The organism is Streptomyces indicus, assembly GCF_900100315.1.
Classification (GTDB): Bacteria; Actinomycetota; Actinomycetes; order Streptomycetales; family Streptomycetaceae; genus Streptomyces; species Streptomyces indicus.
The window spans coordinates 221,813-336,012 of record NZ_FNFF01000003.1 but is presented as its reverse complement, the minus strand read 5'-3'; the positions used below and the strand labels follow the sequence as shown (position 1 = coordinate 336,012).

Here is a 114,200-nt window from a genome sequence, read left to right as displayed (position 1 = left end):
CCTGCCCGGTCTTCGCGAGGGCGACCGGCAGGCGCTGCTCCGTGCCACGTCCAAGCTGGAGGCCGCGGCCGGCGAGACCGCCGCGGCCGGCGACCGGCTGTCGGTCACCTTCGAGTCCGAGGGCGGCGTGTTCGCCGAGGTGGACCGCGCCATCTCCGAGCGCCGCCGGCTGTGGCTGCGTTACTACTCGCCGGCCCGCGACGAGCTCACCGAGCGCGAGGTCGACCCGATCCGCCTGTTCGCGCTCGGCCACACCTACATGGAGGCCTGGTGCTACCGCTCGGAGGCGCGGCGCACCTTCCGCCTCGACCGGGTCGCCGAGATCCGCATCCTCGACGAGGTCGCCTCGCCGCCCGAGCTGGAGCTGCGTGACCTGTCGGAGGGGCTCGTCCAGCCCTCGGCCGACGACCCCGAGGTGGTCGTCGAGGTCGGGCCCGGCGGCCGCTGGGTCGCCGAGTACTACCCGCACGACAGCGCCGAGGAACTGCCCGAGGGCGGCCTGCGCATCACGCTGCGCACCCCGGATCCGGCCTCCCTGAAGCGGCTCGCGCTGCGGCTCGGCCGCGACGGGCACATCGTCTCGCCCGCGGACCTCGCCGACAGCGCGCGCAAGGCGGCGCAGGCGGCGCTCGAGGCGTACGAGCAGGACTGAGAGCGCGGGACAGGAACCGAGGCGTACGGGCAGGACCGGGAGGAGCTGTGACGGTGCGGACACGGGATGCGTCGGGTGAGGCGGGTGGCCCAGGCGAGGCCGGCGGTCTCGCGGGGCCGTGGAGTGCGGGGACGGTGGGGCGCTGGTACGCGCCCGACTCCTCGTCCGACTCCTCGCCCAACTCAGAGATTCTGTCCGGTAATTCCGGAATGTCGGAATTTGGTCGTACGGTGGCGGGGGACCCGGCCGTCTTCCGCGCCGGATGCCCGGACTGCCGCTCCCGTTTCGTCCTGGCCGCGGCCGCCCTGCGGTTGGTGATGGGCGCCAGCCACCGCACCACCTTCTACTCCTTCACCTGCCCCGACTGCGGATCGGCCGTGCGCAAGCCGGCGGGGGAGCGGATCGTCGAACTCCTCACCGGCGGCGGGGTGCGCACACTGCGCCTGCACTCCACGGCCCGCAGCGTCTAGGCTTGCGCGCATGCTCTGGCCCATGATCGCGATCGCCCTCGGTTTCCTCGGGCTCGTGGTGCTCGCCTTCTTCGCCGTACGGGTCTTCGTCGAGGTCCGCCGCCTCGGTGCCCAAGTCGCCGAGACCTCAAGGAAGATCACCGACGCCTCGAACGACCTGGAGCGCGCGGCCGTGGACATGGCCCGCACTGGGCGCGACGTCCTGTGACGTGACCGCTCGACGCCCTGTGATGTGACCGCTCCACGTCCGCCGACCTGAGCTCGCGATGTCCTCCGGCGCGACCTGCGGGCCTTGCCCGTTAATTGCCCGGCGCGGTCTCCAACTTGCCTGACCGGACGGGTACGCTGCTTGAGCAGTGGCCCGGCAAGGAGGCGTCGGGTCAGCAACCGGGAGTACGCACAGGCATTGCCTCAGGTTCACTCCCGGGGGTTACGATCGCTGTCAGCGCGGTGATCGGATGTCTTGTCCGGTGCGCCGGGCAACACGTTCCCTGTCGCCTCGGTGAAGAAGGTAAACAGCTATGAACCTCGGGGCCACCGAGATCATCCTCATCCTCGTCGTCGTGCTTCTGCTGTTCGGTGCCAAGCGTCTTCCCGACATGGCGCGTTCGCTCGGCAAGTCCGCCCGCATCCTCAAGAGCGAGGCGAAGGCCATGAAGACGGACGACGCGAAGGACGGCACGACGTCCCCGGCGCAGCCCGCTCCCGAGCAGCAGGCGCCGCGTACGATCCAGGCCGCCCCCGGCGACGTGACCAGCTCGCGCCCGGTGACCGAGCCGACGGACACGACGCAGCGCTGACCGCAGAGCAGGTCACGTCCGACCTGCCGTACGAGATAGGGACGTGGGTTGCTCAAGTCTGCCCCCAAGCAGGAGCGGGATCCCGAGGGGCGCATGCCCCTCGTGGAGCACCTGCGTGAGCTGCGCAACCGCCTGACCAAGGGTGTCATCGCCATTGTCGTGGTCACGATCGTGGCGGCGTTCTTCAGCAAGGAGCTGATGGACTTCCTGGTCGAGCCGGTGCCCACCTGCAAGACCGGACTCGGCGAGAGCACCGGCGGCGACTGCGCGGTGGTCTCCTTCAACACCTTGATGTCGCCCTTCTCCGTGACGATCAAGGTCAGCCTCATGGCCGGCGTCATCGGCGCGAGCCCGGTGTGGCTCTACCAGCTGTGGGCGTTCGTCGCGCCGGGCCTGCACCAGCACGAGAAGAAGTACACCTACGCGTTCGTGTCCGCCGCGGTGCCGCTCTTCATCGGCGGCGCCTACCTCGCGTACGTGATCCTGCCGGTCAGCATGAAGGTTCTGCTCGGCTTCACGCCGGACGGCGCGTCCAACCTGCTCACGCTGGACGACGTGCTCGACTTCACGACGCGCATGCTGCTGATCTTCGGCCTCGCGTTCGAGCTGCCCCTGCTGCTGATCATGCTCAACATGACCGGTGTGGTGACCGGCAAGCGGATGGTCACCTGGTGGCGCGGCGTCATCATGGGCGTCTTCGTGTTCGGTGCGATCGCCACACCGACCACCGACCCCGTGGGCATGCTGGCCCTCTCCGGGCCGATCGTGGTCCTCTACTTCATGGCCGTCGGGTTCTCGCTGCTCAACGACAAGAGGCGGGCTCGTAAGGACCCGGATGCGGCGCTCGGTGACGACGAGGCCTCCGACCTCGATCTCACCCCGGAGGACATCGGGGAGATCGAGACCGTGTCCGCCAGCAAGGCCCTGCCCGAGCAGGCGACCGGAGACGGCGACCGGCGTCTGAACGGTTACGACGACGTCACCTGACCTGGTTACGACGTCACCCGACCTGGTTACGAGGACGTCACCCGACCTTGTAAGGTCCGGGCCGTGACCAGCGAGATCACCCTCTTCGTCAATCCCACCGCAGGCCGCGGCCGGGGCGCCCACGCGGCGCAGCCGGCCGCGCGCGCGTTCCGGGACGCCGGTTTCTCCGTCCGTACGGTCGTGGGCGAGGACGCCGACGACGCCCTGCGGCGGGCCCGCGAAGCTGTGGACGGCGGGACAGGTGCGCTGGTCGCCGTCGGCGGCGACGGCATGATCAACCTTGCGCTGCAGGCCGTGGCCGGGACGCGTACCCCGCTCGGGATCGTCGCCGTGGGCACCGGGAACGACTTCGCGCGCGCCCTCGGCCTGCCGATACGCGAGCCCGAGGCCGCCGGACGGCTGGCCGCCGAGGCGCTGAAGGCCGCGACGACGCGGGCCGTGGACCTCGGCCGGATCGGCGACCGCCTCTTCGGCACCGTCCTGGCCTGCGGCTTCGACTCGCGGGTCAACGACCGCGGAAACCGCATGCGTTGGCCCGCAGGCCGCTTCAAGTACGACCTCGCGATGGTGGCCGAGCTGGCCGCCTTCAAGCCCTTCCCGTTCCGGATTCGTCTGGACGACGGGCCGGTCCAGGAGGTCGGCGCCACCCTGATCGCCGTCGGCAACGGAACCTCGTACGGCGGCGGCATGCGCATCACCCCCGGCGCCCTGGTCGACGACGGGCTCTTCGACATCACCGTCGTCGGCGACTGCTCGCGGGCCACGCTCCTGAAGGTGTTCCCGCGGGTCTACAAGGGGACGCATGTCGACCACCCCAAGGTGACCGTGTACCGCGCCGCGAAGATCACCGTCGAGGCGGCCGGGATCACCGGGTACGCGGACGGTGAGCCGCTGGGGCCCCTGCCGCTGACGGCCGAGTGCGTGCCGCAGGCCGTGCGGATTCTTGCCCGGTAGCGGTGGCGCCTTCGTCAAGCATCGTTGCCGGGTCAACAAAGATCGCGACCGCTGTCAGTGCCTGCGGGTAGGCTCGAAGCAAGATGACAGAGGACCTCTCCCCGGCCGAGCGATACGCGGCAGCGCGGGCGCGCGCTGCCGAGCAGGCCACCGCTCTCGCGTCCTTCCGCGAGATGTACGAATTCGGTCTCGACCCCTTCCAGATCGAGGCCTGCCAAGCGCTGGAAGCGGGCAAGGGCGTCCTTGTCGCCGCGCCGACCGGCTCCGGCAAGACGATTGTCGGCGAGTTCGCCGTGCACCTCGCGCTCGGGCAGGGCAAGAAGTGCTTCTACACCACGCCCATCAAGGCGCTGTCCAACCAGAAGTACGCGGACCTCGTGAAGCGCTATGGCGCGGACAAGGTCGGTCTGCTCACCGGTGACAACAGTGTCAACTCCGAGGCGCCCGTGGTCGTGATGACCACCGAGGTGCTGAGGAACATGCTGTACGCGGGCTCGCAGTCGCTGCTCGGCCTCGGCTACGTGGTGATGGACGAGGTGCACTACCTCTCCGACCGCTTCCGTGGCGCCGTATGGGAAGAAGTGATCATTCACCTTCCCGAGTCGGTCACGCTGGTCTCGCTTTCGGCCACGGTGTCGAATGCGGAGGAGTTCGGCGACTGGCTGGACACCGTCCGCGGCGACACCCAGGTGATCGTCTCCGAGCACCGGCCCGTGCCCCTGTTCCAGCACGTGCTCGCCGGGCGCCGGATGTACGACCTCTTCGAGGAGGAGTCCTCCGCGAAGAAGCGCGAGGTCAACCCCGATCTTGTACGGATGGCGCGACTGGAGGCCAGCCGGCCCACCTACCGCGACCGGCGGCGCGGCCGGGAGGCCGACCGGGAGCGCGAGCGGCGCCAGCGCTCGCGGATCTGGACGCCCTCGCGGCCCGAGGTGATCGACCGCCTCGACTCCGAGGGCCTGCTGCCCGCGATCACGTTCATCTTCAGCCGCGCCGCCTGCGAAGCGGCCGTACAGCAGTGCCTGTACGCGGGGCTGCGGCTCAACGACGAGGACGCGCGCCTGAAGGTGCGCGAGATCGTCGAGGAGCGCACGGCCGCGATTCCGAACGAAGACCTGCATGTGCTCGGGTACTTCGAGTGGCTGGAAGCGCTCGAGCGGGGCATCGCGGCGCACCACGCGGGCATGCTGCCGACCTTCAAGGAGGTCGTCGAGGAGCTGTTCGTACGCGGCCTGGTGAAGGCCGTGTTCGCCACCGAGACGCTTGCGCTCGGCATCAACATGCCTGCGCGCTCGGTGGTGTTGGAGAAGCTCGTCAAGTGGAACGGTGAGCAGCACGCCGACATCACGCCGGGCGAGTACACGCAGCTCACGGGACGCGCGGGCCGGCGCGGCATCGACGTCGAGGGCCATGCCGTGGTCCTGTGGCAGCGCGGTATGAACCCGGAGGCGCTTGCGGGCCTGGCCGGCACGCGCACGTATCCGCTGCGCTCCAGCTTCAAGCCCTCGTACAACATGGCGGTCAACCTGACCCAGCAGTTCGGGCGGCATCGCTCGCGCGAGCTTCTGGAGACCTCCTTCGCGCAGTTCCAGGCCGACAAGTCGGTGGTCGGGATCTCGCGCCAGGTGCAGCGCAACGAGGAAGGGCTCGAGGGCTACAAGGAGTCCATGACCTGCCACCTCGGCGACTTCGACGAGTACGCGCGGCTGCGGCGCGAACTGAAGGACCGGGAGAACGAGCTGGCGAAGCAGGGCGCGGTCCAGCGCCGTGCCGAGGCGGCCGTCGCCCTGGAGAAGCTCAAGCCGGGCGATGTGATCCATGTGCCCACCGGCAAGTACGCGGGGCTCGCGCTCGTGCTCGACCCGGGGATCCCGGCCGGGCGTTCCAACGGGCACCGGGGGTTCGAGGCGCACGACGGCCCGCGTCCGCTGGTGCTGACGGCCGAGCGGCAGGTCAAGCGACTCGCGGCCATCGACTTCCCGGTGCCGGTCGAGGCGCTCGACCGGATGCGCATCCCCAAGTCGTTCAACCCGCGCTCGCCGCAGTCCCGCCGCGACCTCGCCTCCGCGCTGCGCACGAAGGCCGGGCACATCCGGCCCGAGCGGCACAAGCGCGGACGTGCGGCGGCCGCAGACGACCGCGAGATCACGCGCCTGCGGGCTGCGCTGCGCGCCCACCCTTGCCACGGCTGCGACGAGCGCGAGGACCACGCCCGCTGGGCCGAGCGCTACCACCGGCTGATGCGCGACACCAAGCAGCTGGAGCGGCGCATCGAGGGGCGGACGAACACCATCGCCCGCACCTTCGACCGCATCGTCGCGCTCCTCACCGAGCTCGACTACCTGCGCGGCGACGAGGTCACCGAGCACGGGATGCGGCTCGCGCGCCTCTACGGCGAGCTGGATCTGCTCGCCTCCGAGTGCCTGCGCGAGCGGGTCTGGGAGGGCCTCAGCCCGGCGGAACTGGCCGCGTGCGTCTCGGCGTTGGTCTACGAGGCCCGGCAGAGCGACGACGCGATGGCGCCCAAGCTGCCTTCGGGCAAGGCCAAGGCGGCGCTCGGCGACATGGTGCGGATCTGGGGGCGGCTCGACGCCCTCGAGGAGGACTTCCGCATCAGCCAGACCGAGGGCGTCGGCCAGCGTGAGCCCGACCTGGGCTTCGCCTGGGCCGCGTACATGTGGGCCTCGGACAAGAGCCTGGACGAGGTCCTGCGCGAGGCGGAGATGCCGGCCGGCGACTTCGTGCGCTGGTGCAAGCAGGTCATCGACGTGCTCGGACAGATCGCGGCGGCCGCGCCCAAGGAGAACAGCACCGTGGCGAAGAACGCGCGCAAGGCCGTGGATGCGCTGCTGCGCGGGGTGGTGGCTTACTCGTCCGTCGGGTGAGCGCCCCTCGCTGGGCGGTCCTGCGGTGAACCGAAGTCTGAGGGCTGAGGTTTGCGACCTGGTGAGGCCGGTGGCCCGCTCCCGATAGGGAGCGGGCCACCGGCCCTTTCCACAGGTGGTCGCAGCCTTCGGCCTGGCGTGCGGCATTTGTCATACGAGTCGAGGCGGGTGATCCCGCAGGGTTATCCACAGGGGTGGCGGGGTGATCGAGGCATCCGATTTCATGGCGTGACACGCGGCGCCGTCACGGCGCCACACGCGGCGCGGGGGTCAACTGCGCCATCCGGGAGGGGAGTTCGACCATGACCACGGAGTCCGCTGCGGCCGTCGGCGCGCAGCCGCAGGGCCCCGAGCTGGTGCCCGGACCGCGCGGAGTGCCGCTGCTCGGCAATCTTCCGCAGTTCGGCAAGGATCCCCTCGCGTTCTTCGAGCTCCTGCGGGACCGGGGCACGATGGTGCGCTGGCGCTTCGGCCGCACCTCATGCGTGTTCCTCACCGAGCCCGACCACATAGGCGAGTTGATGCGGGAGATCGAGGGCACCTTCGACCAGCCCGACCTCGGAATCGCCTTCCGCACGGTCCTGGGCAACGGGGTGACCGTCGCGAAGGGCAAGGACTGGCGGCGCAAGCGCTCCCTGGTGCAGCCGTCCGTGCGGCCCAAGCAGGTCAAGTCGTATGCGCGCACGATGGCTTCGTGCGCGATCGACGCGGCACAGGGGTGGTCGGACGGCCAACGGATCGACATCAAGCGGGAGATGGCGGCGCTCACGCGCAGGATCGCGGTGTCCACGATCTTCGGTGTCGACACCGAGTCGGACTCGGAGGCGATCGGCGAGGCGATGGATGTCGCGCTCAAGGAGATCGGCGCGGAGTTCAGCGGGCTCGGCGCGGTGCTGCCGGACTGGGTGCCGACCCCCGGGCGCGCGCGGATCAAGAAGGCCGCGGACGTGATCGACGCCGAGGTCGCCCGGATCGTCGCGGCCCACCGCGATGCGCCCGACGAGCGGCCGGACCTGCTGAGCCGGCTGCTCACGGCGCAGGACGAGACCGGTGCGCGCCTCTCGGAGGTCGAGATCCGGGATGAGGCGGTGACGCTGTACATCGGCGGCCATGAGACCACCAGCTCGACGCTCGTGTGGGCCTGGTACCTCCTGGCCCGCAACCCCGAGGCGCGGGCCGCACTGGGCGAGGAGCTCGACCGCGTCCTCGGCGACCGTGACCCGGGCTTCGACGACTACGCGAACCTGACCTACACACAGAACGTGGTGAAGGAGACGCTGCGGCTCTACCCGACGATCTGGCTGCTCACCGGCCTGGCGAAGGAAGGGGCGTCGATCGGCGGACGGCCCATGCCCAAGGGCACACGGGTGTGGACCAGCCAGTGGGCCACCCAGCGCGACCCGCGCTGGTACAAGGACGCCGACCGGTTCCGCCCCGAGCGCTGGAGCGGTGCGGAGAGCGAGGAGATACCCGAGTACGCCTGGTATCCGTTCGGCGGCGGACCCCGGGTATGTCTGGGCGCGCGTTTCGCGTCCGTGGAGGCGGTGCTGATCCTGGCGGTGATCGCGAGGCGGTTCGACCTCCTGGTGGAGCAGGAGGAGCTGCTGCCGGTGCCCTCCCTGACGCTCCAGCCGGACCGGGATGTCACCGCGGTGGTGCAGGTGCGCACGAGGTGAACTCGCCTCAGCTCTGCGCGCCGTTGCTGCCGCGCAGGTAGTGCAGCACCGCGAGGATCCGCCGGTGCTCGTCCTCGCCCCGCTCCAGCCGGAGCTTGGTGAAGATGGCGGCGACGTGCTTCTCGACGGCCCGCTGGGTGATGTCCATGCGCCGGGCGATGGCGGTGTTGGTCAGCCCCTCGGCCATCAGCTCCAGGGTCTGCAGCTCCCGGGCGGTCAGGGCGCCCAGACCGCTGCGGGAGCCGAGGAGTTGGGACACGACCTGGGGGTCGAGCGCGGTGCCGCCCTCGGCGATGCGATGCAGCGCGGCGACGAACTCGTCCACGTCCAGGACTCGGTCCTTGAGGAGGTAGCCGATGCCGGCGGGGCCGTCGGCGAGCAGGCGGTCCGTGTAGCGGGTCTCGATGTACTGGGAGAACAACAGGACGCCGAGACCGGGATGGCGGCGGCGCAGCTCCACCGCGGCGACCAGGCCCTCGTCGCGATGGGTGGGAGGCATGCGGATGTCGGCGATGACGACATCGGGCCGGTGCTCGTCCACGGCGGCGAGCAGTGCCTCGGCGTCCGCCACGGCCGCGACCACCTCCAGGCCGCGGTCGGCGAGGAGCTGGACGAGTCCTTCACGGATGACGGCGGCGTCCTCGGCGATCACGATGCGCATGGGGCGCCTTCCAGGTCGGCGGTGGTGAGGGGGATGCGGACGGTGGCCAGGGTGGGGCCGCCGGGCGGGCTGTCGATGATCAGTGTGCCGTCGACGGTACGGACGCGTTCCGCCAGGCCGGCCAGGCCCGAGCCCGTGCGGGCGTCGGGGGCGGGACGGGCGCCGCCGCGTCCGTCGTCGCGCACGGTGAGGAGGAGATCAGGGCCGTCCAGCCGGGCCCGCACGTCGATCGTGGTGGCGGCCGCGTGGCGGGTGGCGTTGGTGAGGAGTTCGGCTGCGCAGAAGTAGGCGATGGTCTCGGTCACTTCATCGGGACGGCGGGGGAGGTCGATGTCCAGACGGATGGTGCTGCCGGTGGTGGTGAGATCGGCGGTCAGGGAGGCGAGGGCCGCGTCGAGCCCCTCGTCTAGGGCGGGCGGGTGGATGCCGCGGACCAGGTCGCGCAGTTCCTCGATCGCGGTGCGGGTGCCGGCCAGGGCCTGGCCGACCAGGTCGCGGGCCGTGTCGGGTGCGGTGTCGGTGCGGCGGGCCGGATCGAGGGCGCTGTGCGCGCGGGTCAGGGTCATGGCCACCGCCACGAGCCGGGCCTGTGCGCCGTCGTGCAGGTCTCGTTCGATCCGGCGCAGCGCGGTGGTGGAGTCGCGGACGGCCAGGGCCCGCGTCGCCTCCAAGTCCCGTACACGCCCGGCCAGTCGGCTCGGTCCGAGCAGGCTGCGGGCCAGCCAGCGGGACAGGGCGCACACCTGGCTGCCCGACCAGCCGGCGAGGGCGAGGAGGAGCAGGCCGGCGGCGGTGACGGCGAGGATGCGGGGTGCGGTGTTCAACGGGGCCTCGGAGCCGGGCAGGACGAGGCCGGTGCTGCCGTCGGGCTGGCGGACCTGCCGGTACCAGAAGAAGTAGCCGACCCCTGCGAGCGCGTACAGGCGCAGGAACAGCTGCACTGCGGCGTTGAGGAGGGAGACGGGGACGTCCGCCAGAGCGTGGGCGAGGGCGCGCCAGCTGTCCGGGTCGGCGACCGCGGCTTGGGCGGGGCGGTGTACGGGCCGGTGTTCGGGGGTCCGCGGTGCGCGCTTGGGTGGCGCGGGGACGTTCTCGCCCAACAGGGTGCGGACCAGGTAGCGGTGGACGGCGGCGAGTCTGCCGCCGGCGGCGAGCGCGGCCGCAATGGGGCGCAGGCCTGCGAGCGTCGGCATGAGGAGGGCGGCGACGGCGAGGAGGGGGAGAGTGAGGAGGCCGAGCAGTCCGGGGAGCAAGTTGGCCGCCGCGTACAGGAGTTCGCGCCGGGCGCGCGCCGAGGCCGGCAGGCCGATGAGGTCCAGGGCGCGCACCGCGGGATGCGTCCGGGATGCCGGCGTGGGGCTGGTCGGCGGGGGCGCGGCGGTCATGCGTGGAGGGTCCTTTGTGTGCGGGGTGCGATGTCGGGGAGGCGGTGAAATCTGGTGGTGGTGAGTTGTTGTGGGGGTGAGTCCTTTGGTGGGGTCGGGGTGAGGGGCCGGCGGTGGACGAGTGTGGGGCACAGGCAGTGTGTCGTCCCGGACGTTCGGGGCGGCACATCGGGGGGCTTCGGCGTGCCTCGGGGAGTGGTGTCTTTGCTCGAGAGGGGGTTCAGGTATCTGCGGAGGTGTGTCCGATCCGCCTTCGGCTCAGGGCAGTTGGGCTCGGGCTTCGGATCAGGGCAGTTGGGGCCGGCCTCCGGATCACGGCAGTTGGGGCCGGCCCTCGATGGGGCGCAGGGACAGGGCGAGGGGTGCGGTCGAGGCCAGGGTGACCAAGGTCAGCACCGCTGCCGCCGTGCCGGCCCACGCTGCGGGCGGCAGGGCGCCCAGCGAGCCCGCCGCCGAGCCGAGCGGCAGGCTCACCGCCAGGGCCATCGCGAGCCCGGCCCCGAAGCCGGCCGTCGCCACGATGCAACACTCCGCGAGGACGAGGCGCAGGATCTGGCCGGCCTGGGCGCCGACCGCGCGCAGGAGTGCGATCTCGCGGCGGCGTTCGGCGGTCAGCATGACGAGTGTGTTGGCGGCGACCAGTGCGGCGAACACGCCGTACAGGGCGGTGCCGAACACGTCGATCCACGCGATGCGCGGCTGCGTGGCGAGGTGGGCGAACTTCACCAGGGAGAAGGCGACCATCAGAGCCACGGGAGTGATCGCGGGCGACAGCCGGTGCGAGCGGCCGCGGCTGTTCGTCGCGGCCAGTTCGCCCATGCCTCCGCCCACCAGGCGCAGCGGTCCGGCCAGAAGTGTGGCAGTGCACCGGCCGAGGGCGGGACCGGCCAGGCCCACCGCGACCAGATAGGCGATCAGGATCAGCGGCACCTTCTCGCCGGGGTTGTCGGAGGTCTTGGCGGCGAAGGTCAGGGCGCAGCCGCCCGCGGCAGCGGTGCCCGCGAGGAGCAGGCGTACGACCGGGGCCCGGTCACGCGGCGTGCGTGCCTCGCCGAGCAGCAGCGCCGGGCGAGAACGGGCCGCGCGCCGGGCGGCGAGCAGTCCGCCGAGCTGGGAGGTGACGACCAGGACGCCAGCGGCGACCAGGGGCGGCAGGACTCCGGTGGTCACCTCGGCGCCCGCGGGCGTCATGCCGTGGTCGGCCATGCCCTGCCACCAGATCCCGGCGAGCACGCGCCCGAGCAGCCAGCCCGCGGGCAGCGCCGGCAGGGCGGTGAGCAGCGTCTCGGCCGCCACCATCCGCCGTACTTGCGCGGGCGTGGCGCCCACGGCGCGCAACAGGGCGGTCTCCGGGGTGCGTTGGGCCACCGCGAGGGCCATCACCTGGGCGATGACGAAGACCGAGAGATAGACCGTGACCAGGGTGAAGAGGATGCCCATCTCGGTGAGCAGCGACCGCGCGGGGGAGGGCGGGGCGGCGGAAGCCGACTGGAAGACGGTGACGCTTGCCGTCACCACGGTGGCCGAGAGGGTGAGGGCGGCGAACACTCCGCCGAACACCGCGGGCCGCGCCCGTACGGCGGACCGTGCGAGCCCGGTGGTCATGCCGCCACCTCCGCCGCTGCCGTGGCCGCGCGCGTCGTCCGCATCGAGCGCATCCGGGCCGCGATCTCCGGGGCGTCCCAGCCGTTCGCCTCATCGACGACCAGACCGTCCTGGAGGAACAGCGCCCGGTCCGCCCACGCCGCGGCCGCCGGATCGTGCGTCACCATCAGGACGGTCGCACCCCACTCGCGCACGGCCTGCCGCAGCAGCCCCATGACGTCCTCGGCGGTCGCCGGGTCCAGCGCTCCGCTCGGCTCGTCCGCGCAGACCAGGTCGGGGCGGGTGATCAATGCGCGGGCGATGGCGACGCGTTGCTGCTGCCCTCCCGAGAGTTCACCGGGACGGCTTCGCGCGCGGTCCGCGAGCCCTACCCGCGCGAGCATACGGGCCGCTGCCGTGCGGTCGGGCCGGACGCCGGCCAGGCGCAGCGGCAGCAGGACGTTCTGTTCCGCGGTCAGCGTGGGAAGGAGGTTGAACGACTGGAAGACGAAGCCGACCCGCGACCGGCGCAGCCGGGTGAGCCGCCGCTCGCCCAGGCCCGAGAGGTCCTGGCCGCCGAGCGTGACCCGTCCCGAGGTGGCCCGGTCGAGCCCGGCAGCGCACTGCAGCAGCGTGCTCTTGCCCGAGCCGGAGGGGCCCATGACCGCGGTGAAGCTGCCGTGCGGGAGGCGCACGTCCACACCACGCAGGGCGTGCACCGCGCGACCGCCCCGCCCGTAGCGCCGTGTGACCCCGTCCATGGCGAGAGCCCATGCGCTCGCGCGGTCGAGGGCTGTACCGCTGTCTGCGAGGTGCGTGTCCTCTCGTGGGCCGCCCGGGCCGTTCTGCGACTGCGTCTGCGTCTTCGACTGCGACTGCGTCTCATTGGTCTGCATGCCACCGACGGTACGAATGCGCAGGTCAGCGTCACTATGGAGCAGCCACCCCGATCCTGGTTCGGATTTTCCGAACCAGTCGGCTCCTGGTGGGGAAACACCGGGCCCTCGGCCGCCGCCAGTCCCTCGGCGCCGACGCGGGCTGCGGACTACACCTCGTCCGCGTCCCAGGCGTCATACGCATCCCACGCCTGAAGCGTGCGGCGCGTGTGGAACCGGTGCTCCGTGCCCGTCACCGGATCGGTGAACTCCAGTGTGGTGGCGAGCAGTTGCAGCGGGCGTGCGAAGTCGTCGGCCGCCGCCTGGTCGAGGACCGCGGGGTAGACGGGGTCGCCGAGCAGGGGGAGTCCGAGCGCGTTCATGTGGACCCGCAGCTGATGCGTGCGGCCCGTGCGCGGCAGCAGGCGGTAACGCCCGAGCGCACCCCCGTACGACGGCACCGGCCGGTGGTCGATGAGCTCCACCCTGCTCTCACTGTTGGCCTCGCCGGGCACTTCGTGCGCCGCGATGACCCCGCGTACCTTCTCGATCCGGCTCCGCACGGTGCGCGGCAGCTCCAGTACGGGGTCGTAGGGCGCGATCGCCTCGTACTCCTTGTGCACCCGCTTGTCGGCGAACAGGGACTGGTACCGCCCGCGTTCCTCCGGCCGCACGACGAACAGGACGACCCCGGCGGTCAGGCGGTCGAGCCGGTGGGCCGCGCTGAGCCCGGGCAGCTCCAGCTCGCGCCGCAGACGGGCGAGCGCGGTCTCGGTGATGTGGGAGCCGCGCGGAGTGGTGGCGAGGAAGTGCGGCTTGTCCGCGACGACCAGATGCTCGTCCCGGTACAGCACCTCGATCGGGAACGGCACCGGTGTCTCGGGCGCGAGCTCCCGGTGGAACCAGATGACCTGTCCGCCCACGTACGGGTCGTCATGCTTGACGGGCCCCTCCAGGGTCACGAACTCCCCAGCGGCCAGCATCCCGTCGACCACCTCGGCCCCGGGAGCCAGCCGCTCCACGAGATGGTCCCGCACCGTCCCCCACCGCCCGCCGACGGGCAACGTGAGCCGCACGGCATCCACTCCGGCCCGCTGGGGAAGGGGCGAGCGCGTGGCACGGGAACGACGGGTCATGGTGCGTCCAGGGTACGAGGCGGGGGTGCGGCGCTGGCCAGCCGCGTGGCGTGCTGCGCGCTGCATGCCGCAAGAGTAGGCAGTGACCGACAGGCCGGCTGAGGTCGGGATCCCGCCCGGGATGTGAGCGGCCGGCCGGGACATGAGCGAAGGCGCCCGATGGGGTTCGAACCCGTCGGGCGCCTTCGCGGCCTGTGGTGAGCGGTCCGACGGTCCGCCGCGGTGCCGGCCCACCGCGGTGCCGGTCTGGCGGTGTGCCCGTCTACCGCGGTGCCGGTCCGCCGCGGTGCCCGGTCCGCTGGTTCGGCGGTTTGTCGGTGCGTTTCAGGGACCGGTCGTCAGACGGCCATCGGCCACGCGCGGAACTGCTTGGGGCGCGGTGGTGCGAACGTGCGGACCTTTGAGGTCTTGAGGCCGAGGCGGACCAGAGACTCGGCGATCGTGACGGCCGCGGCCACGCCGTCCACGACCGGGACGCCGGTGCGTTCCACGACCCGTTCGGTCAGGCCGGCCATTCCGCCGCAGCCCAGGCAGATGACCTCGGCGCGGTCCTGCTGCACCGCGCGGACCGCCTCGTCCACGATGGCCTCCACGGCCGCGTCGGGGTCGCGCTCCAGGTCGAGGACGGCCATGCCGCTGGCCCGTACGGAGGCGCAGCGGGCCGAGAGCCCGGCCAGGAGCAGCCGGTCCTCGATGAGCGGTACGGCGCGGTCCAGGGTGGTCACGACCGAGTAGCTGCGGCCGAGGAACTGCGCGGTGGCGGCGGCCGCCTCGGTGATGTCGACGACCGGGACGTCGAGGATCTCCTGCAGACCCTCGCGGCCGTGCTCGCCGTAGCCGGCCTGGATCACCGCGTCGTACGGCTCTGGGTAGGCCCGTACGGTCTCCATCACGGCGATCGCCGCGAGGTGGCTCTCGTAATTGCCCTCGACCGAGTCCGCACCGAACGCCGGGGTCAGCGCCACGATCTCGGTGCCGGGTGCGGCGGCGGCCATCGCCTGTTCACCGATGGTTTTCGTCATCGAATCCGTGGTGTTGACGTTGACGACGAGGATGCGCATAGGGGTGTTCCTGTTTCGCTCGGTGTTCGAGAGGGGCGTGGGGCGGCCGGGTGTGCGGGTGCGGTGCCCGGCCGCCCCAGTGAGGGGGGTCCGGCGCCGGGTACGGCGACGAGAGTCCGTCAGGCGCTGGGTACGGCGATGGACTCGCCGTCGATGTCCTCGAGCGGGGCCGTACCGCGTCCGGGCAGGAGGAGGTAGAGGGCGGCGGCGAGGAGGGCGCCGATGAACCAGGAGAAGCCGGCGATGCCGGAGAAGGCCGGGACGAGGGCGATGACCACGGCCACGGCCGCGGCGGGCACCAGGGCGGCCACGGCACGCGGGTTGACGCCGCGGCGGTAGGCGTACGTGGCCTCGGGGTCCTCGCTGTACAGGTGCGGGACGTTGACGCGGGTGCGGCGCAGGATCCAGTAGTCGGCCATCACGATGCCGAAGGCCGGGCCGAGGAGCGCGCCGAGTCCGCCGAGGAAGTAGTCCACGACGACCGGGCTGTTGTAGAGGTTCCAGGGCAGGATGACCAGGCCGAGCAGGGCGCTCACGACGGCCGCCTTGCGGAAGTCGAGCTTGCGCGGGAAGAGGTTGACCAGCGTGTAGACCGGGGCCACGAAGTTGGCCATCAGGTTGACCGCGATGGTCAGGACGATCAGGGACAGCGAGGCGAGCGCGAGCAGCGGGGTGTTGGGGATTGCCTGCACGATGTCGGCCGGGTTGGAGATGACCTGGCCGTCCAGCTTGAACTGGGCGCCGCTGAGCACGACGACGATGCCGGCGAAGAAGAGCATGTTGACCGGGATGCCGACGAGGTTGCCGACGATGATCGACCGGTTGCTCTTCGCGGACCGCGTGAAGTCGCAGAAGTTGAGCACGAAGGTGCCGTAGATGACGACCCACAGCGCCGCCGCCTCGAGGATGTGCAGCCACCGGTCCACGCCGGTGAACGGGCTGCCGGCGTCCATCGCGATCGACCAGTCGGCGCGGGTGAGCATCCAGATGGCGAGCGCCACGAAGGTGATGAGCACGGCGGGGGCCGCGACCTCCACGTACTTGCGGATCACGTCCATGCCGTAGCTGACGATCAGCACCTGGACCACCCACAGAACCAGGAACGAGGCCCAGCCGAGCAGATCGAGGCCGAGCACCGTGGTGTCCTGCCAGGACGCGAGGCCCGGGGCCAGCGACACCGCGAGGGCCGAGAGCACGGCCGAGGCGAGGTAGGTCTGGATGCCGAACCAGGCGATGGCGACACCGCCGCGGATCACCGCGGGGATCTGGGCGCCCCGGATGCCGAAGGCGATACGGCTCATCACCGGGAAGGGGACACCGGTCTTCGAGCCCATGTAGCCGGAGAGGCTGAGCAGCGCGAACAGGAAGACGGAGGCGAGCACGAAGGCGCCCAGGATGTCCCACACGCCCATGCCGAGCGCGAACAGGCCGATCGCGAAGGCGTAGTTGCCCAGGCTGTGCACGTCGTTGGCCCACAGCGTGAACACGCTGTAGCCGCCCCAGCTGCGTCCCGCCTTCTGCGTCGGCGCGAGGTCGGGGCTGTAGAGCCGGGGACTCGGGTCAGCCGACACGGCACTGGCTCCGGGACGGGCTTCCTTGCCCGTGCGCACCGGGGTTTGCGCTGTGGTCACACCGGCCACCTTTCGTGATTTCGGTATACGAAATCTGTTTTCCAGGGAGGGGTGAACGGGACGCTACGGCCGCGTACGACGCTGGTCAAGGGGTCTTGTCGAAGTTTGGTATTCCAAATAATCTGGGCGTCGAGCGCTGGCCGGGCGCCGCTTTTGCGCGCCTTCGGGGCATACGTTCGCGCGCCCTCAGCGCATACGGACGCGCGCCTTCAGGGCGTACGAAGGCGCGCCCTCAGGGCAGACGAAAGCACCCCACCGGCCGGAGCCGATGGGGTGCTGAAGTCGTGCCCGCGAAGAGGGTCAGGCGGCCGGTGCGGCTGCCTCCTGCTCCGCCTCCACCTGGGCGTTCCACTCGCGCTTGGAGGCCTGCCAGCCGTCCTCGTTGTGCCCCAGGCGCCAGTAGCCGGAGATCGACAGCTGCTCGCGCGCCACGCCGCGCTCCATGCGCAGATGGCGGCGGAGCTCCTTGACGAAGCCGGCCTCGCCGTGGACGAACGCGTGCAGCTCGCCCGCCGGGAAGTCGAGAGCACGCACGGCCTCGATCAGGGCCTCGCCCACCGGGCGCCCGGCGCGGTGGAGATACGTGATGCCGGCGCCGTCGGGGGAGGAGACCTTCTGCTCCTCGGTGGCGTCCTCGACCTCGACGTACGCGAACACCCGGGCGCCTTCCGGCAGTTGCTCCAGGGAGGCGGCGATCGCGGGCAGCGCGCTCTCGTCGCCCACGAGCAGGTGCCAGTCGGCGGCCGGCGAAGGGGCGTACGCGCCGCCCGGGCCCAGGAGGCGGATCGTGTCGCCCGGGCCAGCGTCGCGGGCCCACGGTCCGGCGAGCCCTTCATCGCCGTGGATCACGAAGTCGACGGTGAGCTCGCGCAGTTCGGGATTCCAGGCGCGCACGGTGTACGTGCGCGTCACCGGCCACTGCTCGCGCGGCAGTTCGGCGCGGATCGCCTGGACGTCGAAGGGCTCGGGGTACTCCACGCCTTCGGGAGCGAAGAGCAGCTTGACGTAGTGGTCGGTGAACTCGCCGGCCGTGAACGCGGCGAGCCCCGCGCCGCCCAGCACCACGCGCTGCATGTGCGGGGTGAGCTGCTCGCTGCGGATGACCTCCGCGAGATGGGCCTGCGGTGCCTTGCGCGCCGGACGTTCCGCCACGGCAGCCTCCCCTGATCGGCGTACTTAGGTCTGCCTAAGTTAACACCCGTGGCCGGAGAAACGCAGAGGGATGCCGGGAGGCTTCACGGAACGCGTGCCGAGAGAGCCGAACGTATGCGAAGAGGGCTGCACCATTGTGAAGGGAGCCGCGCCCATGCGAAGAGGGCCGCACCCATGCGGGAAGACCGCGGCACCCATGCGAAGAGGGCCCCACGCGAGGCGAGGCCCTCCCCAGGAGTGCATAGTTGCGGGCCGTCAGCCCGCGAGCGTCGTCACCAGACGCTTCAGCGGAGTGCCGATGCCCCACCGCTCCGCCAGCTCGTCCAGGGATGCCGGGTCGCGCGGCTCGCTCGGCAGGGTCAGGTCGACCTCGGGGACCGGCACGTCCGCAGCCACCCGGACCACCTTCGGCGCCACCGCCACGTACGGCCGCGACTCGTCCAGCTTCTTGCGCTGGGACGGGGTGAGCTTGGACTTCGGGTCGTCCACGGCGGCCATGATGCCCGCCAAGTCCCCGTACTGCGCGAGCAGTTTGGCCGCGGTCTTCTCGCCCACGCCGGGGACGCCCGGCAGGCCGTCGCTCGGGTCGCCGCGCAGTACGGCCAGGTCGACATACGCGGGACCGCCGCCCTCGATCGCGTACTTCTCGCGCAGCCAGGCCTCGTCCGTGACCTGGAGCTGGCCCACGCCCTTGATCGGGTACAGGACGCGGATGCCGCGCTTGTCGTCCACCAGCTGGTAGAGGTCGCGGTCGCCCGTGACGATGTCGACCGGCCCGGCGGCCCGCGCGGTGAGCGTGCCGATGACGTCGTCCGCCTCGTAACCCGGCGCCCCGATCCGCGCGATGCCCAGCGCCTCCAGGACGTCGACGATCACCGAGACCTGCGGCGAGAGGGTGTCGGGGATCTCCTCCTCGTCCGGCCCGGTCTCCGTCTCCTCGGCCACGCGGTGCGCCTTGTACGAGGGAATCAGGTCCACCCGCCACTGCGGGCGCCAGTCGTCGTCCCAGCACGCGACCAGTTCGTCCGGGCGGTGGTCCTTGACCAGGCGGTCGATGAAGTCGATCAGCCCGCGCACGGCGTTGACCGGCGTGCCGTCCGGGGCCTTCATCGACTCCGGCACGCCGAAGTAGGCGCGGAAGTAGAGGGAGGCGGTGTCGAGAAGCATGAGCCGTCGGGTTTGCGTCACATCCCGCATCATGCCGCACCGCGCCGACATCGGGCCGCGCGTGGGTGACCGGGTGCCGCGCGGGGCCACGCGCCGCGGTTCCGTTCCGCAGATGAACAAAATGTGAACCGGATCACTTTCCGTTTGTTCGTGCATACGCAGGGCAGGCGCGCAGCCGGAGCAGACCCGTGCCGGATACAACCATTTCCCGGCCGGGCAGCGGGCGGACCCCGCGCAGCTCCACGGCCCGCCGGCGGGGGAGGCGGGCCGTCTTACGTACGACCCGAGAGGTTTTATGTCCAGGCTCCAGGCGGAGCACCTGTACAAGGTGTTCGGCAGAAGGCCCGATGACGCGGTGCGCAAGCTCGAAGCCGGCGCCGACCGCGACGAACTGCGTGCCGAAGGCACCACGGCAGCGGTGATCGACGCCTCGTTCACCGTGGAGCCGGGGCAGATCTTCGTCGTGATGGGCCTGTCCGGCTCCGGAAAGTCCACGCTCCTGCGCATGCTCAACGGACTCCTGGAGCCCACGGCGGGGCGCGTCCTGTTCGACGGGGACGACATCACGCACCTCAGCCCGAAGAAGCTGCGCGAGGTCCGCTCCAAGAAGATCAGCATGGTGTTCCAGCACTTCGCCCTCTTCCCGCACCGCAGCGTCGTCGAGAACGCCGCGTACGGACTCGAGGTGCAGGGCGTCGCCAAGGAGGAGCGTCTCAAGCGCGCCACCGAGGCGCTCGAACTGTGCGGCCTCAAGGGCTGGGAGAAGTCCTGGCCGGACGAGCTCTCCGGCGGCATGCAGCAGCGCGTGGGCCTGGCCCGCGCGCTCGCCACCGACGCCGACCTGCTGCTCATGGACGAGTCGTTCAGCGCCCTCGACCCGCTGATCCGCCGCGACATGCAGGACCAGCTGCTCGAACTGCAGAAGACCCTGAAGAAGACCATCGTCTTCATCACCCACGACCTCAACGAGGCCATGCGCCTGGGCGACCAGATCGCCGTCATGCGCGACGGCCGCATCGTCCAGACCGGCACCGGCGAGGACATCCTGATCCGTCCGGCCAACGACTACGTGCGCCGGTTCGTCGAGGACGTGGACCGCAGCCGGGTGCTCACCGCCGGTTCGATCATGGAGAAGGTGGCCGCGGACGCCGCGTTCGACGAGGAGGACGCCTCCTCCGTCAGCACCGAGACCCCGGTCGCCGAACTCTTCGCCGCGCTCGCCGAGGGCACCACCGAGATCCCCGTCACCGACGACGACGGTGACCTCGTCGGGGTCGTGGCCCGCGAGAAGGTGCTCTCCGCGCTCGCCGACGAGGCGCAGATCGAGGCCCAGCTGGAGGCCGGGATCGAGGCCGCCGCCGTCCTCGGAGGGATGAAGGACACCGTGCCTGCCCCGCGTACGACCGAGAAGGCGGTGAAGTCCGATGCCTAGGTTCGAATTCGGCTCGTGGGTCGAGGACACGGTCAACTGGCTCCAGTCCCACCTCGCCGGGCTCTTCGGCTTCGTCAACAGCGTGCTGGACGGCATGTACCAGGGCGTGGACTCCGTGCTCAGCGGCGGCGAACCGCTGCTCGTGGCCGGCATCTTCGCCGTCATCGCCTGCTGGCTGCGCGGTCTGCTGCCCGGCGTCCTCGCCTTCGTCGGCTTCGCCCTGATCGACTCGCTCGGTCTGTGGGACGACGCCATGGCGACGCTGTCCCTGGTGATCGTCGCCGCGGTGATCACGGTCGTCCTGGCCGTGCCGCTCGGCATCTGGGCCGCCAAGAACAAGCGGGTCAGCGGCGCGGTGCGCCCGGTGCTCGACGTCATGCAGACCATGCCGGCGTTCGTGTACCTGATCCCCGGCGTGATGTTCTTCGGCGTCGGCGTCACACCCGGCGTCATCGCCACCATCGTCTTCGCGATGCCGCCCGGCGTCCGTATGACCGAACTGGGCATCCGCCAGGTCGACGGCGAACTGGTCGAGGCCGCCGAGGCCTTCGGCACCAGCCCCAAGCACACCCTGACCCGGGTGCAGCTGCCGCTCGCGCTGCCCACGATCATGGCCGGTATCAACCAGGTCATCATGCTGGCCCTGTCGATGGTCGTCATCGGCGGCATGGCGGGCGCCGGCGGCCTCGGCGAGAAGGTGTACGCCGCGATCACCCAGCTCCAGGTCGGCCTCGCCGCCGAGTCCGGTGTCGCCGTGGTCATCCTGGCCATGTACCTGGACCGCATGACCGGCGCCCTCAACCAGCGCGTCTCGCCGCTCGGCCGCCGCGCCGCCGCGAAGGCCGCCGCTGCCGCGGGCCGCCTCAAGTTCGTGCACTACAAGCCCGGCACCGCCGTCGCCACCGTCGGTGTGGTCGTGCTCGCCCTGGTCGCGGGCGGCATGAACTTCGCCGGCTCGAAGGACGACTCCGGCCCGCAGACCGCCGCCGCCGACATCGGCAAGGGCAAGAAGATCAACATGGGCTACATCCCGTGGGACGAGGGCATCGCGTCCACGTACCTCTGGAAGGAGCTCCTGGAGCAGCGCGGTTACGAGACCGACGTCAAGCAGCTCGACCCCGGCCCGCTCTACTCCGGCGTCGCCCGCGGCGACATCGACTTCCAGACCGACGCGTGGCTCCCCACCACGCACAAGGACTACTGGGACAAGAACGCGGACAACCTCGAGGACCTCGGCTCCTGGTACGGCCCGACCTCGCTGGAGCTGACCGTCCCGTCGTACATGAAGGACTTCAAGTCCCTGGACGACCTCAAGGGCCAGGGCAAGAAGTTCAAGGGCAAGATCATCGGCATCGAGGCCAGCGCCGGGATGATGAAGACCCTCAAGGAGAAGGTGCTCAAGGAGTACGGCCTGGAGGGCGAGTTCGAGGTGGTCTCCTCCTCGACCTCCTCGATGCTGGCCCAGCTGGAGCGCTCCATCCAGAAGAAGGAGCCGGTCGTGGTGACCCTGTGGTCGCCGCACTGGGCGTACGGGAAGTTCGACCTGACCAAGCTCGAGGACCCGAAGGGCGCCTGGGGCAAGGGCGAGCAGATCCACACCGTCGCGCACAAGGGCTTCTCGCAGAAGGACCCGACGGTCGCCAAGTGGCTGAAGGACTTCAAGCTCACCGAGGACCAGCTCACCAGCCTGGAGAACGACATCAAGGCGGCCGGTGAGAAGAACGAGCAGCAGGGTGTGCAGACCTGGCTCAAGAAGAACCCGGGCCTGGTCGACAAGCTCGCCCCGGTCCCCGGCGGCGGCGCGAAGAAGCAGGGCCGCGACGCCGGCAAGACCGTGAACATGGGCTACTTCCCGTGGGACGAGGCCATCGCCTCCACGTACCTCTGGCAGAACATCCTGGAGGACCGCGGCTACAAGGTCTCCAACAAGCAGCTCGACCCCGGTCCGCTCTACACCGCGCTCGCGCAGGGGCAGATGGACGTCCAGTTCGACTCGTGGCTGCCCACGACGCACAAGGACTACGTCGACCGCTACAAGGACAGGCTGACCGACGTCGGCTCCTGGTACGGCCCGACCTCCCTGGAGCTGACCGTGCCCTCGTATGTGAAGGGCATCGACTCCCTGGAGGACCTCAAGGGCCAGGGCAAGAAGTTCAAGGGCAAGATCATCGGCATCGAGGCCAGCGCCGGGATGATGAAGACCCTGAACGAGAAGGTGCTCAAGGAGTACGGCCTGGAGGGCGAGTACAAGGTCGTCTCCTCCTCGACCTCCTCGATGCTCGCCGAGCTCGACCGCTCCATCAAGAAGAAGGAGCCGGTCGTGGTGACGCTCTGGTCCCCGCACTGGGCGTACGGCAAGTACGACCTGAAGAAGCTCGAGGACCCGAAGAAGGCCTGGGGCGAGGGCGAGCAGATCCACATCATGGGCAAGAAGGACTTCGCCGCGGACTTCCCGGAGCTCAACGGGTGGCTGAAGGACTTCAAGATGACCGAGGAGCAGCTCGCCTCCCTGGAGGTCGAGATCCAGAAGGGCGACCCGAAGAACCAGAAGGCGTCCGCCCGCCGCTGGCTCGACGCGCATCCGGAGCTGCTGGACCAGTTCGCGCCGGTGAAGTGAGCGGTGCGGTGCTCCGTGCCGGTGCGATGAGGTGATCCGGCACCGGGCGCGCTGATCGTCCGCCGCCCGAAGGGTGGGGTTCTCCACGGTCTGTGGTGAACCCCACCCTTCTGTGCGTTCCGCTCGGCCTTACCCGTTCCTTACGCTCGGTCAGCGTGTCCCCGTCCCGCCGTGCCCTCCCGCTGAGCGCCGCCGCCGTCCTGGCCCTCGCCCTGATCGTGGCCCTGCTCCAGGTCGGCCGCGCCGACGCCGCCCCCGTCTCGGCCGCCGCGGGACGCCTCGCGGAGCTGGCCGGGGACGCGCGTGAGGCCGACGGGTACGCGTACGCCCTGAGGGACGACACCGGCCGCACCATGGACGCCGCCGAGATACGGCAGGCCGAGGACGGCACATATCTCGCCGTGTACCACTCGGTCCTGGGCGACGACCGCTTCCACGCGGCCGTCGCCACCTCCACCGACCTGAGGACCTGGACCCGCCGGCACGACTTCGGCCCCGGCACCCATCAGGCCACGCTCGCCAAGGACCCGTCCGGCGGCTGGGTCCTCGCCTTCGAGCGCGATCCCCGCAACCACATAGCGGTCCGCGGATACGCGAGCCTCGACGCCCTCCTGACCGGGAACGCCGACCGCTCCTTCGACGCACCGCGCACGCTCTCGCGCTGCGCCGAAGGCACCCCGGCCATCACCGCGATCCGCGGCACCACGATCGAGCTGACCGGCCACTACCGGTCCGGCTGTGACGTGGACCGCCAACTGCGCGCCACCCTCAAGGACTTCACCACCTGGCACGCCGAGCCCGACCTCGCCCTCGACACCGCGCTGCGCTCCTGGGGCAGCGGCGGCAACATCGGCGACCGCTCGCCGGTCATGCTCGACGGCCGCGATCTGGTCGTCATCGAAGGGCAGCGGCTGCGGGACGACTTCGCCAGCTGGCGCACGTATGTCTACGATCCGGCGCGCCGCCGGGCCGACCTCCTGACCGTGCGCACCCACGGCGGCAGCACCGCCGTGGCCAACCCGTCGGTCTCCCTGCTCACCGCACCCGACGGCGCACCGTCGCTCCTGGTGAGCGCGTTCATCCCGCAGGAAGGCGCGGCGGACGGCGAGGCGGGGCAGCTGCTGTTCTGGCGCTCGCTGTCGGACTGAGCCCTGTGCGGGGCCGGGCGCGCTCGCTGTAGGGCTGAGCCCTCCGTGCGGATCCGGCGCGCCCGCTCTCGGAAGGAGCCCTCCGTGCGGACCCGGCGGGTGGCCGGTTCCCGTACGGGCGCGGGCAGCTCCTCGTACGAGCAGACCAGTTGACAGGGCACCGGCGGCTGCCCTTGCGTAGGGTGCTGGGAACAGCGATCTGACCGCAGCGCAGTGAGGGGGGCCGGCATGGACGACAAGTACTCCGGGCGGGTCGGCTCGGCCATCCGGCGACGCCGCAGGACACTCGGCCTCACCCTTGCCGCGGTCTCCGCGCGCAGCGGCCTGTCCGTCCCCTTCCTCAGCCAGATCGAGAACGAGCGGGCCCGCCCCAGCAGCCACTCACTCGAACGGGTCGCCGACGCCCTCGGCACCACGGCCGTCGAACTCCTGTCGGCCGCCGACGCCGAGCGGATCGTCGAGGTGGTGCGCGGCGCGCCCGCCGAGGAGGACACCACGGTGCGCGCCCTGGTGCACGGCAAGCACCAGCTGCACGCACTCGAGTTCGTGGGCGACCACGACTCGGGGCGCGAATTCCGCCATCGCAACGACGAGTTGATGTACGTGGCCGAAGGCGCCGTCGAGGTCGAGGCCGACGGCCGCGCCTACCGGCTCGCGCGCGGCGACACGATGTTCCTGTCCGGGGGAGTCCCGCACCGCTGGCGCGCGGCCGTGCCCGACACCCGCGTCCTGATCGTGGCGGTGGCCGAGCACATCAAGGCCGAGCACGAGTGAGCCGCGGGGCACGCGCTCCGCGGCGCCGGAGCGCGGCGTGAAGCGCAGGGTCGTCTCGCTCGTCCCCTCCCTCACCGAAGCGGTCGCCTCCGTGGCGCCCGAGCTCCTGGTCGGGGCGACGGACTGGTGCACGCACCCGGCCGGCCTCGACGTCGTACGGATCAAGGGCACCAAGAACCCGGACGTGCCCCGGATCGTCGCGCTCGCCCCCGACCTCGTGATCGCCAACGAGGAGGAGAACCGGCCCGCGGACCTCGACGCGCTCCGCGCCGCCGGCCTCGACGTGCTCGTCACCCACATCCGCACGCTCCCGCAGGCGCTCGCCGAGCTCGACCGGCTGCTCACCGGCGTGCTCGGACTGCCGCGCCCGTCCTGGCTCGACGAGGCCGCCGAGGCCTGGGCCGCGCCACCGGCCCTCGCGCCGTGCCGGGCGATCGTTCCGATTTGGCGCCGCCCCTGGATGGTGCTCGGCGCGGACACCTTCGCCGGCGATCTGCTCGCGCGGCTCGGCGTACGGAACGTGTACGCCGACCATGCCGAGCGCTATCCGCGGATCGTCCTCGACGCGCGGCGGGCGGCCGACCTCGTCGTCCTGCCCGACGAGCCGTACCGCTTCACCGCCGAGGACGGGCCCGAGGCCTTCCCCGGCCTGCCCGCCGCGCTCGTCGACGGGCGCGCGCTCACCTGGTACGGCCCGTCGCTCGTGGCCGCCCCCGCCCGGCTCGGCTCGGCGCTGCGGGCAGCTGTCCGCTGACGGTGGCCCCACCCGCACGTGTCCGGGTTTGTAGGCATAAGCTGCCGTTATGGGTACACGGGTCAACGCAGGTCAGGAGCCGGTCGAGGCCGACCGGCTCGCCCATCGGGTGCCCGAGCTCGGGGCCCTGCAACTGCTGCTCGCGGTGGCCCGGCTCGGCAGCCTCGGGCGCGCGGCCAAGGAGCTCGGTATCACCCAGCCGGCCGCGAGCAGCCGGGTGCGGGCGATGGAACGGCAGCTGGGCGTCGCCCTCGTGGACCGTTCGCCGCGCGGCTCCAAGCTCACCGCCGCGGGCGCGCTGGTCACGGACTGGGCGCGCCGGATCGTCGAGGCGGCGGAGGCCTTCGACGCCGGGGCGCAGGCCCTGCGCGACCGGCGCGACCAGCGGCTGCGGGTGGCCGCCAGCATGACCATCGCGGAGTACCTGCTGCCCGGCTGGCTGATCGCGCTGCGCCACCAGCGTCCCGAGACGGCGGTCCAACTCCTCGCGGGGAACTCGCAGTTCGTGGTGGAACGCCTGCTCGCCGACGAGGTCGACCTCGGCTTCGTCGAAGGGCTCACCGTGCCCTCGGGGCTCACCGGCGCGGTGGTCGCGCGCGACCATCTCGTGGTGGTGGCCGCGCCCGGCCACCCCTGGGCCCGCCGCCGTTCCCCCCTCGCTCCCGAGGAGCTGGCGCGGACACCGCTCATCCTGCGCGAACACGGCTCGGGCACCCGCCAGGTGCTCGACGCGGCGCTCGGTGGCCTCGCGGATCCGCTGATCGAGCTGGCCTCCACCACGGCAGTGAAAGCCGCCGTCCTCAGTGGCGCGGGTCCTTCGGTGCTCAGCGAGCTGGCGGTGGGGGAGGAGCTGGCGGCCCGCAGGCTGGTGCGGGTCCCGGTCGAGGGGATCGCTCTCGACCGGGCGCTGCGCGCCGTGTGGCGTACGGGGCACCGGCCGGTCGGACCGGCGCGGGATCTGCTGTCGCTGACGCGCACCGGCTGAGTCGGTCCGTGCCGCTGGGTTCGGTCCGTGCCGCCGGGCACGGACGGAGCCGTACCTGCGTCAGCCGCCCCGTACCGACGAGGCCGCTGCCGCCGCCACCAGCCCCCGCATCACCCGCAGATCCGTCCCCATCTCCGGATGCCACTGCACGCCCAACACCCAGCCCGGCCCGGGCAGTTCGACCGCCTCCACCGTGCCGTCCGCCGCGTGCGCACAGGCCACGAGGTCGCGGCCGAGGCGGTCGACGGCCTGGTGGTGGTACGTCGGGACCTCGTCAGGACCCGGCACCAGCGAGGCGAGCCGGGTGTCCGGCACGGGCTGCACCTTGTGCGAACCGAACTCGCCGACCGGTCCGGTGTGCCCGTCCAGATGCTGTACCAGTGTCCCGCCCAGCGCGACGTTGAGCAGCTGCATCCCGCGGCAGATCCCGAGCAGCGGCACACCGGCGGCCAACGCCGCGTCGATCAGGGCGAGTTCCCAGGCGTCGCGGTCCCGCGCGGGCGGCCCGGTCCGCGGGTGCGGCTCGGCCCCGTACCGTACGGGCTCGACATCGGGACCACCGGCGATCACCAGGCCGTCCAGGCGCGCCACCGTCGCCGCCGCGTGCGCCGGATCGTCCGGCGGCAGCATCGCCGCGAGCCCGCCCGCTGCCTGCACCAGGCGTGGGTAGCCGACGGGCAGCAGGGCCGCGTCGAGCTCCCACACACCCCAGCGGGCACCCGACTCCATGTACGTGCTGACCCCGATCAGCGGCCTGCTGCTCACCCGTCACCCTCCAAGGAACGTCGAGAACCGATCCCTCCACTCTGCCCGCTGCCGCGCTAGTCGCGCTTCAACTCGGCCTCCGCCTCGGCCAGTGCGGCGAACTCCTCCTCGGGCGCCTTGGCCACCAGGTGGTGCCGGCTGTAGATCCCGAAGTACGCGATGGCCACCACGTACACCGCCAGCGCGATGAAGGCCGCCGTGACATCCACCAGGAAGGTCGCGACCAGCGCGGAGAGCGCGAGGACCAGCGCGATGCCCGAGGTCGCGATGCCGCCGGGGGTGCGGTACGGGCGGTGGAGTCCCGGCTCGCGGCGGCGCAGGACGATGTGCGAGAGGGACATCAGGGCGTACGAGATGGTGGCGCCGAACACCGCGATGTTGAGCATCCGGGCACCGTCGCCGCTGCCCGCGGCGAGCGCGAAGCCGATCGCGCCGGGCACCAGGAGACCGAGGTAGGGCGCCTTGCGGCTGCTGGTGAGAGAGAGGAAGCGCGGCAGATAGCCCGCCCGCGAGAGGGCGAACAGCTGGCGCGAGCCCGCGTAGATCAGCGAGAAGAAGGAGGCCACCAGGCCCGCGAGCCCCGCGTAGTTGATGATGCGGCTGAGCGAGGTCGCCTCGCCGTCCGGCTGGAGCGCCTCGACCAGCGGGTTGCCCGCCTCCTGGATCGCGGCCGAGCCGCGCGCGCCCGCCGAGGCGAAGAAGGTGAGCAGGGCCAGGACGACGAGGATCGCCATCGACCAGCGGATGGCCTTGGGCAGCGTACGGGCCGGCTCGCGGGTCTCCTCGGCGGCCAGCGGCACCCCTTCGACGCCGAGGAAGAACCACATGCCGAACGGGAAGGCCGCCCAGATGCCCAACAGGCCGAACGGCAGCCAGGAGTTGGCGCCGAAGGCGCTCTCGTCCACCTTGATGTCGTTCAGGCCGCTCGCGTCGAACTCCATGAACGCGCCCACCGCGAAGATCAGCAGCGCGGCCACGGCGATGCCGGTGACGACGAAGCTGAAGCGCAGCGCCTCGCCCACGCCCCACAGGTGGATGCCGATGAAGAGGATGAAGCAGGCGAGGTAGACCGGCCAGCCCGACTCCAGGCCGAACAGGCCGAGCGACTCGACGTAGTCCCCGATGAAGATGGAGATCGCGGCCGGCGCCAGCACGTACTCGATGAGGATCGCCGTACCGGTCAGGAAGCCGCCCCAGGGGCCGAGCGCGCGCCGCGCGAAGCCGTAACCGCCGCCCGCGGTGGGCAGGATGGCGGAGAGCTCGGCGAGCGAGAAGACCATGCACACGTACATCAGGCCCATGAGGACCGTGGCGATCGCGAGACCGCCGAAGCCGCCTTCGGCGAGGCCGAAGTTCCAGCCCGAGAAGTCGCCGGAGACGACATAGGCCACGCCGAGGCCGGTGAGCAGCAGCCAGCCGGCGCTGCCGCGCTGGAGGGCGCGCCGCTTCAGATACTCGTCGTCGCTGTCGCCGCCGACGGTGGGTGGGGTGTTGCCGCTCTCTGGACGCGCTTGGGTCATCACTGGGCTCCCGCTCAGGGCCGGTGGGCATCGGGTGGCTTCAGGTGCCTTCAATGGAGCGAGTGCATACCATTGCGGTGCGGCCGCGCGGAGCGCAAGTCCCTTGCGTTACTTTCCGGTTACCGCGGTGCCCAACCTGCGCCCGGCGTCTTGTGCCTGGTTACGTGAGGAAGCCCGTGCAGGGTTACGTGCGGAAGCCCATGCAGGGTCACGTGAGGAAGCCCCGCAGCAGCGCCGCCGTCCCCGCGCAGTGCTCGCGCATCGCCGCCCGGGCCCGCCCCGGATCCCCGTCGAGCACGGCCTGTACGAGGGCCGTGTGCTGCGCCTGCGAGTGCTCCAGGTTCCGTACGAGCAGGGGTATGCAGTCCAGGAGGTCGTTGACCTGCGCGCGTACGGCCGCGTAGTGGGCGGTCAGCGAGGGGGAGCCGGAGAGCTCGGCGAGCGTCAGGTGCAGCAGGGTGTCGCGGCGGCGGTAGTCCGCGAGCGGTGCGTCGTGCGTGGCCGTGAGCGCCGAACTCAGGTGCTGCGCCTGCTTCTTGGTGAGCGGTCGGGAGGCGCACAGCTCGGCGGCGCCGGTCTCCAGGACCTCGCGGAAGCGCAGCACGTCCTCCACGTCCACGTCCTTGATGCGGCGGCGCAGCTCCGCCTCGCCGGTCGCGTCGGGGCGCGCCCGCACGAACGTGCCGCCGTAGCGCCCGCGCCGGCTCTCCACCAGGCCCTCGTCCTGGAGGACGCGGAGCACCTCGCGCAGCATCACCCGGCTGATGCCCAGCTGTTCGGCCAACTCCCGCTCGGCGGGAAGCCGTTCACCGGCCGCGACCAGTCCCAGGCGGATGACCTGGAGGATCTGCTCCAGGGCCTCCTCGAAACCGTTGCCCGCGCGCACCGGACGCAGGACCCGCGCGAGCCGGTCCATCCGTTCGGCTGTGGTCATCGGCCGTTTCCCCTTCCCAAGGAATGGTCTGAAGCAATACCTTAAGCCACCCCGGCAGAAGCCACTCCGGTACGCCCAAGAAGGAGTCCCCGTGGCCCACCGCACCGCCCCGCTGGGCGTCGAGGAGCTGCGTGCCCTCGTCGCGAGCGGCGAGATCGACACCGTCGTCCTGGCCTTCCCGGACATGCAGGGCCGCCTGCAGGGCAAGCGGTTCGCCGCCGGCTTCTTCCTCGACGAAGTGCTCGAGCACGGCACCGAGGGCTGCAACTACCTCCTCGCCGTGGACACCGAGATGAACACGGTCGACGGGTACGCGATGTCCAGCTGGGACCGCGGCTACGGCGACTTCGCCATGCATCCCGACACCGACACCCTGCGCCGCGTCCCCTGGAACGAAGGCACCGCGATGCTCATCGCGGACCTCGCCTGGAACGACGGCGGCCCCGTAGTCGCCGCGCCCCGGCAGATCCTGCGCCGCCAGCTGGAGCGCCTGGCCGAGCTCGGCTACACCGCGCAGGTCGGCACCGAGCTGGAGTTCATCGTCTTCCGGGACAGTTACGAGGAGGCCTGGGACCGCGACTACCGCGGCCTGATCCCGGCCAACCAGTACAACATCGACTACTCCGTCCTCGGCACCGGCCGCATCGAGCCGCTGCTGCGCCGCATCCGCAACGAGATGGGCGCGGCCGGTCTGACCGTCGAGTCCGCCAAGGGCGAGTGCAACCCCGGCCAGCACGAGATCGCCTTCCGCTACGACGAAGCCCTGGTCACCTGCGATCAGCACGCCGTCTACAAGACGGGCGCCAAGGAGATCGCCGCGCAGGAGGGCATGGCCCTCACCTTCATGGCCAAGTACAACGAGCGCGAGGGCAATTCCTGCCACATCCACCTCTCGCTGACCGACGCCGAGGGCGCCAACGTCATGCCGGGGGCCGACGGGCACGGCATGTCCGATGTGATGCGCCACTTCCTCGCGGGCCAACTGGCCGCGCTGCGCGAGTTCTCACTGCTCTACGCGCCCAACATCAACTCGTACAAGCGCTTCCAGCCCGGCTCCTTCGCGCCGACCGCCGTCGCCTGGGGTCACGACAACCGCACCTGCGCGCTGCGCGTGGTCGGCCACGGCCGCTCCACCCGCTTCGAGAACCGGCTGCCGGGCGGCGACGTGAACCCGCACCTCGCCGTCGCGGGCATGGTGGCCGCCGGTCTGTACGGCATCGAGCAGCGGCTCGAACTCCCGGACGCCTGCCCGGGCAATGCCTACACCGCCGACTACGAGCACGTCCCGACGACCCTGCGCGAGGCGGCCGAGCTGTGGGAGAACAGCCCGATCGCCAAGGCCGCCTTCGGCCCCGAAGTGGTCGCGCACTACCGGAACATGGCGCAGGTCGAGCTCGACGCCTTCGACGCCGCCGTCACGGACTGGGAGCTGCGGCGGTCGTTCGAGCGCCACTGACGGCGCCTCGCTGCACGGTCCCTTGGTCCCCGTACACCCGAAAGTCCCTTGCTTCCCGCACACCCGCACCTGTGAGGACTGACTTGCCCCACGAGCACCATTCCCATGAGGCCCCGCTCCGCGAGCACCAGGTACTCAACCCCGCGACCGAAGAGCTGGTCGCGACCGTCCCCGCCACCACCCCCGCCGAGGTCGACGCCGCCGTGACCCGTGCGGCCCGCGCGCAGGAGGCCTGGGCCGCACTCGCCCCGGCCGACCGCGCGCGGATCCTGCGCAGAGTCGCCGACACGATCGACCAACACAGCGAAGACCTGGCTCAGTTGGAGGTGCGCGAGGCGGGGCACACCATCGGCAACGCCCGCTGGGAGGCCGGCAACGCCCGTGACCTCTTCGCGTACGCCGCCGGGGGAGTGGAGCGCCTGACCGGGCGGCAGATCCCGGTCCCGGGCGGCATCGACGTCACCTTCCAGGAGCCGCTCGGCGTCATCGGCGTGATCGCACCCTGGAACTTCCCGATGCCGATCGCCGCCTGGGGCACCGCCCCCGCGCTCGCCGCGGGCAACGCCGTCCTGCTCAAGCCCGCCGAGACCACCCCGCTCACCGCCCTGCGGCTGGCCGAACTCGCCCTGGAGGCAGGCCTTCCCGAGCACCTCTTCCAGGTCCTGCCCGGCGCGGGCGACGTGGCGGGCGACGCGCTGGTGGTGCACCCGGGCGTAGCCAAGATCGTGTTCACCGGCTCCACCCGCGTGGGCAAGCAGATCATGGCCAAGTGCGCGGACCAGGTGAAGCGCGTCACGCTCGAACTCGGGGGCAAGAGCCCCAACATCGTCTTCGCCGACGCGGACATCGAGGCCGCCGCCGCGGCCGCCCCCATGTCCTTCCTCGACAACTCCGGCCAGGACTGCTGCGCCCGCACCCGCATCCTCGTGCAGCGCTCGGTGTACGACCGCTTCCTCGGCCTGCTCGCCCCCGCCGTCGAGTCGGTGGTCGTGGGCGACCCGGCGGACGAGAAGACCCAGATGGGCCCGCTGATCTCCAAGTCCCAGCTGGAGCGGGTGCGTTCGTACGTGCCCGACGTGGCAGCGATCCGCGGGACGGCACCGGACGGGCCGGGCTTCTGGTTCCCGCCGACCGTCCTGACGGACGTGGACCCCTCGGCCCCGGTGTGCGTCGAGGAGGTCTTCGGGCCGGTCGCCGTGGTGCTGCCCTTCGAGGACGAGGCCGAGGCCGTACGCCTGGCCAACGCCACCTCGTACGGCCTCTCGGGCTCCCTGTGGACCCGCGACGTGGGCCGCGCCCTGCGCGTCTCCGGCGCGGTCAAGGCGGGCAACCTGTCCGTCAACTCGCACTCCAGCGTGCGCTATTGGACCCCCTTCGGGGGGTACGGCCAGTCGGGCCTCGGCCGTGAGCTCGGCCCCGACGCCCTCACCGCCTTCACCGAGACCAAGAACGTCTTCATCAGCACGGAAGGTCCCGCACTGTGACGCAGCAGCCCGCATCCACCGAAGCCCCCGTCTGCCGCCGCCTCGTCGGCCGCACCGCCGTCATCACCGGAGCCGGCAGCGGCATCGGCCTCGCCACCGCACGCCGGCTCGCCGCCGAGGGGGCGCACGTGGTCTGCGGCGACATCGACGAGACCGCGGGCAAGGCCGCCGCCGAGGAGGTGGGAGGCACGTTCGTACGGGTGGACGTCACCGACGCCGAACAGGTCGAGGCGCTCTTCAAGACGGCCTACGACACCTACGGCTCGGTGGACATCGCCTTCAACAACGCCGGGATCTCGCCGCCCGACGACGACTCGATCCTCGACACCGGTCTGGAGGCCTGGAAGCGGGTCCAGGAGGTCAACCTGACCTCCGTGTACCTGTGCTGCAAGGCGGCCATCCCCTACATGCGCCGCCAGGGCAAGGGTTCCATCATCAACACGGCCTCCTTCGTGGCCCGCATGGGCGCGGCCACCTCGCAGATCTCGTACACGGCCTCCAAGGGCGGTGTCCTCGCCATGTCCCGTGAACTGGGCGTGCAGTTCGCCCGCGAGGGCATCCGGGTCAACGCACTGTGCCCGGGGCCCGTCAACACCCCGCTCCTTCAGGAGCTGTTCGCCAAGGACCCCGAGCGCGCGGCCCGGCGCCTCGTGCACATCCCGGTCGGCCGCTTCGCCGAGGCCGAGGAGATCGCCGCCGCGGTGGCCTTCCTCGCGAGCGACGACTCCTCGTTCGTGAACGCCACGGACTTCCTGGTGGACGGCGGCATCTCCGGTGCGTACGTGACCCCGGTGTAAGGAGTTCACGTTGATACGGGCGGTGGGTGGCCGTGGTCGCGGGGAGGCCCGGGAAGCCCCGGAACCCGGTGTACCCCGCCGGACACCACCGCCTAGGGTGGCCGGATGAGCATGCCCCCGACGCCGGCCGGCTGGTACCAGGACCCCGAGGCGCCGTCCCACGAACGCTGGTGGGACGGCACCGCGTGGACCCCGCACCTGCGCATCGCGCAGGGGCAGGGGCTGGATCCGGGGCAGGGCCAACAGGCCGGTCAATCGGGACAGTTCGGCCATCCTGGACAGTTCGGCCAGCCGGGTCAGTCTGGGCAGTTCGGTCAACCTGGGGAGTTCGGGCAGTCCGGCGCGACCGGAGGGTTCGGTCCGCCCGGGTCGGCCGGCTCCGGAGGCCCGGGCGGGACGGGCGGGCGCGCGAAAGTGGTGGCCCTGGCGGCGGCCGGGGTGGTCCTCGTGGCGTCGATCGTCACCGGCGTGGTGGTGCTCGGCAAGGACGACAAGCCCGACCCCGGCGCCGCTACCCGTACGAGCCCGACGGCCGAGGCCACGTCCCCGCAGGAGACGCCGGAGCAGAGCGAGTCCTCGGCGCCCGCGGGCGACCCGAAGGTCCTCGAGGACCAGCTCAACGGGATCACGCTGCCGATACCCGACGGCTGGGAGAAGCCGCAGCACACGGTCGAGAAGGCCGTCACGATGACAACCGAGGGCACCTACGACTGCCCCGGCGACGCGGGGTTCTGCCACCACGGCAGGGTCACCTCGCGCACCGCGGCGGCCGGCGCCGGCACGGATCCGGAGACGGTCGCCAAGAGCGACATCCCGGAGGCCGCCAAGCGCTTCTACGACCGCGACGTGGTCGACCGCCGCCCGTACAACGGCATCGCCTCGCACAGCGAGCTCAAGGCCGAGCGGGTCGTGGTCGCCGGCTCCACCGGCTACCTGGTGCGCTGGCGGGTCAGGACCGAGGCGGGCGCCGGCGGTTACGTGCAGTCCGTGGTGTTCCCCAAGCCCGGCAGCGAATCCCTGGTCGTCGTGCGCTTCGCCTTCGACGCCGTGGAGGGGCCGCCCCTGGCACTCATGGACGAGATCACCGACGGCATCCGCCGCATCGGCGACCAGGGCGGCACCGACGGAGGGGTCGGCTCGACCATCGCACCGTGAGCGCGCCGGCCCGCCGCGGGTGCGGCCCCTCGCAGGAGCGAGGGCGGGCCGTCAGAGGAAGGTGTGCCCTTCCCCCCGGTACGTGGGCACCGTCGCCGTGATCCGGTCGCCTTCGACCAGGTGTAGCGCATCGAAGCGCTCGCACAGCTCACCGGCCTTCGCATGCCGGAACCACACCTTGTCACCGATCCGCAGGTCGTCCGCGGGCGACCCGAGCAGCGGGGTCTGCACCTCGCCCGCGCCTTCCTGCGGGTCGTAACGCAGACCCTCCGGCAGATACGGCACGGGCGAGCGGTCCTGGCCCGCCGCACCGGAGGCGGGATAGCCGCCGCCGAGGACGGTGACGACCCCGACCCCGGGCCTGCGCACCACGGGCTGCGCGAAGAGCGCGGCCGGACGGGCCGTGAACGAGGTGTAGTTGTCGAAGAGCCGCGGCACATACAGCCCCGACCCGGCCGCGATCTCCGTGACGGCCTCCTCCGCGGCGGTGTGCTGCACGCTCCCCGTGCCGCCCCCGTTCACGAATTCGAGACCGGGCGCCACCGCCCGCACCGCGCGCACGGCCTCCGCCCGCCGCGCGGCCAGCTCGCGCCGCGCGGCACTCTGCATCGCCCGGATCGCCCGGGACCGCAGCGGCCGTCCCGCCAGCGCGTCACCGACCCCGGCGACATGCCCCTCGTACGCCATGATCCCGACCAGCCGGAACCCCGGCGTGCGGTCCACCGCCCGGGCCAGATCGGCGAGTTGGGCGGGGGAGTGCAGCGGGGAGCGGCGCGCCCCGATACGGATCCGGCCGCCCAGGAGCTTCAGGGCGGTATCGAGTTCGAGGCAGACCCGTACCTCCTCCCGCCCGCCGTCCCGCGCCGCGTCGATCAGCCGCAGCTGCGCGGGATCGTCGATCATCACGGTCACCGCGGCGGCCAGCTTGGGGTCGGCGGTCAGCTCGGCGAAGCCGGCGCGGTCCGCGGACGGGTACGCCAGCAGGACGTCCTCGAAGCCGGAGCGCGCGAGCCACAGCGACTCGGTGAGCGTGAACGACATGATCCCGGCGAAGCCGTCCCTGGCCAGGACCCGTTCGAGCAGCGCACGGCAGCGCACCGACTTGCTGGCCACGCGGATCGGCTTGCCGCCGGCCCGCCGTACGAGGTCGTCGGCATTGGCGTCGAACGCCTCCAGGTCGACGATGGCGAGAGGCGCGTCGAGCTCGGCGGTGGCGCGGTCGTAGCGGGCGCGATCAGAGGCCAGGGCTGTCATGGAGGCAGCCTGCCAGACACGATTACCCCGTGGTAGGGGGATGATCCGGACAGATCGTCCCTGACCTGCGGACTGGTTCCCGCATGCACACCGCGAGACCGTAGAGTGACGCGCAGGCAGGGTGGAACGGGCCTGTCCCCGCAGGTGATCGAGACGGGTGACGGGCGCCGGACGCCCGCCGCAGGCGTCCACATCGGCGGCCGGCGAGGGCCCGGTCCGTGAGTACGGTGAACGGGGGGTGGATGAGCATCGAAGCGCAGCGCGCCGACATCCCGCCGCGCCCCGCGTCCCCGCCTCCGCCGCTCCCGTCCACGCGGCTGCCGGACCATGCCCCCGTGCCGGACCCGGCGGCGGCCGACGACCTGCCGCCGAATGAGGACGGCAGCACGACGCCGCCCACCGGCGTTCCCGTTCCGCACCGGGCCCCTGCGCCGCCCGCAGCTCCGACCGGACCGCCGCTGCGCGCGGACGCCGTGGCGAACGGCCGAGCGGCCCGCGCCCGCCGCGCCGCCGAGGGCGCTGCGGCCGTCGGTTCCGGCAGCGGAGCCCCCGGCCCCGTACCGCCGAGGCCTGCCGTGCCGCCCAAGCCGCCGGGGGCGCCGCTCACCGGCGACGGCACGTCGGGTGCCGCACCTGTCAACGAGGGGGCCACGCAGGGCAGTTCGCCTTCCCGTTCGCAATCCTCTCCGCTGACGGCCGGTGATCGGCACGCCGGACCTGCCGCCGCAGCTCGTACGGAGACGGGCCGCACCTCCCGTACGGAGAGGGGCAGTTCGTTCCGTACGGAGATCGGGAGCTCGTTCCGTACGGACACGAATCCGGACACGGAGCCGGAGACGGGGCGCACCCCACCCGGCCCGGAGACCCCCGCCGAGACCACCACCCGGCTGCGCCCCGTGACCGCAGGACCGCTGCCGCCCGAGACCGCGCGGCGCCCGGTCACCGGGGCATCGCGTCCCGGCCTGCCCGCGGCGCACGGCACCGCGCCCCCGCGGCACCGTCGCCCCGTCGGTTCCGTGGACCTCACCCCGCGGCCCGACGCCGGCCCTCCGCTGGTCTTCATGCCACCCGCCGCCTTCGACGACCACACCACCCGGCTGCGGCCGGTCCGCCGCAGCCGTGCCCGGGTCGCCGCCGCGGCCACCTGCCTGGTGCTCGGCGTCGGGCTCATCACCGGTGCGGTGACCGGCAGTTGGCTGACCGGGGAGTCCGGTGCCGCCTCCCGTGACGCGAGCGTGTTCGCCGCCGCCGCGGACGCCTGGCACAGCCAGCCGGTCGACACCCTCTTCCCGCCCACCGTCGTGGGCGACGGCGCGGGCCCCGGCGGCGCGGACCGCCGCTGGACCCGCCTCGGCGTCGCACCGGACACCACCTGCGCCAAGGGCCTGGACCCGATGCTGCGCAAGGCGCTCGAACCGGCCGGCTGCGCACGGCTCGTGCGCGCCACGTACACCGACGCCACGCGCAGCCATGTGACCACCGTCGGCATGGTGTTCACCAAAGCCGACGCCGAGGCGATGGGCGCCCTGCGCACCCGTTTCGCGAAGGAAGGCCTCGCCGCGCACCCCGACCTCATGCCGCTGACCCACCCGGTCAAGGGCACCGTCGCCGAGGGCTTCGGGCCCCGGCAGCGGGCCAGTTGGAGCGTGTCCGTGCTCAGCGACGCGCCGGTCGTCGTGTTCGCGGTCTCCGGCTTCGCGGACGGCCGTACGGTCGACGCCCCCGAGCCGGCCGCGAAGGCCATGGCCGAGGGCGCCACCAGCGCGCCCGCGCAGTCCGGACTCGGGCACGAGGCGAAGGGCCTGGCCGACCGCATCGAGCGGGGCCTGCGCAAGAAGGCCGCCGAGGCCGCGGAGGAAGAGTCGTGAGTTCGCGTTCCACCGGCCGCGGTCCGTGGCCGCGGTCCACTCGCCGTGGCGGTACGGGGCCCCGGTCCACCGGCGGCCGGCCGCGGCTGCGGTCTCTCGGCGCCGTGCTCCTCGCCGGCGGCCTCGTCGTGCTGCCGGCGAGCAACGCGCACGCCGACACCATCCGCGCCCAGCAGTGGGCCCTTGACGCCCTGGACGCCGACAAGGCCTGGGCCACCACCAAGGGGCGTGGCATCACGGTCGCGGTCCTCGACACCGGCGTGGACGGCACCCACCCCGACCTCAAGGACAACGTCCTCAAGGGCAAGGACATGATCGGCTTCGGCGCCCGGCAGGGCGACAAGGCCTGGGCCCGGCACGGCACCAACATGGCCGGCATCATCGCGGGCCACGGGCACGGCCCGGGCAGGGCGGACGGTGTCCTCGGCATCGCGCCCGAGGCGAAGATCCTCCCCGTGCGGGTGATCCTCGAGGACGGCGACAAGTCCCGTACGAAGGCCCGCAACACGCGCGGCACCGCCCTCGCGGACGGGATCCGCTGGGCCGCCGACCACGGTGCCGACGTGATCAACATGTCGCTCGGCGACGACAGCGAGTCCGCGCACGCCGACGCCCGCGAGGACGCCGCGGTGCAGTACGCGCTGAGCAAGGGCGTGGTGGTCGTGGCCTCGGCCGGCAACGGCGGCGAGAAGGGCGACCACATCTCGTACCCGGCGGCCTACCCCGGCGTCATCGCCGTCACGGCCGTCGACCGCTACGGGGCGCGCGCCTCGTTCTCCACGCGCCGCTGGTACGCGACCGTCAGCGCGCCCGGGGACGACATCGTGATGGCCGGACCGGACCGCGAGTACTACAAGGGCTGGGGCACCTCGGCCGCCGCCGCGTTCGCCTCGGGCGTGGTGGCGCTGATCCGCTCCGCCCACCCGGACCTCGACCCGGCCCAGGTCAAGCGTCTGGTGGAGACCACCGCGGAGGACTCGCCCGCGGGTGGCCGCGACGACTCCTTCGGCTACGGGTTCATCGACCCGGTGGCCGCGATCGAGGCGGGCGCGGAGCTCAAGCCCGCGGCGGCACAGGCCTACCCGAAGAAGTACTTCGGCCAGGGCCCCGCCAAGCGCGAGACGGACGCGGGGACATCGAGCTGGCTCGGCCTCGCCGTGGGCGCCGTGGGCGCAGGCCTGCTGGTGGCGGCGACGGTCCTGTGGCGCACGCGACGCCCGACCTGAGAACCCTGGCGACGGGCCCGACCTGAAAACCCGGCACCGGACCTGTCCGGAAAACCCCGGCACCGGGCCTGCTGGTGGCGGCGACGGTCCTGTGGCGCACGCGGCGCCCGACCTGAGAACCCTGGCGACGGGCCCGACCTGAAAACCCGGCACCGGACCTGTCCGGAAAACCCCGGCACCGGGCCTGCCCTGAAAACCCCGGCACCGGGCCTGTCCTAGACCACCGCGCGCGCCGCCGCCCGCGCCACCCGCTCGACCAGCGCGACCCCGGCTTCCTTCGTCGTGTGCCCGTCCGACAGCACCGCGATCAGCAGCTCCCGTCCGTCGAGCGTCACCCGGCCGATGCTGTTGATGTCCCACAGCCCGGTGGCGGAACGCGGCAGCCACCCGTTCTTGAGCGCGCACCCGCCGCTTCCGGTTCCGGAGCCGTCGCCTTCGTCCCCGTCGTCGTCATCGCCCGCCGCCGAGACGCCCCAGTCCTGCCCCTCGACCACCGCATCGAGGAGCCCCCGTACGTACGCCTGCGACGCGGCCGTGAGCGCCTCCGGCTGCCCGAACACGGCGTCGAGCAGCACCAGTTGATCGGCCGCGGTGGTCTGGGTCAGGCCCCAGCGCCCCTCCGTGCCGGCCCGCGTCGCGTCGAGCCCGAGGCGGGCGTGGGCCGCATCGAGACCCTCGGCGCCGCCGATCACCGCCCACAGCGCGGTGGCCGCCGCGTTGTCGCTGCTCGTGATCATCGCGTGCGCGTGGGCCCGCTCCTGCCCGGTCAGCTCACGGCCCTCGTCCTGCGCCCGCAGCAGCAGCGCGACGAGGATGTCCACCTTCACGATGCTCGCCGTGTCGTACGGCCCCTCGTCCCCGTACACGCCCGTGCTGCCGTCGGCCGGATCGAGCACCGCGACCGCGAAACGCACCTCGCCGGTCGTCGTGACGGCATCCAGTGCGGCCGCGAGCTGCTCGTCCTTGTCCGGCTCCATGGGTGCCTCCTGGGCGGCGGGCGCCTGCCGTGGCGTGCTCACGGCGGGCGCGCGGTCGGTGCCGCAACCGGCGAGCGCACAGAGCAGCAGGGGCAGGACGAGCGAACGGGCGAGACGCATGCCGCGACGCTCGGCCCTCTGTCTGTGCGCAGCGTGAGATCGGCCTCAGAACCCGCTGGGAACTCGACCGCCCCCACATCTGTAGGGTCGGGAACCGTGGTGAACAAGAACATTCCCGACCACGGGTACGCGAACGACGACGGTTCCGCCGACCCCGAGCTGAGCGCCGCGCTCGCCGCCTGGGCCGCGGACCGCACACCCGCGCATGAGAGCCGGGTGCTCGCCGCACTCAAGGACGCCCGGCTCCTCGTCCCCGTCGTCGCGGTGCTCGGCGAGGTCGAGACGGACGAGAACGGCCTCAAGCGCGAGAAGAACAGCGACATGGCCGTGCCCACGCTGAAGGCCGGCGGCCGCACCGCGCTCCCCGCGTTCACCTCGACCCAGGCCCTCGCCCTGTGGGACCCGGCCGCCCGCCCGGTCGCCGTCCCGATGCAGCAGGCCCTGCGCGCGGCCGCGCACGAGAAGGCCGACACGATCGTGCTCGACCTGGCGGGGCCGGTCGCGTTCGAGCTGCCGCGGCGGGCGCTGTACGCGCTGGCGGAGGGCCGCACCTCGACGGATCCGCTGGCGGACCCGGCGGTCGCGGAGGCCGTGCGCGCCGCCGTCGCCGCCATCGGGGCGGTGCGGCGTGCGTATCTGGGCCCGGGGGAGGGCGACGGCACCCTCGCCCTGGTGCTCGACCCGGGCATGCCGCCCGAGGCGAGCGTCCATGCCGTGGCCCGGCAGCTGGCCGCCGACGACACGCTCAGGGCCCGCCTGGTGCACGGCCTCAGCCTCGCGCTCCTGCCCGCCGAGGCGGCACCGCCCGGCGAGCCGCTCTTCGTGCGCAGCTGAGCCGCCCCGGGCACGACGGCCCACGGCCGGGGGTGTCGGACCACAGGCGGCCGGGTGGGTGTCGGAGCGCAGGTCGCCGGGTGGTGTCGGAGCACAGGTCGGCCGCACTTAGGCTGAGTGCCATGACTGACGCAAGCCCCACTGGACAGACCCCCGACTTCGACACCATGGCCCGCGACATCGCCGAGGTCCCCGCGGTCGAGGTGATCGTCACCGTGGCGGTGAACCTGATGAGCGCCGCCGCCGTGAAGGCCGGCCTGACCGAGGAGGGCGACGCGCACAAGGATCTCGACGAGGCGCGCAAGCTGATCCACGCCCTCGCCGGCCTGCTCGACGCCAGCACCACCGAGATCAGCTCCTTCCACGCGGCCCCGCTGCGCGACGGCCTGAAGTCGCTTCAGCTCGCCTTCCGCGAGGCCTCCCTTGTCCCGGACGAGCCGGGCCAGGGCCCCGGTGAGAAGTACACCGGTCCCGTCTTCGGCTGAGGCAGCCGGTCCGCCCCGGCCCGGCGCGAGCCCGGGCCAAGGGCTGACGGCCCGGATACGAGGCCGTTAGCCGCACCCCAGAAGCTCTGCTAACCTTGTGTAACGACCGGCCGGACACCCCTGCTGAAAAGCGAGGCGCCCGGCCCACAAGTGGAGGCTCCGATCTCCCACCTGGCCGCCCAGCAGGGCGGCGGGTCACCGGTCCGGCAGACGCACCGAGTGTGTCTCGTCGCTGATGCGCCCCGCGTACGTCGCGGTGGTGCTCCGGTATGGAGCCCCGCCTGTGATCGTCCGGGGCATTTTTCATGTGCCGGCGCGGTTAGGTCTCACGAAACAGACGTTGCGCGGCGGTCCGCCAGACCGCCCGCGAGGTGCTACTTAGGAGGATCCATCAGCGCCGAGCCCCGCATCAACGACCGGATTCGCGTTCCCGAAGTGCGACTTGTCGGTCCCAGCGGCGAGCAGGTCGGGATTGTTCCGCTTGCCAAGGCCCTTGAGCTTGCTCAGGAGTACGACCTCGACCTGGTCGAGGTGGCGGCGAACGCCCGTCCGCCCGTCTGCAAGCTCATGGACTACGGGAAGTTCAAGTACGAATCGGCCATGAAGGCCCGTGAGGCGCGCAAGAACCAGGCGCACACGGTCATCAAGGAGATGAAGCTCCGGCCGAAGATCGACCCGCACGACTACGACACCAAAAAGGGTCACGTCGTCCGGTTCCTCAAGCAGGGCGACAAGGTCAAGATCACGATCATGTTCCGTGGTCGCGAGCAGTCCCGGCCGGAGCTCGGCTACCGACTGCTGCAGCGTCTCGCGGAGGACGTCCAGGAGCTCGGCTTCATCGAGTCGAACCCCAAGCAGGACGGCCGGAACATGATCATGGTTCTCGGTCCGCACAAGAAGAAGACCGAGGCCATGGCCGAGGCCCGCGAGGCACAGGCCGCCCGCAAGGCGGACGCTCCGGCGACCACCACGCGTCGTGACCGCGTCGCTGGCGAGGAGCCGACCGAGGCCGCTGCCGAGGCTTCCGCGGAAGAGCCGGCCGAGGCCTGATCCGGGGCGCGAGCCCAGGATCGCCAACCGATACAACTGACGCTCCCGCCTGCCGGTTTCACGCCGGGGGAGCGCCACTGACGAGGAGAGAACGGCGCTATGCCGAAGAACAAGTCGCACAGCGGTGCCAGCAAGCGCTTCAAGGTCACCGGCTCCGGCAAGGTGCTCCGTGAGCGCGCCGGCAAGCGCCACCTGCTCGAGCACAAGTCGTCGCGCCTGACGCGTCGCCTCACCGGCAACGCCGAGATGGCCCCGGGCGACGCCAAGAAGATCAAGAAGCTTCTCGGCAAGTGACGTCGCGGCCCCCGCTGTGGGCGGGGGCCGGACGCCTGGACCGGGACCTATTCGAACTTGGGCCGTGTGAACACAACCACGGCCCCGCTACAAGGAGTTAAAAGTGGCACGCGTCAAGCGCGCGGTGAACGCGCACAAGAAGCGTCGGGCGATCCTCGAGCAGGCCTCTGGCTACCGTGGTCAGCGTTCGCGCCTGTACCGCAAGGCCAAGGAGCAGGTCACCCACTCGCTGGTCTACAACTACAACGACCGCAAGAAGCGCAAGGGCGACTTCCGTCAGCTGTGGATCCAGCGCATCAACGCCGCTGCCCGCGCCAACGGCATCACCTACAACCGCTTCATCCAGGGTCTGAAGGCCGCGAACATCGAGGTCGACCGCAAGATCCTGGCGGAGCTCGCGGTCAACGACGCGAACGCGTTCGCCGCGCTGGTCGAGGTTGCGCAGAAGGCTCTGCCGGCTGACGTCAACGCGCCGAAGGCTGCTGCCTGAGCTTTGCGCTCTTGAGCGCCCTGATCGGACCCGTGGACCCTATGGTCCGCGGGTCCGATTGCGTTCGGATGCGCATCTGCCCCGCTACGTCGTCCGCCGGCTGCGGCATCGTCGTGGCTGGGCGCGCAGTTCCCCGCGCCCCTCATTCGGCACGCTTCGCGCGCCTCATGTTGCGCAGTTCCCCGCGCCCCTCATTCGGCACGCTTCGCGCGCCTCATGTTGCGCAGTTCCCCGCGCCCCTGATCCCGCGCCCCTGATCTGAATGCCTAAGGTTGATTCATGGCTTCCGCCCCTGAGCTGATCTCTCCCAAGTCCTCCCGTGTTGCCGCCGCGCGGCGGCTCGGGAAGCGGAATTTCCGGACCAAGGAGCGGTTGTTCCTCGCCGAGGGGCCGCAGGCCGTACGGGAAGCGGCGGGGCACGACGTGCAGGGTGAGCCCACCCTCGTCGAGCTGTTCAGCACCGTCGAGGCCGCCGAGCGGTACGCCGACATCATCGAGAGCGCGCACAAGGCCGGGGCGCGGGTGCATCTGGCCGACGAGGCCGTGATCGCCGATATCTCGACCACGGTCACGCCGCAGGGGCTCGTCGGGGTGTGCCGGTTCCTGGACACGCCTTTCGCGGAGATCCTGGCCGCGAAGCCCAAGCTCGTCGCCGTCCTGGCGCATGTGCGCGACCCCGGGAACGCCGGCACCGTGCTGCGGTGTGCCGATGCGGCGGGCGCCGACGCCGTCGTGCTCACGGACGCGTCGGTGGACCTGTACAACCCCAAGTCCGTGCGGGCGTCGGTCGGTTCGCACTTCCATCTGCCCGTCGCCGTCGGTGTGCCGGTCGAGGAGGCCGTACAGGGACTGAAGGAGGCGGGCGTACGGATCGTCGCCGCGGACGGGGCCGGGCAGGACGACCTCGACGACGAGCTCGACAAGGGCACCATGGGCGTGCCCACCGCCTGGGTCTTCGGCAACGAGGCCTGGGGGCTGCCGGAGGAGACCCGCGCACTCGCGGACGCCGTGGTGCGCGTGCCCATCCACGGCAAGGCCGAGAGCCTCAACCTCGCCACCGCGGCCGCCGTGTGCCTCTACGCCTCCGCACGCGCCCAGCGCAGGACCGCGCCCCGTTCCTGACCCGTATTCGCCGGCCCGACCCCGTACTCGCCGAACTTTCACCTTCACCGGTACACGGGGCACCCCTACCGTCACCCTCAGCTAGTAGTGTGGCGGGCTCGGGGGCCCACTGACCGAGTCGAGAGGTGGGGTACGGGGACATGAGTGTCGGCATCAGCAGACAGGCCGGAGCACACCGCTCCGTGCCGCGCCCTGCCGCGCCCCGTATCGACTCCCCGGCGGCCGAACTCGGCCTGGATCCCGACGACTTGCCCGACGGCCTCGTCGTCGCCGACGAGAAGGGCCGGGTGGTCTGCTTCAACGCGGCGGCCGCCCGCATCACCGCCGTATGCCCGGAAGAAGCCCTCGGGCAGTCCGTCGAGGACGCCCTGCCGCTGGAGGACCTCGAAGGCCGGCGCTGGTGGCAGCTGACCGATCCGTACGGCGGTCTGGCGATCCGGATCGGACAGCCCGAGCGCAATCTGCTGCTGCCCGGCGGCCGTGAGGTGCTGGTCTCCGCGCGCTACGTGCGGACGCGGCCCACCGGGCCCCTGCACCGGCTCGTGATCAGCATCAGGGACACCGAGGCCAGGCGCCGTACGGAGCGGAGCCACGCCGAGCTGATAGCGACCGTCGCGCACGAGCTGCGTTCCCCGCTCACCTCGGTCAAGGGCTTCACGGCGACGCTGCTCGCCAAGTGGGAGCGGTTCACCGACGACCAGAAGAAGCTGATGCTCGAGACGGTCGACGCCGACGCGAACCGGGTGACGCGGCTGATCGCCGAGCTGCTCGACATTTCGAGGATCGACTCGGGCCGGCTCGAGCTGCGCCGGCAGCCCGTGGACCTGCCGGCCGCCGTCGGGCGGCACATCCAGGCGCATGTGGCCGCGGGGCAGGCGCCGGACCGGTTCCTCGTACGGCTTCAGCAGCCGCTGCCCGACCTGTGGGCCGATCCCGACAAGATCGACCAGGTGCTCTCCAACCTTCTGGAAAATGCCGTGCGCCACGGCGAGGGGACCGTCACCATTGACGTGGCACCCCAGACAAGCCCCCTGGAAGGGACGGCAGTCACCGTGAGCGACGAAGGCCCCGGCATCCCCGAGGAGTCGATGGGCCGTGTCTTCACCCGCTTCTGGCGGGGAAGCAAGCGCGGTGGCACCGGCCTGGGGCTCTACATCGTCAAGGGCATCGTCGAGGCGCACGGCGGGACGATCACCGTCGGCCGCGGCCCCGCGGGCGGCGCGGAGTTCCGATTTACGTTGCCCGTGGGTACTCCGGGCTACCTGCTCTAGGCGCGAACACCGCTTATCAGGCCTTCAGCCCCTCCCACGGGCGTCATCGCCACTCTGTCACCCCGTTAGACTCGGCCCTTGGCGCATTTGTGTCTGCGTGGGCGCGGTCTGCGGTCCCAGATGAGACCAGCCAGCCAATCGGAAGCACGGGAAGAGATGTCGGCACCCAATAAGTCGTACGACCCTGTTGAGGTCGAAGCCTTGAAACCGGAAGAGATCGAGCGCATGCGGGACGAGGCGCTCGACGCCTTCGCCGCCGCGGGTGACCTCGACGCGCTCCAGGCCGCCAAGGTCGCGCACACCGGCGGCACCTCGCCGCTCGCGCTCGCCAACCGCGAGATCGGCGCGCTGCCCCCGCAGGCCAAGGCCGAGGCCGGCAAGCGCATCGGCCAGGCCCGCGGCGCCGTCAGCAAGGCGCTCGCCGGCCGCCAGGCCGAGCTCGAGGCCGAGCGTGACGCCCGTGTGCTCGTCGAAGAGGCCGTCGATGTGACGCTGCCCCACGACCGCGTACCGGCCGGCGCCCGGCACCCGCTGACCACGATGATGGAGCGGGTCGCGGACGTCTTCGTGTCCATGGGATACGAGATCGCCGAGGGCCCCGAGGTCGAGGCCGAGTGGTTCAACTTCGACGCGCTCAACTTCGTGCCCGACCACCCCGCGCGCCAGACCCAGGACACCTTCTTCGTCCAGGGCACCCGCGAGGACGGCAAGCCGACCGTCGACGACGAGTCCGGCATCGTCCTGCGCACCCACACCTCGCCGGTGCAGGCCCGCGCGCTGCTCGACCGTGAGCTGCCGGTGTACATCGTGTGCCCCGGCCGCGTGTACCGCACGGACGAGCTGGACGCCACGCACACCCCGGTCTTCCACCAGATCGAGCTGCTCGCCATCGACGAGGGCCTGACCATGTCGGACCTCAAGGGCACCCTCGACCACATGGTCAAGGCGCTCTTCGGTGCGGACATGAAGACGCGGCTGCGCCCGAACTACTTCCCGTTCACCGAGCCGTCCGCCGAGATGGACATGCTCTGCTACGTGTGCCGCGGCGAGTCGGTGGGCAACCCCGACAAGCCCTGCCGCACCTGCTCCAGCGAGGGCTGGATCGAGCTCGGCGGCTGCGGCATGGTCAACCCGCGCGTGCTCGTCGCCTGCGGTGTGGACCCCGAGAAGTACAGCGGATTCGCGTTCGGCTTCGGCATCGAGCGCATGCTCATGTTCCGCCACAACGTCGAAGACATGCGAGACATGGTCGAGGGTGACGTCCGGTTCACCCGGCCGTTCGGGATGGAGATCTGATGCGGGTCCCGCTTTCTTGGCTGCGGGAGTACGTCGACCTGCCGGCGGACGCCACCGGCCGTGACGTACAGGAGAAGCTCATCGGTGTCGGCCTGGAGGTCGAGACCGTCGAGCAGCTGGGTGCGGGCCTGACCGGCCCGCTCGTGGTCGGCAAGGTCCTCACCATCGAGGAGCTGACCGAGTTCAAGAAGCCCATCCGCTTCTGCACGGTCGACGTCGGCCAGGCCAACGGCACCGGCGAGCCCCAGGAGATCATCTGCGGCGCCCGGAACTTCGCCGAGGGCGACAAGGTCGTCGTGGCGCTGCCCGGCGCCGTGCTGCCCGGTGACTTCCGGATCGGCGAGCGCAAGACGTACGGCCGGATGTCGCGCGGCATGATCTGCTCCAGCGACGAGCTGGGCATGGGCGACGACGGCACCAAGGGCATCATCGTCCTGCCGCCCGAGCACGAGATCGGCACCGATGCCACGAAGCTGCTCGAGCTGTACGACGAGGTCCTGGACATCGCCGTCACGCCCGACCGCGGCTACTGTCTGTCGATGCGCGGCGTGGCCCGCGAGGCCGCCACCGCGTACGGTCTGCCGCTGCGCGACCCGGCGCTGCTCGACGTGCCCGCGCCGAACTCCTTCGGCCACCCCGTGCAGATCGCCGACCCGATCGGCTGCGACCGCTTCACGGCCCGTACGGTCGTGGGCCTGTCGCCCGAGGCCCGCTCCCCGATCTGGCTGCAGCGCCGGCTGCAGAAGGCCGGGATGCGCCCCATCTCGCTCGCGGTCGACGTCGCGAACTACGTGATGCTGGAGCTCGGCCAGCCCCTGCACACGTACGACCGGAACCTCATCGAGGGCCCGATCGGCGTGCGCCGTGCCGAGGCCGGCGAGAAGTTCACGACCCTCGACGGTGTCGAGCGCGTGCTGGACGCCGAGGACCTGCTGATCACGGACAGCCGTGGCCCGATCGGTCTCGCGGGTGTCATGGGCGGCGCCAACACCGAGATCGCCGATCCCGTGGTGGACCCGGAGACGGGCCTGGCCCAGGGCACCACCGAGGTCGTCATCGAGGCCGCGCACTTCGACGCGCTGTCCATCGCGCGCACCGCGCGCCGGCACAAGCTGTCCTCCGAGGCGTCCCGGCGCTTCGAGCGCGGTGTCGACCCGCAGGCCGCGGCCGCCGCCGCACAGCGCACCGTCGACCTGCTCGTGCTGCTCGCGGGCGGCACCGCCGAGGCCGGCGTCACCGAGGTCATCGCGCCGAACGCGCCGCACACCATCACCATCCCGGCGAACCACCCGGACAAGGTGGCGGGTGTGGAGTACGGCCGCGAGACCGTCGTACGGCGGCTCCAGGAGGTCGGCTGCGATGTGTACGGGCAGGACGAGCTCGTCGTCACCGTGCCGTCCTGGCGTCCCGACCTGACCGACCCGAACGACCTGGCCGAGGAGGTCATCCGCCTCGAGGGCTACGAGAACCTGCCCTCGACGCTGCCCAAGCCCCCCGCGGGCATGGGTCTGACCGACCGCCAGCGGCTGCACCGCCGCGTCGGCCGCGCCCTCGCGGGTGCCGGTTACGTCGAGGCGCTCAGCTACCCGTTCATCGGCGAGCAGGTCTTCGACCAGCTCCTGCTGGAGAAGGACGACCCGGCCCGCCAGGTCGTCAAGCTGGTCAACCCGCTCTCGGACGAGGAGCCCGCTCTTCGTACGACGCTGCTGCCCGGCCTGCTCCAGGCGCTGCGCCGCAACGACGGCCGGGGCAGCCACGACCTCGCGCTCTTCGAGACCGGTCTGGTCTTCCAGCCGGGCGACGGAGTCGGCACCGCGGTGCGTCTGCCGGTCGACCGCCGTCCCACGGACGAGGAGCTGGCCGGGCTCAACGCCCAGCTGCCCGTCCAGCCGCGGCACGCCGCGGTCGTCCTCGCGGGCGCCCGCGAGCAGGCCGGCTGGTGGGGCAAGGGCCGTCCGGCCGACTGGGCGGACGCCGTGGAGGCCGCGCGCAGCATCGCCGCCGAAGCGGGCGTCGACCTGCTCATCGACCAGGGCCAGTACGGTCCCTGGCACCCGGGCCGGTGCGCCGAGCTGTCCGTGGTCGTCGACGGGGTGAAGACCCTCGTCGGTCACGCGGGCGAGCTGCACCCGCGCGTGGTCAAGGCCTTCGGCCTGCCGGCGCGCACCTGCGCGATGGAGCTGAACCTCGACCTCGTCGAGCAGGCCGTCGACGGCACGCTCCAGGCGCCGCGGATCTCCACCTTCCCGGTGGCCACGCAGGACGTCGCGCTCGTCGTGGACAGCGACCGTCCGGCCGCCATGGTCGAGTACTACCTGCGCGGCGGCGCCGGTGAACTGCTCGAGGACATCCGCCTGTTCGACGTCTACACCGGCGACCAGGTCGGCGAGGGCAAGAAGTCGCTCGCGTACGCGCTGCGCTTCCGCGCCCCCGACCGCACCCTGACCGCCGAGGAGGTCTCGGCCGCCCGTGACGCCGCGGTGGCCCTGGCCGCCGAGCACACCGGCGCGGTGCTGCGCGGGGCGTAAGCGGCCCACGGTCCGTCAGCGGCCGCGGCCGCCTGAGCGCTGCGGGGCGCACGAGCCCGTAGCGCAGAGGCGCAAAACCCCTGGTGAGGGGCGCACTTGGAGACCCAAGTGCGCCCCTCACTCGTTCGGGTGAGAAGAACCGACTCCATGGCCCGATCGGGCCAGCCCGTGGACAGAATCGATCCGGCCGTACGCCGAAGCCGTCACGCCTGGTGACCCGGTTTACGCACCCTTCTCGGGGCCGGCCCCTGCTGGACAAGGGCCTTAGGGAGGCCGTCGGCGATGATCCTTATCCGGTCCAGGACGCTTCTGGGAGCGCGCCTCGGACATCGCACCGCTCCGGGGGAGTCCTCCCGGATCCGGCGCGTGGTCACCCTCGCCCTGCCCACCTTGTGGGGCGGCGTCGCCATCCTCTACAAGCTCACCTGCCCGCTCGCCCAGCAGGACGGGCTCACGGCGCGGATCGCCACCAGTGCCGTGTTCTTCGCCGTGGGCACCGGACTGATACTCGGCGTGCGCAGGGCCCTGCTCCAGGAGCTCGCCCAGATCCGCGAAGTCGCGGGTGCCGCCCAGCGCGTGCTGCTCCGCCCGCTGCCGCCCCGGCTCGACGGGCTCGCCATCGCGGCGGGCCAGCTCTGCGCCCACCGGGCCGCGACCGTCGGCGGCGACCTCTACGAGGCGGTGGCCACCGATCACGGCGTACGGGTCGTGATGGGCGATGTGCGCGGGCACGGACTCGCGGCCATCGGCACCGTCGCCGCCCTGCTCGGCAGCTTCCGCGAGGCCGCGCACGACGAGGCCGAACTCGGCTCCGTACTGCGCCGGTTGGAGCGCGCCATGCAGCGGCACCTGCGCGAGCGCGCACGGGCCGAGCACCCGGCCACGTGCAGCAGCGAGCCCGAGAGCCCGCTGGCCGAGGAGTTCGTGACGGTGCTGCTGCTGGAGATCCGACCCGACGGCTCCATGTACGCGCTCAACTGCGGGCACCCCTGGCCGTACCGCCTCGGCCGGCAGGTCGACCGCATCGCCGCCGGCGAACCCCTGCCGCCGCTCGGCCCCTTCCCGCTCCCCGCCGACCTGCCCGCGCAGCACTGCGGCCGGCTGCGCCCCGGCGAGACGGTGCTCCTGCACACCGACGGGGTCGAGGACGCACGGGACTCCGCCGGGCGCTTCTTCCCGCTGGCCGCCGTGCTCGCCGGCAACCGCAGCGCGCCGGGCGAGCTCATCAAGACCGTCTGCGACACCTTGCTGCGGCACACAGGGGGCCGCCTCGCCGACGACATGGCGCTCCTGGTGCTGCGCAACGAGCGGCGCAAGGTGCCGCACCAGCCGCAGCAGCCGGGGGAGCCGGTGGTGCGCGGGGCGCGGACGGCGAGCTGACCGGCGGGCTGCCACCCGCGGTCACGGGTCCGCGGGCTGCCACCCGCGCCCGGTCGAGCCGTTCGCCTCCGGTGCGGCTACCCGGAGTCGAGCGCGCCACCGCGCGAACTCCCCTCCTGCGAGCGGGAGTCCGACCACCGGCCCGGCCGGCGCCGCCCACCTCGCCGCGGAGAGTTCGGCAGGCGGTCGAGGCGGGCGGCGCGGTATGGGCCGTCGCACTGTACGAGGGGGAGCCGACGGCCCGGCCGCCTCTGGCGAGGCCAAAGGTGTCCGGTCCAGGGGTGCCGGACGCATATATCCAAACCGATTGCCGGCCCGGTACGGCAGAGTGCACGGCCCGTCACTGTGGGCACTTGTTTCGCACCCCGTGTGAAACGCGCTCGACTACGCTGGGCGGCACCGAGCCACCGGAGGGCACCGATGCAGCCCAACACCCTGCTCGACGCGATTCTCGACGAGGCCGGCGTCTCCCACGCGGGCCTCGCCGCCCATGTGAACCAGGCAGGCAAGGCCCGCGGACTCGCGCTGCGCTACGAACACACGGCCGTGGCGCGGTGGTTGAAGGGCCAGCGGCCGCGCGGCCAGGTGCCCGATCTGATCTGCGAGGTGCTCGCGGCCCGGTTGCAGCGCACCGTCACGCTCGACGACATCGGCCTCGGCGTGCCCGGCCAGGAGGCCTCGCCGGCCGCCACCTCGCTGTCCGGATTCGTGGAGCGGGCCACCGCGTTGTGGCGCTCCGACATGCAGCAGCGCCCCCATGTGCTCGGGGCGGCGGCCGTCACCGGGACCCCGGCCGTGATGCCGGTCTGGGAGTGGGAGAACCCGCCGGAGGACGTGGACGTCTCGCGCGGCGGCCGGCACCCGGTGAGCAAGTCCGATATCGCGATGCTGAGTTCGGCCCGCGCGCACTACGAGCAGATGTACCGCAAGACCGGCGGCGTCGCGACCCGCGCGCGCATCGTGGGCTTCCTCAACGCCGAGGCCGCCCCGCTGCTGCGCGGCAGCTACACGGACGCGATGGGGCGCCAACTGCACCGGGCCACCGGCGGGTTGGTGGCGATCGCCGGCATCTGCGCGTACGACTCGGACGCGCACGGCCTCGCGCAGCGCTACTTCCACCAGGCGCTCCGGCTCGCCAAGGCGAGCGGGGACAGGGGACTCGGCGCCTACGTGATAGCGCTGCTCGTCAACCAGTCGCTGTTCATCCGCGAGTACCGGCAGGCCGTCGCCTTCGCCGAGGCCGCGCTGCGGGCCGCCGGGCGGCACATCACGCCCGCGCTCGCCGCCGACCTCTACGCGATGCAGGCCAAGGCGTACGCGCATCTCGGGGACGGCAGCAGCGCGTTGTTCTGCATCCGGCGGGCGGAGTCCGCGGCCGAGCGGATCCACCCCGGCCACGAACCCGCAGAGACCGGCTATGTGCAGCCAGGCCTGGTGAACGTGCAGGTGGCTGAGGCCCTGCTCAGCCTCGGTGATCTCGCAGCAGCGCGGGTGCACTCGGCCGCGGCCGTGGACACTCCGGCCCACGACCGGGGGCGGGTGCACCGGCTCGCCGTGCTCAGCCAGATCGAGCTCAGACGCGGCGAGGCGGAGGCGGCCGTGGCCACGGCCGTCGAAATGGCCCGGCAGGCACGGGGAATGGAGTCACAGCGGCTGCGCGACCGGCTGCGGGCGGTACGCGAGCACCTCGTCCGCAGCGGATGCTCCGGCACCGAGGAAGCGGCCGCACTCATCGACGGGGCCCTGCGCGTGCCGCTGTGAGAGAGCCCCGGAAGCCGTGCTTCCGTGCGGCGCCGTGCCTCCGTGCGCCGCTGTGACCACGACTGCCTGCTGCCAACGCGCGTGCGATATTGCCATCTATCTCGGCGGAAGGTGGCAGAACCGTGCAGTGGACGAAACTATGCGAACAAACTGTGTACCAAAACCGCTGGTTCCAGGTGAACTTGGCGGACGTCGAGCTGCCTGACGGGCGGCATCTGGATCACTTCCTCATCCGGCTCAGGCCGGTGGCGGTCGCGACGGTCGTCAACGAGGCCAACGAAGTCCTGCTCCTGTGGCGGCACCGCTTCATCACCGACAGCTGGGGCTGGGAGCTGGCCGCGGGGGTGGTCGAGGACGGCGAGGACATCGCGTACGCGGCCGCCCGCGAGCTGGAGGAGGAGACCGGGTGGCGGCCCGGTCCCCTCCAGCACCTGCTCAGTGTGGAACCCTCCAACGGCCTCACCGATGCAAGGCACCACATCTACTGGGCGGACGAAGGGACGTATGTGGGCCATCCCGTGGACGATTTCGAGTCATCCCGGCGGGAGTGGGTGCCGCTCAAACTCGTCCCCGACATGGTGGCGCGAGGAGAGGTGCCGGCCGCCAACATGGCGGCCGCACTCCTGATGCTCCACCACCTCAGGCTCGGCTGAGACACCCGCCACCCGTGGCCCTGTCGATGCGGCCGACACCGGCGCGGCCGCATCGCCGCTAGCGTCCGAGCGCCTGCCAGACGGCCACCACCAACGCGCCGACCGCGGTCAGCGCCGCGACGGTGGGCAGCGGCCAGCGGCTGTGCTCGAGCGCGGCGATCCGCACATTGAGATCGTCGAGTTCCTTGGTGCTCTGCTCATCGCGCTGGGTGAGCAGCGCCAAGTGCCCTTCGATGCGGGCGAGTCCCACATCCAGACTCCGGCGCAACTCTGCGTGTTCTTCCTGGAGCACGGGATGTTCGGGGTCGGTGGTCACGAGTCCGCTCCTTCCTGGCTGTACGTGGCTGGAAATTGTCCGTGCGCAGCCATCCCTGTTCTGCGCACGGACAGTAAAGCCGCCTGGTGAGAGGCGCGGGAGCGTGTGCGCGGGGCATATGCGGGCCCTGGGTTCACACGGGTGCGAACCCTTCGGACCCGGCACCCGCCGAGCCCCGCACGCCCCGCCCGTACGGCCGCAATCTGGCCGGAAGAATACGGAGAGTGGCCGAATCGGCAGGGGAGGCAGGGGTGTTGGGGGTGGTTGCGACGGGCGGGAGAATTTCGGCTTGACTCGCGGCGACGGTGTGGCTTGGGTGCAGACATGTCCGACCCACGTACAGCAGTTCCCGCACTGCGCATCCACAGCCCTCGCGACGACCGGGCGCTCGCCGACTGGCGACGGGTGCACAACACCGTCATCCCGCACCACCCGCTCTCACTCGCCGACGCGCGGGACCGCTCCGTCCGCCACCACTTGGAAGTGGCCTACCTCGGCGAGGACCTCGTGGGCTGCACCACGGTGCGGCCCCCCGCTGACGACTCCCGTACGGCCACGGTGATCGCCCGGGTCCTGCCCGGCCACCGCCGCAAGGGGTTCGGCGCGGAGCTGTACCGCCGGGGTCTCGCGCGGGCGCGCGCACTGGGCGCCGAGATCATCGAGACGGTGGTGCTCGCGGAGAACGAGGAAGGGCTGCGGTTCGCCCTGCAGCGTGGATTCGTGGAGACCGAGCGGTACGTGCTCGTGCCCGGGGACACCGTCGAGTGGGTCGACCTGCGGCTGGCCTAGGAACAGCCCTCGACACGACGAGGTCCACTGCCCGACGGACAGTGGACCTCGCTGATACGGCGGCGGCTCAGTACGGGGAGAAGCCCTCAGTAAGTGGAGAGCCCCCAGTACGAGTAGAAGCCCTCAGTACGTGTAGAAACCCGAGCCCGTCTTCCGGCCGAGGCGGCCCGCGTCGACCATGCGCTGGAGCAGCGGGGGAGCGGCGTACAGGGGCTCCTTGTACTCCGCGTACATCGAGTCCGCGACCGAGTGGACCGTGTCCAGGCCGATCAGGTCGGCCAGCTTCAGCGGGCCCATGGGGTGGGCGCAGCCCATCTCCATGCCGTTGTCGATGTCCTCGCGGCTCGCGATGCCCGACTCGAACATCCGGATCGCGGAGAGCAGATACGGGATCAGGAGCGCGTTGACCACGAAGCCCGAGCGGTCCTGGGCGCGGATGGCGTGCTTGCCGAGCACCTTCTCGACCGCGACCTGGGCGCGCGCGAGGGTGCCCTCGGAGGTGGTGAGTGCCGGGATCAGCTCGACGAGCTGCTGCACGGGAGCCGGGTTGAAGAAGTGGATGCCGATGACCTGGTCGGGACGCGAGGTCGCCACCGCGAGCTTCACCAGCGGGATGGACGACGTGTTCGAGGCGAGGATCGCGTCCGGCCGGGTCACGACCTGGTCGAGCACCTGGAAGATCTCCGTCTTCACCGCCTCGTTCTCGACCACGGCCTCGATCACCAGGTCGCGGTCGGCGAACTCGCCGAGGTCGGTGGTGAACGTCAGCCGCGCCAGCGTGGCGTCCCGCTCCTCCTCGCTGATCTTGCCGCGCTCGGCGGCCTTCGCCAGGGAGTTGTGCAGCCGGGTGCGGCCGATCTCCAGCGCCTCACCGGTGGTCTCGGCGACCTTGACCTCCAGTCCGGCGCGCGCGCAGACCTCGGCGATGCCGGCCCCCATCTGGCCGCAGCCCACGACTCCGACGCGTGCAATGTCAACGATTGACGAGGTCTCGGTCACATCGTCCCTTTCGTACTCCGGGTGGGCGGGCCGCCCGCTGGAAATGCGGGGCGAAGCATGGTCGACGCGCGCCCCGATGGTCCGACGTTACTCCGCGTTCACTGGTGCACAGGGGGCCGGGGCGGCATGCTGTGGCACGTCCCACGGAACAACAGGTGCTGTCCGGTGATTCCGGGCCAAACGAACAAGTCGATACAAGGGGTGGCATACGTTGCGTATGACGCGCAGGAGTTTCACGGTGGCCGGCGCCGCTGCACTCTTCGGGGCGGGGCTCGCAGGAGATGCGGTCGCCGCCGAAAAGCACCTCCGACCTCGCAATACAGCCTTCCGCGGCATGTGGATCGCGTCCGTGGCCAACCGTGACTGGCCCTCCGCACGGGGGCTGCCCGCCGCGACCCAGCGGGCCGAACTGCTCGCGTATCTGGACACGGCGGTACGCCGGAAGCTGAACGCCGTGATCTTCCAGGTGCGCCCCACCGCCGATGCCCTGTGGCCCTCCGACTACGAGCCGTGGTCGGAGTACCTCACCGGAGTCCAGGGCCAGGACCCCGGCTGGGACCCGCTGGGCACCGCCGTGGACGAGGCACACCGCCGCGGGCTCGAACTGCACGCCTGGTTCAACCCGTACCGCGTCGCGAACCACACCGACCCCGCCCGGCTCTCGCCCGACCACCCTGCGCGGCAGAACCCCGACTGGCTGGTCCCGTACGGCGGCAAGCTCTACTACAACCCCGGACTGCCCGAGGTCCGCGCGTTCGTGACGCAGGCGATGCTCGACGCCGTGCGCAAGTACCCGATCGACGCGGTGCATTGGGACGACTACTTCTACCCGTACCCGGTCGCGGGCCAGGTCTTCGACGACGACGCGGCCTACGAGCGGTACGGCGCGGGCTTCGCGGACCGCGCGGCCTGGCGCCGGGACAACACCGATCAGCTGGTACGGGGCATGGCGAAGGCGATTCCCAAGGTGCGCAAGGGCGTGCAGTTCGGGATCAGTCCCTTCGGTGTGTGGCGCAACAAGGCGACGGATCCGCTGGGTTCGGACACCGCGGCGGGCGTGCAGACCTACGACAACCTGCACGCCGACGTGCGCAAGTGGGTCAAGCGGGACTGGATCGACTACGTCGTGCCCCAGCTCTACTGGAACATGGGCTTCACGGTGGCCGACTACGCCAAGCTCGTGCCGTGGTGGGCCGACGTGGTCAAGGGCACCGACGTCGACCTGTACCTCGGCGAGGCCCTGTACAAGGTGGCCGATCCCGCACAGCCCGCACCCTGGCAGGACCCCGCCGAGCTGTCCCGCCATCTCACGTACGCCAGTCAGTTCCGGCAGGTGCGCGGGCATGTGTTCTTCTCCGCCAAGGAGGTCGCGGCCGATCCGATCGGGGCGATGACGCGCGTGGTCGCCGACCACTACACGCGGCGCTGACCTCGGGTACCGGCCGGTCCGTCGCGGGGCGGGCCGGTCCGGTCCGGCCGTCGCGGACCAGCCGGTCCGGTCCGGCCGTCGCGGAGGATCCGTCGTTCCGTGCGATCAGTCGTTCTGTTTGTGGCGTACGACGGTGTCCGGGCCCGGGGACACCAGCGTCTCGTGCCCGTCCTCGAAGCGGACGCGGAACGGGGGAGTGCCGTCCGGGCCGAGCACTTCGACGACCTCCGCGACCCGGTCGTGCTGCCCGACGACCCTGCCGTGCACCAGCAGTGTGTCGCCCACATCTGCGCGCATCGGGGGTGACCTCCTCGGCTTGACTGGCGAGTGGCGGTCCGTGGCGGCAAGTCTACGGCGGGTGGCGGGAGTTGGGACCCCCACGGGACCCCGGGCGGCCCCCCCTTCCGGCCCCCGCGAGCACGCCCGCAGGGGCTCCCGCCCGCCACCGGACAGCGCCGCTCAGCCGCGCGCCCGCTGCGTCACCGCGATGCAGATCAGCACGGCCACGGCGGTGAGCGGAGCCGCCGCCGTCATGGTCTCGCCGAGCAGGGACACCGACCAGACCAGGGTGAGCAGCGGCTGGGCGAGCTGGAGCTGGCTGGCCTTGGGGATGCCGATCGCGGCCATGCCGCGGTACCAGACGACCAGGCCCACGAACTGCGACCCGACCGCCACCCAGAGAAGACCGGCCACGGCCTTCGCCGTGAGCTCCCACGGCTCGTACGCGAGGGCGGCCGCGGAGGCCGGGATCGCGAACGGCAGACAGGCCACCAGGGCCCAGCCGATGACATGCCAGCCGGGCATCACCTTGGCCAGCCGGCCGCCCTCGGTGTAGCCGGCGGCGCAGATCAGCAGGGCGCCGAAGAGGTAGAGGTCGGCGGTGGTGAGCGCGCCGCCGCTCTGCTGCACGGTGAACGCGATCACCGCCGCGGCCCCGACGCAGGCCGCGGTCCAGAAGGTGCGCGACGGACGCGCGCCCGTGCGCAGGGCGGACATCGCGGCCGTGGTGAGCGGGAGCAGGCCGACGACGACGGCGGCATGGGCGGTCGTGGAGGTCTGGAGGGCGAGCGTGGTGAGCAGCGGGAAGCCGACCACGACACCGGCGGCGACGACGGCGAGCGAGAACCAGTGCTCGCGGGCCGGCACCTTGATGCGCAGGGCCAGCAGACAGCCGCCCGCGATCAGGCCCGCGAGCGCCATGCGGACGGCCACGAGGGACCAGGGCCCGAAGCCGTCCAGACCCCACACGGTGGCGGGGAAGGTGAGCGAGAAAGCGGTGACGCCGGCGGCGGCCAGGAGGATGCCGGTACGGGTGCTGTCGCGGCCGGCGGGCGCGACAGCGGGGGCGGCGGTGTCGGTGGTGGCCCGGCCGTCGGTGAGGTCGGCGACGGGGGTGACCGCTATCGTGGTCCGGCGAGTAGCGCTATCCTGTGCTGTCATGCAAGAGCGTAGCAGTGTGGGGGAATTGGCGAACAGCCTGCGAGCGGAGCTGAATCGCTACTCTCCGGGTGGGAAGCTGCCGTCCAGCCGTGTGCTGGTCGAGCGTTTCCGGGTGAGTCCCGTGACCGTCTCGCGGGCGCTGGCCCAGCTGGCGGCCGAGGGCCTCGTGGTGACCCGGCCGGGCGCTGGGGCCTTCCGTGCCGAGGCGCGTACCGCTACCGAGCCGGCGGGTGACACCTCCTGGCAGGAGGTCTCCCTCAGCGCGCAGGCCTCCGCCGAGCCGCGCGCGGTGGACGCCTCGGGCGTGCTGGCCTGTCTGGCCCAACCGCCCACCGGGGTCATCGAGTTCAACAGCGGCTATCTGCATCCCTCGCTCCAGCCCGAGCAGGCGCTCGCCGCCGCGCTCGGCCGCGCCGGACGTCGGCCGGGAGCGTGGGGCAGGCCGCCGATGGACGGACTGCCCGAGCTGCGCGAGTGGTTCGCGCGGGGCTGCGGCGGGGCCGTCACCGCCTCCGACGTGCTGATCACCTCCGGTGGGCAGACCGCGCTCACCACCGCCCTGCGCGGACTCGCCGCGCCCGGCACACCCGTACTCCTGGAGTCGCCCACGTATCCCGGACTGCTCGCCATCGCGCGGGCCGCCGGGCTGCGGCCGGTGCCCGTGCCGGTGGACACGGACGGGGTGCGGCCCGAGCTGCTCGCCGACGCGTTCCGGGCCACCGGCGCGAAGGTGTTCGTCTGCCAGCCGCTCTTCCAGAACCCGACGGGTGCCGTCCTCTCCGCGGCCCGGCGGCCCGAAGTCGTGCGGACGGCACGGGAGTTCGGCGCCTTCGTCATCGAGGACGACTTCGTGCGCCGGCTCGCCCACGACGACAGCGGCCCGCTGCCGCCGCCGATGATCGCCTCGGACCCCGACGGCGTGGTGGTGCACGTCTGCTCACTGACCAAGGCGACCTCGCCCTCCCTCCGGGTGGCCGCCCTCGTGGCCCGCGGACCGGCCCTCGAACGGCTGCGCGCCATCCAGATCGTCGACCACTTCTTCGTCCCGCGCCCGCTCCAGGAGGCCACCCTGGAACTGGTGCGCGCCCCCGCCTGGAACCGTCATCTGCGCACCGTGGCCACGGAGTTGCGCATCCGCCGCGACCAGATGGCCGGCGCGCTGCTGCGCGAACTGCCCGGTCTGGCGCTGCCGCACATCCCGTCCGGCGGCTACCACCTGTGGCTGCGCCTGCCAGACGGCACGCCTGGCCGCGGCGGCGCGGCGGCCGAGACCGCGCTCAACTCCGCCGCGCTGCGCGCCGGTGTCGCGATCACCCCGGGCCGCCCCTACTTCTGCGCCGAACCACCGGCCGGACACGTCCGGTTGAGCTTCGCGGGCCTGGCGGGCGAGGCGGAGATCGCGGAGGGCGTGCGGCGGCTGCGGGTCGCGTGTGAGGAGGTGCTGGGCTGAGGCCGGGGCGCGGACCGGCTCCCGACGACGGAGCAAGCAGAGGCCATATCCGCTGGCCTTCCGACGCGTCCGGATGGAAACCTCGTGGTCATGACCGGCTACGAGATCTCCACCGACCCCGCCCGCCTCGACCTCGCGAAGATCCACTACTGGCTCTCCACCGACGCGTACTGGGCGCTCGGACGCAGCCGCGAGAAGCAGGACCAGGCAGTCGCAGGGTCGCTCAACTTCGGGGTGTACGAGCCGGTTTCGGGCGAGCAGGTGGCGTACGCCCGGGTCATCACGGATCGCGCCACCTTCGCCTGGCTCTGCGACGTGTACGTGGACCGCTCCGTACGCGGCAACGGGCTCGGTGTGGCGCTGGTCGAGGCGGTACGGGACGAACTCGAGCCCTGCGGTCTGCGCCGCATCATGCTCGCCACCGAGGACGCCCAGGGGATGTACCGGAAAGTGGGCTTCGAGCCGCTCACGCACCCCGAACGCTGGATGACGCTCGGACTGCAGTAGCCCCGTCGCTGTCCGTTCCGCTCTTGACCTGCGCAGCGGCACACTTCAACATCACCGCATGCATGTTCGGGTGACGCTGATCGCCGCCGCACGCAGCTCCTCGCTGCTCGCCGAGCGCTTCGACGACGACCGGCCGCTCGACCAGGCCGGCTGGCACGAGCTGCAGCTCGCCGCGCACACCCTCGTGCCGTACGGGCGGGCCGAGCTGCGCTACTGCTCGCCCACCCCGCGCAGCCGCGCGACCGGCGACGCGCTCGGGTTCGCGCCCATGGCCCAGCCGATGCTCAGCGACTGCGACATGGGTCGCTGGCGCGGGCGGACCCTCGCCGAGGTGACCGCGCGTGAACCGGCCGCGGTGGACGCCTGGCTGGGAGATCCGCGCTCGGCGCCGCACGGCGGGGAGAGCCTGCTCGCGTTCATCTCGCGGGTCGGCCGCTGGATGGACACGCGCCCGGTCGACGACGGCGGCACCGTCGTCGCCGTCGCCGAGCCCGGAGTGGTCCGCGCCGCCCTCGTCTACGCGCTGAAGGCGCCCCCGGCCACGTACTGGAACATCGACGTCCCACCCCTGTCGACGGTGACCGTCACCGGCCACTCGGGCCGGTGGAGCCTCCGCCTCGCAGGCCGCGCTGCCTGAGAACACCGCACCTCAGCGCGCCCCGCAGACCTCAGCGCCACCCCCTGGGACCGCCGGCCTTCAACGCGCCGCGCGCCCCGCCACATGCGTCGGCGTGACGCGGATGACGATCCGCTGCACCTCCGGCGGCAGCGCGAGCACCGAGTCGCCCGCGCCGGGCCCGTCGTACTGCTCGTCGAGGTCGTACGCGAGCCGGCGCCCCACGTCCTCGCCGATCGTCGCGGTGCCGCGGACCTCGACGTAGTTCTGCGGATCGGCGGTGTCGTACACCGTGATGCTCACCCGCGGGTCCCGCAGCAGGTTCTTGTGCTTGCGCCGCCCCGCCTGCGAGGGGATCACGAGGTCGTCGCCGTCCAGGCCCACGTACACCGGAGAGGTCTGCGGGCTCCCGTCCGGGTTGAGGGTGGCCAGGATCGCCGTGTTCGGGTCTTCGAGCAGGCGGCGGGCCGCGTCGCTGAGTGTGATGGACATGACGTGAACCTTAGGGGAGACGTCGCCCGGGCCCCTGGCCAGAGAGCCCCGGCTTCGAGATATCTTGATGTCGAGTAATCTCGACCGACGACGCAAGCAGTAGACGCATGCAGACGTGGAGCGGAGCATCCGGTGACTGACTCGACCATCATCTATACGCACACTGACGAGGCCCCGGCCCTGGCGACCCATTCGTTCCTGCCGGTGATCCAGGCGTACGCCTCGACGGCCGGCGTGCGGGTCGAGACCCGTGACATCTCGCTGGCCGGGCGGATCATCTCGCAGTTCCCCGAGTACCTCGACGAGGGTCAGCGCATCCCGGACGCCCTCGCGGAGCTCGGCGAGCTGGCCAAGACGCCCGAGGCCAACATCATCAAGCTGCCGAACATCTCGGCCTCGATCCCGCAGCTGAAGGCCGCCATCGCCGAGCTGCAGGGCCAGGGCTACGCGCTGCCCGCGTACCCGGACGACCCGAAGTCGGACGAGGAGCGCGAGATCCGCGCGCGCTACGACAAGGTCAAGGGCTCGGCCGTGAACCCGGTCCTGCGTGAGGGCAACTCGGACCGCCGCGCCCCCGCCTCGGTCAAGAACTACGCGAAGAACCACCCGCACCGCATGGGCGCCTGGACCCCCGAGTCCAAGACCAACGTCGCCACCATGGGCGCCGACGACTTCCGCTCCAGCGAGAAGTCCACGGTCATCGCCGAGGACGGGTCGCTCCGCATCGAGCACGTCGCCGCCGACGGCGCCACCACCGTCCTGCGCGAGTCCGTCCCGGTCCTGGCCGGCGAGGTCGTCGACGCCTCCGTGATGCACGTGGCCGCGCTGCGCACCTTCCTCGGCGAGCAGATCGCCCGCGCCAAGGCCGAGGGCGTGCTGTTCTCGCTGCACCTCAAGGCCACGATGATGAAGGTCTCCGACCCGATCGTCTTCGGCCACGCGGTCCGCGCCTTCTTCCCGAAGACCTTCGCGGCGTACGGCGAGAAGCTGGCCGCCGCCGGCCTGTCCCCGAACGACGGCCTGGGCGGCATCCTCAAGGGCATCGAGTCGCTGCCCGAGGCCGCCGAGATCAAGGCCTCCTTCGACGCCGAGCTGGCCGAGGGCCCCGAGCTCGCGATGGTCGACTCCGACAAGGGCATCACCAACCTGCACGTGCCGTCCGACGTCATCGTCGACGCCTCGATGCCGGCCATGATCCGCACCTCCGGCCACATGTGGGGCCCCGACGGCCAGGAGGCCGACACCCTCGCGGTGCTGCCGGACAGCTCCTACGCCGGCATCTACCAGGTCGTCATCGACGACTGCCGTGCCAACGGCGCCTACGACCCGGCCACCATGGGCTCCGTACCCAACGTCGGCCTCATGGCGCAGAAGGCCGAGGAGTACGGCTCCCACGACAAGACCTTCGAGATCGCCGCGGCCGGCACCGTCCGCCTCGTCGACACCGCGGGCAATGTGGTCCTGGAGCAGGAGGTCGCCGAGGGCGACATCTTCCGCGCCTGCCAGACCAAGGACGCCCCGATCCAGGACTGGGTCAAGCTCGCCGTCACGCGTGCCCGCGCCACCGGCGACCCGGCCGTGTTCTGGCTGGACGAGACCCGTGCGCACGACGCCCGGCTGATCGAGAAGGTCAAGGCGTACCTGCCGCAGCACGACACCGAGGGCCTCCAGATCGAGATCATGGCTCCGGTCGACGCGATCAAGTTCTCCCTGGAGCGCATCCGCCGCGGCGAGAACACGATCTCGGTCACGGGCAACGTCCTGCGTGACTACCTGACCGACCTGTTCCCGATCCTGGAGCTGGGCACCAGCGCCAAGATGCTCTCGGTGGTCCCGCTGATGAACGGCGGCGGCCTCTTCGAGACGGGCGCCGGCGGCTCCGCCCCGAAGCACGTCCAGCAGCTGGTCAAGGAGAACTACCTGCGCTGGGACTCGCTCGGCGAGTTCCTCGCGCTCGCGGTCTCCTTCGAGCACCTGGCCACCACCACGGGCAACGCCCGCGCCCAGGTCCTCGCGGACACCCTGGACCGCGCCACGGCCACGTTCCTGGAGCAGGACAAGTCCCCGACCCGTCGCGTCGGCGGCATCGACAACCGCGGCTCGCACTTCTACCTGGCCCTGTACTGGGCCCAGGAGCTGGCGCAGCAGACCGCGGACGCCGACCTGGCCAAGGCCTTCGCCCCGCTCGCCGAGTCCCTCACGGCGAACGAGCAGAAGATCGTCGACGAGCTGCTCGCCGTCCAGGGCAGCCCGGCCGACATCGGCGGCTACTACCAGCCGGACGTCGCCAAGGCGTCCGCGGTGATGCGTCCGTCGGCCACGCTGAACGAGGCGCTGGCCACCCTGGCCTGACCCTGACGGTGCTGTGAAGCGGGCTCGCCCCGGCCGGATTCGATCCGGCCGGGGCGAGCTGCGTTCCGCCCCCTGACTGTCGGCCGTTTGAGACGAGACGGATCGTCTTGTATGGTGGGGGCATGCGTCACTACTTCTTTCTCTGAGTCCGGGCACGGCTGCCGCTGCCGTTTCTGCCGCCCGTAGACCTCTCGTATCCCCAGGGAAAGAACCATGCGCGAACGCGCCCGTACCGTCATGCCCGCTGCCGTGGCGCAGCTCTCCGTCAAGGACGTCACCAAGTCCTACGGCACCAGGACCGTCCTCGACCAGGTCACCTTCACCGTCCGGCCGGGCGAGAAGGCCGCCGTCATCGGCGAGAACGGCTCCGGCAAGTCCACCCTGCTCAAACTTCTCGCCGCCGCCGAGACCCCGGACACCGGCGAGATCACCGTCACCTTCCCCGGAGGGGTCGGCCACCTCGCCCAGACCCTCGACCTCGACCCCGCCTGCACCGTGCAGGACGCGGTCGACCTCGCCCTGGCCGACCTGCGCGCCATGGAGCGCGCACTGCGGGCGGCCGAGGTGACACTCGGCGAGGCATCCGAGGCCGAACTCGCCGCGTACGGCGAGCTGTTGACCTCGTACGAGGAGCGCGGCGGCTACGAGGCGGACGCCCGGGTCGACGCCGCGATGCACGCCCTCGGACTGGCCGGGATCACGAGGGACCGCGTGCTCGGCTCGCTCTCCGGCGGCGAGCAGTCGCGGCTCGCGCTCGCCTGTGTCCTCGCCGCCGCGCCCGAACTGCTGCTCCTCGACGAGCCGACCAACCACCTCGACCGGTCCGCGGTGCGCTGGCTGGAGGAGCAGCTGCGCGCCCACCGCGGCACCGTCGTCGCCGTCACGCACGACCGCGGCTTCCTGGAGCGCATCGCCACCACGATCCTCGAGGTCGACCGCGACGCGCGCACCGTGCGCCGGTACGGCGACGGCTGGACCGGCTACCGCACCGCCAAGGCCGCCGCCCGGCGCCGAGCCGAGCAGGAGCACGCGGAGTGGCTCGACGAAGTGGCCCGTACCGAGGAGCTGTTGGAGGCGGCCGGACGGCGGCTCGCCACCACCGGCAAGGACCCCGGCCAGGGCTTCGGAAAGCACCGCCGCTCCCACGAGGCGAAGCTCGGAGGGCAGGTACGGGCCGTCCGCGAGCGCTTGGGGCAGCTGCGGCGCAACCCGGTGTCGGCGCCGCCGGAGCCGCTGCGTTTCTCCACGTCGCTGTCGTACGCGGCACAGGACCGGCCGGACGGCCGCGCCCTCGTCGAGCTGGAGGACGTACGCGTCGGCGAACGGCTCGTCCTGGACGGGAAGTTGACGGTCGAGCCGGGGCAGCGGCTCCTCGTGACCGGCGAGAACGGCGCCGGCAAGACGACTCTGCTGCGGGTCGTCGCCGGTGATCTGGAACCGGACGCGGGCACGGTGCGCCGCTCGGCCCGGATCGGGTACCTGGCGCAGGAGCTGCCCGTACGCACCACGCGCCTGCCGCTCCTGGACGCCTTCGCGGCCGGGCGGCCCGGACTGCCCGACGAGCATGCCGAGCGGCTGCTCGCGCTCGGCCTGTTCCGCGAGGAGGACCTGCACGTCCCGGTCGCCTCGCTGTCCGCGGGGCAGCAGCGCCGCCTCCAGCTGGCCGTCCTCGTGACCCGTCCCGCGGACCTGCTCGTCCTCGACGAGCCGACCAACCACATCGCACTCGACCTGGTCGAGGACCTGGAGACCGCCCTGGCCGCCTACCCGGGCGCGGTGGTCGTGGTCTCGCACGACCGGGAGTTCAGGGAGCGGTTCGTGGGGGATCGGCTGGAGCTGCGGGGTGGTCGTCGGGAGGGGTGAGGTGCAGGGGACCCGGGCCGGGGCCTCGGCTTCGGCCTCGGCCCGGTTCCCTCCGTATCGCTGTCGCTCTCGCTCTCGCCGTCGCTCTTGCTATTGCCCTCGCCTGATACGGCTGCCTAGCGGCGCCCGCGCGGCTTACCGCGGCGGGCGCCCGATGCCGAGCCGGAAGAGGACCGTCCCGCGCCCTTGCCGCCGCCGCGCTGGGTCGCGCCGGAACCGCCGCTCTTGCCCGAGCCGCCCTTGCCCGACTTGGCCGCGCCGCCCTTCGCAGCGCTGCCCTTACCTGCGCCGCCTTTCGCAGCGCCGCCCTTGCCCTTGCCGCGGTTCCGCGCCGCCTCGACCTCGGCCGGTGACTGCCCCCGGGAGCTGTTCACGGTCCGCCCGCGCACGATCCCGATGAACTGCTCGACCAGGTCGGAGGTCTCTCCCTCCGGCCACACCAGGCCCATCCGGGACTCCGGGGCGCCGGTCAGCGGCCGGTACGTGAGGTCCTTGCGGTGGTGCAGCCGGGCCAGCGACTGCGGCACGATCAGCACGCCGATCCCCGCCGCCACCAGTTCGACGGCGTTGGCGGTCGTGGCGGGCCGTTCGAAGGCGGGCTTGCCCGGCGGCTGCTCCCAGCCGAAGGTGTCGTCCAGCGGATGCAGCACGATCTCGTCGGCCAGATCCGCGAGGTCCACCTCGTCGGCGGCCGTGATCAGGTGGTCCTTCGGGACGACGACCACGGTGGTCTCCGCGTACAGCGGGATCGCGTTGAACCGCTCCCGGTCCACCGGCATCCGCAGCAGCCCCGCGTCGGCACCCCCCGAGGCCACCAGCTCCGGCGCCTCGGCGGCCTCCACGGCCACGAGGGTCAGCGGGATGGACGGCAGGCGCTCGCGCCAGATCCGCACCCACTTGGCGGGCGTCGCGCCCGGCACATACGCGAGGCGGAACCCCGCCGGGTCGTCCGAGCCTGCCACCGGGGATGCTGCCGTGCCTGTCACTCCGCCAGGTTACCCGCCGGGCCGCGGCCCCACGGCCCGCGCTGGTCAGCCGGAGCGCGCGCGGTGGCTACCCTTGATCCCATGACGCAGCACCAGAACGCCCAGACCATGAAGCCCGCGACCGCGGCGAAGAAGCTGGGTGTGTACCTTCCGGCCACCCCCGCCGAGTTCCAGGAGGGCGTGGTCTCGCGCGCCGAGCTCAACGCCCTGCAGGCCGAGCCGCCGCAGTGGCTCGCCGACCTCCGCAAGAACGGCCCGCACCCGCGTCCCGTCGTCGCCGCCAAGCTCGGCGTCTCCATCGCGGGCCTGGCCCGCGGCGGCGTCACGGAGGCCCTGACCACCGACCAGATCGACGCGCTCAAGCAGGAGATGCCGGAGTGGCTGGCGCAGGAGCGCGCCACGCAGGCGAAGGTCCGCGAGGAGAATATGCGGATCAAGGCCAAGAAGGCGGCCAAGGCGGAGGCCGACGCCCAGGACCGCTGAGCCCGGACGGGGAGGGCTGCCCGCACGCCAGGTGGCCGGCCCTTCCCCCGGCGCAGCCCGCGCTCACTCCTCCCCGAGCAGCAGCGCCGCCGTCTCCAGAAACGGGCGGCCCATCTCCTCCGCGCCGTGCGCCAGGCAGTACAGGCCGGTCGACACGCGCTCCAGAAAGCCCCACTCCCACACCGCCACCGGGTCCTGGCCCGTGCCCGCGGCCAGCCGCGCACAGTAGCCGCGCGCCGTCCCCAGCGCATCGCCCGCGAGGAGCTGCGGGCACCAGTCCCGCAGGACCACTCCCACGTCGTACGCGGCCGGGGCGGGGAAGCCCTCCGGGTCCACGAAGACATAGCCGGACGAGGCGCCGGGGCGGTCCGTCCGGACGCGCAACGCATTGCCGGGATGTGGATCACCGTGCACGAGCACGTACTGCGCGGCCGCCGTGGAACGGCGTCGGGCACAGCGCAGCGCGTGCGCCACCACCGGCTCCGGGCACGGCCGCCCGAGCTCTTCCCACAGCCGCTCGACGAGCGCGTGCAGCCCCGCCGCCTTGTCCTCGGCCGCACCGCCCGGCGGCGGCACGTCCCAAGCCTGCCGCAGCAGTCCGGCCAGCACGTCCATCTGCCGCTCGGGCGGGGCCAATTGGTCCAGAGGTTCGCCGAGCGCCTCCAGGAGCAGGGCGTGCCGCTCCGCGTCGTGCCGCAGCAGACGCACGTAGCCGCGGCCCTCGGCGAGGCGGAGGGTGCGCGCCTGGCGGGTGAACCCCTCGTCGGGCAGGGCGAGTTTGAGCACCGCCTCCTCGCCCGCCGCCGTGCTGACCCGCAGGACACAGGCCTCCGAACCGCCGGCCAGCGACGGCCCGACGGTCAGCCCCCAGTCGCGCTCCAACGACCGGAGCAGGGCGGGCAGTTCGTCCAGCCAGCGCCGGCCTGCGCGCCCGAGGCCCAGTGCCTTGCTGCGGACCATCGGGGACAGGGGCGGGAGGGACGCGGGTGCCATCCGGCGACCGTACCGGGCCCGCCCCGGGCGCGAGGCCCGCGGCGGCACCGGCACGCCGACACCGGTTCGCGGATACGGGGGTCCGCGGAAACCGCCGGCCCCCGCGCCGGGCACGTCAATGACCCGGGGAGTAATCGACGGTCCCGCGGACAACGACCACGCTGACGGCATGACCGAGACGACCCCCGCCACCCTCCTGTCCGCCCTGCCCTTCGCCGCGCATCTGGGCATCGCACTGCACGAGGCGTCCGCCGAGCGCGCCACAGGAACCCTGGCCTGGTCGCCCGGGCTCTGCACGGTCGGCGGCGCCCTGCACGGCGGTGGCTCATGACGCTCGCGGACACGGTCGGTGCGGTGTGCGCCTTCCTCCAGCTGCCGCCCGGCGCGACCACCTCGACCGTCGAGTCGAAGACCAACTTCTTCCGGCCCCTCACGTCCGGGACGGCCCGCGCGGTCGCGCGCCCGCTGCACGTCGGACGGTCCTACGTCGTCGTACAGACGGACGTGTACGACGACGAGGACCGGGCCCTCGGGCAGACGACCCAGACACAGGCCATACGGAGGGGATGAGAGGGGCGCCAAGAGAGGGCGCCCCCGCTCAGCTCTCCAACTCCCGCAGATACGCGCCGAACTTCTCCAGACCGTCGATGTTCCGCGGCCCGCTGATCCCCTCGTTGTAGTCGAGGATGAAGAAGCGGTCGTTCTTCACCGCCGGCAGATCCTTGGTGTGCGGGGACTTCTTCAGGAACGCGATCTTCTGCTCGGCCGGCTGGTCCCCGTAGTCGAGGATCATGATCACCTCGGGCTGCGCCTTCGTCACGGCCTCCCAGGTCACCTGGGTCCAGCGCTGATCGAGGCCGTCGAAGACATTGCGGCCGCCGGCCGTCCTGATGATGTCGTTGGGCGGCACCTGGCTGCCCGCGGTGAACGGCTGGTCGGTGCCGGAGTCGTAGAGGAAGACCGGTGCGGGGTCCTCGCTCTTCGGTGCCTTGGCCGCCACCGCGGACACCCGCTTCTTCAGGTCCGCCACCACCTTCTCGGCACGGTCTTCGACCTGGAAGATCTGCCCGAGCCGTTCGAGGTCGGCGTACAGGCCCTCGAAGGGCGTCGTCTTCTGCGGGAAACCGGGGTAGTTGAAGCAGCTCTCGGTGTGCATGAAGCTCTGGATGCCGAGCTTGTCGAGGATCTCCGGGGTGATGCCGCGCTGGTCGCTGAAGCCCGAGTTCCAGCCGGCGACCACGAGGTCCGACTTCGCCTCGACCACGATCTCCTTGTTGAGCAGGTCGTCGCTGAGCATCTTCACCTTGGCGTAGTCCTTCGCCCAAGGGGATTCGGAGACCGGCGGGTTGGCGGGCGGCATGACGTAGCCGTGCACCCGGTCGGCGAGCCCGAGGCTGAACAGCTTGTCGGCGCTGCCGCCCTCGTAGGCGACCGCCCGTTCGGGCTTCTTGTACGTGACGGTCTCGCCGCAGCGCTTGACCTTGGTGGTCGTGGCGGCCGCGGTACCGGCGTCGGGGGTGACCTCGGCCCCGCAGCCCGTGAGCAGCAGGGCGAGGGCGCCGGCGGACCCGAGGGCGGCTCGGCGGCGTATCCGGGAGGTGGTGGTGAACATCGGTGACGTGCCTTTCAGGAGGTGAGAGAGCGGGGGAGGGGAGCAGGCCGCTTCCCGGTGTCGGTCAGGGCATAGAGGAGCTGCGGGTCGCCCGTCAGCGGATGGGCGACCACCTCGGCGCGCACCCCGAAGACCCCCTCCACCAGCTCGGCGGTGAGGACTTCGGCCGGGGTGCCGGAGCGGACGAGCCGGCCCTCGCTGAGCACGGCGAGCCGGTCGCAGGCGGCCGCGGCCAGGTTGAGGTCGTGCAGGACGACCAGGACGGTGAGGCCTGCGCCGCGCAGGAACGACAGGAGTTCGATCTGGTGGCGCAGGTCGAGATGGTTGGTGGGCTCGTCGAGGACGAGGATCCGCGGCTCCTGGACCAGCGCGCGGGCCACCAGCACCCGCTGCCGCTCCCCGCCGGACAGGCCGAGGATGCCGCGACGGGCGAGATGCGCGATGCCGAGCTGCTCCAACGCCCGCGCGCACAGTTCGCGTTCGCGCCGGCCGAGCGCCTGGGCGCCGCGCAGATGCGGGGCGCGGCCGAGCGCCACGACCTCCTCGACGGTGAAGTCGAGCTCAACCATGCCGTCCTGCGTGAGGGCGGCGACGAGCTGGGCCCCGCGCCGCGCGGACAGGTCGGCGAGATCGTCCGCGCCCACCCGTACGACACCCGAGGTGGGCCGCAACGCGCGGTACACGCAGCGCAGCGCGGTCGACTTGCCGCTGCCGTTGGGCCCGACGAGCCCCACCACCTGCCCGCTCGACACCCGGAGCGACAACTCCCGTACGAGAGCGCGGCCGTCGGTCACGACCGTCAGGCCGTCCAGTGTCAGATCCATCAACGCCCCCCGAAGACATAGCCCTTGCGGCGCAGCAAGGTGAGGAACACGGGCACCCCGACGAGCGCGGTGATCACGCCCAGGGGCAGTTCGCGCGGGGCGACCAGCGTGCGGGCCACCAGATCGGCCCACACCATGAACACCGCACCGGCAAGCGGCGCGACGGCGAGCACCCGCCGGTGGGTGGCGCCCACGACCATGCGCACCAGGTGCGGCACGATCAGCCCGACGAACGCGATCGCGCCCGACACCGCGACGAGCACCCCCGTCACGAGGGAGACCAGCACGAGCAGCAGCCGGCGCCGGCGGTCCGCGTCGAGCCCGAGGCTCGCCGCGCTCTCGTCCCCGAGCGCGAGCAGATCGAGCGAACGCGCCTGGCGCAGCAGCACGAACAGACCCAGCGCGACGACGGCCGCCACGACCGGCAGCGACCCCCACTGGGCGGCGCCGAACCCGCCGAGCGTCCAGTACAGGACACTGCTCGTCGCCTCGTTGTCGGGGCCGAAGTAGATCAGCACGCTCATCAGCGCCTGGAAGCCGAACGACAGGGCGACCCCGGTGAGGACGAGCCGCAGCGGCGCGAGGGCGCCACGGCTCGCGGACACGAGGAAGACAAGGACCGAGGCGGCCAGCGCCCCGAGGAACGCACCGGCCGACACCGCGTAGATCCCGAACGCCGCCAGCCCGCCGCTCACCGTCACCGCGACCGCCCCGACGGACGCGCCGGAGGAGACACCGAGAACGAACGGGTCGGCCAGCGCATTGCGCACCAGCGCCTGCACCGCCACCCCGACGGCGCCGAGCCCGGCCCCCACGAGGGCCGCGAGCAGCACGCGCGGCGTGCGGATCTGCCAGACGATCTGGTACGTGGTCACCTCGCCGGCGTCGATCCGGCCGCCGGTCACGGCGGACCACAGATAGCGCGCGGTGTCGCCGGGCGGGACCACGGCCGCGCCAAGGCCGATGGCGACGACCACGGACAGCACGAGCAGGGCGCCCAGGGCCACGCAGACGAGGCCGAGTCCGGCACGGCGCCGGGAGAGCGGCGGCGCGGCCGCTTCGAGCACGGTCATTCGGCCGCCACCGCCTGCGCGGGTGCGGGCGCCCGGTCCCAGCTCATCCGGCACCAGGGCAGGGCGAGTTGGTCCTGCCCGGTGACCTCGCGCGGGGCGAGCTGCTCCAGCGGTACCGCCTCGGCGTGCCGGGCGAACACGCTGTCCGCGTACCGGTGGCCGGTGTCGGCCGCGACGAAGACCACGGTGCGCTCCGGATCGAGCGCCCGCTCCCAGCGGGCCGCCAGATGGGCCGCGCCACTGGACAGGCCCGCGAATACGGCGTGCCGGCGCAGCAGTTCGACGCTGCCGCTCAGCGCTGCATCGAAAGCGGTCCAGTGGACCACGTCGTACGCGGCATGCCGGACGTTGCCGAACGGTATGGAGCTGCCGATCCCGGCGATGATGATCTCCGGATCCTCGACGTGCTCGCTGCCGAAGGTCACGCTGCCGAACGGCTGCACCCCCACGAGCCGCACGTCCGCCCCCGCGGCGCGCAGGTAGTGCGCGAGCGCCCCGGTCGAGGCCCCCGAACCCACCCCGCCGACCAGGGTGATCCGCTCGCCCGGCGGATGCGCGCCGGGTGTGCGCTCCCGCCCGAGCTCCTGTCGCAGCCGCGCCGCGACCGGCTCGTACCCGAGGTAGTGGACGGCGTCGTGGTACTGCCGCATCCAGTGGTGCCCGGGGTGCTCGGCGAGGATCTCCCGCACGCGCGCCACGCGGCGCTTCTGGTCCAGCTTGAGGTCGCTGCACGGCTCCATCTGCTCGAACGTGGCGCCCAGGACCGCGAGTTGGGTGCGCAGGGTGCGGTCCACGGTGGTGGAGCCGACGATGTGGCAGCGCAGCCCGTGCCGGTGGCAGGCGAGCGCGAGGGCGTACGCGTAGATGCCGCTCGAACTGTCCAGGAGCGTGTCCCCGCGCCGTATCACCCCCGTCTCAAGCAGACGGCGTACGGCGGCGAGGGCGGAGACGACCTTCATGGTCTCGAAGCGCAGGCACAGCAGCCGGTCGTCGAGGCGCACCAGGTCCGGCCGGCCGATCGCCTCGGCTATGTGCTCGTCCACGAAAGCTCTCCTCACGTACGGGAAATGTGGTGAAGGTCCGGGTCACGGGGATCCCCTCGCGCTCCAGGTCCCGGGCGCACCGCCGCAGCCGGCGGCGCACCCCGGGCGCGGCGGGGTCGAAGAGCAGGCCCGCGACACAGCCGCTGTGCGCGATCTGCACGCCGACTGCACCGCTGTGCCCGGCGAGCGCGGCGACGGTCGCGAACTCCGGGTGGGCGAGCCGGTGTTGGCCGAGGCGCGCGCTCGCCGTGCACACCCGGCCCGTGAGGGCCCGGTCGTCCGTCCGGATCGCCCGGCGCAGCAGCGCGCGCAGCCGCTCGTAGACGCGGATCTGCTCCTCGTCGGGTGCGGGCGCGGGCAGCGCGAGCGTGTCCACGGGACGCCCGCCGGACAGCGCGCAGCCCAGCACGACCAGGGCGGGCAGCCGCGCCCCGAGCTCTTCGATCACCCTGCCGTCGCGCTGCGCGAACAGCCGCGGCCGGTCGTCCAGCATCAGCGGATCCGAGGCCTGTTCGGCCCGTACCGCGAGCCGGGCCACCTCGTCCGGCGCGAGCGCCACGCCGAAGGCGTCCGCCACCGCCCGCACCGCGGCGATCACATCACTGGTGGAGCTGCCCATCCCGAGCCCGACCGGGACATCGCCGGACAGCGTCAACTGCCCCCCGCAAGGCGCCACTCGGGCCCTCTGCGCACACAGATCCCTGGTCAGTACGGCGGCCCGCAGCGCCTTCGCGCGGTCGCCCGGGACCACCTCGACCTCCGTCCCCGGACCCGGCAGGAACACGGCCCGCGTCCCCTGACCGTCGAGCGGCAGGGTGACGAGCCCCGCCCGCCGCGTGCCCTCCGCGTCGAGGAACACGCCTTGGAGCAGCTCGCCGTGGTGGCAGGGCGCGCTGCCCGTGCCGGTTCTCACGACCGGCTCGCCGGGGTTGTACGGAGCCTTGCGGGGGCGGGGCGGAGCCGGGAGGGGTCGGCCCGGTAGCGGTGCAGCCGCGTCGGTTCGGCGCTGAACTGGGAGAACGGGAAGGGCTCGGCCGACAGCGCGCTCACCCCGTGCCCGAGGAACTCCCGCGCGACCGCGCTGCCCGACTGCGCGTAGACGATCAGTGGCGCCTCGCGTGCCCGGCAGCGCTCGAGGAGCGTGTCGAAGCTGCCGTTGCCGAGCGTCATCCCGGTCGCGACCACGGCGTCGGCGGCCGCGAGCACCTCCTCCATGTCGGTGGTGACCGGGTCTCCCCACTGCGTGGCGCGCAGATTGAAGTCGCAGGGCAGGGGGACGCCGCCGCGCTCGCGGATGGCCGCGACCAGCGGGTTGACCACGCCGATCAGCGCGACCTTCGCGCCCGCCTCGATGTCGAGCAGCCCGGCGATGGCCTCGTCCCTGGCCCGCGCCCGCACTTCGGGCGGCCCGGCGGGCAGGGTGACGGTGTCCGCGTCGTGCGGGCGCACCGAGGCGAGGTAGGCGTCGAGGGCCGCGATCCGCAGCGGGCGCGGGCCTTCGCGCAGCAGCGCGTCCAGCGGGGAGCCGGAGCGGTCGCGGCAGACGGCCGGGTCGATCTCGCCCGCCTCGAAGGCGCAGCCGCCGAAGGCGGCGCCCACGCGGACCAGGACGTACTGGTTGAGATAGGTCACGCCGCCGCCGGTGAGCCGCGTGCCGTGGTGGATCCAGAACACGCTCGTGGCCGTCAACCCGGCCGGATCGGGGCCGAGTTCAGCGGCGAGTGCGGCGGCGAAGAGGTCGTCGGTGTGCTTCATGCCCGTCCCTCCCGGAGGCGGGCGTGCGGACAGGAGGGGTTCGTCGTGCGGACATCGCGCGTCAAGGTGCTCTCACCTCAGGGGAGTTGGCAGGCCGGGGCGCTGCGGTGCGCTCCGGGCAGGGGTGGGTCCGGTCACCTGCACCGGCAGGGGTGCGGTCCGACCCGAGGCCCACACCATAACGACAATCGTTTCCATTAAGCTACCCCGGGGGTCGCGGCCGACGGCTGTCCTGCCGTCTCGGACCCCGCCCCTGCCACCTGCCCGCCCACCGTGAACGACGGGAGCGCCCCACGTTGACCAGCTCACCCACCCATGCACCGCCCGCACCGCCGCAACGGCCGGTCCTGCGGGAACCCGCCTTCCTGCGCCTGTGGTCCGGCACCACCGCTTCCGGCCTCGCGACTTGGGCGCTGCCCTTCGTGCTCGGCCTCGCGGTGCTCCAACGCGACCTGAGCGCCACCGGGTTGGGGCTCGTGCTCGCGGCCCGTACCGGTGGATTCCTGCTGGCCGTGGCGGTCGGCGGCGTGCTCGCCGACCGCCACTCGCGCCGTGCGGTGGTGCTGTGGTCGGGCCTCGCGGCGGCGGCCGCCGCGCCGCTGCTCGCGGCCGGACTCGGGCGCTCGACCGCGCTGATGGCGGCTGCGGCGGTGCTCGCGGGCGCCGGTCAGGGCGCCTGCCGCCCCGCCTTCCAGGCCCTCACCGCCGAGACCGTCGACCCGGACCGCCGGCAGCAGGCCAACGCGGCCATGACCTTCTCGGTCCGGGTCAGCGCCCTGCTCGGGCCCTCGCTCGCCACGATGCTCGCGGCCTTCTTCGACTCCTCCGCGCTGCTGCTCGGCATCGGCGCGCTGTGGCTGATCGCGGCCCTGGCACCCGGCCGCGGCGCGCCGCGCGACTCTGTCGAGACTCCTCAACGGGCGTCCCTGCTGGGCGAGTTCATGGAGGGCGTGCGCGAGGCGCGCCGGCACCCCTGGTTCCTCGCGGGTCTCGCCGCCCTGACCGCGGTCATAGCCACCGGCTACTCGGCCACCGGGGTCGCCCTGCCGCTGATCAGCCGCGACCGCTACGACACGGGGGTGGTTCTCGCGGCGGCGACCACCGCGTACACCCTCGGCGCCCTCGGCGGCGCCCTGCTGATCGCGCGGTGGCGCCCCCGCTCCCAGGGCTGGGCGGCCCTGGCGGGCCTCGCCGCGTACGGGTTCGCGCCGCTTGCCCTCATGCTGCCCGTGCATCCCGCCGTGGTGGTCGCGGCCTACGCGGTCGCGGGCGTGGGCATCGAACTGTTCAACGTCCCCTGGTTCACGGCCACGCAGCGGGAGGTGGCCCCGGACAAGCTGGCCCGGGTCTCCTCCCTCGACTTCCTGCTCTCGTACGGCCTCGCGCCCGTGGGCCTCGCGGTGATCGCCCCGGCGATCGGCGCGTTCGGGACGGGCCCGGTGCTCGCGGTCTGCGCGGCCACCTGCTTCCTCGCGCCATTGGCGGCGGGGACGGTCCGCACGGCCCGGCACTTCTCGCGGGGGACGGGGGAGGCAGCCGTCTCGTAGCGAGGGCTTCGCGCTCGGTCCCGGGGTTCGCGCACGGGCCCTCTCCTACGGGGCTCGCGCGCCGGCCCTTACGCGGTGTCGCGCACGCGCACCAGATACGCCGCCGTCACCGCGACCGCCCGGTCCTCGTCCTCCGACAGGGTGCGCAGGGCGGCAAGGGCCCGCTTGCCGGGGATGTCGGCGAGGGCCTGCGTCAGGCGTGCGCGGGCGGGTGCCGTGGTGGCAGGGTCGGCGAGGCGGCCCACGAGACGGGAGGCGATCCGGTCGGCCGCAGCGGGCTCACCGGCGAGCGCACTGAGGGCGTCGGCCGCGTCGGTGTCGTTACGCCCGTCCACGACCATCTCCACGAGGACCGGGACCGCGTCGGCCTCGCCGCGTGCGCCCAGCGCCACTGCCGCGCATCCCCGGACCACCGGATCGTCGTGCGCGAGGGCTTCCCGCAGCTGTGCGGCGGCCTCCTCGCCCGGAATCTCGACAAGAGCCCGTACGGCACGCTCTCGCACCGAGGCCACCGGTGACCCGAGTCCCTTCGCGAGGAGGGCCGCGGCGCCGGGGCCGGAGCGGGCCAGCGCCCAGCGCAGGGCGCCGGCGACGTTGGCGTCGCCCTCGCCCAGCGCCGCCTCGACCAGGGCCTCGACGGGCAGGGCGGGCTCCTCGCCGGAGGCCAGGGCGGCGCGCTGGCGGGTGTCGGCGCTCTTCGAACCCAGCGCCTGAAGGAGCGCCACGACGTGCAGCACCTCCTCCCAGCCCGCGGGGTTGGTGGCGTCGATCCGTCGCAGCCGGGTCAGCAACTCGGTCTCGGCGGCGATGCGTTCACGCGTCCGCTCGATGAGGTCGTCGACCAGCGCCGAGGGGGCGAAGCCGGGGTCGTCGAGCGCGCGGCCGATCTCCCGCAGCGACAGACCGAGGGACCTCAGGCTCTCGATCTGGAAGATCCGCTGGATGTCCTGCGCCGCGTACTCGCGGTAGCCGGATCCGGTGCGCCCCGAAGGGTGCACCAGACCCAGCGACTCGTAGTGCCGGAGCATCCGGGCGCTGACCCCGGACCGCCGCGCCACCTCACCGATCAACACGCCTGCGCCACCTCACTGTTCACCGCACCCGGGACGCCATGCCAGCGGGCGGTCGGGACTCAATCGTCGCCCGCGGGCCGGTCCTGGAGGGCGACGACGCGCTTCGCCTCCTCGACCGCGAAGGCGAATCCGGCGTCCGGGTCGCGCAACAGCCGCTCCGTGGCGAGCGCGTGTGCCCGTACGCCCGGGTCGGCGGCCGTCGCCGCGGCCTCCAGTGCGGGCAGGATCGACTCGCCGAGTGCGACCAGCGCGCGGCTGAGGCTGAGCTGCGTCTCGCGCCCGCCCCGCCCGAGCTGAGTCGCCAGCTCGGCGGCGAGCGCCGGCTCCGCACCCTCCGGCACGAGCACCACGGCGGCCCGCCACGCACTGCGCGCCACCTCGTCGTCCGCGTCGGTGAGCAGGGCGTGCGTGATCTCGGGCCACGCGCGCCCGTCCCCGACCTTGGACAGGGTGTGCAGCGCCTGACTGCGCGCCTGGGCCCGCTCCGAACGGAGCTCCCGCAGCAGCACGGGCAGCGTGCGGGACGCGGGGTGGCGGGTGAGCGCCCAGGTCAGCATGTCCCGTACGAAGAACTCGGGCTCGACCGCACACCGCTCCACGAGCACAGCCACGTCCCCCGGCTCCGGCGCGCTGCCGACGGCCAGGGCGGCCCGCAACCGCACGGTGGCACTCGCGTCCGCCAGCCGGCGCCGCACTTCGGTGTCCAGCCTCGCCATGGTCATCGGGACCACCTCCTCGGCAAGCAGTGAAAACGTTGCCACCGTGTCAAGGTCAAACGAGACGGCGACGCGGGTCGCGCTCTCGTGCTTCACCGCAGGGCTCGCTCCAAGGTCGCCCGGTGCAGGGCTGTCCAGTCGTACGCGGCCCGAATCTCCTCAAGCACGCCCGCGCCGCGCAGCCGCGCCATCGCCGCATCGCCCGCGTCCGCCGCCCGCGCGATCCCACGCCCGCACCGCTCCTGCCACCACAGCACCGTCTCCACGAGCCCGGACCGCCCCTCGAGCCCGTACGCGTCCGCGACCAGCCGCATCCGCCGCCCCGCCTCCGCGGGCTCGGCCCCGGGGCCCAGGCACAGGAACTGCCAGCAGACATGGGCGACATCGTGGATGCGTCTCCCCGGAGCGGCGAGGTCCCAGTCGATGAACGCCGCGGGCCGCCGGCCGCGGTCCGTCATGCGATAGACGGTGTTCTTGGGTGCAAGGTCGTTGTGGCAGACCACCTCCGCCGTCCCCGCGAGATCGGTCCCCGCGGTGAGGTCGTGGAACCGCCGGACCAGGCGGGCCGCCGCGGCCAGGCTCTCGTCCGAGAGGACGTCCGCCGGTTGCTCGGGCTCCCAGGCCACATGCCCCGGCAGGTAGGTGAGGACCTCCCGGCCGTCACCGTCGCGGCCGAGGTGACGCGGCGCCCCGTCCCAGCCGCGCGCCTCGAAGAGCTCCAGGAGCGCTGCGACGAAGTCCGCCCGCGGCGGAGGCGTGCGCCGCACCGTGTCCCCGACGCGGACGACACGGTTGACGAGCCCTCCGGGCAACGGCACCTCATGCATCGGCCCAGGCTGCCACGCCCCGGCCCCCAGGCACGCATGATCCGATGACTCGTTGCATAAGAGTACGGCGGCACGTATAGTCATGCCATCGAGAGGGAGGCAGGGAACCATGGTGGTACGTGCCGCAGTGGCCGGAGCGAGTGGGTATGCGGGCGGAGAGCTGCTGCGTCTGCTGCTTGCCCACCCCGGTGTCGAGATCGGCGCCCTGACCGGGAACTCCAACGCCGGCCAGCGCCTCGGCTCCCTGCAGCCGCACCTGCTGCCTCTCGCCGACCGCGTGCTCGAGCCGACCACGGCCGACGTGCTGGCCGGGCATGACGTCGTCTTCCTCGCGCTGCCGCACGGGCAGTCCGCCGCGGTGGCCGAGCAGCTCGGCGACGAGGTGCTCGTCGTCGACATGGGGGCCGACTTCCGGCTGAAGGACGCGGGGGAGTGGGAGAGGTTCTACGGGTCGCCGCATGCCGGCACCTGGCCGTACGGACTGCCCGAGCTGCCGGGCGGGCGTGAGGCGCTCGCCGGGTCGAAGCGGGTGGCCGTGCCCGGCTGCTACCCGACCGCCGTCTCGCTCGCCCTCGTCCCCGCGTACGCGAACGACCTGGCCGAGAGCGACGCGGTGATCGTGGCCGCCACTGGCACCTCGGGCGCGGGCAAGGCCCTCAAGCCGCACCTGCTCGGCTCCGAGGTGATGGGGTCCATGTCGCCGTACGGTGTGGGCGGCGGGCACCGGCACACCCCCGAGATGGCGCAGAACCTCTCCGCGGCCGCGGGCGAGCAGGTGTCGGTCTCCTTCACCCCCACCCTCGCGCCCATGGCCCGCGGCATCCTCGCCACCTGCAACGTCAAGGCGCAGCCGGGCGTCACCGCCGAGTCCGTCCGGGCCGCCTACGAAAAGGCGTATGCGGACGAGCCGTTCGTGCACGTGCTGCCCGAGGGGCAGTGGCCCGCCACCGCCTCCGTGTACGGCTCCAACACCGTGCAGATCCAGGTCGCGTACGACGAGAGCGCCCGGCGCATCGTCGCCATCAGCGCCATCGACAACCTCACGAAGGGCACCGCGGGCGGTGCCGTTCAGTCCATGAACATTGCTCTGGGTCTCGATGAGACCACCGGGCTCTCTACGATCGGAGTCGCGCCGTGAGTGTGACGGCAGCCAAGGGATTCCAGGCCGCGGGCATCGCCGCCGGGATCAAGGAGAACGGGAACCCCGACCTCGCGCTCGTCGTCAACCGCGGCCCCCGCCAGGCGGCGGCCGGCGTCTTCACCTCCAACCGCGTGAAGGCCGCTCCCGTCCTGTGGTCCGAGCAGGTCCTGAAGGGCGGCATCGTGTCCGCCGTCGTCCTCAACTCCGGTGGCGCCAACGCCTGTACGGGGCCGAAGGGCTTCCAGGACACGCACGCCACCGCCGAGAAGGTGGCCGACACGCTGGACCTCAACGCGGGTGAGGTCGCTGTCTGCTCGACCGGGCTCATCGGCGTGACTCTGCCGATGGACAAGCTGCTGCCGGGCGTCGAGCAGGCCGCCGCCGGACTCTCCGAGCACGGCGGCGAGAAGGCCGCCATCGCCATCAAGACCACCGACAGCGTGCACAAGACCGCCGTCGTCACCAGGGACGGCTGGACGGTGGGCGGGATGGCGAAGGGCGCGGGCATGCTCGCGCCCGGACTCGCCACCATGCTGGTCGTCCTCACGACGGATGCCGCGCTCGACAGCGATGTCCTCGACAAGGCGTTGCGGGACGCCACCCGGGTCACGTTCGACCGGGTCGACTCCGACGGCTGCATGTCGACCAACGACACCGTGCTGCTGCTGGCCTCGGGCGCCTCCGAAGTCACCCCGGAGTACGAGGAGTTCGCGGCCGCCGTGCGCGAGGTGTGCGACGACCTCGGGCAGCAGCTGATCCGCGACGCCGAGGGTGCGAGCAAGGACATCAGGGTCGAGGTCGTGAACGCCGCGAGCGAGGCCGACGCCGTCGAGGTCGGCCGGTCCATCGCGCGTAACAACCTCCTGAAATGCGCCATCCACGGCGAGGACCCCAACTGGGGCCGCGTGCTCTCCGCGATCGGCACCACCAAGGCCGCGTTCGACCCGAACCAGCTGAACGTCGCCATCAACGGCGTCTGGGTCTGCAAGAACGGCGGCGTGGGCGAGGACCGCACCAAAGTCGACATGCGCTACCGGGAGGTGCACATCGTCGCGGACCTCGCGGCCGGCACCGAGACCGCCACGATCTGGACCAACGACCTGACCGCCGACTACGTCCACGAGAACAGCGCCTACAGCTCATGACCGACAAGACGAGCTCCACCCGCAAGCACACCGCCCTGCCCAAGGCGCAGATCCTCATCGAGGCGCTGCCCTGGCTCACCCGGCACCGCGGCAAGACGGTCGTCATCAAGTTCGGCGGAAACGCCATGGTGGACGAGGAGTTGAAGGCCGCCTTCGCCCAGGACGTGGTCTTCCTGCACCACGCCGGACTCAAGCCCGTCGTGGTGCACGGCGGCGGCCCACAGATCAGCAAGGCCCTCGACCGGCACGGGATCGTCAGCGAGTTCAAGGCCGGCCTGCGCGTCACCACCGAGGACGCCATGGACGTCGTACGGATGGTGCTCGCCGGACAGGTGCAGCGCGAGCTGGTCGGGCTGCTCAACCAGCACGGCCCGCTCGCCGTCGGCCTCACCGGCGAGGACGCGCACACCATGACCGCGACCAAGCACCAGCCGCGCGTGGACGGCGAGTTGGTGGACATCGGGCGGGTCGGCGAGATCACCGAGATCGACACCGGCGCCATCGAAGCCCTGCTCGCCGACGGCCGTATCCCGGTCGTCTCCTCGATCGCCCGCTCCCAAGATGACGGACATGTCTACAACGTCAATGCTGATACGGCGGCTGCGGCACTCGCTGCTGCGCTGGATGCCGAAACCCTGATGGTCCTGACCGACGTCGAGGGCCTCTACGAGGACTGGCCGCACTCCGACGAGGTCATCAGCAGGCTCACGGCCACCGAACTCGAAAAGCTGCTCCCGGAGTTGGCGAGCGGCATGGTGCCCAAGATGGAGGGCTGCCTGCACGCCGTGCGCAACGGGGTGCACACCGCCCGCGTCATCGACGGACGCGTCCAGCACTCGATCCTGCTGGAGATCTTCACCGACGAAGGCATCGGCACGATGGTCGTGCCGGACGCCGCTCCCGACGGTCCCGAGGGGGAAGCAGCATGAGCAACGCCGCCATCGCGGGGCGCTGGCAGAGCGCCATGATGAACAACTACGGCACCCCGCGCATGACGCTCACCCGCGGCGAGGGCCTCAAGGTCTGGGACGCCGACGGCAAGGAGTACCTCGACTTCGTCGGCGGCATCGCGGTCAATGCGCTCGGGCACGCCCACCCCGCCGTGGTCCGCGCGGTCAGCGACCAAGTCGCGACCCTCGGCCAGATCTCCAACTTCTTCATCGCCGAGCCGACCGTCGCCCTCGCCGAGCACCTCCTGCGCTGCTTCGGCCGCGAGGGCCGGGTCTTCTTCTGCAACTCCGGTACGGAGGCGAACGAGGCGGCCTTCAAGCTCGGCCGGCTCACCGGCCGCACCCACATGGTCGCGACCGACGGCGGCTTCCACGGCCGGACCATGGGCGCGCTCGCGCTCACCGGACAGCCCGCCAAGCAGGCCCCGTTCGCCCCGCTCCCCGGTGAGGTCACGCACGTACCGTACGGAGACGTGGAGGCGCTGCGCGCGGCCGTCACGACCGACACCGCCTTCGTGATGATCGAGCCGATCCAGGGCGAGAACGGCGTGGTCGTGCCGCCGGCCGGCTACCTCGCCGCCGCCCGCGAGATCACCCGCGCCACCGGCACGCTGCTCGTCCTCGACGAGGTGCAGACCGGGGTCGGACGGACCGGGCAGTGGTTCGAGTACCTGGCGCACGAGGGCGTCGAGCCCGATGTCGTCACGCTCGCCAAGGGCCTCGGCGGTGGTCTCCCGCTCGGCGCGGTCGTCGCGTTCGGCGCGGCGGCCGATCTGCTCCAGCCCGGCCAGCACGGCACGACCTTCGGCGGCAACCCCGTCGCCTGCGCCGCCGGTCTCGCCGTACTGGAGACCATCGAGGCCGAAGGCCTGCTCGACAACGTCAAGACGCAGAGCGCGAAGCTCGTCGACGGAATCGAGAATTCCGGACATTCCCTCGTCGGCCATGTCCGGGGTGCGGGCCTGCTGCTCGGTATGGTGCTCACCGAGCCGCTCGCGCCCCAGGTGCAGCAGGCGGCTCAGGACGCCGGGATCCTGGTCAACGCGCCCGCGCCCGACGTGGTCCGCCTGATGCCGGCGCTGACCATCGGCGACGCGGAAGTGGAATCGTTCCTCCAGGCCCTGCCCGGCATCTTGGACCAGGCGCTCGCGGCCGGCCGGGCCGACGGGGAGAAGTGACGCGGGAATGAGACGACGACGATGAGCCAGGCGCAGGAGAACGAGCACGGGGGGCCGTCCGTACCGCAGACGCGTACGGCACGGCACCGCCGGATCGTGGACATCCTCAACCGGCAACCGGTGCGCTCGCAGAGCCAGTTGGCGAAGCTGCTCGCGGACGACGGCCTGTCCGTCACGCAGGCGACGCTCTCGCGTGACCTCGACGAGCTGGGCGCCGTGAAGATCCGCAACACCGGTGGTGAGCTGATCTACGCGGTGCCGAGCGAGGGCGGCTTCCGCACCCCGCAGGCGCCGCTGGGGGAGTCGGCGAAGGAGGAGCGCCTGAAGCGCATCGCGGGTGAACTCCTCATCTCCGCCGAGGCGTCCGCCAACCTCGTGGTCCTGCGCACGCCGCCCGGCGCCGCCCAGTTCCTCGCCTCCGCCATCGACCAGGCCGAACTCCACGTCATCCTCGGCACCATCGCCGGCGACGACACCCTGATGCTCATCAGCCGCGACCCGGCGGGCGGCCAGGCCCTGGCCGACCACATGCTGCGGCTCGCCCAGAACGAGCGCTGAGCGGAGCGCTCGGCCTCCGCAGCCCGAAGACCGGACACCGACACCGGGTCCCGGCGACAGCCGTGGCCCGGTGCTCGCATGTCCTGGCGCACGCTCCCTCCGCGCAGCCGGTGCATAAAAACACGGCGCTTGCATGACCATGCGGAGTGATGCATACTCTTCCTATGTCCAAGGTCCTCACTTCCCTTCCGGCCGGCGAGCGCGTCGGCATCGCCTTCTCCGGTGGTCTCGACACCTCCGTCGCGGTCGCGTGGATGCGCGACAAGGGCGCCGTTCCGTGCACGTACACCGCCGACATCGGCCAGTACGACGAGCCCGACATCGCCTCGGTGCCGGGCCGCGCGAAGACCTATGGTGCGGAGATCGCGCGTGCGGTGGACTGCCGTGCCGCGCTCGTCGAGGAGGGCCTTGCCGCGCTGACCTGCGGTGCGTTCCACATCCGCTCCGGCGGCCGTGCGTACTTCAACACCACGCCGCTCGGCCGGGCGGTCACCGGCACCATGCTGGTCAAGGCGATGCTCGAGGACGACGTCCAGATCTGGGGCGACGGCTCGACGTACAAGGGCAACGACATCGAGCGGTTCTACCGCTACGGCCTGCTCGCCAACCCCAACCTGCGGATCTACAAGCCCTGGCTGGACGCCGACTTCGTCGCCGAGCTCGGCGGCCGGCAGGAGATGTCCGAGTGGCTGGTCGCACACGGCCTGCCCTACCGGGACTCCGCCGAGAAGGCGTACTCCACCGACGCCAACATCTGGGGTGCCACCCACGAGGCCAAGCTCCTGGAGCACCTCGACGCGGGCGTCGAGACCGTGACCCCGATCATGGGCGTGAAGTTCTGGGACCCCTCGGTCGAGATCCCCACCGAGGACGTCACCATCGGCTTCGCCCAGGGCCGGCCCGTCACCATCAACGGCAAGGAGTTCCCCTCCGCCGTCGACCTGGTGATGGAGGCCAACGCCATCGGCGGCCGGCACGGCCTGGGCATGTCCGACCAGATCGAGAACCGGATCATCGAGGCCAAGAGCCGGGGCATCTACGAGGCCCCCGGCATGGCCCTGCTGCACGCCGCGTACGAGCGGCTCGTCAACGCCATCCACAACGAGGACACCCTCGCCCAGTACCACAACGAGGGCCGCAGGCTCGGCCGGCTGATGTACGAGGGCCGGTGGCTGGACCCGCAGGCGCTGATGGTGCGTGAGTCCATCCAGCGCTGGGTCGGCTCGGCCGTCACCGGCGAGGTCACGCTGCGGCTGCGGCGGGGCGAGGACTACTCGATCCTCGACACCCAGGGCCCGGCCTTCAGCTACCACCCGGACAAGCTCTCCATGGAGCGCACCGAGGACTCCGCGTTCGGCCCGGTGGACCGGATCGGCCAGCTCACCATGCGGAACCTCGACATCGCCGACTCGCGCGCCAAGCTCGAGCAGTACGCGGGCCTCGGCATCCTGGGCGTGGACTCCGCGGCCGCCACCGGCCTGATCGGCACCATGCCCGAGGGCGGCGCCCAGGCCATCGCCTCGCGCGGCGAGGCCGCGGACGACGACGAGGCCCTGGACCGGGCCGCGATGGAGTCCGGCACCGACTGACCGGCGCCCGCCCCGCGTAACGTCGGTCGCCTCCCCGTCCTTCGGCGGGGAGGCGACCGTGCCACCACCCTCCTGAGGAGCACCCCGCAGTGAGCACCCCCGCCGACAACCTCCGCCTCTGGGGCGGCCGTTTCGCCGACGGTCCCTCCGAGGCCCTGGCGAAGCTGTCCGCATCCGTCCACTTCGACATGCGGCTCGCCCCGTACGACATCGCCGGTTCGCGCGCCCACGCCCGCGTCCTGCACAAGGCCGGGCTGCTCACCGCCGACGAGCTCGAGCGCATGATCGCGGGGCTCGACCAGCTCGAACAGGACGTCGCGAGCGGCGAGTTCACCGCCACGATCGCCGACGAGGACTGCCACACCGCCCTGGAGCGGGGTCTCCTGGAGCGGCTCGGCGCCGAGCTCGGCGGCAAGCTGCGGGCCGGCCGGTCCCGCAACGACCAGGTGGCCACGCTCTTCCGGATGTACCTGCGCGACCACGCCCGGATCATCGGCGGCCTGATCGCCGACCTCCAGGGCGCGCTCGTCGGCCTCGCCGAGGCGCACCCGGACGTCGCGATGCCGGGCCGGACCCACCTCCAGCACGCCCAGCCCGTGCTCTTCGCCCACCATGTCCTCGCGCATGTGCAGTCCCTGTCCCGGGACGCCGAGCGGCTGCGGCAGTGGGACGAGCGCACCGCCGTCTCCCCGTACGGCTCGGGTGCGCTCGCGGGCAGCAGCCTCGGCCTCGACCCCGAGGCGGTCGCCGCGGACCTGGGCTTCGAGCACGGCAGCGCGGGCAACTCCATCGACGGCACGGCCTCGCGTGACTTCGTCGCCGAGTTCGCCTTCATCACGGCGATGATCGGCGTGAACGTCTCCCGGATCGCCGAGGAGATCATCATCTGGAACACGAAGGAGTTCTCCTTCGTGACCCTGCACGACGCGTTCTCCACCGGATCGTCGATCATGCCGCAGAAGAAGAACCCGGACATCGCCGAGCTCGCGCGGGGCAAGTCCGGCCGCCTCATCGGCAACCTGACGGGCCTGATGGCCACGCTCAAGGCCCTGCCGCTCGCGTACAACCGCGACCTCCAGGAGGACAAGGAGCCGGTCTTCGACTCCTGCGACCAGCTGGAGATCCTGCTGCCCGCCTTCACCGGCATGATGGCCACGCTCACGGTCCACCGGGAGCGCATGGAGGAGCTGGCCCCGGCCGGCTTCTCGCTCGCGACCGACATCGCCGAGTGGCTGGTCAAGCAGGGCGTCCCGTTCCGGGTCGCGCACGAGGTCGCGGGGGAGTGCGTCAAGGTCGCGGAGTCCGAGAGCAAGGAGCTCGACGAGCTGACCGACGAGCAGTTCGCGAAGATCTCCGCCCACCTCACCCCGGAGGTCCGCACGGTCCTCACGGTGCCGGGCGCGCTCGCCTCCCGTAACGGCCGCGGCGGCACCGCACCGTCCGCGGTGGCGGCCCAACTGGCCGAGGTCAAGCAGGACTTGGCGGTCCAGCGGGCCTGGGCCGACGCGAAGAAGTAGGCCTGCGGGCGGAGCGGCCCACCGCAGCCGCCTCTCAGGACGCGTGCACCTCGTCGAAGAGCGCCACGGCTTCGGCGGGGTCCTCGCTCACCAGCCGTTCCAGACCCGCCGTCGTGAGCGCCGCCCACCGTGCGGCCCGCGCCCCCGCCCGCCCCTCGAAGGCGCGGACGGCGGCGTCGGGATCCGCGGGACCGGCGGCCAGGCACTCCGCCAGCTCGGCGCCCTCCAGCATCGCGAGGTTCGCGCCCGCGCCCAACGGTGGCATCAGATGGGCCGCGTCGCCCAGGAGCGTCACGCCGGGGACGTGCGTCCAGGTGTGCGCCACGGGCAGGACGTGGAGCGGGCGGCGGGCGAACTCGGCGCCCTGGCGCAGGAGTTCGAGGACCGGGTCCGCCCAGCCTTCGAAAAGCGCGAGCAGGCGCGCCCGCATCGCGGCGGCGTCGCCCGGGTCCAGGTCCGCCGCCCAGTCGAGCGGCGCGCGGAACTGCGCGTACACCTTCACGTGGCCGCCGCTGTTGCGCTGGGCCACGACCGCCCGGTTCACCCCGTACACCGCGAGCGAGCCCTCGCCGACCAGCCGCGCGAGCGCGGGATGCCGGGTGTCGACCTCGTCGAGTGAGGTCTCGACCAGGGTGACGCCGCTGTAGTGCGGTGTCGCCGCTGACACCGCCGGGCGGACCTTGGACCAGGCGCCGTCCGCGCCGACCACGAGGTCGAAGTGCTCCGCGCGCCCGTCCGCGAACTCGACCCGTACACCGTCCGGTTGTCCGGGCAGCACCCGCACCACGCCCCGGCCCCAGCGCACATCGAGCGGGCCGAGCAGGAGATCGCGGAGCTGTCCGCGGTCGATCTCGGGGTTGGCCTGTTCATCCCGCCGCGGGCGCCAGTCGCGTAGGACCGTCCCGTCCGGGGCGAGGATCCGCATCGCCTGGCCCTCGGGCCGGGACAGCGCGCGGAACTCCGCGAGCAGCCCCGCCTTGTCGAGGGCGCGCTGCCCCAGCTCTTCGTGCAGGTCAAGGGTGCCGCCGGGAGGGCGCGCGTCCGGCGCGGGGTCCCGTTCGAAGACGGTGACGGCATGGTCGTGGCGGTGCATGACGCGGGCGAAGGTGAGGCCTGCGGGCCCGCTGCCGACTACGGCGATACGCTGTCTCATGTCGATACACTGTATCGGAATCGTACGGCGTAGCGCGACGGTACGGTGTGGGCATGACTGTCTGGGACCGGCCGGAACCCCCGCATCGCCCCGCCCCGCTCGACCGCGAAGGGATCGTCTCCGCCGCCCTCGCGCTGGCCGACGAGGGCGGACTCGACGCGGTGTCCGTACGCAAGGTCGCCGCGCGCCTCGATGCGGGGCCGATGCGGCTCTACCGCTTCATCTCCACCAAGGAAGAGCTCTTCGACCTCATGGTGGACGCCGTCCAGGCCGAGATCCTCGCCGAGGGGGAGGGCGACCCCGCGGGTGACTGGCGGGACGTGCTGAGCGCGCTCGCCCACCGCACCCGCTGCGCCGCCCTCCGGCACCCGTGGCTGGCCGACCTGCTCGGCGGCCGGCCGGCCCTGGGTCCGAACGGCCTTGCCGTGGCCGAAGCCACGCTGGCCTCCTTCGGTGAGCGTGCCGACATCGACACCGTCATGCGTGCGGTGGAGACCGTCAGCTCCTACTACATCGGCGCGATCCGGCGCGAGATCGCCAACCTGCGTGCCGAGCGCACCACAGGTCTGTCCAAGGAGGACCGCCAGCGCGCCTCCGGTCCGTATCTGACGAAGGTGCTGGCCACGGGCCGCTACCCGGCGCTGGCCAAGGCCGTGCACGACGGTGCACACGTGGATGCGGAGACGGCCTTCGCGACCGGGCTCGACTGGGTGCTCGACGGGGTGTCCGCCAAGCTGGACTGACGCCGGGCTGCTCGAAGCCGCCCCCGATCGCAGCCCTCAGGCACTCATCGCGAGACGTCACGCTTTCTGGTGAGACAAAGATGTCTCATTCGGTGTATGGTCGTCTCATGGCAGTCGACCGTGAACAGATCCTCCGCAGCGCCGCCGCGCTCCTCACCCGCAAGTCCACCGCCACGATGGACGAGGTGGCCAAGGCGGCCGGGATCAGCCGTGCCACCCTGCACCGGCAGTTCGCCGGACGGGACGCGCTGATCAAAGCCCTGGAAGCACTGGGCCTGACCCAGCTCGAAGCCGCGCTCGACGCCGCGCGCCTGGACGAGGGCGAGGCCACCGGCGCCGTCCGCCGGCTCGTCGCCGAGGTCGAGCCCGTGGCCGGCTTCCTCGCCTTCCTCGTCACCGAGAACCAGCTCTTCGAGGCCGAGGCGATGAACGAGGGCTGGAACAGGATCGACGACCGCATCTCGGCCCTGTTCCGCCGCGGCCAGGAGTCCGGCGAGTTCCGGATCGATCTCTCTCCCGCCTGGCTGACCGAGGCCCTGTACGGCCTCGTCGGCTCCGGCGCCTGGGCCGTGCAGGACGGCAGGGTCGCCGCCAAGGACTTCCAATTCATGATCGTCGAGCTGCTGCTCGGCGGCGTACGACGGAGTGCATAGCCATGACGACCACCCGAGACGACATAGCGGCCGAGAAGGCGGCCGTCCCGCACCCCGGCCGCTGGCTGGCCATGGCCGTGCTGGCCCTCGCCGTGCTGCTGGTCGGCATCGACGCGACCGTGCTCGGCCTCGCCACGCCGTACATCAGCGAGGACCTGCGGCCCAGCGGCACCCAGCTGCTCTGGATCGGTGACGTCTACTCGTTCGTCATCGCCGGTCTGCTGGTGTCCATGGGCAGCCTCGGCGACCGCATCGGCCGCAAGAAGCTGCTGCTCGTCGGTTCCGTCGCGTTCGGCGCGGTCTCCGTGCTCAACGCGTACGCCACGACCCCCGAGATGATGATCGTGGCCCGCGCCCTGCTCGGTGTCGCCGGCGCCACCCTGATGCCCTCGACCCTCGCGCTGATCCGCAACATCTTCCACGACCCGCGCGAGCGCTCCCTCGCCGTCGGCATCTGGGGCGCCATGGCGTCCGCGGGTGCGGCGGTCGGCCCGGTCGTCGGCGGCTTCCTGCTCGAGCACTTCTGGTGGGGCTCGGTCTTCCTGATCAACCTGCCGGTCATGGCGGTGCTCGTCCTCGTCGGCATCAAGCTGCTGCCCGAGTCGAAGAACCCGGCACCCGGCCCGTGGGACCTCGCCAGCGTCGGTCTCTCGCTCGTCGGCATGGTCTCGGTCGTGTACGCGATCAAGGAGGCGGCCGCGCACGGGTTCGGGCCCGAAGTGGCCGCGACCGCGGTGCTCGGTGTCGTGTCCCTGATCTGGTTCGTACGCCGACAGCGCACCCTGACCGCGCCGCTGCTCAACGTGGAGCTGTTCCGCAACCGCGGCTTCTCCGGCGCGGTGCTGGCCGATCTGCTGACCATCCTCGGTCTGTCCGGACTGGTCTTCTTCCTGTCGCAGTTCCTGCAACTCGTCCAGGAGCGGCAGCCGTTGGAGGCCGGACTGGCCGAACTGCCCGCCGCGCTCGGTGCGGTGACGGCCGGTCTGATCGCCGGCCGGGTCGCCCGCAGGTTCTCGGTACGGGCCGTGGTCGCGGGCGGACTCGCGGCCGTCGGCGGCGCACTCGGCGTGCTGACACTGCTCGACCGCACCACCGGCTATCCGATGCTCGGCACCGTGCTCCTGGTCGTCGGAGTCGGCGCGGGCTTCGCGTTCACCGTCACGGCCGACGTGATCCTCTCCAGCGTGCCGAAGGAGCAGGCCGGTGCCGCGTCCGCGGTGTCGGAGACGGCGTACGAACTCGGTGCCGCCCTCGGTATCGCGCTGCTCGGTTCGATCGTGACCGGCGTGTACCGGGACTTCTCGGCACCGGCGGGCCTGCCGGCCGGCGCGGGCGACGCCGCCCGTGAATCCCTCGGCGGCGCCTGGGAGTCGGCGGCCGCGCTGCCCGCCCAGCAGGGCGCGGCGCTGCTGACCACCGCGCAGGACGCGTTCGTGGACGGGCTGCGGCTCGCGGCGGGCGTGGGCTCCGCGGTGCTGCTCGCGGCGGCGGTCGCGGCCTGGTTCCTGCTGCGGGGGCAGAAGCTGGCGGACGGCGTGGAGCACTGACCCGGCACATGGACGACGACGGCCCCCGGTTTGAACCGGGGGCCGTACGTGTGTGGTGCGGAGCCGCTCAGGGTGTCAGGCGGCCTTCGCCTTCGTGGCGTACATGTCCACGTACTCCTGGCCGGAGAGCGCGAGCACCTCGGACATCACCGAGTCGGTCACGGCCCGCAGGACGTAGCGGTCGCGGTCCATGCCCTCGTAGCGGGAGAACTCCATCGGCTTGCCGAAGCGCACGGTCACCCGGCCAGGGCGCGGCAGTCCGGCGCCGCTGGGCTGCACCTTGTCCGTGCCGATCATGGCGAACGGCACCACGGGCGCGCCCGTCATCAGCGTGAGGCGGGCGATGCCGGTACGGCCGCGGTACAGCCGGCCGTCGGGGGAGCGGGTGCCCTCGGGGTAGATCGAGAAGACCTTGCCCTCCTCCAGGACGCGGCGGCCGGTCATCAGTGCCGCCACACCGCCGTGCCCGCCGTCGCGGTCCACGGGGATCATGCCGGTGCCGGTGAAGAACCAGGCCATGACCTTGCCCTTGAGGCCCTTGCCCTTCACGTACTCGTCCTTGCCGATGAAGAAGCACTGCCGCTTCAGGCACAGCGGCATGATCATCGAGTCGATGAACGTGAGGTGGTTGCCCGCGAGGATCACGGGCCCCGTGCCCGGGATGTTCTCCGCACCCTCCACCCGTGGGCGGAACATCAGGCGCAGAACCGGGCCGAGTACTGCCTTGATGAGGGTGAAGCGGGACAACGGGTCCTCCGGTGTCAAAGGCTGGCGGGGGTGGGTGTGCGGGTTGTCTGTGCAGGTGAGGACGATACTCGCGGTTGCGTCGTCGGTGCACGTCGGGTTCATCACGTGGATACGCAGTGTTGACGTGGCTTCGCGCTGCGTTCGCGTCCCGTTGGTTCCGGCGGTCTCCCCTCGTCACATGAACCGCCCTAGCATCGTTGCCTCGCGTGGGCAGGTGCGGGACATCACAGACGGACGGTGACCACTCCTCGTACGGGCACGTACTGCAGATCCCTCACGCACGTACGACCTCGTACGACGTCGGAAGGACCCCTATGACGCAGGGCAAGGCGAACGAGCAGCAGCAGAGCAGCGGACCGGGGCGGCGCGCGCTGCTCGCGACCGCGGTCCTCGGCGCGGGCAGCGCGGCACTGGCCGTCGCACCCGCCGCCGCTGCCACTGCCGCCGAGCAGGGCGGCAGCCGCGGGCGCGGCTTCAGATCGCTGCCGGTGCCGACCGTGATCGCGCACCGCGGAGCGAGCGGCTACCGGCCCGAACACACCCTCGGCTCCTACCAGTTCGCGCTGGACATGGGTGCCCGCGTGATCGAACAGGACCTGGTGCCCACCAAGGACGGTCACCTTGTATGCCGTCACGAGAACGACATCACGGGTACCACGGATGTCGCGGATCATCCCGAATTCGCGGGCCGCAGGACCACCAAGAGCGTGGACGGCGTCTCGTACACGGGCTGGTTCACCGAGGACTTCACGCTCGCCGAGCTGAAGACCCTGCGCGCCAAGGAGCGCATTCCGGCCACGCGCCAGGAGAACACCGTCTACGACGGCCGCTGGGAGGTGCCGACCCTGGAGGAGGTCCTCCAGTGGGCCGAGCGCGAGGGCCGCAGGCGCGGCCGCGAGATCTGGCTGCACATCGAGACCAAGCACCCCACGTACTTCCGCAAGCTGGGCCTCGGCCTGGAGGAGCCGCTCGCGAAGCTGCTGCGCAAGTACGGCCGGCACCGCAAGAACTCCCCGAACTTCCTGCAGTCCTTCGAGCCGGGCAGCATCCAGCGCCTGAACAAGCTGGTCGACGCCCCGCTCGTGGTGCTGCTCTCGTCCGCCGCGTCCCGGCCGTGGGACTTCGTCGAGGCCGGCGACCCGCGGACGGTCGCGGACCTGGTCAAGCCCGAGGGCCTGAAGTGGATCGCCTCGTACGCGCAGGGCCTCGGGCCCACCCTCGACCTGATCATCCCGCGCGACGCGAGCGGCAGGCTGACGCAGCCGACCACACTGGTGCGCGACGCCCACGCGGCGGGCCTGATCCTGCACCCGTACACGATGCGCAACGAGAACACCTTCCTGCCGGCCGAGTTCCGGCGCGGCACGGTCGCGAGCGACTACGGGGACGCCCTCGGCGCGTTCAAGGTCTGGTTCGAGACGGGCATCGACGGGATCTTCACCGACAACCCGGACACGGGCCTGCTGGCCGCGGCGGACTTCGCCGGGAACTGATCCCCGGTGGTCCCTTCGTCGCGACCCGGGACCGCCCCTCGCCGCCGTCAGTGATCGTCAACACGTGCCGCCAGGGCGCCCGTTGCGGGTGATCCGGTGCCGCCCCGGCAACCTCCTGCCGGGGCGGCACCGTCCTGGCCTGCATGAACGAGCTCGTACGCACCCTGGGCCCGCTGCTCACCGCCGAGGCCCGCGCCGAGGCGCCCGCGGGCACCGAACCCGGCGACCTCGAACAGGCCGTCTGGCTAAGGCTGTTGGAGCGGGTCAGCGACGAGGGGCCGCCGCCCGCCCCCGCCGCGTGGCTGCGGGCCGCCGTCCGCGGGGAGGCCCGCCGACTGCGCCGTACGGCTCTGCGGGAACGGGCGTACGAGGCCGACCCCGCGGCCGCCGCCGAATCCTGTCCCGAACGCGCCGTCCTGCGCGCCGAACACCGCCGCACCCTGCACGCCACCGTGCGCCGGCTGCCCGGCCGGTGCCCGCAGCTCCTTGCGGCACTGCTGTCCCGCGAGGACCTCACCTACCGTGAGATCGCAGGGGAGTTGGGTATCTCACAGGGAAGTCTGGGCCCGGAACGTTCCCGATGCCTGGGTTGTCTGCGCAGAATCCTCGCGGCGGAGGTTGCGGCACCTGACCGGAGGGGAAAGGTGCGCTTTAAGCAACCGGCGGACAGGTGAGCGGGAGGCATGCGCACATGGGCATGAGCGTGACCATCTCTGCGGCGACCGAGCAGGACGCCGAGCAGATCCTCAAACTGCAGTACCTCTGCTACCAGAGCGAGGCGGAGCTCTACGGGGACTACTCGATCGAGCCGCTCACCCAGTCGCTCGACTCCATCAAGGCCGAACTGGCCGCGGGCACCGTCCTGGTGGCGCGGCTCGGCCCGGAGGTGGTGGCCTCGGTGCGCGGCACCGTGGACCCGGACGGCACGGCGCGGATCAACAAACTGATCGTGCACCCGCGGATGCAGCGGCACGGCCTCGGCGGCCGGCTCCTGCTCGCGGTCGAGGAGCGGCTCGGCGCGGCGGGCGCGGTCAAGCACTACCAGCTGTTCACGGGCCACCGCTCGGAGAACAACCTCATGCTCTACCGCAAGCACGGCTACGTACCCGTGGCGACGGAGGCGGTCAGCGACCGGCTGACGCTGGTGACCCTCGCCAAGGACGCGGAACCGGCGGCGTACGCGGCGAGTGCCTGACGGCTCAGGCCGTAACGGACGACGTACGGGACCGGCGCAGCCACATGATCGCGGTCAGCGGCAGCAGCACCGGGATGAACAGATAGCCCATGCCGAAGTCCGACCACACCGTGGCGTCGGGGAACGCGGACGGGTCCACCAGGGTCCACGTCCCGACCACGAACACGCCCACGAGCTCGGCGGCGCAGCAGGCGAGCGCCGCCTTGCGGGCCGTCTCGCCGCCGCGGACCAGGGTGTACGTGATGAACGCGTACACCAGGGCCGCGACGGCCGAGAGCGAGTAGGCGAGCGGGGCGCGGTCGAACTCGGTGGAGATCTGGTACACCGAGCGCGAGACCGCGCCCACCACCATCACGCCGTAGAGCCAGACCAGGAGCATCCCCGGGCCGCCGATCAGCTTGGTGCGCTGCGGGCGCTCCGTCATGTCACCCGCTCCGGACCCCTGCGTCATGTCAGCCACTCCAGATGTCGAAGAGCCGCACCTCGAGCACGGCGAGCACCACGGCGCCGGCGGCGACCGTGGCCGAGCCCCACCGGGTGCGCTCGGCCAGCGACATGAACCCCGCGGCCGGGATCGCACAGGCCGAGCCGATCAGATACGCGACGAACAGCGTCGTGCCCTGCGCGGGGTCCTCGCCGCGCCCCAACTGCACGAAACCCACCACCAGTTGGACCAGGGTGAGCAGGGTGACCACGGCCATGCCGATGAAGTGCCAGTCCTTGGTCGGCTGGTCACGGAAGGCGGCGTGGCCGCACCAGGCGGCGAGGGCGAGCGCGGCCACGGAGGTCGCGATCGTCAGGGCGTCGAGCATGCTGGGAGCCTATTACGGGGCGAAAAGGCCGCCGTCCCGGGGCCCGGTCACCCGGTCGCGAGCACTCCCGGCGCCCGCTTAGGGTCGAAACCATGAAGATCCAGGCCGAAGCCCTCCTGTTCGACAACGACGGCACCCTCATCTCCTCCATGGAGTCCGTCTACCGCTGCTGGACGCGCTGGGCCGAGGAGTACGGGATCACCGCCGAGGACTTCCAGCGGGTCGAGCTGCACGGCCGGCCCGCGGTCGAGATCATCGCGGACCTGCTGCCGGCCGAGCAGATCCCCGGGGCCCTCGCCCGGATCGAACAGCTCGAGGTGGACGACGTGCCCGGAGGCGTGGTCGTGCTGCCCGGTACCAAGGAACTCCTCACCTCGCTGCCCCGCGACCGCTGGGCGGTCGTCACCTCCGCCACCCGCCCGCTGGCCGAGGCCCGGCTGCACGAGGTGGGCATCGACTTCCCCGCGATGGTGGCCGCCGAGGACATCAGCCGCGGCAAGCCCGACCCGGAGCCCTTCCTGCTCGCCGCCAAGCGCCTAGGCGTGGACCCGGCCCGGTGCGTGGTCTTCGAGGACGCGCCCGCGGGACTCGCCGCGGGGCGCGCGGCCGGCATGACGACCGTGGCCTTGACCACAACGCACACCGCGGACGAGCTCGTCGCCGACCACGTCGTGCCGGACCTCTCGGCCGTGTTCGCGCAGGCCATCGACGGTGGCGTGGAGATCACCACGCGCGCCTGACCCTGATCGCGGGTGTCCGTGTCGTGGCACCTTGTGTCCGCTATACGGACACCCGTGATCCGTTCGTAGGCATGTCTGCTTTACTTGGGCCCATGACCACGACGAGCAGCCGCACCCTTGCGACCGAGGCGATGATGACGCCCGGTGCTCGTTGTATGTGTCGAATGTGCGCCTTCTAGAGGGCCCCTGTACTCCCCCAAACTCTCGGCTCCGCTCGAGCAGGGGGGACCCCCACCTCGCGCCCCGAAGCGAGACAGCTGCGCCGCGTCCCGACCTGTGTGTCCGCGGACCGAGCCGGCCCCGCGCACGACGAACTCCCCGCTGAAGCACGGCCCTTCGCCCTGCCCTCGGCCGCGGCATTCCGTATGTGCACGGCTTTCGAAACTTCCGAAGAAGAAATGCCCGTGCCCGGTGCACACCCCGCACCGCGCACTCGACAGTGACGGAAACCCCAGTGATCACCACTTCCGGCCTGACCAAGGTCTACCGCTCACGCGGTCGCGAAGTAACCGCCCTCGACGGAGTCGACCTCCAGGTGCGCGAGGGCGAGGTGTTCGGCGTCATCGGACAGTCCGGCGCCGGCAAGTCCTCCCTGATCCGCTGCATCAACCTCCTGGAGAAGCCCACCTCCGGCACCGTGACGGTGGACGGCGTCGACCTCACCGCACTCGCCGGACGCGGCCCGCGCGCCGGCAAGGAGCTGCGCGAGGCCCGCAGCCGCATCGGCATGGTCTTCCAGCACTTCAACCTGCTGTCCTCGCGCACCGTGCAGGGCAACGTCGAGGTGCCCCTCGAGATCCTCGGCGTCTCCGGCAAGGAGCGCGCCCGCAAGGCGCTGGAACTCCTCGACCTGGTCGGCCTCGCCGACAAGGCGAAGAACTACCCGAGCCAGCTCTCCGGCGGCCAGAAGCAGCGCGTGGGCATCGCCCGCGCCCTGGCCGGCGACCCCAAGGTGCTGCTCTCCGACGAGGCCACCAGCGCCCTCGACCCGGAGACCACCCGCTCCATCCTGGAGCTGATCCGCGACCTGAACCGCCAGCTCGGCCTCACGGTCCTGTTGATCACGCACGAGATGGACGTGGTCAAGACGATCTGCGACTCCGCCGCCCTCATGGAGCGCGGCCGGATCGTGGAGTCCGGCACGGTCGCCGAACTGCTCGCGACCCCCGGCTCCCAGCTCGCCGACGCGCTCTTCCCGGTGAGCGGCGAGGCCACCGCCGACGACCGCACGGTCATCGACGTCACCTTCCACGGCGAGGCGGCCACCCAGCCGGTCATCTCGCAGCTCTCGCGCACGTACAACATCGACATCTCGATCCTCGGCGCCGCGATGGACACCGTCGGCGGCAAGCAGATCGGCCGGATGCGGATCGAGCTGCCCGGCCGGTACGAGGAGAACGTCGTGCCCATCGGCTTCCTGCGCGAGCAGGGCCTCCAGGTCGAGGTCGCCGGCGACGCGGCCGCCGCCCCGCTGCTCGTCACGGACGGCGCCGCCAACCCGCAGCTCATCAAGGAAGGGGTCGCGAAGTGACCTGGAACGAGATGCAGCCGCTCCTGGAGACCGCCTCCTGGGAGACCCTGCGGATGGTCGGCTGGTCCACGCTGATCGCGATCGTCGGCGGTCTGCCCCTCGGCGTCTTCCTGGTGCTCACCGACCGCGGCGGCCTGCTCCAGAACGCGGCCGTGAACAAGGTCGTCGGCCAGATCGTGAACATCGGCCGCTCGATGCCCTTCATCATCCTGATGGTCGCCCTGATGCCGCTCACGCGGTCCATCACCGGCACCACCATCGGTGTGGAGGCCGCGATCGTGCCGCTCGCGATCGGCGCCATCCCGTTCTTCGCGCGGCTCGTCGAGACCTCCGTACGCGAGGTCGATCACGGACTGGTCGAGGCCGTGCAGTCCATGGGCGGCAACACCTGGGCCGTCGTGCGCAAGGTGCTCGTGCCCGAGTCGCTGCCCTCGCTGATCTCCGGCGCCACCACCACGGTCGTCGCCCTCATCGGCTACTCGGCGATGGCGGGCGCGGTCGGCGGCGGCGGCCTCGGCAACATCGCGATCACCTACGGCTACCAGCGCTTCGAGACCGGCCTCATGTGGGTCACCATCGCGATCCTGGCCGTGGTGATCTCCGTGATCCAGTTCGCCGGCGACTACGCCGCCCGCGCCGTCTCCCGCAAGGGCCGCGGCTCCACCACCCCCAAGCTGCGGCTGCTCCGCAACCCGGCCCCGGCACCCGCCGCGGCCGTCGAGCCCACCAAGGCTTCCTGAACTTCCCCTCACAGCAATGCCCCCGGCCCATCGCGCCGGGTCGCACCACCCATTGGAGAAAGGCACTTTTCGTGCGTAACACTGCCAAGATCACCGCTGCTGTCCTCGCCACCGGAGGCCTCACCCTCGGCCTCGCGGCCTGCGGCTCCGAGAACGGATCGGGCTCGGCGAACGCCGACGGCCCGCTGATCGTCGCCGCGAGCCCGACCCCGCACGCCGACATCCTCACCTACGTCAAGGACAAGCTGGCGAAGAAGGAAGGCCTCGACCTGGAGGTCAAGGAGTTCACGGACTACGTCCAGCCGAACACCGCGACCCAGGACGGCTCCGTCGGCGCCAACTTCTTCCAGCACAAGCCGTACCTCGACGACTTCAACAAGAAGAACGGCACCGACCTGGTCTGGGTGAACGACGTCCACCTGGAGCCGCTCGGCCTCTACTCGAAGAAGGCGAAGAAGGCGGACGAGCTGGCGAACGGTGCGACCGTCGCGCTGCCCAACGACACCACCAACGAGGGCCGCGCGCTCAAGCTGCTCGACGCCAACGGCATCATCAAGCTGAAGGCCGACGCCGGTCTGGACGCGACCCCCGCGGACATCGCCGAGAACCCCAAGAACCTCAAGTTCAAGGAGATCGAAGCCGCCCAGCTGCCGCGCTCGCTCGGTGACGTCGACGCCGCGGTGATCAACGGTAACTACGCCGTGGAGGCCGGCCTCAGCCCGAAGAAGGACGCGCTCGTCAGCGAGACGGCCAAGGGCAACCCGTACGCGAACGGCCTGGTCGTCAAGAAGGGCCAGGAGAACGACCCGCGCGTCAAGAAGCTCGCGAAGCTCCTCAACTCCGAAGAGGTCCGCAAGTACATCGACGACAAGTTCGACGGGGCTGTCGAACCCGCGTTCTGAGTCCGTCCGGGGCACGGTTCCTGACGGTTCATCGGCTCCCTATCACAGGGCCCGCACCCTCAAGGTGCGGGCCCTGTGGTGCAGTTATCCGCTCCGATGCTGCATGCTGGGCTCTTCAGCGGCTTGATTGGCCTGATGCTGAACACTTCAGCAGCCTGTAGTGACGGAGCGGCGCGATGACCACGGCTCACCCGATGTTCCCCGACATCTCCATCAGCACGGAGCGCCTCGTGCTGCGCACGCTCGAGGACGCCGACGCCCCCGGTCTCGCCGAGATGATGAACGACGAGATGGTCGGGGCGTGGACGGCGGTGCCGCAGCCGTACGCCGAGGCCGACGCCCGCAAGTGGATCCGCGAGTACGCGCCCGCCGAGCGCGAGGCGGGCCGCGGAATCGACCTCGCCGTCACCGAGTTCCTCACCCAGCGCCTCGTCGGCATCGTCCAGCTCGCCAAGACCAACTGGCGGGTCCGCTCCACCGAGATGTCGTACATCATCGCCCCCTGGGCCCGCGGCGAGGGCTATGCCGCCGAGGCCTCGCTCGCCACCGCGCAGTGGCTCTTCCGCGACCAGGGCATGGAGCGGATCGAACTGCGCACGGCCGCCGACAACACCGCCTCCCAACAGGTGGCCCAGAAGATCGGCTGCATCAGCGAGGGCGTGCTGCGGGGCGCGTGCATAGCGCGTACGCGGGGCGAGGACGGGACGTGGAGCGACTTCCGCACCGACTACATCGTCTGGAGCCTGCTGCCCGAGGACCTCGACGGCGTGACCGACCAGCTCGCCGAGGCGTCCGGGTACTCGGCGTACTCGGAGTGGAACTGACGCCGGACCCGGACCCCGCGCTGCGCTGACGCGGCCCGCCCGGAGCGCCGTCACCCCGCCCACCAGGTACGCTCACCGGTGCCTCGACGATCCCCGAGTACCGCAGGAGACTGACGACCATGGCCGACCGCGTCACGGTGATCGGCTGGGACGGCTCCCCGCTGACCGACGCGGCACGCTCCGCGCTCGGCGCCGCCACCCTCGTGGCCGGCGCCGCCCACCATCTCGCCCTGCCCGAGGTGCCCGCGGGCGCCGAGCGGATCCGGCTCGGCAGCGTCTCGCTCGCCGCCCGGCGGATCGCCCAGCACCGGGGCACGGCCGTGGTGCTCGCGGACGGCGACCCGGGGTTCTTCGGTGTCGTACGGACCCTGCGCGCCCCCGAGTTCGGCCTCGAGGTCGAAGTCGTGCCCGCCGTCTCCTCGGTCGCCCAGGCCTTCGCGCGCGCCGGGATGCCCTGGGACGACGCCCAGGTCGTCGTCGCCCACCGCCGCACCCTGCGCCGCGCGGTCAACGTCTGCCGCGCCCACACGAAAGTCGCGGTCCTCACCTCACCCGGCGCCGGACCCGCCGAACTCGGCCTGCTGCTCGGCCCGGTGCAGCGCACCTTCGTGATCTGCGAGGAGCTCGGCACCTCCCGCGAGCAGGTCTCGATCGTCACCTCCGACAAGGCCGCCGACCACACCTGGCGCGACCCCAACGTCGTGATCGTCATCGGCGGACCGGTCACCGCCGACACCGGCTGGATCGCGGGACGCGACCCGTCCGGCGCCGCACGCGGCTGGGCGCTGCCCGCGTCCGTGTTCGGCGGCGGCCTCGGCGAGGGCGAGAACGACCGGGTCCGCGCGGCCCAGCTCGCCCGCCTCGGACCTCGCGTCGGCGACCTCGTCTGGGACATCGGCAGCGGCGCCGGGGCCTTCGCGGCCGAGGCCGCCCGGTTCGGCGCCGCGGTCATCGCCGTCGACCGCGACGCGGACGCCTGCGCCCGCGCCACCGCCGTCGCCCGCCGCTTCGGCGTCCAGCTCCAAGTCGTCCACGGCACCGCACCCCACGTACTCGAAGACCTGCCCGAGCCCGACGTCGTACGGGTGGGCGGCGGGGGAGCCGCGGTGGTCTCCGCCGTCGCCGACCGCAGGCCCGAGCGCATCGTCACGCACGCCGCCACCCGCGACGAGGCCGAACTCATCGGCCGCGACCTGATGGAGCACGGTTACGCGGTCGAGTGCTCGCTCCTGCAGTCCGTCGAACTCGACACCCGCGCCTGGGGCGAACTGGAGCGCGTGGTGGCCTTCGTCCTCTCCGCCGAACGGTCAAGCAGAAACGCGGATTGAGGGTCGTTTTCCGGCTCTTCGCCCGCCGGAGCCGGCACATGTGCTCCGCTGATGGTGCACGGTCGGTCGTCCGCCGGGTGCATGGCCGGTTCACAGATCCGTCGATTCCTGGAGCACGGCCGGTCAGGCCCGCTCAGGAGGTGCCGTAAAACCGCCCCGCGACCTTGGTGCGCCGCCGCTCGCGGTAGGCTGGCCGATCGTTGTACTGCTCCCGGACTGCGGTCCTGTCCCTGGACAGGGTTGGTCGTTTCACACGTCAATGTCCGGAAAGCGCGCCCGTTTTGGGGTGTGTGTGGTACGGCAGGACCGGAGGACGCGCGACGTGGCGCAGTCCACAGCGGGCTGTGGTGGATCTACTCGTCACGACGGTGGTCCGGCCGCGACAATGCCTTGGGCGCCGATGCCTTTGGCGCTTTGTCGACGAGTCGTACGTGCCGCGCGGCGCGCACGCTCGTTCTTGTACACGGGCGGGCGGGTGGTACACCGCCCGGGCAGCCGGCCGAAGGAGAAGTACGACCGATGGGCGAGGGGTACGCATGACCGACACCGGCCAGGTCCCGGGCGAGGGACTGCCTCAGGACGCGGGCACGGTGGGCAGGCCGGGGGTTCCCGCCCCGGATGCGCACACCTTCCACGATCCCTCGGCCACCGGCACGGAGGACGACGACCTGCTCCTCATGCCCGGCGCGCAGGGCGCCTGGACGGAGGACCGCCAGGCCTTCGCCCCGGAGGGCTACGAGACGCCGGGCGCTCAGACATACGGGACGCCGCAGGCCCAGATGCCGCAGGCGCAGGTGCCGCAGGCCCAGGTGCCGCACGGCGCCCAGCAGGGGTTCGTCCCCGCCGACCAGGGCTATGCGCAGGCCGGGCCCGCCGACCACGGCTACGAACCGTCCGCGCCCGCCGATCCCGCGGCGCCCACGCAGGACCCCGGTGCGCATGAGGCCGCCGGACGGGACAGCGGTTTCGTCGACCTCGGCGGGGCGCGTACGCCTGCCGCCCAGGAGACGCCCGCCGCGAAGGAGACGCCGGCCCGGCGCCCGCTGCACATGGGCCCGCCGTCCGCTCCGGCGACGCCCAGCCCGGTGCGCTCCCTGGCCGACCGCGGTCCGGCCGGCACGCCCGCGAACCCGGCGCCGATGCGCCGTTCCGGCCCGCCGACCACGGGGCCCGAGTACCTCGACATTCCGCGCGATGCCGGTGCCTCCGCGCCGGCCGGGGCGCAGGGTGCCGGCGCTCAGGCCGACGCGGCCGCCGGCCTCCCCGGACCGCAGCTCGGCGAGATCCCGGCCCAGGCCGCGACCCCCTGGCCGCAGGCCCCGCAGGCGCAGGGCGCAGAAACGGTCGTTCCGCAGGCCCGGCCCGCCGGTGCCACTCCGGCGGCCCCCGACGCCGAGGCCTTCCGCGCCGCCCAGGAGGCGGCCGGCTTCCCCGTGGTCCCTGCCCCGCAGGGCGCCGCTCTGCTCGGCGTGCCCGCGCACGCCGGTGCGGCTTCGGCGCTGCCGGGCGCCGCGTTCTCCGAGGCCGCGGCGCAGTACGCGGCCCACGGCGGCGAGCCCGCGCAGGGCCCGGTCGCTCCCGTGCCCGGCGAGGGCTTCCACGCCGCCGCGGGTCCGCAGCTCCACCTCGGTCCGATGCAGTCGGCGGGTGCCGCTGTTTCCGCAGGCAGCGGGGCACCGGAAGGCGCCGAGGCGTCCGGCGGTGCTCCCGTACCGGCGGACGCGGGCGCACACGGCGGTGAGCCGCACACGCCGGCCGCTCCCATCCCGATGCCCGCGGCCTCCGCGGAGCAGCTCCAGGGTGGCGAGGCCGGCGCCGCAGTGCCCGCCGGCCTGAACCCTCAGGACCCGGGCCCCATCGGCGAGTTCGTCCCCGTCGACGGTGTCGTGCCGTCCACGCCGCACCTCGCCCCGACCCCGCCGCAGCCGCTGCGGCTGCCGCAGGAGCCGGGCGTACCGGGCGAGGCGTCGGCGATGCAGGGCGAGGGCGCGGTGACCGCGGGCCAGGAGCAGGTCGCCTCGGCTCAGGCGCACGCGGCCGCTGCTGTGCAGGATCAGGCCGCTGTGATGCAGGAAGCCGGGGTCCTGGCCCAGGCGTCCGCCGTACCGGTGCAGGAGGGTGGCACCCCCGAACAGGCGCAGACGCAGATGCCGGGCGTGCCCGTGCAGGAGACCGCCGTATCCGCTCAGCAGGGCACGGCCGCCGAGGCCGAGGCCGCGCTCTCCGTACCGGCTCCCCGCGAGGGCGAGCCGCAGCACCTGGGCGCGCCGGAGGCTCCTGTGGCGGAGCAGCCCGAAGCCGGGACCGTCGCCGGGCCCGAGCCTGTCGTGGCGGAGTCCGCGGAGCCGGCCCTCTCCGAAGAGGCCACGCCCGTGGACCCGGCGGCGGCAGCAGCGCCGGCGGACGCCGAGCAGGTCGCCGACTCCGCGCAGCCGGACGCCGACTCCGCGCAGCCGGCGGCCGAAGCGGCCCGTACGGACGCCGAGGCCGACCCGACGGCCGAGGCCCTCGCCGAAGCCGCTCCGACGACCGAAGGCGCCGCGGCGACCGAAACCGGCCCGGAGACCGAAGCCGCTCCGGTCGCCTCCGAAGCCACGCCGGCCGAGGGGCTCGCCGAGACCGCACAGGCCACCGAAACCCCTCAGGTCACGGAGACCGCCAAGGCCGCCGATCCCATAGAGGACCCGCAGCCCGAGCCCGAGCCCGCGGCCGCCAACGCGACACCCCAAGCCGCCCCCGCCCCCGCCGCTGACGAGACCGCCGCCGGGACTGACGACGAGACCGCCACCGACCAGCCGGTGGCGGCGGAGGAGCAGGAGGAAGAGCCCGAACTCCTCCAGTTCGCCGAGGACTTGGACACCCCCGAGAACGCGGACCTGGACGACCGGGCCGAGGCCTACGCCACCGCCGACGGCCCCGCGGCCCCCGGCTACGCCGACGCCGAGCGCGAGGCCGTGCTCCGCGTGATGCGCGAGCGCCGCGACATCCGCAACGGCTTCCGCAGCGACCCCATCCCGCACGAGGTCCTGCTCCGCGTCCTGGAAGCAGCGCACACCGCGCCCTCCGTGGGCCACTCGCAGCCCTGGGACTTCGTCGTCATCCGCTCCGCCGACACCCGGCGCACGATGCACGAACTCGCCATGCGCCAGCGCGACGCATACGCCAAGTCGCTGCCCAAGGGCCGTGCGAAGCAGTTCAAGGAACTGAAGATCGAGGCCATCCTCGAGACCCCGGTGAACATCGTCGTCACCGCCGACCCCACCCGCGGCGGCCGGCACACCCTCGGCCGGCACACCCAGCCGCAGATGGCCCCGTACTCCTCGGCGCTCGCCGTGGAGAACCTGTGGCTCGCCGCCCGCGCCGAAGGCCTGGGCGTCGGCTGGGTCAGCTTCTTCGACGAGCGCGAGATGGTGCGCACGCTCGGCCTGCCCGAGCACCTGGAAGTCGTGGCGTATCTCTGTGTCGGATACGTGGACGAGTTCCCGGCCGAGCCCGAGCTGATGCAGGCCGGCTGGTCCAAGCGCCGCCCGCTGTCGTGGGTCGTGCACGAGGAGACGTACGGCCGACGCGCCCTGCCCGGAGAGGACCCGCACGACCTGCTTGCCGAGACCGTCGCCAACATCCGCCCGCTGGACGCCAAGGCGCTCGGCGAGGCGTGGGAACGGCAGAAGAGGATGACCAAGCCGGCCGGCGCCCTGGGCATGCTGGAGATCATCTCCGCGCAGCTCGCGGGCCTGTCCCGGATGTGCCCGCCGCCCATTCCGGAGCCCGCGGCCGTCGCGATCTTCGCGGGTGACCACGGCGTGCACGCCCAGGGCGTGACCCCCTGGCCGCAGGAGGTCACCGGCCAGATGGTGGCCAACTTCCTGGGCGGCGGCGCGGTCTGCAACGCGTTCGCGAACCAGGTCGGCGCCGAGGTCTGCGTGATCGACGTGGGCGTCGCCTCGGACCTGCCCGCCACCCCCGGCCTGCTTCCGCGCAAGGTGCGTGCCGGTACGGCGGACATGACCACCGGCCCGGCCCTGACCCGCGAGGAGGTCAAGGCGGCTATCGAGGTCGGCATCGAGACCGCCCGCGACCTGGTCGCGGCGGGTAACAAGGCGCTCCTCACCGGCGAGATGGGCATCGCGAACACCACCGCGTCCGCGGCCCTGATCTCCGTGTTCACCGGCGCCGACCCGTCCGAGGTGACGGGCCGCGGCACCGGCATCAACGACGAGACGCTCGCGCGCAAGACCGATGTAGTACGGCGCGCCCTGGAGCTGCACCAGCCCGACCCGGCCGACCCCATCGGGGTGCTCGCGGCCATCGGCGGCCTCGAACACGCCGCGATCGTCGGCCTGTTGCTGGGCGGCGCATCGCTGCGTACGCCGGTGATCCTGGACGGCGTGAGCGCCGGCGCCGCGGCCCTGGTCGCCCGCGCCATCGCCCCCGAGGTCCTGGCCGCGTGCATCGCGGGCCACCGCAGCGCGGAGCCCGGCCATGTGGCCGCGCTCAACAAGCTCGGCCTGCGCCCCCTGGTCGACCTCGACCTGCGCCTCGGCGAGGGCACGGGCGCGCTGCTCGCCCTGCCGGTCGTGCAGTCGGCGGCGCGTGCGATGCACGAGGTGGCCACGTTCGACTCAGCTGGGGTCACGGAGAAGTAATCAGCCCCTGCGGCGTTTGAGCAGATCCGACCGCAGGTCGGATGCGGGGTCCGGGGCGGAGCCCCGGTTTCGGGAAGGGGCGGGGCGGGGGAAGGAAACCCCCGCCCACCCCGCGCCGTACCCTGACCACGTACCGCAACACCGCACGTCAGAGCGCCGCTCCAAAGCCGCAGCGGCCACCGAAAGCCCTCCGCACCAGGAGCCGCAAAGCCATGGCCGAACATCCCGCGTACCCCGTTGGCCTCCGCCTCGAAGGCCGCCGAGTCGTCGTCCTCGGCGGCGGCCAGGTGGCCCAGCGCCGCCTGCCGGCCCTGATCGCGGCCGGCGCGGACATCCACCTCGTCTCGCCCGAGGCCACCCCCTCCGTCGAGGCCATGGCGGACGCCGGCGAGATCCACTGGGTGCGCAGGCCGTACGAATACGGCGACCTGGCCGACGCCTGGTACGCGCTGATCGCCACCAGCGACCCGGGCGCCAACGAGGCCGCGAGCGCCGAGGCCGAGACCCGCCGTGTGTGGTGCGTACGCTCCGACGACGCCTCCGCTGCCACCGCCTGGACTCCCGCGACCGGGCGCAGCGAGGGCGTGACGGTCGCGATCCTCACCACCGACCGCCCCGACCCCCGCCGCACCGCCGCCATCCGCGACGCGGTCGTCGAAGGCCTGCGCGACGGCACCCTGGTCGCCCCGCACCAGCGCGAGAAGACCCCCGGCGTCGCCCTGGTCGGCGGCGGCCCCGGCGACCCCGACCTGATCACGGTGCGCGGCCGCCGCCTGCTCGCCGAGGCCGACGTGGTCATCGCCGACCGCCTCGGCCCGCGCGACCTGCTCGCCGAACTCCCGCCGCACGTCGAGGTGATCGACGCCGCGAAGATCCCGTACGGCCGGTACATGGCGCAGGAGGCGATCAACAACGCGCTGATCGAGCACGCGAAGGCCGGCAAGTCCGTCGTCCGCCTCAAGGGCGGCGACCCGTTCGTCTTCGGCCGCGGCATGGAGGAGGCCCACGCGCTCGCCGAGGCCGGCATCCCCTGCACGGTCGTGCCCGGCATCTCCAGCTCGATCTCCGTGCCCGGGGCGGCCGGCATCCCGGTCACGCACCGGGGCGTGGCCCACGAGTTCACGGTCGTCAGCGGCCATGTGGCCCCCGATGACGAGCGCTCCCTGGTCAACTGGCAGGCGCTCGCGCAGGGCACCGGCACCCTCGTCGTCCTCATGGGCGTCGACAAGATCGGCAGGATCGCCGAGACCCTGATCGCGGGCGGCCGCGCCCCGGAGACCCCCGTCGCCCTCGTTCAGGAGGGCACGACGGCCGCCCAGCGCCGCGTGGACGCCACCCTGGCGACGGTCGCGGAGACCGTCGAGCGCGAGGAGGTCCGGCCCCCGGCCGTGATCGTCATCGGCGAGGTCGTGCAGGCCGGAATGAACGCCCCCATGGGTAACCAGCGGTAACGCAGTTTTCCCCAGCCCGTTGGCACCGCCCCGAGGACAAGGCAGTATCACCCTGTGGCCGATCTCATCACTGTCGACGACCCCGACGACCCGCGCCTGCGCGACTACACCGGACTCACGGACGTAGAGCTGAGGCGCAAGCGCGAACCCGCCGAAGGACTCTTCATCGCCGAGGGCGAGAAGGTGATCCGGCGCGCCAAGGACGCGGGGTACGAGATGCGCTCGATGCTGCTCTCGGCCAAGTGGGTCGACGTCATGCGCGATGTCATCGACGAACTCCCGGCGCCCGTCTACGCGGTGAGCCCCGAGCTCGCGGAACGGGTCACGGGCTACCACGTCCACCGCGGCGCCCTCGCCTCCATGCAGCGCAAGCCCCTGCCCGCGCCCGAGGAGCTGCTCACGACGGCCCGCCGCGTGGTCGTCATGGAGGCGGTCAACGACCACACCAACATCGGCGCGATCTTCCGCTCCGCGGCCGCCCTCGGCATGGACGCGGTGCTGCTCTCGCCGGACTGCGCGGACCCGCTCTACCGCCGCTCGGTGAAGGTCTCGATGGGCGCGGTCTTCTCGGTCCCGTACGCGCGCCTCGAATCCTGGCCCAAGTCCCTGGAGACCGTACGGGAAGCGGGCTTCAAGCTCCTGGCCCTGACCCCGGACGAGAAGGCCGCCACCCTCGACGACATGGCCCCGCACCGCATGGACCGCGTGGCCCTGATGCTCGGCGCGGAAGGCGACGGCCTGTCGACCCAGGCCCTGGTCGCGGCCGACGAATGGGTCCGCATCCCGATGGCCCATGGCGTGGACTCGCTCAATGTGGGCGCGGCGGCGGCGGTGGCGTTCTACGCGGTCACGACGGGGCGTCCGCAGGGCTGAGTGGGCGGTCTCGACTACGTGGCTGCGCGTCCGACGCGGCCGTCACCGTTCCGCTTCGCGGGAACGGCGGCAGGCTTCGGTCGGGGTTGCCTGCGGTGCCGGGCGTGATCGGCAGCCTTCGTACGCGTGTCCGTTGGCCGTGTCCGGTTGCCAGCCGCTGACGCGCCGGCCTGCCCGCCCCCGCGCCCGCCCGCACGGGCTCACCGCCGAACCTCCCGACGCCTCCCTGCCGTCCACGAGGCAGCCCCGCACGTCCCGCAGCGAACCGGACGCCGCCCGTTCCCATCGGACCGCCCGGCCCGGTTTCGGCCGTACCGCAGCGGGCACCCGGCCGCGGGCGTGCGGTGGCCACGGCGGAGGTGCGCCACACCGCGCACGTCCGGCAGGGCCCGCACCCAGCGGCCTCCCCGGTGGCGAGCCCCTGCCTTCCGGAGCGCTCGTGTCCGGTGCTGCCCGGGGCGCGAACACGCCGTCCGGGCCGACGAGTTCGGCCCGGCGCGGCCCGTCCCCGTACGGCGCCGCCAGGCCGGACACGAGCGCTCGCCGGTACCGGAGAGGGGTGCACGTGTGAGCTGCTACGGTCCCGGCGCTCCCTCCGGGAGGCCGTGAGCAGCCGTTTCCGTACGCCGATCACGGGCACCCGGCCACCAGCCGCTCAGGACGCGCGCCGCACGGCGGAACCGCTCACGGCCGCCTCGTACCGGCCCCGTACCGACGAAATACCGGCCCCGTACCGACGAAAGGGGACCTCGTGACCAAGCGCCACAGCAACACACCGCACCGCACCGACTCTCCGACCGAGGAGATCCGGAAGGAGGCGGAGGAGGCCGCTGCCCGCGTGACCCCCGACGAGGAGAACGAGGAACGCAGGGGAGAGGCGGCCGACACCCTCACCCCGAACCCCCAGGCGCAGGAGCAGGCCCAGGGCGACGACGCTTCCTGATCCCCGCCAATCGACCGATCCACCGGTCCACCGATCCACCGGCCCATCGGCCCATCGGTCCACCGTTTCGCCGACCGCAAGAGGTGCCCCATGCGCCCCATGGACCAGGCGATTCAGGGCACCCGGAGGCCATGATGGCCACTCCGAAGTCCCCCGAATCCGCCGAGCCCCGACCGCTGCACGCCCTCGCGCTCGTCTGCACCCTGACCCCGTCACCCGAACCGTCGAGTTCGCAGCTCATCGCCGAGCAGACCTTGCAGGCACTCGCCGACCACCAAGTCAGCGGCGAGACGATACGCGTGGTGGACCACGACGTGAAGCCCGGCGTGCAGGCCGACATGGGTGAGGGCGACGCATGGCCCCGGATCCGGCAGGCCGTGTACGACGCCGACATCCTGCTCCTGTCCACGCCGATCTGGCTGGGCCACCCGTCCAGCGTCGCCCAGCGCGTACTGGAGCGTCTGGACGCGGAGTTGTCGCACACCGACGACGAAGGCCGGATGCTCACCTACGGCAAGGTCGCGGGCGTCTGCGTGGTCGGCAACGAGGACGGCGCCCACCACGTGGCCGCCGAGCTCTACCAGGGGCTCAACGACGTCGGCTTCACGCTGCCCGCCAATGCCGTGACCTACTGGGTGGGCGAGGCGATGCAGGGAACGGACTACCAAGACCTCGACAAGCCCCCCGAGGCGACAGCCGGCACCACCGCCACCCTCGCCGCCAACGCGGCCCACCTGGCCCGCCTGCTCAAGCAGTCCGCGTATCCGCCGTCGTAGGCGACGCGGCAGCGGACGAGGCCGCCGACCCCGGTCAGCCGGAGTCGCGCACCGACGCAGACTCCCCGGTGCCGTCCCGTCCGGCCCCGGTTTCGTCGGCGCCGCTCTGCGTCCCGACGGCCTGCTGCGAACCGATGGCCTGCTCCGGCCCGGCGGCCCGCTCCGACCCGACCCGCTCCGCGACCCCAGTCACCTGCCGCAGCCCCTGCGCCGGCCCCTGGCACCCCTGGGCTGCCGCGATTCCGAGCGCGACGAGCAGCGTCACGACCACGAACACGAAGAGCCGCTGCCGCAGCAGCCGGGGATTGGCCGGCACGCGCCGCCCGGTCCCCGTCGTACGCGGCGCGGGACGGCCCGAACCGCTGCGCGGCGCGGGCCTGTTGCCCGTGCCCGGACGCGACGCACGCGGCGCCGGAGCCCGCCGCGCGGGCGGCCGGGTCCCGTCGCCGGACGGCGGGGGAGTGGGTCCGCTGCGCCGCGGCCGCTCGGTGGTGGAACGGCCCTGCGGATGTGAGGCGGACTGCGTCCGCTCGTCCACCCGTGCCGTCGGCCGGTCGACATCGCGCCGCGGCGCCGGCGGCCGGCTGTCCGTCGGCGACTGCGCCTCGCGCGCGGCGATCTCCTTGAGCCGCATCGACAGCTGCAGCGTGCTCGGCCGCTCCTCGGGATCCTTTGCGAGACAGGCACGGATCAGCGGGGACAGCGCGTCCGGCACACCCTGGAGCTGCGCCTCCTCGTGCACGACGCGGTAGAGCATCACCTCGGAACTGCCGTGCCCGAAAGGCGAGTCGCCCATCGCGGCGTACGCCAGCGTCGCACCGAGCGAGAACACGTCCGTGGCCGCCGTCACGGCCTGCCCGCGCACCTGCTCGGGCGCGAGGAACCCGGGCGAACCGACCGCCGTACCGACATGCGTCAGCGTCGACGCCCCCGTCGCCCAGGCGATACCGAAGTCGATGATCCGGGGGCCCTTGGGCGACAGAAGGATGTTGGAGGGCTTGAGGTCGCGGTGCACGACCCCCGCCTCGTGCACGGCGACCAGGCCCTCGGACAGCGCCGAACCCACCGCGGCCACCTCGGCGGCCGTCAGCGGTCCTTCGTCGGCCACCTTGTCGTGCAGCGAGGGCCCGGGCACGTACTGCGTGGCGAACCAGGGCCGGTCCGCCTCGAGATCGGCGGCGACCAGACGCGCCGTACAACCGCCGCGGATCCGGCGCGCGGCCGACACCTCGCGGGCGAACCGCGAACGGAACTCCTGATCCTCCGCCAGATCCGGCCGGATCACCTTGAGCGCGACCCGCTGCCCCCGCCGGTCCGAGCCGAGATAGACGACGCCCATCCCGCCCGCGCCAAGCCTCCGGTGAAGCCTGAACGAGCCGACGACCCGCGGATCCTCGCGCCGGAGCCGCATCATCGCCATGTCCATCCCCGCTGCCTGGCTGTGCTCTTGAATGACGAGCCACAGCTTACGTTTTCGCGCTCCTCCGCGCGCATAGGCCGCGCCTTCGGCGACAGATCGATTGTCAGTGCCGGGTGGGAGACTTGAAGGGTGGTCAGAAGAGGGGCGGGCCAGGGCCGTTCGGGTCCCCGGCCGTCTCAACGGGCCGTCGCAGAAGGGGGATTGGGCGTATGAAGGGCGATCGGGTCGAGATAGTCGTGGACGCCGGGGACACGACGAGGACGTACGAGGTGGTGGCCAGCCGCGCGGGCCGCCGGGTGGAAACAGCCGTGCGCCGCGGAGTGGTCGAAGTGAGCGAAGTCACGCGCAGCGGCTCCGTGGTGCGCACGGCGCGCTTCATGGCCACGCGTGTGCTGGCGCTGGTCGAGCAGCCGGTGCCACGCGAACACACCTCCGAGGAAGAGCGCACCCCGGACCGACCCCTCCGGGAAGACCCCAAGTCCTAGGACCCCGTCTCCACCCAGGGGAGTACGAACAGGGCGCGGGTGTCCTCCTGCAGGAGGCCCGGTAATCGGTACGAGGGCATGACGCCCGGGGCGGCGCGCGCCCCTAGATTTGAAGTCAAGCGGCGGGTGCAGCACTCGTCCCCCGAGGTCAGACACCCGCCGCTGCCAGACACGACAGGAGAGGGATCATGGCGGACACGGCAGCGCGGGCAGCGATCCGCACGCAGGGACGCAGGGCGTACGCCGCGTTCAGCGGCAGCCGTTCCGGCCGGCGCCACCCGCTGGTGGCCACGGCCATGGTGCTTCCCCTGGCAGCACTGCTCGTCGTCGTCTTCGGCGGCTGGGAAGCAGTGGTCACACAGGCGTCGTCCGTGGGCGTGATGCTGGGGCGCTGAGCGGCGCCCCAGGCCCGGAAGAGCGGTCCGGGCGGGGACACACGGCCATAACCCCGTGGGGACGGGGGTGCGGCGGACGGCACAAAGGGCCCGCGCAGCTGGGGAGCTGCGCGGGCTGTGTGCTGTCCGGGGGCATGCGCGGGGTGCGTGCTGTCCGGGGGCATAGGCGGGTTGCGTGCTCCCCGGAGACTTGCGCCGCGGTCCGCCTACCCGACACCTGCGCCGCCGTCCGCTCGCACGCCACCTGCGCCGCGTCCGCCCTACCGGCACCTACTTCGGGTCCGCCCACTCGGCGCTTACGCCGCAGTCGGCCACCCGGAATCATGCCGCCGTCCGTCCCGGCCAGCACCTGCGCCGCGGTCCTTCCCACCCAGCCTCCACGCCGCGGTCCGCTCGCCTCGGGGCTTGTGCCGCGGCCCCCTTGCCTGCGCGACCTGTGCAGCAATCCGCCGACCCCAGGGACCTGTCCCGCGGCCCGCCCGCCCGTGCGCGTACGCTGCCGCCGTACGTACGACCTTTGGGGGAGCCGTGACCGCAGGCCTGCTCCGGGCGCTCGCGGCGGCGGCCCGCGATGCTGCCCACGACGGGGCGACCCGCGATGCTGCCCACGACGGGACGACCCGCGATGCCGCCCACGATGCGGCAGCCCCCGCACCCCCCGCAGCCGCCCCGGTACGGGACTGTGTCTGCGGGGCCCCCGTCCTCGCCGACCGCGACGACGGCACCGTCGTCCGCCACGGCGACCTGGTCGCCAAAGCGCACGCGAGCGACACCGACCGGCCCCAGCTGGCCGCCCGCCTGGCCGTCGCCGCCCACCCCGCCCTTGAGGGCATCCTGCTGCCGCCCCTCCCCGCACCCCGCACCGAGCTCCACGGCCGCCCTCTCACGTACTGGCCGCACGGCACCCCCGTCGACCCCGAGCACCCCGAACTCGCCCCGTGGGAGGCGGCAGGCGACCTCCTCGCCCGCCTCCACCGCACCCCCGCCGAGGCCCTGCCGACTCCGCTGCCGCCGATGCGGGGCCCGGCCAAGGCGGCCCGCGCCCTCTCCCGTATGCGCGCGGCGGGCGCCCACCCGGCCGCGGACGCGGTCGAACGCGCCTGGGCCACGCTCCCGCCCTGGGCCCGCGCCGAAGCCCCCCTCACCCACGCCGCCACCCTCTGCCACGGCGACCTCCACCTCGGCCAGCTCGTCCACCACGAGGGCCGCTGGCTCCTGATCGACATCGACGACCTGGGCGCCGGAGACCCCGCATGGGACCTGGCCCGCCCCGCCGCCTGGTACGCGGCCGGACTCCTGCCGCCCGAGGACTGGTCCCGCTTCCTCGGCGCCTATCGCGCGGGAGGCGGCCCGGCGGTCCCCGCCGACGGCGACCCCTGGCCCGCCCTCGACATCCCCGCCAAGGCACTCACCGTGCAGACCGCGGCCCTCGCCGTCGCGAAGGCCGTCCGCGAGGGCAGAGCGCTCGACGAGGTGGAGGAGGCGGTGGTGCAGTCCTGTGACCGTATTGCCGCACTACCCGCCGAGTTGAGCTGAAGATCCCCGAAGTAGTCTGCGGGGGACCGAAGCCGGGCAATGATCCGGTGAACCCGTCACGACCGGCGAGGAGTTGAGCCCACGATGCAGTGCCCCAAGTGCCATGCACCGATGCACACGTACAACCGCAATGGCGTTCAGATCGAGCAGTGCAGCGGCTGCCGCGGGATATTCCTGGACTACGGCGAGCTCGAGGCGCTGACCCGGCTCGAGTCCCAGTGGTCCCAGCAGGTTCCCCCGCCCGCCCCCGCCCCGGGCGCCTACCCGCCGCCGGCCGCCGCTCCGGCCTGGGGCGCCCCGCAGCACGGCGGCCACCACGGCCATCACGGTCACCACCGCAACAAGAGCTTCGGCCGCATGCTCTTCTCTTCCTGAACAGCATGAAGAAGCCCCCGGCCATTCCGGCCGGGGGCTTCTTGCTGGTGCGCGATACTGGGATTGAACCAGTGACCTCTTCCGTGTCAGGGAAGCGCTCTCCCGCTGAGCTAATCGCGCGGG

104 protein-coding genes, 1 tRNA gene and 1 pseudogene (1 of these 106 cut by a window edge) are annotated in these 114,200 nt (G+C 72.0%); 70 read left to right on the top strand and 36 right to left on the bottom strand.

All coding sequences use genetic code 11. The features are described 5' to 3' along the window. The 8 genes from BLT97_RS11040 to BLT97_RS11005 all read left to right on the top strand — a co-directional run. Window positions 1-652 carry the 3' portion of a helix-turn-helix transcriptional regulator gene (locus BLT97_RS11040; RefSeq protein WP_093608668.1) on the top strand. Its footprint begins 302 nt before the window's first position, so 652 of the gene's 954 nt are visible here — the last part of the coding sequence; the start codon falls outside the window, past its left edge; it ends in the stop codon at window positions 650-652. A gap of 209 nt (window positions 653-861) precedes the next feature. Continuing rightward, window positions 862-1,122: a hypothetical protein gene (locus BLT97_RS11035; RefSeq protein ID WP_093608666.1), complete on the top strand. Its 261-nt coding sequence runs from the start codon at window positions 862-864 to the stop codon at window positions 1,120-1,122. A 10-nt stretch (window positions 1,123-1,132) separates the two neighbouring features. Continuing rightward, window positions 1,133-1,330, top strand: coding sequence for a hypothetical protein (locus tag BLT97_RS11030; protein WP_093608664.1), 198 nt, complete (start codon window positions 1,133-1,135; stop codon window positions 1,328-1,330). A gap of 313 nt (window positions 1,331-1,643) precedes the next feature. Next, a complete protein-coding gene (tatA, locus tag BLT97_RS11025; RefSeq protein WP_093608662.1) occupies window positions 1,644-1,922 on the top strand; it encodes a Sec-independent protein translocase subunit TatA in 279 nt (92 codons plus the stop codon). A gap of 93 nt (window positions 1,923-2,015) precedes the next feature. Beyond that, window positions 2,016-2,909, top strand: coding sequence for a twin-arginine translocase subunit TatC (tatC, locus tag BLT97_RS11020; protein ID WP_093608660.1), 894 nt, complete (start codon window positions 2,016-2,018; stop codon window positions 2,907-2,909). Window positions 2,910-2,972: 63 nt separating this feature from the next. Beyond that, complete coding sequence (locus BLT97_RS11015; protein ID WP_093608658.1) at window positions 2,973-3,863, top strand: diacylglycerol kinase; 891 nt, start codon at window positions 2,973-2,975, stop codon at window positions 3,861-3,863. 83 nt (window positions 3,864-3,946) lie between these two features. Continuing rightward, window positions 3,947-6,748, top strand: a complete 2,802-nt coding sequence (locus BLT97_RS11010) for a DEAD/DEAH box helicase (RefSeq protein ID WP_093608656.1) — start codon at window positions 3,947-3,949, stop codon at window positions 6,746-6,748. 302 nt (window positions 6,749-7,050) lie between these two features. Then, window positions 7,051-8,424, top strand: coding sequence for a cytochrome P450 (locus tag BLT97_RS11005; RefSeq protein ID WP_093608654.1), 1,374 nt, complete (start codon window positions 7,051-7,053; stop codon window positions 8,422-8,424). Between the two features lie 7 nt (window positions 8,425-8,431). Here the strand turns inward: BLT97_RS11005 and BLT97_RS11000 are convergent, their stop codons facing one another. From BLT97_RS11000 to BLT97_RS10960, 9 genes are all read right to left on the bottom strand, one after another. After that, window positions 8,432-9,085, bottom strand: a complete 654-nt coding sequence (locus BLT97_RS11000; protein ID WP_093608652.1) for a response regulator transcription factor — start codon at window positions 9,083-9,085, stop codon at window positions 8,432-8,434. Then, on the bottom strand, window positions 9,073-10,470 hold the full coding sequence (locus BLT97_RS10995) for a sensor histidine kinase (protein ID WP_093608650.1): 1,398 nt from the start codon (window positions 10,468-10,470) through the stop codon (window positions 9,073-9,075). The genes BLT97_RS11000 and BLT97_RS10995 overlap by 13 nt, the downstream gene beginning before the upstream one ends. Window positions 10,471-10,782: 312 nt before the next feature. Beyond that, window positions 10,783-12,075: an FtsX-like permease family protein gene (locus tag BLT97_RS10990; RefSeq protein ID WP_093608648.1), complete on the bottom strand. Its 1,293-nt coding sequence runs from the start codon at window positions 12,073-12,075 to the stop codon at window positions 10,783-10,785. Then, window positions 12,072-12,950 carry an ABC transporter ATP-binding protein gene (locus BLT97_RS10985; RefSeq protein WP_093608646.1) on the bottom strand — a complete coding sequence of 293 codons (879 nt, stop codon included), beginning with the start codon at window positions 12,948-12,950 and terminating at the stop codon, window positions 12,072-12,074. The genes BLT97_RS10990 and BLT97_RS10985 overlap by 4 nt, the downstream gene beginning before the upstream one ends. A gap of 149 nt (window positions 12,951-13,099) precedes the next feature. Further along, a complete protein-coding gene (locus BLT97_RS10980; RefSeq protein ID WP_093608644.1) occupies window positions 13,100-14,065 on the bottom strand; it encodes a pseudouridine synthase in 966 nt (321 codons plus the stop codon). Between the two features lie 338 nt (window positions 14,066-14,403). After that, the gene (locus tag BLT97_RS10975; protein WP_093608642.1) at window positions 14,404-15,126 is read right to left on the bottom strand and encodes an aspartate/glutamate racemase family protein; all 723 of its coding nucleotides are present in this window, start codon (window positions 15,124-15,126) and stop codon (window positions 14,404-14,406) included. Between the two features lie 119 nt (window positions 15,127-15,245). After that, window positions 15,246-16,697: an NCS1 family nucleobase:cation symporter-1 gene (locus BLT97_RS10970; RefSeq protein WP_245769271.1), complete on the bottom strand. Its 1,452-nt coding sequence runs from the start codon at window positions 16,695-16,697 to the stop codon at window positions 15,246-15,248. A gap of 360 nt (window positions 16,698-17,057) precedes the next feature. Then, complete coding sequence (locus tag BLT97_RS10965) at window positions 17,058-17,909, bottom strand: siderophore-interacting protein (RefSeq protein WP_093608638.1); 852 nt, start codon at window positions 17,907-17,909, stop codon at window positions 17,058-17,060. A gap of 255 nt (window positions 17,910-18,164) precedes the next feature. Beyond that, the gene (locus BLT97_RS10960) at window positions 18,165-19,127 is read right to left on the bottom strand and encodes a 5'-3' exonuclease (RefSeq protein WP_093609044.1); all 963 of its coding nucleotides are present in this window, start codon (window positions 19,125-19,127) and stop codon (window positions 18,165-18,167) included. 244 nt (window positions 19,128-19,371) lie between these two features. On the opposite strand from BLT97_RS10960, the gene BLT97_RS10955 reads away from it, so the two are divergent. From BLT97_RS10955 to BLT97_RS10930, 6 genes are all read left to right on the top strand, one after another. After that, window positions 19,372-20,508 carry a quaternary amine ABC transporter ATP-binding protein gene (locus BLT97_RS10955; RefSeq protein ID WP_093608636.1) on the top strand — a complete coding sequence of 379 codons (1,137 nt, stop codon included), beginning with the start codon at window positions 19,372-19,374 and terminating at the stop codon, window positions 20,506-20,508. Further along, on the top strand, window positions 20,501-23,125 hold the full coding sequence (locus BLT97_RS10950) for an ABC transporter permease/substrate binding protein (RefSeq protein ID WP_093608634.1): 2,625 nt from the start codon (window positions 20,501-20,503) through the stop codon (window positions 23,123-23,125). Before BLT97_RS10955 ends, BLT97_RS10950 begins: the two co-directional genes overlap by 8 nt. Window positions 23,126-23,280: 155 nt before the next feature. Further along, entirely contained in the window at window positions 23,281-24,273 is a 993-nt protein-coding gene (locus BLT97_RS10945) for a hypothetical protein (protein WP_093608632.1), read from the top strand. A 228-nt stretch (window positions 24,274-24,501) separates the two neighbouring features. Then, the gene (locus BLT97_RS10940) at window positions 24,502-25,047 is read left to right on the top strand and encodes a helix-turn-helix domain-containing protein (RefSeq protein ID WP_093608630.1); all 546 of its coding nucleotides are present in this window, start codon (window positions 24,502-24,504) and stop codon (window positions 25,045-25,047) included. 37 nt (window positions 25,048-25,084) lie between these two features. Further along, window positions 25,085-25,801 carry a helical backbone metal receptor gene (locus BLT97_RS10935; RefSeq protein ID WP_093608628.1) on the top strand — a complete coding sequence of 239 codons (717 nt, stop codon included), beginning with the start codon at window positions 25,085-25,087 and terminating at the stop codon, window positions 25,799-25,801. A 49-nt stretch (window positions 25,802-25,850) separates the two neighbouring features. Then, window positions 25,851-26,786 carry a LysR family transcriptional regulator gene (locus BLT97_RS10930; RefSeq protein ID WP_093608626.1) on the top strand — a complete coding sequence of 312 codons (936 nt, stop codon included), beginning with the start codon at window positions 25,851-25,853 and terminating at the stop codon, window positions 26,784-26,786. A gap of 60 nt (window positions 26,787-26,846) precedes the next feature. On the opposite strand, the gene BLT97_RS10925 is transcribed toward BLT97_RS10930, so the two are convergent. The 3 genes from BLT97_RS10925 to BLT97_RS10915 all read right to left on the bottom strand — a co-directional run bounded on the left by BLT97_RS10925 (window position 26,847) and on the right by BLT97_RS10915 (window position 30,005). Then, complete coding sequence (locus tag BLT97_RS10925; protein ID WP_093608624.1) at window positions 26,847-27,551, bottom strand: gamma-glutamyl-gamma-aminobutyrate hydrolase family protein; 705 nt, start codon at window positions 27,549-27,551, stop codon at window positions 26,847-26,849. A gap of 56 nt (window positions 27,552-27,607) precedes the next feature. After that, window positions 27,608-29,071, bottom strand: a complete 1,464-nt coding sequence (eat, locus tag BLT97_RS10920; RefSeq protein WP_093608622.1) for an ethanolamine permease — start codon at window positions 29,069-29,071, stop codon at window positions 27,608-27,610. 208 nt (window positions 29,072-29,279) lie between these two features. Then, window positions 29,280-30,005: a FadR/GntR family transcriptional regulator gene (locus tag BLT97_RS10915; RefSeq protein WP_093608620.1), complete on the bottom strand. Its 726-nt coding sequence runs from the start codon at window positions 30,003-30,005 to the stop codon at window positions 29,280-29,282. Window positions 30,006-30,096: 91 nt separating this feature from the next. On the opposite strand from BLT97_RS10915, the gene BLT97_RS10910 reads away from it, so the two are divergent. The 4 genes from BLT97_RS10910 (at window position 30,097) to BLT97_RS10895 (ending at window position 34,897) form a co-directional block, all read left to right on the top strand. Further along, window positions 30,097-31,461, top strand: a complete 1,365-nt coding sequence (locus tag BLT97_RS10910) for a glutamine synthetase family protein (protein WP_093608618.1) — start codon at window positions 30,097-30,099, stop codon at window positions 31,459-31,461. An 83-nt stretch (window positions 31,462-31,544) separates the two neighbouring features. Further along, the gene (locus BLT97_RS10905) at window positions 31,545-32,945 is read left to right on the top strand and encodes an aldehyde dehydrogenase family protein (RefSeq protein WP_093608616.1); all 1,401 of its coding nucleotides are present in this window, start codon (window positions 31,545-31,547) and stop codon (window positions 32,943-32,945) included. Continuing rightward, window positions 32,942-33,742 carry a 3-oxoacyl-ACP reductase gene (locus BLT97_RS10900; protein ID WP_093608615.1) on the top strand — a complete coding sequence of 267 codons (801 nt, stop codon included), beginning with the start codon at window positions 32,942-32,944 and terminating at the stop codon, window positions 33,740-33,742. Before BLT97_RS10905 ends, BLT97_RS10900 begins: the two co-directional genes overlap by 4 nt. 105 nt (window positions 33,743-33,847) lie before the next feature. Then, window positions 33,848-34,897: a DUF2510 domain-containing protein gene (locus BLT97_RS10895; protein ID WP_107407006.1), complete on the top strand. Its 1,050-nt coding sequence runs from the start codon at window positions 33,848-33,850 to the stop codon at window positions 34,895-34,897. 51 nt (window positions 34,898-34,948) lie between these two features. Here the strand turns inward: BLT97_RS10895 and BLT97_RS10890 are convergent, their stop codons facing one another. Further along, window positions 34,949-36,151: an amino acid deaminase/aldolase gene (locus tag BLT97_RS10890; RefSeq protein ID WP_093608613.1), complete on the bottom strand. Its 1,203-nt coding sequence runs from the start codon at window positions 36,149-36,151 to the stop codon at window positions 34,949-34,951. Window positions 36,152-36,393: 242 nt separating this feature from the next. Here BLT97_RS10890 and BLT97_RS10885 point away from each other — a divergent pair, with 242 nt between their 5' ends. Continuing rightward, window positions 36,394-38,019, top strand: coding sequence for a hypothetical protein (locus tag BLT97_RS10885; RefSeq protein ID WP_245769249.1), 1,626 nt, complete (start codon window positions 36,394-36,396; stop codon window positions 38,017-38,019). Between the two features lie 86 nt (window positions 38,020-38,105). Continuing rightward, entirely contained in the window at window positions 38,106-39,245 is a 1,140-nt protein-coding gene (gene mycP, locus BLT97_RS10880) for a type VII secretion-associated serine protease mycosin (RefSeq protein WP_093609040.1), read from the top strand. A 215-nt stretch (window positions 39,246-39,460) separates the two neighbouring features. Here the strand turns inward: mycP and BLT97_RS10875 are convergent, their stop codons facing one another. Continuing rightward, complete coding sequence (locus tag BLT97_RS10875) at window positions 39,461-40,342, bottom strand: serine hydrolase (protein ID WP_093608612.1); 882 nt, start codon at window positions 40,340-40,342, stop codon at window positions 39,461-39,463. 96 nt (window positions 40,343-40,438) lie between these two features. Here BLT97_RS10875 and BLT97_RS10870 point away from each other — a divergent pair, with 96 nt between their 5' ends. The 12 genes from BLT97_RS10870 to BLT97_RS10815 all read left to right on the top strand — a co-directional run bounded on the left by BLT97_RS10870 (window position 40,439) and on the right by BLT97_RS10815 (window position 53,506). Continuing rightward, window positions 40,439-41,176: an SseB family protein gene (locus BLT97_RS10870; RefSeq protein WP_093608611.1), complete on the top strand. Its 738-nt coding sequence runs from the start codon at window positions 40,439-40,441 to the stop codon at window positions 41,174-41,176. Between the two features lie 122 nt (window positions 41,177-41,298). After that, window positions 41,299-41,661: a DUF1844 domain-containing protein gene (locus BLT97_RS10865; protein ID WP_093608610.1), complete on the top strand. Its 363-nt coding sequence runs from the start codon at window positions 41,299-41,301 to the stop codon at window positions 41,659-41,661. A gap of 390 nt (window positions 41,662-42,051) precedes the next feature. Continuing rightward, the gene (gene infC, locus BLT97_RS10860; protein WP_093609038.1) at window positions 42,052-42,711 is read left to right on the top strand and encodes a translation initiation factor IF-3; all 660 of its coding nucleotides are present in this window, start codon (window positions 42,052-42,054) and stop codon (window positions 42,709-42,711) included. 99 nt (window positions 42,712-42,810) lie between these two features. After that, the gene (gene rpmI / locus BLT97_RS10855) at window positions 42,811-43,005 is read left to right on the top strand and encodes a 50S ribosomal protein L35 (protein ID WP_007829094.1); all 195 of its coding nucleotides are present in this window, start codon (window positions 42,811-42,813) and stop codon (window positions 43,003-43,005) included. 103 nt (window positions 43,006-43,108) lie between these two features. Next, a complete protein-coding gene (rplT, locus tag BLT97_RS10850) occupies window positions 43,109-43,495 on the top strand; it encodes a 50S ribosomal protein L20 (RefSeq protein ID WP_093608609.1) in 387 nt (128 codons plus the stop codon). A gap of 279 nt (window positions 43,496-43,774) precedes the next feature. Continuing rightward, complete coding sequence (locus BLT97_RS10845; RefSeq protein ID WP_093608608.1) at window positions 43,775-44,617, top strand: TrmH family RNA methyltransferase; 843 nt, start codon at window positions 43,775-43,777, stop codon at window positions 44,615-44,617. A 140-nt stretch (window positions 44,618-44,757) separates the two neighbouring features. Further along, entirely contained in the window at window positions 44,758-45,888 is a 1,131-nt protein-coding gene (locus tag BLT97_RS10840; protein WP_093608607.1) for a sensor histidine kinase, read from the top strand. Between the two features lie 156 nt (window positions 45,889-46,044). Then, complete coding sequence (pheS, locus tag BLT97_RS10835) at window positions 46,045-47,184, top strand: phenylalanine--tRNA ligase subunit alpha (protein WP_093608606.1); 1,140 nt, start codon at window positions 46,045-46,047, stop codon at window positions 47,182-47,184. Continuing rightward, entirely contained in the window at window positions 47,184-49,712 is a 2,529-nt protein-coding gene (pheT, locus tag BLT97_RS10830; RefSeq protein ID WP_093608605.1) for a phenylalanine--tRNA ligase subunit beta, read from the top strand. Before pheS ends, pheT begins: the two co-directional genes overlap by 1 nt. Before the next feature lie 282 nt (window positions 49,713-49,994). Further along, the gene (locus BLT97_RS10825; RefSeq protein ID WP_093608604.1) at window positions 49,995-51,092 is read left to right on the top strand and encodes a PP2C family protein-serine/threonine phosphatase; all 1,098 of its coding nucleotides are present in this window, start codon (window positions 49,995-49,997) and stop codon (window positions 51,090-51,092) included. A 420-nt stretch (window positions 51,093-51,512) separates the two neighbouring features. Next, entirely contained in the window at window positions 51,513-52,853 is a 1,341-nt protein-coding gene (locus tag BLT97_RS10820; protein WP_093608603.1) for an NsdA family TPR-like regulatory protein, read from the top strand. Between the two features lie 122 nt (window positions 52,854-52,975). After that, the gene (locus BLT97_RS10815; RefSeq protein WP_093608602.1) at window positions 52,976-53,506 is read left to right on the top strand and encodes an NUDIX hydrolase; all 531 of its coding nucleotides are present in this window, start codon (window positions 52,976-52,978) and stop codon (window positions 53,504-53,506) included. 58 nt (window positions 53,507-53,564) lie between these two features. Here the strand turns inward: BLT97_RS10815 and BLT97_RS10810 are convergent, their stop codons facing one another. After that, window positions 53,565-53,822, bottom strand: a complete 258-nt coding sequence (locus BLT97_RS10810; RefSeq protein WP_093608601.1) for a hypothetical protein — start codon at window positions 53,820-53,822, stop codon at window positions 53,565-53,567. 324 nt (window positions 53,823-54,146) lie between these two features. On the opposite strand from BLT97_RS10810, the gene BLT97_RS10805 reads away from it, so the two are divergent. Next, window positions 54,147-54,611, top strand: coding sequence for a GNAT family N-acetyltransferase (locus tag BLT97_RS10805; RefSeq protein ID WP_093608600.1), 465 nt, complete (start codon window positions 54,147-54,149; stop codon window positions 54,609-54,611). A gap of 123 nt (window positions 54,612-54,734) precedes the next feature. Here BLT97_RS10805 and BLT97_RS10800 read toward each other — a convergent pair whose 3' ends face one another. Then, complete coding sequence (locus BLT97_RS10800) at window positions 54,735-55,592, bottom strand: 3-hydroxybutyryl-CoA dehydrogenase (RefSeq protein ID WP_093609036.1); 858 nt, start codon at window positions 55,590-55,592, stop codon at window positions 54,735-54,737. A gap of 235 nt (window positions 55,593-55,827) precedes the next feature. Between BLT97_RS10800 and BLT97_RS10795 the strand changes: the two genes are divergently transcribed. Then, on the top strand, window positions 55,828-57,039 hold the full coding sequence (locus tag BLT97_RS10795) for a glycoside hydrolase family 10-like protein (protein WP_093608599.1): 1,212 nt from the start codon (window positions 55,828-55,830) through the stop codon (window positions 57,037-57,039). A gap of 105 nt (window positions 57,040-57,144) precedes the next feature. On the opposite strand, the gene BLT97_RS10790 is transcribed toward BLT97_RS10795, so the two are convergent. Together BLT97_RS10790 and BLT97_RS10785 are read right to left on the bottom strand one after the other, a co-directional pair. Next, on the bottom strand, window positions 57,145-57,336 hold the full coding sequence (locus BLT97_RS10790; protein WP_093608598.1) for a DUF1918 domain-containing protein: 192 nt from the start codon (window positions 57,334-57,336) through the stop codon (window positions 57,145-57,147). A 162-nt stretch (window positions 57,337-57,498) separates the two neighbouring features. Further along, window positions 57,499-58,479: a DMT family transporter gene (locus BLT97_RS10785; RefSeq protein WP_093608597.1), complete on the bottom strand. Its 981-nt coding sequence runs from the start codon at window positions 58,477-58,479 to the stop codon at window positions 57,499-57,501. On the opposite strand from BLT97_RS10785, the gene BLT97_RS10780 reads away from it, so the two are divergent. From BLT97_RS10780 to BLT97_RS10770, 3 genes are all read left to right on the top strand, one after another. Continuing rightward, on the top strand, window positions 58,478-59,929 hold the full coding sequence (locus BLT97_RS10780) for an aminotransferase-like domain-containing protein (protein WP_093608596.1): 1,452 nt from the start codon (window positions 58,478-58,480) through the stop codon (window positions 59,927-59,929). The genes BLT97_RS10785 and BLT97_RS10780 overlap by 2 nt on opposite strands. 90 nt (window positions 59,930-60,019) lie before the next feature. After that, window positions 60,020-60,436 (top strand): GNAT family N-acetyltransferase, encoded by a 417-nt coding sequence (locus BLT97_RS10775; protein ID WP_093609034.1) that lies wholly within the window; start codon window positions 60,020-60,022, stop codon window positions 60,434-60,436. A 58-nt stretch (window positions 60,437-60,494) separates the two neighbouring features. Further along, window positions 60,495-61,073 carry a histidine phosphatase family protein gene (locus BLT97_RS10770; RefSeq protein WP_093608595.1) on the top strand — a complete coding sequence of 193 codons (579 nt, stop codon included), beginning with the start codon at window positions 60,495-60,497 and terminating at the stop codon, window positions 61,071-61,073. 60 nt (window positions 61,074-61,133) lie between these two features. Here the strand turns inward: BLT97_RS10770 and BLT97_RS10765 are convergent, their stop codons facing one another. Next, window positions 61,134-61,544: a PPOX class F420-dependent oxidoreductase gene (locus BLT97_RS10765; RefSeq protein WP_093608594.1), complete on the bottom strand. Its 411-nt coding sequence runs from the start codon at window positions 61,542-61,544 to the stop codon at window positions 61,134-61,136. Window positions 61,545-61,676: 132 nt separating this feature from the next. Here BLT97_RS10765 and BLT97_RS10760 point away from each other — a divergent pair, with 132 nt between their 5' ends. After that, window positions 61,677-63,896 carry an NADP-dependent isocitrate dehydrogenase gene (locus tag BLT97_RS10760; RefSeq protein WP_093608593.1) on the top strand — a complete coding sequence of 740 codons (2,220 nt, stop codon included), beginning with the start codon at window positions 61,677-61,679 and terminating at the stop codon, window positions 63,894-63,896. Between the two features lie 237 nt (window positions 63,897-64,133). Then, a complete protein-coding gene (abc-f, locus tag BLT97_RS10755) occupies window positions 64,134-65,759 on the top strand; it encodes a ribosomal protection-like ABC-F family protein (protein ID WP_425442684.1) in 1,626 nt (541 codons plus the stop codon). Between the two features lie 116 nt (window positions 65,760-65,875). Here the strand turns inward: abc-f and BLT97_RS10750 are convergent, their stop codons facing one another. After that, the gene (locus BLT97_RS10750; protein ID WP_093608591.1) at window positions 65,876-66,721 is read right to left on the bottom strand and encodes a LysR family transcriptional regulator substrate-binding protein; all 846 of its coding nucleotides are present in this window, start codon (window positions 66,719-66,721) and stop codon (window positions 65,876-65,878) included. A gap of 105 nt (window positions 66,722-66,826) precedes the next feature. On the opposite strand from BLT97_RS10750, the gene BLT97_RS10745 reads away from it, so the two are divergent. Further along, a complete protein-coding gene (locus BLT97_RS10745) occupies window positions 66,827-67,228 on the top strand; it encodes a DUF5997 family protein (protein ID WP_093608590.1) in 402 nt (133 codons plus the stop codon). A gap of 63 nt (window positions 67,229-67,291) precedes the next feature. Here BLT97_RS10745 and BLT97_RS10740 read toward each other — a convergent pair whose 3' ends face one another. Further along, window positions 67,292-68,221 carry an aminoglycoside phosphotransferase family protein gene (locus BLT97_RS10740; protein WP_218137297.1) on the bottom strand — a complete coding sequence of 310 codons (930 nt, stop codon included), beginning with the start codon at window positions 68,219-68,221 and terminating at the stop codon, window positions 67,292-67,294. A gap of 169 nt (window positions 68,222-68,390) precedes the next feature. On the opposite strand from BLT97_RS10740, the pseudogene BLT97_RS10735 reads away from it, so the two are divergent. Beyond that, window positions 68,391-68,791, top strand: a pseudogene (locus tag BLT97_RS10735) (PaaI family thioesterase). Between the two features lie 28 nt (window positions 68,792-68,819). On the opposite strand, the gene BLT97_RS10730 reads toward BLT97_RS10735, so the two are convergent. From BLT97_RS10730 to BLT97_RS10705, 6 genes are read right to left on the bottom strand one after another with little or no spacing between them, the layout of a single operon-like run. Then, complete coding sequence (locus BLT97_RS10730; RefSeq protein ID WP_093608588.1) at window positions 68,820-69,833, bottom strand: ABC transporter substrate-binding protein; 1,014 nt, start codon at window positions 69,831-69,833, stop codon at window positions 68,820-68,822. Between the two features lie 14 nt (window positions 69,834-69,847). Continuing rightward, window positions 69,848-70,657, bottom strand: coding sequence for an ABC transporter ATP-binding protein (locus BLT97_RS10725; RefSeq protein ID WP_093608587.1), 810 nt, complete (start codon window positions 70,655-70,657; stop codon window positions 69,848-69,850). After that, window positions 70,657-71,730, bottom strand: coding sequence for a FecCD family ABC transporter permease (locus tag BLT97_RS10720; protein WP_093608586.1), 1,074 nt, complete (start codon window positions 71,728-71,730; stop codon window positions 70,657-70,659). Before BLT97_RS10720 ends, BLT97_RS10725 begins: the two co-directional genes overlap by 1 nt. Continuing rightward, window positions 71,727-72,689, bottom strand: a complete 963-nt coding sequence (locus tag BLT97_RS10715; protein WP_245769268.1) for a pyridoxal-phosphate dependent enzyme — start codon at window positions 72,687-72,689, stop codon at window positions 71,727-71,729. Before BLT97_RS10715 ends, BLT97_RS10720 begins: the two co-directional genes overlap by 4 nt. Next, window positions 72,646-73,686 carry a GHMP family kinase ATP-binding protein gene (locus BLT97_RS10710; protein ID WP_245769248.1) on the bottom strand — a complete coding sequence of 347 codons (1,041 nt, stop codon included), beginning with the start codon at window positions 73,684-73,686 and terminating at the stop codon, window positions 72,646-72,648. Before BLT97_RS10710 ends, BLT97_RS10715 begins: the two co-directional genes overlap by 44 nt. Continuing rightward, window positions 73,683-74,528, bottom strand: a complete 846-nt coding sequence (locus tag BLT97_RS10705) for a Rossmann-like domain-containing protein (RefSeq protein WP_093608584.1) — start codon at window positions 74,526-74,528, stop codon at window positions 73,683-73,685. The genes BLT97_RS10710 and BLT97_RS10705 overlap by 4 nt, the downstream gene beginning before the upstream one ends. 296 nt (window positions 74,529-74,824) lie before the next feature. On the opposite strand from BLT97_RS10705, the gene BLT97_RS10700 reads away from it, so the two are divergent. Further along, a complete protein-coding gene (locus BLT97_RS10700; RefSeq protein ID WP_093608583.1) occupies window positions 74,825-76,075 on the top strand; it encodes an MFS transporter in 1,251 nt (416 codons plus the stop codon). A 68-nt stretch (window positions 76,076-76,143) separates the two neighbouring features. On the opposite strand, the gene BLT97_RS10695 is transcribed toward BLT97_RS10700, so the two are convergent. The 3 genes from BLT97_RS10695 to BLT97_RS10685 form a co-directional block, all read right to left on the bottom strand. Further along, window positions 76,144-77,148 carry a HEAT repeat domain-containing protein gene (locus BLT97_RS10695; RefSeq protein ID WP_093608582.1) on the bottom strand — a complete coding sequence of 335 codons (1,005 nt, stop codon included), beginning with the start codon at window positions 77,146-77,148 and terminating at the stop codon, window positions 76,144-76,146. 59 nt (window positions 77,149-77,207) lie between these two features. Beyond that, window positions 77,208-77,870, bottom strand: coding sequence for a HEAT repeat domain-containing protein (locus BLT97_RS10690; protein WP_107407005.1), 663 nt, complete (start codon window positions 77,868-77,870; stop codon window positions 77,208-77,210). Between the two features lie 86 nt (window positions 77,871-77,956). Next, entirely contained in the window at window positions 77,957-78,691 is a 735-nt protein-coding gene (locus BLT97_RS10685) for a phosphotransferase (protein ID WP_093608581.1), read from the bottom strand. Between the two features lie 109 nt (window positions 78,692-78,800). On the opposite strand from BLT97_RS10685, the gene argC reads away from it, so the two are divergent. From argC to argH, 7 genes are all read left to right on the top strand, one after another. Further along, window positions 78,801-79,829, top strand: coding sequence for an N-acetyl-gamma-glutamyl-phosphate reductase (gene argC / locus BLT97_RS10680; RefSeq protein ID WP_093608580.1), 1,029 nt, complete (start codon window positions 78,801-78,803; stop codon window positions 79,827-79,829). Next, entirely contained in the window at window positions 79,826-80,977 is a 1,152-nt protein-coding gene (gene argJ, locus BLT97_RS10675) for a bifunctional glutamate N-acetyltransferase/amino-acid acetyltransferase ArgJ (protein ID WP_093608579.1), read from the top strand. The genes argC and argJ overlap by 4 nt, the downstream gene beginning before the upstream one ends. Further along, window positions 80,974-81,906: an acetylglutamate kinase gene (argB, locus tag BLT97_RS10670; RefSeq protein WP_093608578.1), complete on the top strand. Its 933-nt coding sequence runs from the start codon at window positions 80,974-80,976 to the stop codon at window positions 81,904-81,906. Before argJ ends, argB begins: the two co-directional genes overlap by 4 nt. Continuing rightward, complete coding sequence (locus BLT97_RS10665) at window positions 81,903-83,105, top strand: acetylornithine transaminase (RefSeq protein ID WP_093608577.1); 1,203 nt, start codon at window positions 81,903-81,905, stop codon at window positions 83,103-83,105. The genes argB and BLT97_RS10665 overlap by 4 nt, the downstream gene beginning before the upstream one ends. A 21-nt stretch (window positions 83,106-83,126) precedes the next feature. Then, window positions 83,127-83,663: an arginine repressor gene (locus tag BLT97_RS10660; protein ID WP_093608576.1), complete on the top strand. Its 537-nt coding sequence runs from the start codon at window positions 83,127-83,129 to the stop codon at window positions 83,661-83,663. Between the two features lie 164 nt (window positions 83,664-83,827). Next, window positions 83,828-85,252: an argininosuccinate synthase gene (gene argG, locus BLT97_RS10655; RefSeq protein WP_093608575.1), complete on the top strand. Its 1,425-nt coding sequence runs from the start codon at window positions 83,828-83,830 to the stop codon at window positions 85,250-85,252. An 89-nt stretch (window positions 85,253-85,341) separates the two neighbouring features. Then, a complete protein-coding gene (gene argH / locus BLT97_RS10650; RefSeq protein ID WP_093608574.1) occupies window positions 85,342-86,769 on the top strand; it encodes an argininosuccinate lyase in 1,428 nt (475 codons plus the stop codon). Window positions 86,770-86,803: 34 nt separating this feature from the next. Here the strand turns inward: argH and BLT97_RS10645 are convergent, their stop codons facing one another. After that, complete coding sequence (locus BLT97_RS10645) at window positions 86,804-87,922, bottom strand: FAD-dependent oxidoreductase (RefSeq protein ID WP_093608573.1); 1,119 nt, start codon at window positions 87,920-87,922, stop codon at window positions 86,804-86,806. 53 nt (window positions 87,923-87,975) lie between these two features. On the opposite strand from BLT97_RS10645, the gene BLT97_RS10640 reads away from it, so the two are divergent. The 3 genes from BLT97_RS10640 (at window position 87,976) to BLT97_RS10630 (ending at window position 90,865) form a co-directional block, all read left to right on the top strand. Beyond that, window positions 87,976-88,665, top strand: coding sequence for a TetR/AcrR family transcriptional regulator (locus tag BLT97_RS10640; protein WP_093608572.1), 690 nt, complete (start codon window positions 87,976-87,978; stop codon window positions 88,663-88,665). A 107-nt stretch (window positions 88,666-88,772) separates the two neighbouring features. Further along, window positions 88,773-89,318, top strand: coding sequence for a TetR/AcrR family transcriptional regulator (locus tag BLT97_RS10635; protein WP_093608571.1), 546 nt, complete (start codon window positions 88,773-88,775; stop codon window positions 89,316-89,318). A gap of 2 nt (window positions 89,319-89,320) precedes the next feature. After that, window positions 89,321-90,865, top strand: coding sequence for an MFS transporter (locus tag BLT97_RS10630; protein WP_093608570.1), 1,545 nt, complete (start codon window positions 89,321-89,323; stop codon window positions 90,863-90,865). Window positions 90,866-90,940: 75 nt separating this feature from the next. Here the strand turns inward: BLT97_RS10630 and BLT97_RS10625 are convergent, their stop codons facing one another. Beyond that, window positions 90,941-91,612, bottom strand: coding sequence for a lysophospholipid acyltransferase family protein (locus tag BLT97_RS10625; protein WP_093608569.1), 672 nt, complete (start codon window positions 91,610-91,612; stop codon window positions 90,941-90,943). Between the two features lie 314 nt (window positions 91,613-91,926). Here BLT97_RS10625 and BLT97_RS10620 point away from each other — a divergent pair, with 314 nt between their 5' ends. The 3 genes from BLT97_RS10620 (at window position 91,927) to BLT97_RS10610 (ending at window position 94,300) form a co-directional block, all read left to right on the top strand. After that, a complete protein-coding gene (locus tag BLT97_RS10620; protein ID WP_093608568.1) occupies window positions 91,927-93,105 on the top strand; it encodes a glycerophosphodiester phosphodiesterase in 1,179 nt (392 codons plus the stop codon). A 143-nt stretch (window positions 93,106-93,248) separates the two neighbouring features. Then, window positions 93,249-93,779 (top strand): sigma-70 family RNA polymerase sigma factor, encoded by a 531-nt coding sequence (locus tag BLT97_RS10615; RefSeq protein WP_093608567.1) that lies wholly within the window; start codon window positions 93,249-93,251, stop codon window positions 93,777-93,779. Between the two features lie 17 nt (window positions 93,780-93,796). After that, complete coding sequence (locus tag BLT97_RS10610; protein ID WP_093608566.1) at window positions 93,797-94,300, top strand: GNAT family N-acetyltransferase; 504 nt, start codon at window positions 93,797-93,799, stop codon at window positions 94,298-94,300. A 4-nt stretch (window positions 94,301-94,304) separates the two neighbouring features. On the opposite strand, the gene BLT97_RS10605 is transcribed toward BLT97_RS10610, so the two are convergent. Together BLT97_RS10605 and BLT97_RS10600 are read right to left on the bottom strand one after the other, a co-directional pair. Further along, window positions 94,305-94,724 (bottom strand): hypothetical protein, encoded by a 420-nt coding sequence (locus BLT97_RS10605; RefSeq protein WP_093609030.1) that lies wholly within the window; start codon window positions 94,722-94,724, stop codon window positions 94,305-94,307. A gap of 28 nt (window positions 94,725-94,752) precedes the next feature. Further along, window positions 94,753-95,112: a hypothetical protein gene (locus tag BLT97_RS10600; protein ID WP_093608565.1), complete on the bottom strand. Its 360-nt coding sequence runs from the start codon at window positions 95,110-95,112 to the stop codon at window positions 94,753-94,755. 92 nt (window positions 95,113-95,204) lie between these two features. On the opposite strand from BLT97_RS10600, the gene BLT97_RS10595 reads away from it, so the two are divergent. The 11 genes from BLT97_RS10595 (at window position 95,205) to BLT97_RS10545 (ending at window position 109,866) form a co-directional block, all read left to right on the top strand. Beyond that, window positions 95,205-95,852: an HAD-IA family hydrolase gene (locus tag BLT97_RS10595; protein WP_093608564.1), complete on the top strand. Its 648-nt coding sequence runs from the start codon at window positions 95,205-95,207 to the stop codon at window positions 95,850-95,852. A gap of 454 nt (window positions 95,853-96,306) precedes the next feature. Continuing rightward, complete coding sequence (locus BLT97_RS10590; protein ID WP_107407004.1) at window positions 96,307-97,383, top strand: methionine ABC transporter ATP-binding protein; 1,077 nt, start codon at window positions 96,307-96,309, stop codon at window positions 97,381-97,383. Continuing rightward, window positions 97,380-98,123, top strand: a complete 744-nt coding sequence (locus tag BLT97_RS10585; protein ID WP_093608562.1) for a methionine ABC transporter permease — start codon at window positions 97,380-97,382, stop codon at window positions 98,121-98,123. Before BLT97_RS10590 ends, BLT97_RS10585 begins: the two co-directional genes overlap by 4 nt. Window positions 98,124-98,194: 71 nt before the next feature. After that, window positions 98,195-99,025, top strand: coding sequence for a MetQ/NlpA family ABC transporter substrate-binding protein (locus BLT97_RS10580; protein ID WP_093608561.1), 831 nt, complete (start codon window positions 98,195-98,197; stop codon window positions 99,023-99,025). Between the two features lie 176 nt (window positions 99,026-99,201). Further along, window positions 99,202-99,849, top strand: coding sequence for a GNAT family N-acetyltransferase (locus tag BLT97_RS10575; protein WP_093608560.1), 648 nt, complete (start codon window positions 99,202-99,204; stop codon window positions 99,847-99,849). Window positions 99,850-99,968: 119 nt separating this feature from the next. Then, window positions 99,969-101,177 (top strand): precorrin-6y C5,15-methyltransferase (decarboxylating) subunit CbiE, encoded by a 1,209-nt coding sequence (gene cbiE / locus BLT97_RS10570; protein ID WP_093608559.1) that lies wholly within the window; start codon window positions 99,969-99,971, stop codon window positions 101,175-101,177. Between the two features lie 536 nt (window positions 101,178-101,713). Continuing rightward, window positions 101,714-105,823, top strand: a complete 4,110-nt coding sequence (gene cobT / locus BLT97_RS10565; RefSeq protein ID WP_093608558.1) for a nicotinate-nucleotide--dimethylbenzimidazole phosphoribosyltransferase — start codon at window positions 101,714-101,716, stop codon at window positions 105,821-105,823. A gap of 212 nt (window positions 105,824-106,035) precedes the next feature. Further along, a complete protein-coding gene (gene cobA, locus BLT97_RS10560) occupies window positions 106,036-107,274 on the top strand; it encodes a uroporphyrinogen-III C-methyltransferase (protein ID WP_093608557.1) in 1,239 nt (412 codons plus the stop codon). A 54-nt stretch (window positions 107,275-107,328) separates the two neighbouring features. After that, window positions 107,329-108,147, top strand: coding sequence for a TrmH family RNA methyltransferase (locus BLT97_RS10555; protein ID WP_093608556.1), 819 nt, complete (start codon window positions 107,329-107,331; stop codon window positions 108,145-108,147). Between the two features lie 751 nt (window positions 108,148-108,898). Further along, complete coding sequence (locus BLT97_RS10550) at window positions 108,899-109,090, top strand: hypothetical protein (protein ID WP_093608555.1); 192 nt, start codon at window positions 108,899-108,901, stop codon at window positions 109,088-109,090. A gap of 131 nt (window positions 109,091-109,221) precedes the next feature. Continuing rightward, window positions 109,222-109,866 (top strand): flavodoxin family protein, encoded by a 645-nt coding sequence (locus BLT97_RS10545; protein ID WP_245769247.1) that lies wholly within the window; start codon window positions 109,222-109,224, stop codon window positions 109,864-109,866. 34 nt (window positions 109,867-109,900) lie between these two features. Here the strand turns inward: BLT97_RS10545 and BLT97_RS10540 are convergent, their stop codons facing one another. Then, window positions 109,901-111,292, bottom strand: a complete 1,392-nt coding sequence (locus tag BLT97_RS10540; protein WP_093608553.1) for a serine/threonine-protein kinase — start codon at window positions 111,290-111,292, stop codon at window positions 109,901-109,903. A 203-nt stretch (window positions 111,293-111,495) separates the two neighbouring features. Here BLT97_RS10540 and BLT97_RS10535 point away from each other — a divergent pair, with 203 nt between their 5' ends. The 4 genes from BLT97_RS10535 (at window position 111,496) to BLT97_RS10520 (ending at window position 114,077) form a co-directional block, all read left to right on the top strand. Then, window positions 111,496-111,771, top strand: coding sequence for a hypothetical protein (locus tag BLT97_RS10535; protein WP_093608552.1), 276 nt, complete (start codon window positions 111,496-111,498; stop codon window positions 111,769-111,771). A gap of 188 nt (window positions 111,772-111,959) precedes the next feature. Then, complete coding sequence (locus BLT97_RS10530) at window positions 111,960-112,166, top strand: hypothetical protein (RefSeq protein WP_093608551.1); 207 nt, start codon at window positions 111,960-111,962, stop codon at window positions 112,164-112,166. Window positions 112,167-112,694: 528 nt separating this feature from the next. After that, window positions 112,695-113,702, top strand: a complete 1,008-nt coding sequence (locus BLT97_RS10525; protein ID WP_093608550.1) for an aminoglycoside phosphotransferase family protein — start codon at window positions 112,695-112,697, stop codon at window positions 113,700-113,702. A gap of 84 nt (window positions 113,703-113,786) precedes the next feature. Then, the gene (locus tag BLT97_RS10520; protein ID WP_093608549.1) at window positions 113,787-114,077 is read left to right on the top strand and encodes a TFIIB-type zinc ribbon-containing protein; all 291 of its coding nucleotides are present in this window, start codon (window positions 113,787-113,789) and stop codon (window positions 114,075-114,077) included. Window positions 114,078-114,122: 45 nt separating this feature from the next. On the opposite strand, the gene BLT97_RS10515 is transcribed toward BLT97_RS10520, so the two are convergent. After that, window positions 114,123-114,197 (bottom strand) — tRNA-Val (locus BLT97_RS10515). Window positions 114,198-114,200: the final 3 nt, after the last annotated feature.

Coding starts and splice junctions, on each gene's coding strand:
- pheT (WP_093608605.1), top strand. CDS start 47,184: ATGCGGGTCCCGCTTTCTTGGCTGCGGGAGTACGTCGACCTGCCGGCG.
- BLT97_RS10645 (WP_093608573.1), bottom strand. CDS start 87,922: ATGAGACAGCGTATCGCCGTAGTCGGCAGCGGGCCCGCAGGCCTCACC.
- BLT97_RS10775 (WP_093609034.1), top strand. CDS start 60,020: ATGACCGGCTACGAGATCTCCACCGACCCCGCCCGCCTCGACCTCGCG.
- BLT97_RS10660 (WP_093608576.1), top strand. CDS start 83,127: ATGAGCCAGGCGCAGGAGAACGAGCACGGGGGGCCGTCCGTACCGCAG.
- BLT97_RS10955 (WP_093608636.1), top strand. CDS start 19,372: ATGTCCAGGCTCCAGGCGGAGCACCTGTACAAGGTGTTCGGCAGAAGG.
- BLT97_RS10950 (WP_093608634.1), top strand. CDS start 20,501: ATGCCTAGGTTCGAATTCGGCTCGTGGGTCGAGGACACGGTCAACTGG.
- eat (WP_093608622.1), bottom strand. CDS start 29,071: ATGACCCAAGCGCGTCCAGAGAGCGGCAACACCCCACCCACCGTCGGC.
- BLT97_RS10790 (WP_093608598.1), bottom strand. CDS start 57,336: ATGCGCGCAGATGTGGGCGACACACTGCTGGTGCACGGCAGGGTCGTC.
- BLT97_RS10595 (WP_093608564.1), top strand. CDS start 95,205: ATGAAGATCCAGGCCGAAGCCCTCCTGTTCGACAACGACGGCACCCTC.
- BLT97_RS10725 (WP_093608587.1), bottom strand. CDS start 70,657: ATGGATCTGACACTGGACGGCCTGACGGTCGTGACCGACGGCCGCGCT.
- BLT97_RS11030 (WP_093608664.1), top strand. CDS start 1,133: ATGCTCTGGCCCATGATCGCGATCGCCCTCGGTTTCCTCGGGCTCGTG.
- BLT97_RS10535 (WP_093608552.1), top strand. CDS start 111,496: ATGAAGGGCGATCGGGTCGAGATAGTCGTGGACGCCGGGGACACGACG.
- BLT97_RS10875 (WP_093608612.1), bottom strand. CDS start 40,342: ATGCGTCTCGCCCGTTCGCTCGTCCTGCCCCTGCTGCTCTGTGCGCTC.
- BLT97_RS10975 (WP_093608642.1), bottom strand. CDS start 15,126: ATGCGCATCCTCGTCGTCAACGTCAACACCACGGATTCGATGACGAAA.
- BLT97_RS10705 (WP_093608584.1), bottom strand. CDS start 74,528: ATGAAGCACACCGACGACCTCTTCGCCGCCGCACTCGCCGCTGAACTC.
- BLT97_RS10615 (WP_093608567.1), top strand. CDS start 93,249: ATGAACGAGCTCGTACGCACCCTGGGCCCGCTGCTCACCGCCGAGGCC.
- BLT97_RS10780 (WP_093608596.1), top strand. CDS start 58,478: ATGCAAGAGCGTAGCAGTGTGGGGGAATTGGCGAACAGCCTGCGAGCG.
- BLT97_RS11010 (WP_093608656.1), top strand. CDS start 3,947: ATGACAGAGGACCTCTCCCCGGCCGAGCGATACGCGGCAGCGCGGGCG.
- BLT97_RS11035 (WP_093608666.1), top strand. CDS start 862: ATGTCGGAATTTGGTCGTACGGTGGCGGGGGACCCGGCCGTCTTCCGC.
- BLT97_RS10685 (WP_093608581.1), bottom strand. CDS start 78,691: ATGCATGAGGTGCCGTTGCCCGGAGGGCTCGTCAACCGTGTCGTCCGC.
- BLT97_RS10575 (WP_093608560.1), top strand. CDS start 99,202: ATGACCACGGCTCACCCGATGTTCCCCGACATCTCCATCAGCACGGAG.
- BLT97_RS10985 (WP_093608646.1), bottom strand. CDS start 12,950: ATGCAGACCAATGAGACGCAGTCGCAGTCGAAGACGCAGACGCAGTCG.
- BLT97_RS10730 (WP_093608588.1), bottom strand. CDS start 69,833: ATGTTCACCACCACCTCCCGGATACGCCGCCGAGCCGCCCTCGGGTCC.
- BLT97_RS10840 (WP_093608607.1), top strand. CDS start 44,758: ATGAGTGTCGGCATCAGCAGACAGGCCGGAGCACACCGCTCCGTGCCG.
- BLT97_RS10610 (WP_093608566.1), top strand. CDS start 93,797: ATGGGCATGAGCGTGACCATCTCTGCGGCGACCGAGCAGGACGCCGAG.
- BLT97_RS11005 (WP_093608654.1), top strand. CDS start 7,051: ATGACCACGGAGTCCGCTGCGGCCGTCGGCGCGCAGCCGCAGGGCCCC.
- BLT97_RS10635 (WP_093608571.1), top strand. CDS start 88,773: ATGGCAGTCGACCGTGAACAGATCCTCCGCAGCGCCGCCGCGCTCCTC.
- cobT (WP_093608558.1), top strand. CDS start 101,714: ATGACCGACACCGGCCAGGTCCCGGGCGAGGGACTGCCTCAGGACGCG.
- BLT97_RS10545 (WP_245769247.1), top strand. CDS start 109,222: ATGATGGCCACTCCGAAGTCCCCCGAATCCGCCGAGCCCCGACCGCTG.
- BLT97_RS10980 (WP_093608644.1), bottom strand. CDS start 14,065: ATGACCCGTCGTTCCCGTGCCACGCGCTCGCCCCTTCCCCAGCGGGCC.
- BLT97_RS10605 (WP_093609030.1), bottom strand. CDS start 94,724: ATGACGGAGCGCCCGCAGCGCACCAAGCTGATCGGCGGCCCGGGGATG.
- rpmI (WP_007829094.1), top strand. CDS start 42,811: ATGCCGAAGAACAAGTCGCACAGCGGTGCCAGCAAGCGCTTCAAGGTC.
- BLT97_RS11000 (WP_093608652.1), bottom strand. CDS start 9,085: ATGCGCATCGTGATCGCCGAGGACGCCGCCGTCATCCGTGAAGGACTC.
- BLT97_RS10630 (WP_093608570.1), top strand. CDS start 89,321: ATGACGACCACCCGAGACGACATAGCGGCCGAGAAGGCGGCCGTCCCG.
- argC (WP_093608580.1), top strand. CDS start 78,801: ATGGTGGTACGTGCCGCAGTGGCCGGAGCGAGTGGGTATGCGGGCGGA.
- BLT97_RS10885 (WP_245769249.1), top strand. CDS start 36,394: ATGAGCATCGAAGCGCAGCGCGCCGACATCCCGCCGCGCCCCGCGTCC.
- cobA (WP_093608557.1), top strand. CDS start 106,036: ATGGCCGAACATCCCGCGTACCCCGTTGGCCTCCGCCTCGAAGGCCGC.
- BLT97_RS10995 (WP_093608650.1), bottom strand. CDS start 10,470: ATGACCGCCGCGCCCCCGCCGACCAGCCCCACGCCGGCATCCCGGACG.
- BLT97_RS10530 (WP_093608551.1), top strand. CDS start 111,960: ATGGCGGACACGGCAGCGCGGGCAGCGATCCGCACGCAGGGACGCAGG.
- BLT97_RS10620 (WP_093608568.1), top strand. CDS start 91,927: ATGACGCAGGGCAAGGCGAACGAGCAGCAGCAGAGCAGCGGACCGGGG.
- BLT97_RS10765 (WP_093608594.1), bottom strand. CDS start 61,544: ATGTCCATCACACTCAGCGACGCGGCCCGCCGCCTGCTCGAAGACCCG.
- BLT97_RS10930 (WP_093608626.1), top strand. CDS start 25,851: ATGGGTACACGGGTCAACGCAGGTCAGGAGCCGGTCGAGGCCGACCGG.
- BLT97_RS10825 (WP_093608604.1), top strand. CDS start 49,995: ATGATCCTTATCCGGTCCAGGACGCTTCTGGGAGCGCGCCTCGGACAT.
- BLT97_RS10785 (WP_093608597.1), bottom strand. CDS start 58,479: ATGACAGCACAGGATAGCGCTACTCGCCGGACCACGATAGCGGTCACC.
- BLT97_RS10990 (WP_093608648.1), bottom strand. CDS start 12,075: ATGACCACCGGGCTCGCACGGTCCGCCGTACGGGCGCGGCCCGCGGTG.
- BLT97_RS10600 (WP_093608565.1), bottom strand. CDS start 95,112: ATGCTCGACGCCCTGACGATCGCGACCTCCGTGGCCGCGCTCGCCCTC.
- BLT97_RS10715 (WP_245769268.1), bottom strand. CDS start 72,689: ATGAAGGTCGTCTCCGCCCTCGCCGCCGTACGCCGTCTGCTTGAGACG.
- BLT97_RS10895 (WP_107407006.1), top strand. CDS start 33,848: ATGAGCATGCCCCCGACGCCGGCCGGCTGGTACCAGGACCCCGAGGCG.
- BLT97_RS10770 (WP_093608595.1), top strand. CDS start 60,495: ATGCATGTTCGGGTGACGCTGATCGCCGCCGCACGCAGCTCCTCGCTG.
- BLT97_RS10720 (WP_093608586.1), bottom strand. CDS start 71,730: ATGACCGTGCTCGAAGCGGCCGCGCCGCCGCTCTCCCGGCGCCGTGCC.
- BLT97_RS10845 (WP_093608608.1), top strand. CDS start 43,775: ATGGCTTCCGCCCCTGAGCTGATCTCTCCCAAGTCCTCCCGTGTTGCC.
- abc-f (WP_425442684.1), top strand. CDS start 64,134: ATGCCCGCTGCCGTGGCGCAGCTCTCCGTCAAGGACGTCACCAAGTCC.
- BLT97_RS10940 (WP_093608630.1), top strand. CDS start 24,502: ATGGACGACAAGTACTCCGGGCGGGTCGGCTCGGCCATCCGGCGACGC.
- cbiE (WP_093608559.1), top strand. CDS start 99,969: ATGGCCGACCGCGTCACGGTGATCGGCTGGGACGGCTCCCCGCTGACC.
- BLT97_RS10915 (WP_093608620.1), bottom strand. CDS start 30,005: ATGACCACAGCCGAACGGATGGACCGGCTCGCGCGGGTCCTGCGTCCG.
- argB (WP_093608578.1), top strand. CDS start 80,974: ATGACCGACAAGACGAGCTCCACCCGCAAGCACACCGCCCTGCCCAAG.
- BLT97_RS10820 (WP_093608603.1), top strand. CDS start 51,513: ATGCAGCCCAACACCCTGCTCGACGCGATTCTCGACGAGGCCGGCGTC.
- BLT97_RS10890 (WP_093608613.1), bottom strand. CDS start 36,151: ATGACAGCCCTGGCCTCTGATCGCGCCCGCTACGACCGCGCCACCGCC.
- BLT97_RS10540 (WP_093608553.1), bottom strand. CDS start 111,292: ATGGACATGGCGATGATGCGGCTCCGGCGCGAGGATCCGCGGGTCGTC.
- BLT97_RS10665 (WP_093608577.1), top strand. CDS start 81,903: ATGAGCAACGCCGCCATCGCGGGGCGCTGGCAGAGCGCCATGATGAAC.
- BLT97_RS10520 (WP_093608549.1), top strand. CDS start 113,787: ATGCAGTGCCCCAAGTGCCATGCACCGATGCACACGTACAACCGCAAT.
- tatC (WP_093608660.1), top strand. CDS start 2,016: ATGCCCCTCGTGGAGCACCTGCGTGAGCTGCGCAACCGCCTGACCAAG.
- BLT97_RS10865 (WP_093608610.1), top strand. CDS start 41,299: ATGACTGACGCAAGCCCCACTGGACAGACCCCCGACTTCGACACCATG.
- tatA (WP_093608662.1), top strand. CDS start 1,644: ATGAACCTCGGGGCCACCGAGATCATCCTCATCCTCGTCGTCGTGCTT.
- BLT97_RS10690 (WP_107407005.1), bottom strand. CDS start 77,870: ATGACCATGGCGAGGCTGGACACCGAAGTGCGGCGCCGGCTGGCGGAC.
- BLT97_RS10745 (WP_093608590.1), top strand. CDS start 66,827: ATGACGCAGCACCAGAACGCCCAGACCATGAAGCCCGCGACCGCGGCG.
- BLT97_RS10795 (WP_093608599.1), top strand. CDS start 55,828: ATGACGCGCAGGAGTTTCACGGTGGCCGGCGCCGCTGCACTCTTCGGG.
- BLT97_RS10805 (WP_093608600.1), top strand. CDS start 54,147: ATGTCCGACCCACGTACAGCAGTTCCCGCACTGCGCATCCACAGCCCT.
- argG (WP_093608575.1), top strand. CDS start 83,828: ATGTCCAAGGTCCTCACTTCCCTTCCGGCCGGCGAGCGCGTCGGCATC.
- BLT97_RS10640 (WP_093608572.1), top strand. CDS start 87,976: ATGACTGTCTGGGACCGGCCGGAACCCCCGCATCGCCCCGCCCCGCTC.
- BLT97_RS10740 (WP_218137297.1), bottom strand. CDS start 68,221: ATGGCACCCGCGTCCCTCCCGCCCCTGTCCCCGATGGTCCGCAGCAAG.
- pheS (WP_093608606.1), top strand. CDS start 46,045: ATGTCGGCACCCAATAAGTCGTACGACCCTGTTGAGGTCGAAGCCTTG.
- BLT97_RS10960 (WP_093609044.1), bottom strand. CDS start 19,127: ATGTCGGCGCGGTGCGGCATGATGCGGGATGTGACGCAAACCCGACGG.